The following is a 114,157-nucleotide window of genomic DNA, read 5'->3' on the forward strand; positions in this document are numbered from 1 at the left end:
ACGGTAAAGATCGACGGGTCGGGGTGATCAAACAGGATCGCGCCGACCGGGCAATAGGTGCGCAGGTCGTATTTGTAGGGCGCGTAATTGCCATGCCATGCGACCACGTCCAACGGACTTTGGTCGATTTGCGTTTTATGGAACTGCCCGCACCATTTGACTGTGACGGTCGAGGGCACTTCTCGGTCTTCAAACGCCGCGACCGGGGCCTTGAAGTCACGCGGGTTGGCCATGCAGTTGGCGCCGATGGGGCCACGTCCCGGAAGTTCGAATTTCTGCCCGTAGTTTTCGCATACAAAGCCGCGCGCAGGACCGTCCAGAACTTCTACGCGATACACAAGTCCGCGCGGTAGAATGGCGATCTCTTTGGGTTCCAAATCAATGACCCCCAGCTCAGTTGCGAAACGCAGGCGGCCTTCCTGTGGCACCACCAGCAGTTCGGAATCGGCCGAGAAGAAATACTCGTCCACCATGGAATCTGTGACCAGATAGATGTGGCTGGCCATGCCCACTTGCGTGTTTACGTCGCCCGCCGTGGTCATGGTGCGCATGCCTGACAGCCATGTCAGGCCCTCGTCGGAATGCGGTACTGCATCCCAGCGATACTGCCCCAGGCTGATCACATCGGGATCAACGCAAGGGGCAGATTTCCACAGTGGCAGATCGACCTTCTCATACCTGTGTGAATGCTTGACCGAAGGCCGGATGCGATAGCACCACGTCCGTTCGGGCGGGTTCGCAGTAAAGGCCGTTCCGCTCAGCTGTTCACCATAAAGGCCGTAGTTGCAGCGTTGTGGGCTGTTCATGCCTTGTGGCAACGCGCCGGGCAGGGCCTCGGTTTCAAAGTCGTTCCCGAAGCCGGGCATATAGCCTGCATGTGTGCCAATGGTGCTGCTGGCTTGGGTCATCTGGTGTGGATCAGTCGGACGGTTCATCCTGTACTCCTCCTCATTGCTGCTTGTGAAATAATAGTTGTTTTTGTAACTAACAAGCATGACCGACACTGACCCCGCAAAAAATGATGCCTTTGATCTGCAGGATTTCCTTCCTTATCTGCTGAACAGAGCGGCCGAGGAGTGCTCGTTGGAGTTTCAACGGGTCTACAAAGAACGGTACGGGATGCTTCGCACCGAATGGCGGGTGTTGTTTCATTTGGGTAATTACGGTGAGATGACAGCCAAAGAAATTGGTGAACGGGCTCGCATTCACAAAACCAAGATCAGTCGCGCCGTCAGCAAGCTTGAGCAACGGCGATACTTAACGCGTACGCCCAGCCAGAACGACCGCCGGGTCGAGCATCTGACGCTGACCTCAGCGGGGCAGTCGGTTTACCGGGACCTGCGCGAGGTCGCCAAGCGATACGACGCCAGATTGGTGAACATGATAGGGCTAGATGACGCCTCTCAGCTCCGCGGGATGTTGAGAAAGCTGGCGGATATGGGGTGACCTCTGGTAATTGTCGTCCATTGCCCCCAGATGACGTGCAGAGCGGACATAGGATAACAATAAATGACAGCCCCGGACCCCAACGCGGCGAAATCAACCGATTTGATCAACTGGATAGTGACACGCGGCCTCGAGGGCGCGGACAAGGAAGAATTGCTGGATGGGTATTGTACCCGTCTGGTCGAACTTGGCGTGCCATTGATGCGGTTTCACGCGGCCCAATCGGCCCTGCACCCTGTCTATGGCGGTACTGGCTATAGCTGGTATCAGGGACGAGGTGGAGACTATCAAAAATTCAAGTATTCCGAAGATGTCAGCGAAGATTGGCAGAACAGTCCTTTGTTCGCGATCCTCAATGACGACATCGACTTTGTGCATGAACGCATCGTCGATCAGAACGAACCCAGCAAATACCCTCTGATCAATGAGCTTCGAGAGGTTGGTGCAACTGATTACTATGCCACCAGCGTGGCTTTTGACGTGCCAACGCACAACATGCCGCCCGATGCCAAAAAGGCGGTGGACGGGGTGCTTTTATCCTGGACTTCGAACGCGCCGGAAGGATTTCGAGACAGCGATCTGGAACTGATTCACACCGCGTTGCCTCATCTTGGGTTGGCGCTGAAATCGGCTTCGAATGCACGAGTCTCCAAAGATCTTATGCGTGTGTATCTGGGCCGCGATGCCGGTCGCCGTGTGCTGTCCGGCGAGATTCGACGCGGGTCATTGCAGCAAATCGATGCAGTGATTTGGAATTTCGACCTTGAAGGGTTCACCAGCCTGTCAGAAGAGCTGCCGGGAAACGAGATCATCGACATGCTTAATGATTACCTCGCGGTTGCGGTGGGCGTGGTGCATGACAACGACGGAAATATCCTGAAGTTCATGGGCGACGGGTTGATGGCCATGTTTGATGTTGGCGATATTGACGCGGACGCGCGGGCTGCGCTTAAGGCTGTGCCGATGCTGCAATCCCGGATCGAAGAGTTGAATGCCGCGCGCGAAGCAGATGGTTTGCCGGTGGCCAATTACACGCTGGCCCTGCATTCCGGCGAAATTCTCTATGGCAATATCGGGTCGGAAAGCCGGTTGGATTTCACTGTCATTGGTCCGGCGGTGAACCAGACTGCGCGTATTGCCGGGATGCATCGGTCTTTGGGTCAGCGCATTTTGATCTCGGATGACGTGGCTCGGGCTGCTCAGCCTTGCGGCAAGGAATTGATCTCGGTCGGGCGCTACATGCTGCGTGGCGTGCCCGAACCGAAAGAGCTGTTTACGGTCTACCGGCCAGGAGATTAGGCGTCGGCTGCGAGCGCACTGCAGCCGGTTCCGTTTAACATCAGAAAATTGCAACTGACGAAAGGCTGTCAATGAAGGCGCCGATCCAGTTGATCTGCTGGCGTGATAGCGAACGTCTCTTGAATGATTAGCGACGCATTCGATTATTGAAAACGGCTATCATCGAATTTCTCAATCGAGACACGTCTTCGTCTACTGAAGCGGATGGGTCGCATTCGAATGGCGGCAGAACCTCGACCCGGATCGTTCCACTTTTTGGGAGGTGTTTGCCGCGTGGCAACAGGCGGTCGGAATCGTGGATGACTATGGGTCGGATTGTCCGGCCCGTGTTGCGCGCGGCCAATACGGCTCCCGCCTTGAACGTGCCAAGACTTTCGGACCGGGTGCGTGTGCCCTCGGGGAAAAGCACGACAGAGCAGCGTGTGGGCATTGCTTGGATAGCAGCGGTAAGTGTTTCAAGCGCTACACTGCCGCTCTTGCGGTCAACCTCAACAAGCCCGGCGCCCTTGAACCCACGGCGTAAAAGGGCCGCGTCGCAGAGCTCTTTCTTAGCGGCAAAGGTGATCCACTTGGCCTCTGGCAGAGCATCCATAAGGGCGAAGCCATCCAGATGGCTGCGGTGGTTGATCACAATGATGCTGCCGGTGTCGGCGGATAACATTGCCTCTTCTGCCTGTGTCATCTCGGTCCGGATGCTCAGCAACCATAAAAGCCGCGAACAAGCACGTTTGACCAGCCGCCAGTACCAGCCGCGAAAGCCCCGCCGTTTACTGCAGAGTAAGGGCACAAACGCAACGAAAAGGAAATAAAACGGGCCCAGCAGGAACAGCGCCATGCGCTTGATGATGCGTACGCCGGTTGAGTCTATTGCCGCAAGTGCGGCTCGTTCTTCCGGACGTTGGAGTGACATGGATTCCGTTGCAAGTGTTGCTGTCCTGGGGATGGCCACAAGGGTCCTTCGTCTGGCTTTCGCTGCCTGCCCTCTGGGCGCGTGGCCTGACAAACACCCAGCGCACTGCCTCTATGGGGCAATGGCGAAGACACATCAACAAAAAGTCGCGCACAGACTAGACTTCAATGATTGGTTCGGACTTGAAAAGCGGATACTTCGCCGGGCGCGAATGTCCAGAAGCACAGTTTGTGACAGTTCGACCCGAGGGCTTGGGCGGCAGAAAACTCCGCAAATTTGACTTGCGAGAGGGACCTAAAAGTCGATCTCGACGCCCGGCAGGTTCAGCTCTTTCATCATGTCTCGCAGTTCCTGACGGGCCGCGATGTTCGAGATGTTGAGCTGTTTGACCCCGATATCCTTGAGGTCCAGCAAAGTCAGGCCGCGTGGGAAAAGTTCGCGAAAGACGACCCGCTCGGAAAAGCCCGAGGCCACGCGGAAGCCGATGCGTTGTGACAGCATCTCGATCGCGCGCTGCATTTTTTCCTTGTTGACCATACGCTGGGTTCCGACACGGTTTCTTACGACGACCCAGTCAATGGGCTTCAATCCGGCCTGTGCCCGCAACTGGCGCGCGTTCCAGACCATCTCGGAATAGACCGAAGGACCAAGGATTTTCTCGCCTTTCGAGTCAATGCGGGCCAGCAAGTCAAAGTCGATGAAACTGTCGTTCAGCGGTGTGATCAGCGTATCGGCCAGCGAATGTGCAACCTGGCTGAGACGGGTGTGCGAGCCTGGGCAGTCGATCAGGATGAAGTCACTGTCGCTTTCCAGTTCTGCCACGGCGGCCGAAAGGCGGTGGTCATAAATGTTCTCGCCCGGTTTCAGCTTGGTCGCGTCAATCTCGGGCAGGTCATGATGGCGGGGGCTGGGAAGAGACAGGTCCGAGTTTTTCAGGAAATTGGCACGGTTTTCGAAGTACCGGCCAAGGCTGCGTTGGCGCAAATCCAGATCCAGAGTGCTGACCTTGTGACCCAGCCGCGCCAGCGCAGTGGCCACATGCATCGAGACGGTCGATTTGCCCGCGCCGCCCTTCTCGTTCCCCACTACGATAATGTGTGCCATGCCTGTATTCCCAAGTCCCGCCGTGTTTGACCACACGTTGTTAAACACCACTATATGTTGTGGAAACGTGGAAGGGAAGAACCCGAAACGCCATTCTGAAAGCCTGTTGCGAATTCACAGACCCAAGAATGGACGTGTTGCTTGCCAGTGTGGCACCCTTGTTTCACTGTGGGCCTGAGGCGGCAGCGGGAAGGGCTTGAGATGGAACAGATATTCCTGAATGTGCTCAATGTGGTGCTGCCTGTACTTATCTGCGCGGGGATCGGTTACGTTTTGGCCATCACTCGGGCGCCTTTCGACAACACAGTTGTTGGCGGGATCGTTTCTCGGGTCGGGTATCCGACGCTGATTATCTCGCATCTGTCGACAACGAATATTGCCGTTGGCACATTTGTCGACGTCATGGCTGCCGCGGCTCTGGCGATTGCGGGCTTCGGCATTTTGGGATTGGTCGCGCTTAGGGCAATGCAGTTGCCGGTGCGGGCATTTCTGACTCCGTTGATGCATGGGAATGTCGGGAATATCGGTCTGCCGATTACTCTGCTGGCGCTGGGCGATGCCGGGATGGCCTACACGATGGCGTTCGTGGTCGTCGTGTTGATCAGTGTCTTTACCGTAGGTATGTGGATACCGGCCGGAGCGTTCTCGGCCAAAAAGCTGGTAACCTCGCCTATTATCTACGCTGTAGCTATTTCGCTGGGCCTGATGGCGACTGGGTACAGCTTGCCTGCACCCGTGGCCAAATCGTTCGACATCCTGGGCGGCCTTTCGATCCCACTTATGCTTTTGACGCTGGGCCACACGCTGGCTGGTCTACGCGTTCAAAGCTTGGGCCGGTCAGTGCTTCTGACCATGCTGCACCTTGGGATGGCGGTACTTATTGCCTCAGTTTTGGTTTGGACCAACGGGTTCACGGGGGCTGAACGTGGGGCGGTCATCCTGTGTTGTCTGATGCCGTCATCGGTCGCAACTTATCTGTTCATTGATCAGCACATGCCCGAATACGGACCGGACGTTGCGGGGTTCATTCTGGTTTCGACATTGGCAACCATTCTCGTTTTACCGTTGGCGTTGTCTTATTGGATCTGACCTTATGTTGAAGGATGAATTCTGCTAAGATTCTGATGTGTCGGGTAAATACCCGGCGGATACGAGGGCTTGGCGATGTCGGATGCGAAATCACCTCAGCACAAAGCGCGTGTTGTTTTGGCAATGACGGCGATTTGTATGATGGTGGTTGGTTTCAATACGACGGCTGTTGCCACGATCCTGCCCAACCTCAAAGCCGAGTTTGACCTTACTCCCGCAGAGCTTCAATGGGTGATGGCAACCTATACCGTCGCTAGTGCTTCGCTTGTTACAATTGTTAGCCGACTGGGCGATATAACGGGCAAAATGGGCGTGTTCTTCTTTGGAATGATGATGTTTGCCCTTGGTTCAGCGACTGTAATGTTTGCGCATGGCGGCGCGATGCTGCTGAGTGGACGCGCCGCGCAAGGGGCAGGGGCAGCGGCTTTGTTCGGAACGTCTCTGTCCTTGCTGACGGCTGCAACGCCCGAAGATCGGAGGGCAAGCGTCACCGGGGCCTGGGGCGCAATTGTAGGGTTGGCGATTGGCGTGGGCCCTATCTTGGGTGGGGCATTTGCTCATTACATCAGCTGGAGAGCCGTTTTTGCCACCGACCTGATCTTGCTGGCTGGCGCTTTTACCATAGGTCTAACGGTCAGCAGGCGGGGCTATGTACCCGACACGCGGCTTGCGGGCGCAAGATTTGACTACGTTGGCGCAAGCGCTGTTCTGTTGTTTCTTGGGCCGTTGTCTTTTGCACTCAGCAATGGCGAAAGCGCTGGATGGGATACGCCTTCGACATTGGTGCCGCTGGCGGTCTCCGCATTCGCAATGGTTTGTATTGTCATCGCTTCGCGCCGCAGCCAAGACCCTCTGATCGAACTGCGATATTTTCGCCATCCGCGTTACTTCATGGCTGCGGCTGGCATGTTTTTGACCGGGTTTACCCTGTTCGGTTTTTTTGTCTATTTCAACACGTTCGTCCAGTCACCCGATGCCTTCGAATATTCGTCGGTCGAGGCCGGGTTGGCGATCATGCCGCTTAGTCTAAGCATGTTTGTCATCTCGGTCACCGCGCCGCGTTTCCTCGCGCCCTACAGTTTCCAATGGCCTGTTGCGATAGGGTTGGGGTTGATGGCGGTTGGGTTCCTTTCGCTGACCGCAACTACGAATACAACACAATACGCCGAGATTTGGTGGAAACTTATGATTGTCGGCATTGGTCTGGGTATCTGTTTTTCACTGCTGCCTCGCCTTGGGTTGCGCCTGCTACCCGAAAAGCACGTGGGGCAAGGGTCCGGTGTGATCAATGCGTGTTTGTATTTCGGCGCTACGCTTGGTGCCGTCGTTTGTGGCCTTGCCGAGGCTCTTACTACCCGTAAGGGACTGTCAGAAGTAATCAATGCCTTGCCTGTCGGATCGGCCCCGCGCGAGGATCTGGCACATGCGCTCACCCATGGCTCACCCAGTCAGATTCAGCAGATTCTGGCGGATCTGAAGCCAAATGCCGGAAGCGCGCTGGCCCAGGCCCTTCGGGATCTTCAGGACAATGCCTTTGACAGCGCCATGGTCTTTACGGCGATGGCAGCCTTGTTGGGGATGGCGTTGGCGCTGCTATTGCTGCGTGGACCAATTCCACCACTGCACAGCGCTGCCGATCTGACAGCCAATTAGACTAGAGCCACTAGCGTCGAGGAGCACCCAAGTGGGATGGTCACTTGGGAAATAGGGATCAAATTAGGATGTAAGCATTGGCTGTTGAAGGCATTTCCCCTACTGTTAGCTTTCCCGAAATTGGGACTGTAGAAAACCCCGCTGTTTTCTATGACGGGCGGACTGTATTTTTGTCTTACGAAATTGCACCGGTGTCGGGCGGTGGGGTCGCGATACTGAAATTTGATGATGTTATCGAATTTCGGATAGACCCAATGACTGTCGAAGGTTTGCGGGCCGCCGAGTTCCCCGTCAAACCATGGGACTTTCAAGAGGTCACGGGATCAGAAAAAACCGAACGCTGGAAGGCTTTGAAACCCCGCTTTTGGACGATCTCCTTCAACGATGAAACGATAGAGGTCGTCTTCAAGCAAGTTGAACTGATTAACCGAACACGTGAAGCCACAGCTCCTGATGCGGCTTTGAGGGAGCTGCTCGCATCGAACAAGGCGGATCGATTCCAACCGTAGCCAGCGCCACATGCCGCTGAGAAGACAAACAAAAAGGCCGCCCGTTGGGACGGCCTTTCGGATCTGAAATGGATCTGGCTTAGAAGCCCAGACCTTCGTATTTCTTCTTGAACTTCGACACGCGGCCGCCGGCGTCCATCAGGCGCGACGAACCACCGGTCCACGCGGGGTGCGAGGAGGGGTCGATTTCCAAGGCCAGCTGGTCGCCTTCGGCGCCCCAGGTGGATTTCATCTGAACCACGGTGCCATCGGTCATTTTGACGTTGATGACGTGATAATCGGGATGGATGTCTTTTTTCATCTTTCCGCTCCTTACGCCTCGGCGCCAGCCTTGGGCTTGTAGTTGGTGACTTCGGCGATACGCGCGGATTTACCACGGCGCGAGCGCAGATAGTACAGTTTGGCGCGACGGACGCGGCCACGGCGGACAACGGTGATGCTGTCGATGTTGGTCGAATGCAGCGGGAACACACGCTCCACGCCTTCGCCGAACGAGATTTTGCGGACGGTGAACGAACCGGCGATGCCGCTGCCACCTTTGCGCGCGATGCAGACGCCTTCGTAGTTCTGCACACGGGTACGCGACCCTTCGGTCACTTTAAAGCCGACACGGATAGTGTCACCGGCTTTGAAATCGGGGATGTCTTTCCCCAGGGCGGCAATCTGTTCCGCCTCAAGCTGTGCGATCAGGTCCATCGCATTCACTCCTATCTGCTCGTGGTTGGTCCACGAAGTTTGGGCACGGGCTGAGAGCTCTTGGTCTTCACCGGGTCCTGCATGCAGCCCGCCAGAGGTCAGATCGAATGTTCCTTAGTCTAGTTTGTTCCGCCGCGCCTTGGCCGAAGAAAGCCGGGCGTCACGACATGGAGCAAACCAAAACACCGGAGTCGCATGACGCGGCACCGGATTGCGGTCGTTTAAGGGCATTATGTGCAGGGATCAAGCCTAAAGTGTCAGGAAACGGTGGGATTCCGCCGCCTCGAAACAGCATCGTTGCTTTGATCCGTCGATCAGGCATTCTGAGGGCAATTACAAGAGCAGTCATTTCAAACAGGAACAGATCATGCGCACCGCATTGATGCTTGCTGTCGCGGCTTTTGCCATCCTGTCCTGCGGTCGCAGCAGCCCGCCGCCGCAACAGGTCGAGGCCAACGCGTTTCTGGACACGACCTCACCTTCGGTGATTTTCCCGGCTTTTGGCGATGCTGATCCGCACCCGTGGGAGGGGCGCCATCCGGGCCATTATCCTGTGCACGGGCTGGACGTGTCACGCTGGCAGGGGCCGATTGACTGGCACAAGGCCAAGGCATCGGGGGTTAGCTTTGTTTTCATCAAGGCGACCGAAGGTGGTGACGTTGCCGATCCGATGTTTGCAAGCCACAGCAGAGGAGCAAAGGCCGCCGGGGTGCCTTGGGGGGCATATCACTATTACTATTTCTGCCGCCCAGCGCGCGAGCAGGCGCGGTGGTTTATCCAGAATGTTCCCAAAGGATCGGACCTTCCGCATGTTCTGGATATGGAATGGACGCCCCATTCCAAGACCTGCACTCTGCGCCCAAACGGTGCGACCGTTCGTGCCGAAGCTCAACGGTTTCTCGATATTCTCGAACGTCATTACGGGCGGCGGCCGATTGTCTACACGACTGTGGACTTTTATGCTGACACAGACATCGGGCGCCTGCCCAAGACAGAGTTCTGGCTGAGGTCCGTCGCCGGGCATCCAAGGAACGTTTATCCCAATGCGATTTGGCGGTTCTGGCAATACACGGGCACGGGGCTTGTGCCCGGTGTGCAGGGACCAGTGGACATCAACACCTTCAACGGCCCGCCCGAGATCTGGGCGCGGTGGAAGAACGGCTAGCCTTCGGACTTGGCTTTGGAGTAGGCGTCCCACAAGTCGGGGCGGCGTTCCTGTGTGATCCGCTCGGACATCTCATGCCGCCAGCTGGCAATGCGCCCGTGATGGCCCGACATCAGAATGTCCGGGATCGGGCGACCCTTCCATTCGGCGGGGCGTGTGTATTGCGGGTGTTCCAGCAGGCCCGAGGAAAAGCTCTCTTCCTCAGCCGAGGCCTGATTGCCCAATACGCCGGGGATCAGCCGCACAGTCGCGTCGATCAGAGCCTGCGCAGCAATCTCACCGCCGGTCATGACGAAATCACCCAAGGAGACCTCTTGCACGCCGTAATGTTCCAACACCCGCTCATCGACGCCTTCGAACCGACCACATAGCAGGGTCATACCGTCACAGCGCGCCAGATTTTGCATCATGCGCTGATCCATCCTTCGGCCACGCGGGCTAAGGTAGATCAGCGGCCAGTTACCCCGCACCCCCGCCATCGTGTGTTCAATCGCCTCGCCCAGTACATCGGCGCGCAACACCATGCCCGCGCCGCCGCCGGCGGGCGTGTCATCCACATTGCGGTGCTTGCCGACGCCGAACTGGCGCAGATCGACGGTTTCCAACTGCCACAGGCCCTCTTGCAGTGCCTTACCCGTCAGGCTTTCGCCCAACACACCGGGAAAAGCTGAAGGGAACAGAGTGATGATCTTAGCCTTCCACACCCCGTGCAGGTCGGGCGTTGGGGTCAGCAGCTCACGCGGTTTCAGGGTCGGACGGATCGCCTTGCGCCCATGAGATTTTGACGGTTTTTCGGTCATGTCGCACCCATCAGCGCCTGCTGCGCCCGTTCAACTACGGCGGCCTTTTGCGCGACCAAGGCGGCTTCGTCCAGACGTGATCTGTTCAGGTCCAGCAATTCGGCCAAAACGTCCTCGGGCAGTCGAGTGTTCGATTTGGAGGGCGGAACCAGCTGTTGCGCCTTGTCATGGGGCAAGTCCAGATACTCGGCAAAAGGCGTACCTGGTCCGAACTGGCGCAATTGCAGCTCCTCCAGCCAGTCCGTGGTCACGGTGACGGTTGGCAGCTTGTCACGAATCTGGTTCACGGTCTCTTGCAACGCGGGCAAATGGTCGATGCTGTCGCGGAATGTATCGAAATCCTGCACCTGCCGCATTCGCTGCAAATCATGGGCCCAAAGGCTGCGCAGCCAACTGCCCCGCTGACGCAAAGACAGGTAAAGCGTGATTTCGACCTCCTGCCCTGAAAACCTCTGGTGGATCGAATCCACGAGACAGGCGGCCAGATCGGGGGCTGCGGCGTAGCCCTGTTCCAGATTGCGACTGGGGCGGAGGCCCGCGAAGTTTTCCTCGCTGAGGATCATCCCGCGCTTTTCCCCGAAATCCAGCGTGTCGAGGAAGTCGCGCATCTGGCTGCCGAACTCGGACAAGGTGCCGACGGTGCCATAAACGGAATGGTTGGTCGCTGCCCGCGACAGGCCCGAGTTGCGCGTTCGATAGGGCAGGACCAACGCGAAATGGGGCCAGATCAACTCGCGATTTTCATAAAGGAAAGACTGTGCCGCAGTGGTGCCTGTTTTGTGCAGGCCCAGATGCAGCAGGACGCGGCGCATCAGATCAGCCCTTCGGGCGGGTCGGCGATGATGCGGCCTTGATCCAGATCGACCGTGGGGACGGCCTCAAGCGTGAAGGGCAGCAGAACGGTGGCCTTTAGCCCCGGCCCGTGCAGTTCCAGCAGGTCCGCCGCGCCGTGGTTTTGCACCGATTTTACCCGGCCCAGCAGGGTGCCGCCGGTGTCATAGACCTCAAGCCCGATCAGGTCGGTGTGATAGAATTCATCATCGGGCAACGAGGGCAGTTGATCACGCCGCGCAAACAGACGCAGACCTTTCAGCGCGTCCGCCTGTTCTTTGGTTTCAACTCCGCCCAGACGCGCCGCAAAACCATTCTTGATCGACCGGGTCAGGACCAGCGGATAGCGTTCGCCGCCAGCCTCATCGGTCAGCGGGGAATAGGCTTCGATATCCTCGGGGATGGCGCAATAGCTTTTCAGCCGCACCTCACCGCGCACGCCATATGATCCCGCAATGCTGCCGACGCAGATCAGATCACTCATTTGCCCCATCCGTCACACAAAACCCGTCATCCCATTGTCCGATCCCTTCGCACGCCTCGCGCTGGTTCGAGCGTTCGAAGAACACGCCGACAATAAAGGCGATCATCAGCAGGATGGGAAGGCGTAATAACCCGAACATGCGCCTATCGCACCTCGAGGGGCAGGTTGTCGTCGCGGTTTTCCCAACCGACCTGTTCCAGCTCGGGCGTGTCCGATGGCGTTTCCGGCCAGCCGACGCAGAAATAGCCGATCAGCCGCCAATCCTCGGGTACGTCCAAATCACGCGCCATCTGGTCTGGGTCCAGAATGGACACCCAACCCAACCCCAGCCCCTCGGCCCGCAAGGCCAGCCAGAACAGGGTGATGGCCGAAACCACCGAATAGCGCCGCATCTCGGGCATCGTGCCTGCGCCCAGACCTTGCCCCTTGTCGGTGGCATCGTCGCAAAACACGGCCAGATGCACCGGGGCCTCTTGCATCCCCGACAGTTTCAGGCGGCTGTAAAGCTGCGCCTTTTCGCCGGAATATCCCTCCAACGCCTGCGCATTGGCGGTTTGAAAATTTCGCAGCGCCGCGTCGCGCGCGGGCTGGCTTTCGACGCGGATCACGCGCCAGGGTTCGCTCAACCCCACCGAAGGGGCCAGCCGAAACGCGTCGAGGCAGCGCGTCAGCACTGCCTCGTCAATCGCGTCGGTGCGGAACCGACGCACATCGCGCCGGAGCCGCAGCAACAGGTCAAACTGCGCGCGAAAATCGTCAGTGAAAGTCTGATCCCGCACGCGCTTGCCTGCTTACTCTTCCGCAGCCGCTTCTTCAGCCGGTACAGCCGCAGCTTCTGCCGCCTCAGCAGCCTTGGCCGCTTTTTCTTCGGCGCGCTCCTGGGCTTTCTTGCCCGGGGTACCCTTGTTGGGGTTGTTGCGCTCGGCTTTGTCGCGGGCGCCTGCTGCTTCGAGCATACGTGCGATCCGGTCGGTGGGTTGAGCACCCTGGTCCAGCCAGTACTGGATGCGCTCCATGTTCATTTTCACGCGCTCTTCGCTGTCTTTGGGCAGCAGCGGGTTGTAGGTACCCAGTTTCTCGATGAAACGGCCATCGCGGGGCATACGGCTGTCAGCCGCAACGATGCGATAGAAGGGACGCTTTTTCGAGCCGCCGCGGGCGAGACGAATTTTCATTGCCATGGTTGTATCTCCTTAAGATGGCGTGACCGGTCACGGACCGGGTATTCTTATTGGTGGAAACGACGGGTCATTCCTGATGTTTCCGGTGGTGTCGGATGACTTCCTGAATGATGAAATTCAGGAAAGCCTTGGCGAAGTCGGGGTCCAGATCGGCCTCTTTCGCCAGGTCTTCGAGCCGAGTGATCTGCGCAGCTTCGCGCGTGGGATCGGACGGGGGAAGGTCGTGTTCGGCCTTTAGCTTGCCAACGGCCTGCGTGTGCTTGAACCGCTCGCCCAGCGTATAGACAAGGATCGCGTCCAGCCGGTCGATACTTTCGCGATGCTCTTTCAGCAGCGCGGCAGCTTGTGCCACGGGGTCGGTCATTGGGCGGTCCTCTCAGCCGTCAAAGCAGGGTCGGAAATGTCGAGCTTCGGGTGGCGCCAGACCTGACAGGGCGTGCCAACGACTTCGCCTTCACGCTCATAAGTGGCACCAAGCCGTTTCGCCAGCGCGCGCGAGCGGTCGTTGTCATGGGCAATATACGAGATCGGAGCGTTCACACCGTTGTGGCGCGCAGCATAGGCGCGGGCGGCAGATGCAGCCTCGAACGCGATCCCTTTGCCTTCGAACCCACCCAGAACGACCCAGCCGAGTTCGGGTTCATCCCAGCCAGGCGCGTTAATGATGCCAGTCCAGCCTGCAAACGCATTGCTGGCTTTGTCGACAATATGCCAGCCGCCATAGCCCAGAACCGCCCAGTGACCGAACCGGCCCATGAACGAGCGCCAAGTTTCCAACGCCGTCTTCGGCCCACCGACCATATGGCTGCGCTCTGTTTCAAAGAACGCTGTCATGGCGGGCAGGTCATCAGCCTGCGGCGCACGCAGGATCAGGTTTTCCGTCTCGACAGTCGGGATCGTGTAGGAGGTCATGCGTAAGCCTCCATCCCGCCATTCACCAGATCGGCAGGGGCAGGGTGCCGCCAGACCTGCATCGCGCCAAAGGCTGGGTGTTCATAGGTGTAGTCAAACTTGGCGCCCAACCGGTCTGCGACGGCTTTGCTGGCGATGTTTTCCGGGTCAATCATGGAAACGGCTGTTTGCCATCCCAACACATCATAGGCATGGGACCGAGCAGCCAGCGCTGCCTCGGTGGCATAACCCTTGCCGGTGGCGTCGTTCATCAAGGTCCAGCCGATTTCGGGTTCTGGCCAACTATGCGGAAACCACAGGCCAACGTGACCGACATATCTGCCCGTCTCTTTTTCTTCGACACCCCAGAACCCGTAGCCACGTATGACCCAATGCCCCAAAAGCTGAGCCATCAAGCGCCAGGTTTCATCCGGCCGCTTCGGTCCGCCCAGAAATTTCGACGCATCCGATGCGAAAAATTCCGCTTCGGCGTCGAAATCAGCCTCGGACGGTGCGCGCAATATAAGGCGCTCAGTCTCTAGCTTGGGGATATGAAGGGTAGGGGTTGTCACGTCATCGGTCTCTAGGCTGCGGGGCATTCATCCAGACCAAAGACAAACGCACTGCGCGCGCCGCCCGGAATCTGCTCGACATCATCGCTGAGGATGGCCACGTCGCGGCAGCCTGTCACACGCCGCAGCTCGGTGTCGGCCAGCGCGAACAGCTTGCCATATCCGATGCTGCTACCGGTTTCGGTAAAGTTGACCTCAGCCTCGTGGGCCCGAGCGGTTACGTCTGCAGGGATGCCGCTTAGCACGGTGCGATACTCGCCCCGTACAGGACCATCCGGAGCAGTGTCCAGATCAATGGTTACAAGATCTCCGCAGCCGGCAAGTGCGACACAGGCGATCAAGGGAATGTATTTCATAGTGCGGCTCATTTTTTCTTCCCAAACCCGCTAAGCCCCGGAGGCAGGGCCATGCCGCCACCCATTCCGGGCATGCCACCGGGCATCTTGCCACCCATCGCCTTGGCTGCAGCCTCAAGCGCCTTGGGGTCCATGCCTGCGGCCATGTCCTCGGGCGAGGGGCCGCCTTTGCCGAACATGCCCTTCATGGCCTGTTTCAGCATCTTGCCTTTGCCCATCTTGCCCATCTTCTTCATCATGTCCGACATCTGCCGGTGCATCTTGAGCAGCTTGTTGAGGTCGCTGACCTCCATCCCTGACCCGGCGGCAATCCGTTTCTTGCGGCTGGCCTGCAACAGTTGAGGGTTGGCGCGTTCGCGCTTGGTCATCGACTGGATCATGGCGATCTGCTGGCGCAGGATCTTGTCGTCCAAACCGGCCTGATCCATCTGCTTGGCCATTTTGCCCATGCCGGGCATCATGCCCATCATGCCCTGCATACCGCCCATCTGGATCATCTGTTCCAGCTGCATTTTCAGGTCGTTCATGTTGAACTGACCTTTGACCATGCGCTTCATCATGCGCTCGGTCTGTTCGATCTCCATCGTTTCCTGGGCCTTTTCGACCAGGGCAACGATATCGCCCATGCCCAGAATACGTCCCGCAATCCGGTCCGGCTCGAAGGTTTCAAGCGCGTCCATCTTCTCGCCCAGACCGACAAAGCGGATGGGCTTGCCGGTAACGGCGCGCATCGACAGCGCAGCACCGCCGCGCCCGTCGCCGTCCATCCGGGTCAGGACCACGCCCGAGATGCCGACCTTGGCGTCGAACTCTTCGGCGACCTCAACGGCGACCTGACCGGTCAGGCCGTCGACGACCAGCAGGGTTTCACGCGGGTCAACCGCGTTGCGGACCTGCTCGACCTCGTCCATCAGGACTTCGTCGATATGCAGACGACCCGCCGTGTCGAGCATATAGACGTCATAGCCACCCAGCGTCGCCTGCTGTTTGGCGCGTTTGGCGATGTCGACGGGTTTCTGACCGGGCACAATCGGCAGTGTGTCGACGCCAACCTGAGTGCCCAGAACGGCCAGCTGATCCATCGCCGCCGGGCGATAGACGTCGAGCGAAGCCATGAGGACTTTCTTGCCCTCTTTCTCTTTCAGCCGTTTCGCCAGCTTACCCGTTGTGGTGGTCTTACCCGAGCCCTGCAGACCGACCATCAGGATCGGGGCAGGCGGGTTGTCGATCTTCAGCTTGCCGGGGTCTTCCTCGCCACGCAGGGTATCGACCAGCGCGTCATGTACGATCTTGACGACCTGCTGGCCGGGAGTGATCGACTTGGTGACGGCCTGACCGGTCGCCTGTTCCTGAACCTTCTTGACGAAGGCGCGCGCCACCGGCAGCGAGACGTCGGCTTCAAGCAGGGCAACGCGGACTTCGCGCAAAGCTGTCTTGACGTCTTCCTCGGATAGCGCGCCTTGTTTGGTCAGCCGGTCAAAGACGCCGGAAAGGCGTTCGGATAGATTTTCAAACATGCCTTCGGCCTCCTTAGCCGGTTATCTGGTGGCACTTCCTAGGTAGGAAACACCGGTTAAATACACAATTGCCCCCACGGGCGAAACTCGCTGGTGGGGGGCGATCCCTGAACGACTCAAGGGACCGGAAGATCAGACGCTTCCGGATGATTGGGGTGGGCTTTAGGCCGATTGGCTGTCAGAGTCAACCGCTCGCGCCGGAAGCCAGTTATTGACCGCATCCACCAGCCGCTGCGCCCCGTGCCCGCTGACATAGGCTTCGACAATCGGGTGTCGGCCTGCACTCATGCCCTTTTCCAGGATCAGAACGGGACGGTGCATCTTGGATGTGGTTCTGTCGCGGGTCGACGTGGTGGTCTCCACCTCGGCGTGGGACAGGTTGCGCAGTTCATGTTCCACGGTGTCATAGCCAAAGACGGATTGGCGGCGGATCAAAACGCTGTTGCTGGGTCGATCCAAAATCACCTGTACGCGCCGCACAAAGACGCAGAAAGCGCCGATGCCCATCCCGCCGCCGAACACAGCAAAGAACAGACCGAACAGAATGCCCTCGCCGCCATCGGTTGCCATGAACAGACCAGCGCCGACAAAGGCAAGGATGAAGAAGATCAGTGAGATGCCGATGAACCAGGGCGTATTAGAAAGGATCAATTGGTTCGGAGTATTGCGCGTGACTTTCATGGCGGTACGCTAGCACTGAATTCCGACGCTGTCTGGCTTGAATTTGTCCGCATGTTGCGCGATGAGCGCGCCAAACAGGAGATACCCATGGACGCATCATCTGCTTTTCAGGACACATTGCCGCTGAGTTCCGACGCGCTGCTGGCGCAACTGGACGATTGGGGCCTGACTTATACGCTGCACACCCATGTGCCGCTGCGCACGGTTGAGGAATCAAAGGCGGTCGAGGATCAGTTCATGGTGCCCGGTGAAAACGCGTTGCGGGTCAAGAACCTGTATCTGCGCGACAAGAAAAAGCGGAACTATCTTGTGACGCTGGAGCAGAACGCCGAGATCGACCTTAAGGCGCTGGGGGCCGATCTGGGTGTCGGTAACCTGTCCTTTGGGTCGGCGGATCGTTTGCTGCAGAACCTTGGTATCCGTCCCGGCGCGGTGAGCCCTTTGGCGATGATCAACGGGGTGCAGAATGAGGTGCGGTTCTTCATGGACAGTGCAGCCAAGCAGGCGGATGTCATCTATATGCACCCGCTGGTCAATGACCGCACCGTTGCAATGCCACGGGACGATCTGCTGGCGTTTTGTGATCGTACCGGGGTCGAGATTAACTGGTTGCCCTGATCAGTCCCCCAGCGCTTGGGTCAAGGCGGCCGAGACATGTGCGGCGGAAGGGTTGATGAAAAGATGCCCGTCTGCCTCAAACACCGGATCGTCCAGATGGTTGGGGAAGGCTAACGGCAGTTCGGTGCAGGCCAGCAGGATCGCGGTGCCAGTGCGCGCATGTTTGTTGCAGAACGCAAGCAAACGGGCATGCGCTTCGTCGGACGCCCCACCGTAAAAGTCGCTGTCGATCATTGCTTGCATCTCGGCGATCTCGGCGTCGGGCAGCCGCTTGTTGGCGACAACGCCATGTTCGGCCAGCTTTTCGGCATAGTTGCTCGCTTCCATCGTGACGGTTGTTCCCAGAACCAGCGCTTCCGAGGCTTTGGTGCGCGCCGTCACCTCTGCAGTGGCGTCGAAAATACTGAGAATCGGCATCGCCACGCCTTGTCGTATCGAATGAAGTCGAGCGTGGGGGGTGTTGGACGCAATGATGCCGAAATCACATCCGGCCTGTTCCAACGTCAGCAGTGCCTCGCGAAAGACTGCGTCGAAGGCGGACCAACTCTCTTCGTTCCCGGCGATACCGCGCAAAGCGCGCGTTTTGGCCTGCGTGACGGATTCGATGGTCATCGGAGGGATGGGCAACGGAGATGTATGACCCCGTTCAGCGAAATGGCGGCTCGCGCCCTCGGCAATGGCGCGGTAGTAGTCCACGGTCGAGGCCCAGCCCACACCGCCCAGAATTCCGATTTTTTTCATGCCCGGTGTCCAGTCTGCAATTGTCTGTTCAGGTGCAGACTGGACGTTTTAGGGCGTAACGGTCAATCAGGCCGCCAATTCTGAAACAGCCTTTTGCGCGTTGCTAAGGGTCGTTTCAGCGTCCAGTGCCATTTGATCGGCTGCGATGACGTCGACATTATGAATGCCGATGAAGCCCAGAACATGCTTGGCATAGTCGGTGGCAAAGTCGATCTCGGACCCGACTGCGGTGCCGCCAGAAGCGATGGCCAGAACTGCGCGTTTGCCGTCCAGCAGCCCCTTTGGGCCGTTTTCACTGTAGGAAAAGGTCAGTCCGGCGCGGGCAACAAGGTCGATCCACGCCTTGAACGCCGCGGGCACCGAGAAGTTATAGATGGGCAGGCCGATCACGACCGTATCGGCCTCTTGCAGTTCCGACACCAGAGCGTCTGAAAGGGACAGAAGGTCACGCTGAACCGCGTCGCGCTGATCGGCGGGCGTGAAATTGGCATTGATCCAAGCTTCAGTCAGTAATGGCAGCGGGGTCGCCAGGTCACGGCGGATGATGCGGTTGGCACCAAGGTGCTTGACGATACGGTCAGAAAGGTCACGGGTCGTTGACCCTGTTCGGCGGGCCGAGGCGTCAATGTGCAGAACCGTCTTGGTCATAATGGTCTCCTTCAGGCGGTGAATTCTGTGTCTGGTCCCAATATGAACGTTGCGTTGGTGAACAAAACTCTGATATCCCAACAGTAAGTGTTAAAATTTGCACAATGGGCAAGATGCGATGGACAATTGGGATGAAGTGAGAACCGCGTATCAAGTGGCGCGCATGGGGACGGTCAGCGGTGCCGCCGAAGTGTTGGGCGTTCACCACGCTACCGTTATCCGCCATATCGACGCGATCGAGGCGCGGCTGGGGGTCAAACTGTTCCAGCGCCACGCCCGTGGATACACGCCGACCGAGGCGGGCGACGACCTTCTGCGCGTAGCGCAAGCGACCGAAGATCAGTTCAACCAGTTGGTTGGGCGCATGAAAGGCCGCGGAGATGACGTATCCGGAGAACTGGTGGTGACTTCTCTGTCCTCGTTGGCGCCGTTGGTTGTGCCGGTGCTGAGCACATTCCAGCGCCTGCATCCTGATCTGATCGTCCGCTATCTGACCGGTGACCGTCTGTTCCGGCTGGAATATGGTGAGGCACATGTGGCGATCCGCGCCGGGTCGGCGCCGGATCAACCCGACAATGTTGTGCAGCCATTCATGAAACAAGAGGTCGGCTTATACGCGAGCACGGCTTACATCGAACGTCACGGCAAACCAGCCGGGGTCGAGGATTTTGCCAGCCATTTCTTCATCAGTACCGATGACGAAACCAGCCGCGCGCCTTTTTCGCGTTGGTTGCGCGAAACGGTCCCTGCTGATCGCATCACTTTTCGCTGCACCAACAATTTCTGCATCCGCGAGGCCGTTCTTTCTGGAGCAGGCATTGGTTTCATGGCGCGGTGGGAAGCTGCCCGTGACTCCAATCTGATCGAGGTGATCCCGCCGCTGTCCGAGTGGTTCGGCAACCTTTGGCTGGTGACGCATGTGGATTTGCACCGCACGACCAAGGTGCAGTCGTTCCTGTCCTATCTGAAAGAGCAATCCAAAGGCTGGCAGCCATGACCCCTCAGGCGCGTGGCCATTTGGCCATGCTGGTCTTTTCTGCCTTGGTCGCGGGCAGTTTCTCACTGGGCTCAATGATTGCCAACCAGATCTCGCCCGAGGCGGTCACCGCCGTGAGGTTTGCAATTGCGGCCATCGTGATCGGGGCAACAGCGTTGATGACCACAGGCTTGCCGCGCAGCGCCGCGCAAGCTCCTTGGCGTTACCTGGTGCTGGGCGGGCTTTTTGCGACCTATTTTGTTCTTATGTTTCACGGGTTGAAAACCGCCCCTCCGGTCAGCGCGGCTGCGGTTTTCACCCTGACTCCGGTTTTATCAGCGATCGCCGGATGGTTTCTGTTGCGTCAGGTCACCACGCCAAGGATGGCACTGGCGCTAAGCATTGGTGCCGTTGGGGCGCTTTGGGTGATCTTCCGGGCGGATTGGCAGGCGTTCACGGCCTTTCAGATCAACAAGGGTGAGGTCATTTATTTCTGGGGGTGTATAGCTCATGCTGTTTATACGCCGATGGTGCGTAAACTGAACCGCGGCGAACCCGCCGTGGTGTTCAGTTTCGGAACCATGGTAGCAGGTTGCCTGCTTTTGACGATCTATGCGTGGTCTGACATTCGCGACACCGACTGGGCCAACCTGCCCATGATCGTGTGGGTCGGGTTGCTGTATCTGTCGATCTTCGCCACCGCCGCCAGTTTTGTTCTGGTTCAGTTTTCGGCCCTGCGTCTGCCGTCGGCCAAGGTTATGGCCTATACTTATCTTGTCCCCAGTTGGGTAATACTCTGGGAAATCGCGCTGGGTAATGGAACCCCCACCGCGTTGGTTCTGATAGGTGTTGCCTTGACTTGCGTCGCTTTGCTGATGCTGCTCAGGCCCGAGGAGCAGCTAGAGGGAAATCAGAGCATTGAGGCAGATCAAAGCTGATACATGCAAGTTTCTCTATGCTTGAGCAGAGGAGGGTTGGATCATGTACTCACACATCATGTTTCCTGTGGATCTGCATTTGCCGCCAGAGGTTCGCAAAGCTGCGGATGTCGCCGCAGAAGTTGCAAAATGGCAGGCCGCCAAGATCACGGTGGTCAGTGTTACGGGAACCCAGCCCGGCGATCTTGTACAAACGGACGCCACAGTAAACCAAGAACTCAAGGCTTTTGCCGAACAACTGTCGACAAAAAGCGGATCCGAAGTCGCATTTCGCAACATTCACTCAGTTGACGTGGCGGCTGAGGTGGATGGTGACTTGGCCCGCGCAGCTGAAGAGATCGGTGCCGATCTGATTGTCGTGGGCACCCATGCGCCACGTATCACGGACTATATCTTTTCCAGTCACGCCGGGTATCTGGCCAATCACGCAAAAATGTCGGTCTTTGTAGTCAGGTAAGTTACCGCTCTTTAGAAGCGGGCAGTTCGGTTTCCAGAAACCGTTCGAACGCATCCAGGTTGACCGGCTCGAATTGTCCGAACCCCTGCATCCAGACCGAGGCCGACCGTAGCGCGTCGGGTTCCAGTTTGCACCATTTTACCCGGCCGCGTTTTTCCTGGCTGATCAGTCCAGCCTTTGTCAGGATCATCAGATGCTTCGAGATTGCGGCCAGTGACATCTCGAACGGTTCGGCAACATCGGTGACGGCCATGTCATCCTCCAGCAGCATCGCAAGGATGGCGCGGCGGGTGGGGTCGGCAAGGGCTGCGAAAACGGTATCGAGATCACTGGACATGCTTCCGCTCAATCACAGCGGTCTGCTTTGGTCAACCATTTGGTTGAATATGAAAGATCCGGTCCATTCATGCCCGCACAGGATCAACGGGTGCGCCAGCGATGAGGTGGTGGAATATTTTAATACATAAAAACATAAGCTTAATCATAATTCGGGTGCGACCTATACACCGTTGACTCTACGCCCGCATCGCCTTAGCACCCTACCCAAGACTGTGCGAAGGAAACGCCCGTGACCGATGATGACCAAAAGCAGCGTATGGCGCAGCTGGAGGCTAAGATCGACGCGGCGAAAAAGGCCAAACAGCCCCCCAAACGCGCAGACAGTGACATATCCGGCGGCGAGCTTGCCTGGAGGATGGTCATCGAAATGGTATCCGGTCTGGGGATCGGATTTGGCATCGGATACGGGCTGGACAGCCTGTTCGGGACAATCCCGATCTTTCTGGTGCTGTTTACATTGCTGGGCCTTGTCGCGGGCGTGAAGGTTATGCTCCGCAGCGCGAAGGAGGCTCAAGAGAAACAAACGGCGGCGACGGCCGCCGAGAAGGACGAGAGGGACTGAACGTGGCAACTGAGACCACCGCAGCAGAAGGCAGCAGCCTGGTATTCCACCCGATGGACCAGTTCATCGTCAAACCGTTGTTCGGCGACGGTGCGGTGGGCATGTTCACGATCACCAACGTGACGCTGTGGCTGTTCTTTGCGATCGTTGCGATTGTTCTGCTGCTGATCGTGCCGACTTCGAAGCGCGCGATTGTTCCGACCCGGATGCAGTCAGTGGCCGAACTGGCCTATGGCTTCATCTACAAGATGCTGGAAGACATCTGCGGCAAGGAAGGCGTCAAGTTCTTCCCCTATGTCATGACCCTGTTCATGTTCATCGTGACAGCTAACTTCCTTGGCCTGATCCCGACCTCGTTCACCACCACATCGCATTTTGCCGTGACCATCCCGCTGGCGCTGGCTGTCTTCCTGACCGTCACCATCCTGGGCTTTGTCAAAAACGGCGCCGGTTTCCTTGGCCTGTTCTGGGTCTCCAGCGCCCCGATGGCGCTGCGCCCGATCCTGGCGATCATCGAGCTGATTTCGTACTTTGTGCGCCCGGTCAGCCACTCCATTCGTCTGGCCGGTAACGTCATGGCGGGCCACGCGGTGATCAAGGTGTTCGCAGGCTTTGCCGCGATTGCCGTGATCTCGCCCGTGTCGGTTCTGGCGATCACGGCAATGTACGGCCTTGAGGTCCTGGTGGCCTTCATTCAGGCCTACGTATTCACCATTCTGACCTGTGTATACCTGAAGGATGCGCTGCATCCGTCGCACTAAGGTCCGAACACCCAACATCGAAACTTCCAATTCGTAAGGAGAAACATCATGGAAGGCGATCTCGCACACATCGGCGCAGGCCTGGCAGCAATCGGTTCCGGCGCAGCCGCAATCGGGGTGGGCAACGTGGCAGGCAACTTCCTGGCCGGCGCCCTGCGCAACCCTTCGGCGGCTGCTTCGCAGACCGCAACCCTGTTCATCGGTATCGCATTCGCAGAAGCCCTGGGGATCTTTGCATTCCTGGTCTCGCTGCTGCTGATGTTCGCCGTCTAATCTGCGGAACCTGATCCTTACGCGCAGGTGGGCCCAAGCCATAGCGGCCCACCTGTTGTAAAGACAACGTTCCGACGGAGGACATCATGGCGACTGAACCCCTTGCCAAAGAAGTAGCTGGCACCTGCGTTGACTCTCATGGGTCGGCGATCGGCATGCCGCAGCTCTGCTTCGATTGGTTCCCCAACCAGATTTTCTGGCTGGTCATTACGCTGGTCGTCATCTTTCTGGTCCTGTCCCGCGTGGCTCTGCCCCGCATCGCGGCAATCCTGGCTGAACGTCAGGGGACCATTACAAATGACCTGGCTGCGGCCGAAGATCTGAAGGCCAAGGCGGTCGAGGCCGAAGAGGCCTATAACAAGGCGCTGGCCGATGCCCGTGCCGAAGCGCAGCGTATCGCTGCTGAGGCGCGCGCGGAAATTCAGTCTGGTCTGGATGACGCGATTGCCAAGGCGGATGCTGAAATCGCTGCAAAAGCGGCTGAATCGGAAAAGGCAATTGCCGAAATCCGTGCCGGTGCGCTGGAAAGCATTCAAGTGGTTGCCAAGGATACGGCAGCTGAACTGGTTACAGCACTGGGTGGTGAGGCGGATGCCAAAGCCATCGACGGTGCCGTAGACGCGCAGATGAAAGGATAAGTGACATGCGGAACACTCTTGCCCTTATCCTGACCCTCGGCGCTGCCAGCCCCGCGCTGGCCGCAAGTGGCCCGTTCTTCTCGCTTGGCAACACCGACTTTGTGGTCCTTTTGGGCTTCATCGTCTTCATCGCGGTTCTGTTCTACTTCAAGGTGCCCGGCATGATCGGTGGCGCGCTGGACAAGCGGGCGGAAGGCATCAAGTCCGAACTGGACGAAGCCCGCGCCCTGCATGAAGAAGCGCGCAGCCTGCTGGCCTCTTACGAGCGTAAGCAGCGCGAAGTGCAGTCTCAGGCGGACGCCATCGTGGCAGCGGCCAAGGACGACGCGGTACTGGCGGCGGAACAAGCCAAGGTCGATCTGGAGAAGTCCATTGCCCGTCGTTTGGCGGCAGCACAGGACCAGATCGCATCGGCGGAGGCTTCTGCCGTGAAAGAGGTGCGCGATCAGGCCATCACCGTTGCTGTTTCCGCAGCCAACGCGGTTCTGGCAAAGCAGATGACGGCTACGCAGGCCAACAAGCTGATCGACGCGTCCATCGCGGATGTAGGCGAAAAGCTGCACTGACGGCTGAATACAGTTTGAACCATGACCCGAAAGCTTGCTTTCGGGTCATGGCATTTTAGATACGCTCTCGCCTGATTTGCTGGAATTCTGATGAACATTCTCGGCGTCGTTCGAAATGGTGGAGAATCTCTGACCGCAACGCTCTTGCGTATTAAACAACTGCGGGCACAGCTAAACAGCAGTCGCGTGATTATCGCGACCAACGATAACTCCGACAATACCGACGACATCCTCAAGGACTATGCGGCTAAGACCGTGGGTGTCGATGTTCTGTTTCTGGATAGTATGATTGAAAGGGTCGAAGAACGAGTCGAACGTATTGCTGCGGCCAGAAATGCAGTTCTTGACCATCTTCTTGCCACCAATCCGGTCCATCCTTTGACACTGGTTCTCGATATGGACGGACCCAATACGCAGATGGAACCAAATCAGGTGCTGAACGCGGCGGCGCGTCAGGTGCCACAATGGGACGCTGTGTTTGCCAACTCATTGCCTGCATATTATGATCTTTACGCGTTGCGATGTGCAGGCTGGTGCGATCAAGACCCGTGGCGAGAGCTTACGGAGTTAACACGACCACGGATGTTACGCAGTGTCTGGTGGCGACGGATGCAGCGGAAAATCATCTATAATCGTCAATACTCAATACCGACCGACGCTCCTCTGATTGAGGTGGAGAGTGCTTTCGGCGGGTTGGGCTTGTATAAGACCGAAGCTTTGCGCGGTGCGACGTACCAGCCACGGGATGAGACCGGTCAAATCACCTGCGAGCATACGACTCTGCATCATTCGCTGCGTAGCGCGGGAAAACGTCTTTTTATTGACCCCGGTCTTATGACTTTGGCACAGACCGAGCATATGGGCCCCGGCAGCGGAAAGCGTATTCCAAAGAAGCTGTTGCAATGATCAGATTGTCAGAAATGATGCAGTCGCACAGAAACCCTTTTGCTGCACCAATGCTGCTTGGTCTTGGGTGGTAGGATTACGCATGACGAACATGCCCAAGATAAGTCTAGTTGTTCCAAACCTGAACTGCGCCGAATTTCTCGAGCAGACCATTACGTCAATTGTCAACCAGTCTTATCCCAATCTTGAGCTGATCTTGTCGGATGGGGGAAGCACAGACGGGTCGCTTGATATTGTCGAAAAATATCGCGGGGCATTCACACACATCATATCCGAGCCGGATACAGGGCAGGCCAACGCGGTCAACAAGGGGTTTGCTCTCGCCACTGGCGAGGTCATGGGGTGGATCAATTCCGATGATGTCCTAATGCCGGGTGGGCTCGGACTTGTTGGGTCTCTTTTTGCGCTAAAGTCAAAGTTGGACTGGGTGACCGGCAAGCTCACGACGATAGACGAGGCAGGACGTATCTTGGCCTCTCGACGCCCAAGACCAATTTCATATCAACGGTTTCTTGCGGGCGACTATCAGTGGGTGCAGCAGGAGTCGACATTTTGGCGACGCAGCCTTTGGGACAAAGCCGGAGGACAACTTGACGAGCGCCTGTCCTTGGCCGTGGATGGCGAACTTTGGCTGCGGTTTTCACGTTATGCCGAACTGATCCCCGTTCACGACAAGATCGGTGCGTTTCGGTTCCGCACGGGCCAACGTTCAGAAGCAATAGACGCCTATCATGCAGAAATGCTGGCTGTAATAGCCAACGAAAAGCAGAGTGCAGATAGCCCTGACGCCGTTACGAAATCCGTTCTGGCCGCGCCTACCAAGCTGCGGAGTTGGTCCGAAGCTGATAGCAGTTTTCCCGGACTGACCGATTGCGATCCAAAACCGATAAAGAACGTGAGTCTTTGGAAGCACAGGTTTGCACGAGTTATTCGCAAGCTGTGACTATTGCTGAAACTCAGGCGGTGCGGCGTACCAGGTCAGCGTGTTTCGTGATCCAGCCGTTGCCTTGCGATTTCTTCGTTCCGTAAGGCTTTTTGGTGATCCTGTGTGCATTGCTGAACGAAACTCAAGTGTCTTTGGACGGCTTCGCGGGCACCTTCTGGGTTACGCGCCTGTAGCGCGGTATTGATCGCTCGATGCTGGTCCAAGATGGCTTCTCGGGTTGTGCGCTGATTGAACATCATTTGGCGGTTGTAAAAGACGCCCTGTCGTAACAGATCGAACATCGACCGCATCATATGCAGCATCACGACGTTGTGGCTGGCCTCGATGATGGCCATGTGGAATTGGGCGTCCAGATTAGCCTCATCTTCCGGCGCATTGCGGGAATGGGCGGCCTCCATCTTTTCAAAGATCGTCTGGACGACTTTCAAGTCGCTTTCAGATCCCATTCTCGCTGCGCGCTCAGCTGCCAAGCCCTCCATATCCCGTCGGAATGAGAGATAATCGAAAACAGCCTCTTCATGGCTGCCGAACAATCGGATCAGAGCAGGGGAAAACGCCGAGCCCAAGACCTCGGCGACGTATATCCCCGAGCCTGCTTTGGCCGTCAGCAACCCTTGTTCTTGCAGTTCCGATATCGCATCCCGCAGCGACGGTCGCGACACGCCCAGCCGCTCGGCCAGTTCGCGCTCGGCAGGAAGTCGTTCGCCGGGGCGCAGGATACCCCGAAGGATCAGCAGTTCGATCTGTCGAACCACCGCGATCGATAGCTTTTCGGTCTGAATTTTTTGAAAGGGCATCGGGACACTTTTCCAGATTGGTCAAATCATATGACCACGGATTCAGGCCCGGTTCAAGAATGCCTAGAAAGGACATGACACTACTAGGTCAGCAATATTGACATTAATGCATTATCTATTACGCTGCCTCTAAACGGAGGAGCCTTATGTCAACGCCAGATTTGTTTGCGACCAGGACCTCACGGATGAAAGCCTCAGAGATTCGTGAATTGCTGAAGCTGCTGGATCAGCCGGGGATCATCTCATTTGCCGGGGGTATTCCCGACCCGGCTTTGTTTCCTGCCGATGCCTTTGCCAATGCGTTCCAATCGTGCCTTGGGGATGGGCCTCATGCGCTCCAATACTCGGTCAGCGAAGGATATCTTCCCCTTCGTGAATGGCTTGTCGGGCATATGCAGCAGATCGGAATCAAATGTTCCGTGGAAAACATCCTGATCACCTCGGGCTCGCAGCAAGCGCTGGATTATTTGGGTAAACTCTACCTGTCCCCCGGAGATACGGCTTTGGTTGGCTGGCCGACCTATCTGGGCGCAATCAACGCCTTCGACGCATATGAGCCCCGTTTTGATCGGTTGGACTTGAAGGCGAACCGCCGGGCGGCTGAATATGCAGCTGCATCAGGTGATGGAAAGGTTAAATTCGCTTATTTGTCCCCGGATTTCGCAAACCCGACGGGTGAAACTGTTGACGGCGCTGCACGTGAGACGCTGCTTGATCTGGCTGAAGACCTGAATATCGCAATGATCGAGGATGGCGCGTATCAGGCCTTGCGCTATGACGGTGAAGATATTCCGCCGATTCTTGCCTTGGAGCTTGCCCGAAAGGGAACGATCGAGGCGTGCCGGACAGTCTATTGCGGCAGTTTTTCGAAGACCCTGTCGCCCGGTTTGCGCGTGGGTTGGGTTGTTGCTTCGCGAGAGGTCATCTCGCAGTTGGTTTTGGTCAAACAGGCGGCCGATCTGCATTCGCCAACGATCAATCAGATGTCGATTAACGAAGTAGCACGTGCTTGTTTCGACACGCACATCTTGCGTGTGCGGGCAACGTATCGCAGGCGGCGCGATGCGATGCTGGACGCTTTGCGGCGGGAAATGCCCGAAGGGGTGCAATGGACCAAGCCCGAGGGCGGAATGTTCGTCTGGTTGACCCTGCCCCAAGGACATGACGGAGCCGATCTTTTGTCACGGTCGTTGGAAACGGTACAGCTGGCTTTTGTACCCGGGCGCGCATTTTTTCCTGATGGCTCGGGTCGGAATACAATCCGGTTGAGTTTTTCCAACTCGGACGAGGCCACGATACGAGAGGGTATAAAACGTCTGGGTCAAGTTCTGCGCCACTAGTGGAAAGGGTTTGTTAACCATTTCCCCTCAGCATAGAGAACATGATCCGATACTTCGCCCTGTTGGTCCTTGCTGCATGTTCGGCGGGCACGCCTCATTTCCGCGATGTGCCCGCGACGCGTGTGGCGGTGAATGGTAGCGTTTTTGATGTGCGCGTGCGCGATGATCTGGCGGAAGCAGTACGGGTGAACATGCAATACGCCCCGCGCCTCGGGCCGATCCGTGGTCGCGCTGCTCAGGCGATGGCTCAGGTTTCGGGGTGCCCAATTCTGGATGTGCTGGGCGATGCCGCTGTGACGGTTGGGGTGTTGGGTTGCGACCGAGAGGCGGGTGAGCGTTTGCTGCAGACTGCGGTGGCTATCCCGAACTACGAATGCGTGGATACGGGGATTTTCGACGATATCGGCGATGGCTACGGTTATCAGGTGTTCGAGTGTACTGCCTACTGACATACGCGAATTCCTGCGTATTTTGCCAAGATATTGTGGATAACTCGGGCTGATATCCCATATCCTGCGCAAGTTCGTTGACTCGACCCCAATCCGTTGCGCAGACTTCCAGCGTATAGGAATCACGGGACTCATTGCCTTTGCGTTTTAGCAAACTCAAACTCACCGGCTTCAAAAGCTTTGTCGATCCGACCGATCTGATTATCGCGGACGGGCTGACCGGTGTGGTGGGACCGAATGGTTGCGGCAAGTCCAACCTGTTAGAGGCGCTGCGCTGGGTGATGGGCGAAAACCGCCCCAAATCCATGCGCGGCGGCGCGATGGAAGATGTGATTTTCGCAGGGGCGGCCACGCGACCCGCGCGCAACTTTGCCGAGGTGGTCCTGACCATGGACAACTCGGAACGGCTGGCGCCGTCGGGATTCAACGATTCCGATCAGTTGGAGATCATCCGCCGCATTACCCGCGACGTGGGCAGCGCCTACAAGACCAACGGCAAGGATGTGCGGGCACGCGATGTGCAAATGCTATTCGCCGACGCCTCAACGGGCGCGCATTCGCCTGCGCTGGTGGGGCAGAACCGGATCGCCGAGCTGATCAACGCCAAACCCCGTGCCCGCCGTCGCATTCTGGAAGAGGCTGCGGGGATCTCGGGTCTCTATCAGCGGCGGCATGAGGCCGAGCTGAAACTCAAGGGCACTGAATCCAACCTGACCCGCGTTGACGACGTGTTGGAACAGCTGGGCACGCAGCTGGCGCAACTGGCGCGTCAGGCCCGTCAGGCGGCGCGCTATCGCGAGATTGGTGAGCTGTTACGGCAGGCCGAAGGGATGCTGTTGTACCGCCGCTGGAAAGAGGCTGACATGGCCCGCCAGCAGGCCGAGGACAAGCTGCGCGAACGCATCACCGAAGCCTCGCGCGCTGAGGCGGAGGCCCGCGCCGCCGCCGCAAAACGCGCCGAGATTGAGGAAACCCTGCCGCCCCTGCGCGAGGAAGAGGCCATCGCCGCCGCGGTGTTGCAGCGCCAGCAGGTGCAGCGCGATCAACTGGCCGACCAGGAAACCCGCGCCCGTCAGACCATCGAAACGCTCACCAATCGTATTCAGCAGTTGAGCAATGATATCGAGCGTGAAAGCGGTTTGAACCGTGACGCGGGTCAGATGATCGAACGGCTGGAATGGGAAGCGCGCGAGCTGGCCAAGGCCGCCGAGGGTCACGATGACAAGGTGGCCGAGGCGGCGGAAATCGCGCGTGAGGCAGCCTCGGTACTGCAGGATCGCGAGGATCACCTCTCGCAACAGACCGAGGATATGGCCCGTCTGGTCGCCCGTCACCAATCGGCGCAACGTTTGGTCGAGGACAGCCGCAAAACGCTGGCCCGGTCCGAAGGCGAAGAAGAAAAGGCGCGCGGTGCCGTGAATGAGGCGCGTGAGGCTCTGACCCGCGCGGCTGAGGCGTTCGAAGCCGCGCAGAAAGGCGAGGAAGAAGCCCGCGAGGCCGCCGAGGCCGCCGAAGAAGCGCTGGCCGCAGCTGATGAGCTACGCAGCGAAACGCAGGCGCGTGAGGCCGAGGCCCGCGCGCAGCGGTCCGAGGCCGAGGGAGAGTTGGGGGCCATCCGGGCCGAAACCTCCGCTTTGGCCAAGCTGGTTGAACGCGACACAGCCGAGGGCGGGCAAGTGCTGGATCTGCTGCGCGTTGCTCCGGGCTATGAAAAGGCGCTGGGTGCCGCGCTGGCGGATGATCTGCGCGCGCCTTTGGTCGAGGGCGACGGCCCTTCGGGTTGGGTGCAGGTCGCGGGCTATGACGCGGATCAGCCTTTGCCTGATGGGGTTGAGCCGTTGGCGCTGCATGTGTCGGGGCCGGATCGCCTCAGCCGCCGGATCGCGCAGATCGGGCTGGTTGACGGAGATCAGGGCGCGCGGCTGCAGGCGGCGTTGAAACCCGGTCAGCGGCTGGTGTCACGCTCGGGCGATCTGTGGCGCTGGGACGGGTTCCGCGCCTGGGCCGAGGACGCGCCCAGTGCGGCGGCGTTGCGGCTGGAGCAGTTGAACAAACTGGAAGCGTTGAAACAGGAACTAACCCGCACCGAGGCGCAGGCAGATGGTGCGCGTGCAGCGCATGACGCGCTGTCTCAGCAATTGGCCGACGTAACCGAGGCCGACCGCCGCGCGCGCGAGGCCCGACGTGCCGCCGATCAGCGTATGGCGGAAACCGCACGGGCGCTCAGTCGGGCCGAGGCGGATCGCAATCTGGCGCAGGGCAAGCTGGAAACCCTGACGCTGGCCGTGGATCGCCACAAGGAAGACGCCATGTCCGCCCGCGCCCAACTGCGCGAGGCCGAGGGCGCGCTGGCGGGTCTGGGCGATCTGGACAGCGCCCGCGCGCAGGTTGAGGACATCAAACAAACGGTCGAGGCTGCGCGGATCACCATGCTGACCCACCGTTCGACCCATGACGAATTGCGCCGCGAGGGCGAGGCACGGACCCGCCGCAGCCAGGAGGTCAAGAAAGACCTCAGCGGCTGGAAACACCGGTTGGAGACGGCGGAAAAGCGCATCTCGGAACTGGTCGAACGCAAGGAAAGTTCTGAGGAAGAGCTGTCCGAGGCGATGGCTGCCCCCGGCGAAATCGCAGAGGCGCGCGAGGAACTGAACGAGCTGATCGAAACCGCCGAAGCGCGCCGGGCAGAGGCTGCTGACAAGCTGGCTCAAGCCGAGGCTCAGCAGCGCGAATGGGTGATGGCCGAACGGGATGCGGAACGTCTGGCCTCGGAAGCGCGCGAAAGCCGGGCCGCCGCCGAGGCACGCTGTGATGCGGCCAAGGAAAGCGTGTCCGCCGCGGCGGAACGCATAGCCGAGGATCAGCAGCTGACCCCGAACCAGTTGCTCAACCAACTGGACGTGAACCCTGACCAGATGCCCGCCGCTGACGCGCTGGAGGCCGAAGTCAATCGCCACAAGCGTCAGCGCGACGCGATGGGTGCCGTGAACCTGCGCGCCGAAGAGGATGCGAAAGAGGTGCAGGAAGAGTTCGACACTCTGAACACCGAAAAGGCCGATCTGGAAGAGGCGATCAAAGCCCTGCGCAGCGGCATCGCCAGCCTCAACCGTGAGGGGCGCGAGCGGTTGCTGACCGCATTTGAACAGGTGAACTCGAACTTTGCCATGCTGTTCAAACACCTGTTCGGCGGCGGTGAGGCCAATCTGGTCATGGTTGAAAGCGACGATCCGCTGGATGCGGGGCTTGAGATTATGTGCCAGCCTCCGGGCAAGAAACTGTCGACGCTCAGCCTGTTGTCGGGCGGTGAGCAGACCCTGACAGCGACGGCGCTTATCTTTGGTGTGTTCCTCGCCAACCCCGCGCCGATCTGTGTGCTGGACGAGGTCGATGCGCCTCTGGACGATGCCAACGTAACGCGTTTCTGCGACCTGCTGGATGAGATGTGCCGCCAGACCGACACGCGGTTCCTGATCATCACTCACCACGCGGTGACGATGGCACGGATGGACCGGCTTTTCGGTGTGACCATGCAGGAACAGGGCGTTAGCCAGCTGGTTTCGGTCGACCTGAAAAAGGCCGAACAGATGGTCGCCTGACCTGTCACTGCAACGTTATGCCTGTTGCAGAGCAGTTCGGTCTAGACTGCCTTTATGACGCGCTTTTTGATCCTCGCCTTGCTGAGTGCTGGCCCCGCCCTTGCCGCCGAATGGCCCACCAAACCCGGAGACGTCCCCCTGTCGCCCGAGGAACTGGACGCTTTGGCCGGACGCACGCTGACTTTCTTTGATGACGGGGAGGCCAAATTCTCGGCTGGCGGTGCCTATTCCTACACCTACGCCAGCGGAGACGCCGCCTTTGGCACCTATTCCATCGTCGAGGACGGCAGCGTCTGCATCGCTTACCGCAACGGGTTCGGTCGCTGCGATCTGTACGTGCGCAGCGGCGACCGGCTGATCCTGATTGACGAAAAAGGGGATCGATATCCGGTGAGACCGGAGTGAACCGGATCGGGTGTGCCCCTGTTCACATGCCTTTCGGTCACGAAACAAGCGAACAAGACGTCCTTGGCGGATACTCGGCCTGAAGGAAATCCCATCATAGGTATCGGTTGACCCGAAGCGCAGGGACTTTTTCCAAGTCGTTAGTGCTTGTTGAACGAACCGCTGTCGGAGGCCCTGGTTTCCGCGCATTGCAGCTCCAAACCACGCCTTCAGCTGAGCATTATGCTTTTCAGCATAATTGGGTGGGTTTCAGGTGCGGATATGATGCGCGCTGTGTGTTGAATTGGCATTTCCCGCGCTGTTCTACTCAACAGGCTTTGCGAGAACTAACCGTTTTTCTTAACTGGTTATATCTTCGCGGTAGTAAATGTCGCGCCCGATATCAATACAAACAAAGTCATCCGGAACCGGAATCATCGCGCGTAGAAACGAATGTGGGTAAGCGAAGAAATTGAAGTGTGGGTTGAAAGTATACAGGTATTCTCGTTCGCGCGGAACGATGATAATCAGTCTCTTTCGCGTGATGCGACGTAGTTCGGCAATTGCTGCGCGGTAATCCAGAATATGTTCGATGACATGCGTGCAAACCACGTTGTCGAATTCACCATCCTCAAAAGGCAGTTCCTCGATGCGAGCTGAAATGCCTTCGATCCCTTCCAATGCGGCGGCATCATCTACAACGAAATCTACGCCAACCTTACGGGTCAGGCCGGGGCGACGCTCAGCCAGTCTGGTCAGTAGCGCACCGGTGCCACATCCGACATCGCAAATTGATCCTTCGACCAGTTCTTGTGCGATCTTGTTGATACACTTGTCAGAGCAGTCAGTCTCGTCATGAACCCTTGGATGTTCGCGGTAGAGTGCTTCGTACTCATCATTGGTCAGAAAAGGGGCGCGACTACGGAAATCGGCAAGCCGCGATATGTGCTTTCCCCAGGCTAATTCGGCCAGAATGCGGAACAAAGCGGAGTCTCGAACAAACGCGGGAAGGATGTCCTCGAGAACGAAGCGCAGTTTGTTGGTTGTTTCTCGTCGCATTGGGTTTCGGCTTGGGTTTGGTCAATTACCACATCCGTTATACGTCCGATCCGAAGTGGGTCCAGAGGCTGGCGATGTTCATGGGCAGAAGAGGAAGCGATCGAATGCATTTGCTGCGATTAGGCAACATTCTTCCGCAACGGCAGCCTGCTAGCGGCAAACGTCTTGCTGAACAGCATTGCCAGGCCCAACCTGCAACCGCATTTGGACACGGGACTTGTTGTTTTGAAAACTGTAGAACCCGAAAGGACTCTGCCTGCCAGCTTGCGAGTGGCGGTGATATTGCCGAGTTACAATGAAAGTGTGGCCATCGGTCCGACAGTGTCAGCATTTCAGGATGCTTTGCCAGATGCTACCATTTATGTCTTTGACAATAATTCTACTGACAACACAGCGCAGGTGGCCAGAGAAGCAGGCGCCGTTGTAGGGTTTGAAGCCAGTCCGGGGAAGGGTAGCGTTGTCCGCCGGATGTTGGCCGACATTGACGCGGACGTTTATGTCATGGCTGATGGCGATGCCACCTATGACGCGGCCAGCGCACCGGCCCTGATAGAGCGGCTCGTGTCTGGGAATTTTGACATGATCACCGGAAATCGGAGCAGTACAGAGCAAGCGGCCTACCGTCCAGGACATCGGTTCGGAAATCGAGTTTTAACAGGTTTGGTTGAATGGTTATTCAAATGTAAGGTCGGAGATCTGCTTTCAGGATACCGCGTGTTCAGTCGCCGCTTTGCAAAAACTTTTCCTGCTCATTCCCGTGGTTTCGACATCGAAACCGAATTAACGGTTTTTGCGTTGCAACTCAGGCTTCCGATTGATGAGATGGACACTCCCTATCGTGCTCGCATGGAGGGTTCGAACTCCAAACTATCCTCTGTTGCCGACGGTTTTAGGATTCTGCGAATGATTGGGCTGATGCTGAAGGAAGAAAAGCCTATGCAGTTCTTTTCAGTGATCGCAGCGTGTGCATTTCTGCCGTCTCTGGTGGTTTTTGCCTCGGTCTTCCGGGAGTTTCTGGAGACTGGCCTTGTCGAACGAATTCCGTCACTGTTTACGGCGCTTTCAGGTTTCGTGATCGCAGTTTTGTCCTTTGTTTGCGCTGTGCTTCTTGACACTGTTGCGCGGGGGCGGAGGGAAGCGCGACGCATTGCTTACCTTAGCTATCCGCCACCTTGGAATTCTTCTGCCTCGACGTGGTCGGACGTTACCGAAACAAGATCAGACGCGGGGCAATGAAATTGAACGCCAATGCTGAAATGGCGGCAGGTGTCAGGGGGAATTCTGGAAATAATAATTTAGTATCAATTTGTTGAGCCGTCATCCTGTAAGCGGAAAAACTGATGGCAAGGCCAAATGACATTGACCTAGGTGATAGCGCGTCAAACACCGCCTACCCTTGTGCGATGATCCGAACAGGTGAGGATATGCACGAAAAACAAAAAGCAACTGACGCCTCAGGTGTAATCGCATTTGTAGTGTTTTTTTCACTCGTTGCGGTGCGGCAGATATTGCGCGCGCCCGAAGCGACAGAGTTGTTGCTGGATCTCGACAACGATGCCGCCATGCGTCTTGTCATAGTGCGCGATTTTTTGGCAGGGCAGGGATGGTTTGATTTGGTGCAATACCGTCTTGGCGTTGATGGCGGTACGCTTATGCATTGGTCGCGTTTGGTCGACTTGCCGATTGCCGGATTGATTTTACTTTTCGAAGTTTTTTTTGATCGCGCTTATGCCGAGTACCTCGCTTTGCTCATTTGGCCACTTGTCACGCTTGCGGCGGCTATGTTGGTATCCGCAAAGATCATGTTTGCTTTGGCTGGTGGTTCCGCGCTTTTTTACACTGCCGTTTTGTTCAGTATCATCATCGGCTTCGACGGAAGGTTCCAGCCGGGAAGTATCGACCACCACAACGTCCAGATGGTTCTATTGCTGACTGCCCTTCTGGCAATGGTTTCACCATTTGGAAGTATCAGGCGTTTGATTGCCGGCGGCTTTGCGATTTCGGTCAGCCTAGCCGTTGGCATCGAAAACCTTCCTCTGCTAGCCGTGATGTGTTTTTGCATTGCCGGTGCTTGGGTCTACCATGGTAGATCCCGACAAAGGCAGGTCATGTACATATGTGCGGGAATTGGCTTGGGCATGTGCGTGATTTTCCTGCTGTCAGCTCCTGCCGCGGCTTATGCGGGCGGGTTTTGTGATGCATTGTCGCGCGACCTTGCAGCCCCTGTCATTCTGAGCAGCGGTACTCTCTACATTCTTGCCTTAAAAACACCCGAACGTGCATGGCAAAGGGTGTTGCGTCTTGCTTTTGCCTTTGCAGCTGTAGGGTTGGTGTCAATCGCGTTTTTTCCAGCGTGCACACAAAACCCATTGGATGGGCTTGACCCAGACCTAAAAGTATTTTGGCTGGACCATGTCTCTGAAACAGGCGGCCTGCTCGATATTATCAACGGTGTCGCTGGGTATAACGACGTCTATATCGTGTATTACGTCGCAGGGGTCTTTGGTCTGCTGGCTAGTCTATTCCAGATCAAGGCGGATCGGGCTAGGCGCACAGAGTGGATATCATTTTCTATCCTGCTCGGTGTAGCCTTGGCGATTACTGTGTATCAGATTCGTGGTTCTCTTGGCCTGTTGGTACTTTCGGTGTTCCCGTTGGTGAAATGTGTTACCCAAGCGCGTTGTGTCTTACGACGCCGTTTTGGCGAATTTTCTCTTGTATTGATATGGATTCCTTTGCTTGCGATCTTGCCCGGGGTTTGGGGGTACGGTTTTTCGGTTTATGTCCGACTTTTCCCGACCACTGACTATGCGTCAGTACCTGAATACGGTGGGAACGTTGCTTTGGGTGAATGCTGGACGCAGGAATCGGTCGCTGCACTAGCCGGATTGCCGAAAGGTACGGTCGCGGTCAGTTGGGACTTTGGAACCAACGTTCTGGTCAACACACCCCATAGGGTTTTGGCGGCACCATATCATCGAAACGGTTTGGGAATACTGGCACAAACCCGACTTTCGATTGCCAAGGATGCGGAAACAGCCAAAGAAATAATTGAAGAACATGGCGTGACCTACGTTGTGACATGTGGCCATGACTCGGTATTGTTAGGGCTGTCTCGAATTGGGTATTCGGGCTTCAGCCTGGATTTAAAATCGGGAAGTATCCCAGACTTTCTGGAGCTGATCCGAATGCCGGAAACTTCTACGATGACTGTCTATCGCGTACGCTAGCACTGCCCGATGGTCGTTTTCAAACTCCCAGAACTGCTTCGATCTTGTCCAAAGTTGCTGTGCTGACAGCTACGCCATTTGCCTGCGCCGTGGCGCGGTTGGCGGCTCGGCCGTCACCTGGAAGGTGAGCGCCGTCCTGGGATCGGATCGCGTCAACCAATTCGCCAAGACCAGAGGCAAATGCGCCTTGCGACGTGGCTGCTGGGTCAATGGCAATGAAAAACTGCCCGGTTTTGGGTGGTCCTCCAGCAGTACCTGAAAACGGAGATGCGTTAAGGCCAAGAGTGGCACCCGTAAGCGCTGCAGCCAAAACTTCGGTCAATAGGGCGACGCCCACACCCTTGTAACCTCCGGACGGTGCCATCGACCCTTTCAATCCAACCGCAGGGTCTGTTGTTGGATTGCCGTCTGCGTCCAGCGCCCAGCCCACCGGGATCGGTTTGCCTTCTCGGGCGTGTTTCATGACTTCGCTTTTCGCAATGGTGCTGGCGCTTTGATCGATCACCAGCGAAGGTTGCCCGTTCGTGCCCGGAGCCGCGATCGAGAACGGATTAGTCCCGACCACAGGTTTTGATCCCCCGGACGGAGCGATCGAGGCTGGCGCGTTGGTGAATCCCAACCCGACCAGACCAGCCTGTGCAATCCGGAAGGTGTGATACCCCAGAACACCGCAATTGTAGCTGTTGCGAATGGCGAGCGCTGCTATTCCCTGTTCGCGGGCGGCAGGCAGCAGCGCCTCGAACCCCAAATCAATTGCGGGATGCGCAAATCCCGTGGCGGCGTCCACGTTCACAACACCTGAACGTGGGTGTGACAGCACCGGTTGGGCGGCACCGTCGACTTTCCCGCATTGAACATGCTCGCAGTAGATCGGGATGTAGGCAAGCCCGTGGCTGGAGACGCCGTCTGCTTCGGTTGCAGCAGTTGCAACCGCCAAGGGGCGCGCATTTGCTTCGGTCGTACCAGCGGCAACGAGGGCGCGAAAAGCCAGATCTTCGATTTCGGTCAGGGTCAGAGTGCGGGTTTCCATCGTGTCGCTTTCATCAATCGTTGTCAGACAGACCCGCTCCGGCCCCGCGCAGGCGGGAATCCTCGGTTGCGGGTGCATAGGTGAAGTGGGCAAGGCGATTCAGCTCGGACCAGTCTGCAGGGTCGGGCGTGGCACGTGTGCACTGAGGATGGGTTTGGATCATTATCCCGCCCCGCTTTATTGTGATCTGGCTTGCCTGTTCGGGGGGCGAAAAGGCCGTGGTGAGGGCAAACCCATCGGTCACAAACTGTGCCTTATCCATTGTCACGGAAACGGGGGTATCCAAAAACCGCGCCACGTTGGCTGCGAAAGGCAAAAGTAAAACCGGGAAGACAATGTCCTGCAACGTGATGTCTTCTTTGCGCAACTCAGCAGCTTGGTCCGAAAGTTGTGCTCCGGCGGCAATAGGGCAGTCTGCAGCGGGTAAATTTGGTTGCGCGCTTTGTAGTTTTGCCAGTTTTGCTAGCGTCCCGATCCCGTCCATACCCTGAGCACAAAGCCAGCGAGTAGCCTTGGCGGCCTCTTCTGCGTGACCCCAGCTATGTCCGACACCGCGCATTGCCCGTTTGGCAGTGGCTTCGACCTCGTTCAGTGACAGGTTCATTGTAGCGCCTCGGGGTAAACCCAAAGATCTGCGTTTTCGGTATTCAGTTCGTCCGGGTAGGGCGCGCCAGAATACATGCAGATGCGAACCCACCGGTCCGAGCGCGGGTCGAACTGCGTTGCTCCAAAGAATGATAGTTTTGCCCTTAGCATGTCGATGGGCAACACGTTTGCACTGATTGTGTTGTCGCGGATTTCTCCGTACGGGGCGACGCGACCGATCTGCGCGCGTCTTATGGTGTGGCGATGTTCCGGATGGCGCAGGAGAAATGCGGCGATCTTGTCTGTGTCCGCCCACCCCTCAAGGGCGCGATAAGCAGCGGCCGCATCCCGTGCAGGGGCCAGAGGTTGTTCGTACTCCGCGATTGGTTCTTCGAAACGTTCGCCAAGGCGGGGTTCCAGCTTTTCTTCGGACACGTACCACGCGCGGGCGCAGTTGGCTTGTGCCTGCCAGTCAAGATCAAGCGCCCAGTCAAAACTCTGCCGGATCAGCGCGCGAACCTGTGCGACGCTCATACTGCCGTCGATCATCTGCGCGCCTGCGTTGCTGTCGGCCATGCAATCGACCAGACCGTCGACCAAATCGCCATATGGTTCCAGAAGCAGCGAAGCCAGCAATTCTTGCCCCTCTTCACTCAGATGATCTTCGGACCAGCGGATCAGGGCGTCCCATGGATGGTGTTCGGTCAGGTCGCGCTGGGCCAGCTCGGCGGTGAGTGTGTCCAGATCAGTTCTGAGCGCGGCCAGCTTGTCGATTTGAACCGGATGATCCGAGCGCCACCACGACACCGACAGCTTGCTGCGTTCGAAAATCGCGCGGAACTGTGCGATGCGGTCAGGTGTGGCTTGCGGCACGGACCGCACCCGCGCGATGGCCTCTTCGCGCACCATGATCCAGTTGTTGAACAGAACGGGGTGATTAATGATGAACGGCGCCATTCCCAGACCGGTCGAATTGCCGATGCCCAGCCACTGCGCAATCGTCGGGTCCAGACTGGCTGTTTGATCGCCCCCTTTGGCCTGCGCCATGTGCTGCACCAGATCGCGCACGAAGGTGCGGGTCAGGTAGACCGACAGCATCTCGGTCTGGAAAGGGGCGCTTAATTCCGGGCGGTCGGCGGTTACCTCACGATCAGCCGCCCCGAATTTGCCCGATCCATAGACGGCAGTGGTACGCATCAGGTAGCCCACCTGATTGATCTGCTCTGGGTCCGGTTGTTTGCCTGCTGCCAGCGCGTCGACCACATGCGCCCAAAGCCGGACCGAACGGTTGGCGCGAGACAGCGACAACTCGCTTTCACTGATCCGCCCGGCCTCTTGCAAGGGGACGTTTTGGGACAGGCGGTCAATGTCTTCGGCCGTGGGGATGCCATCGAACAGGGTAAAGGTGGCGTCCCAAGCCTCGGCTATCACGCGGTCAGAGCGTTGCTCGGGCGGCAGATCATGGGCGAAAGCCACCAGTGAATAAGCGCGTTCAGGGCCATGCGCGGTATAGACCGCATGACCCACCCCGTTCGTGTCGATGTCAAAAACGGGCCGGGAAAAACGCCAGTTCTCGCTGGCCATCCGCCGGGTCAATTGCCGCATGAAACTAAGGCGACATTGGTGCAGCGACCCCAACCGCGACAGTCGCATGACCTGCGCGGGGGCTCGGCGTGCAATATCGCGCTGCAGATTGGTCATGCGCGTGGTCCGAAGTTTTCAGCAAAGAAACGATACCAGTTGCCGCCCATGATACCTGAAACCTCATCTTCGTTCATACCCACGGAACGTAGTCCGGATTCGATATTCCCAAAATCGCGGTTATCCTGAAACCAGCTGGGCATGGGTGGAAATCCGGGGGCCGAGGCCGAGCCTTCGCCATAATCGATTTCTTTCGTCCAGCGGCCCACGCGCATCCACTCGACCACGCTGTCGGGTTGGTCCTGACACAGGTCAGTGCCTATCCCCAGATGTTGGACGCCGTATTTGTCGGCGGTGCGGGCGATCATCTCGCAGAAGCTATCCAGCGTGCAGGCTGATTTGTCTTTCAGATGATGCGGATAGACCGAAAAGCCGAGCATCCCGCCATGGTCCGTCACCGCGCGGATCACCGCATCGCGCTTGTTGCGCAGTGCAGGCGACCAGTCGTGCGGATTGGCGTGAGTGATGGCGATGGGACGCTCGGACAGTTCAGCGGCCTCAATCGTGGATCGGTCAGCCGAGTGACTCATATCCACGACAAGGCCCACGCGGTTCATCTCTTTGATCACCTGCTTGCCCATGCGGGTAATGCCGGTGTCTTCGGCCTCATAGCAGCCGGTGGCCAGAAGGGATTGGTTGTTATAGGTCAACTGCATGAACCGGGCGCCCAGATCGTGCAGGATTTCGACCAGACCGATATCGTCTTCGATGGGCGAGGGGTTCTGAAAGCCGAAGAACACCGCCGTCCGCCCGGTTTCGCGCGCCCGGTCAATATCGCTGGCCCATCGACCCTTCATGATCAGGTCGGGGAATTGCTCGAACCAGCGGTTCCACTTTTCAAAGTTCAGGACGGTTTCGCGGAAGTTCTCATGATAAGAGATGGTGACATGGATCGCATCCACGCCACCTTCGCGCAGTTGCCGGAAAATCTTTTCCGACCAGTTGGCATATTGCAGCCCGTCGATGAGCATCAGACCGGCGTCCCGGCGCTGATGTACGCGGTTTTGACGGTGGTGTAGAACTCAGCTGCCGCCTTACCCTGCTCGCGCGGGCCGTAAGAGCTGTCGCCGCGTCCGCCGAAGGGTACGTGATAGTCGGTGCCGGCGGTCGGTAGGTTCACGGTGACCACGCCAGTGCGCGCGTTGCGGCGGAAATGGGTGGCGCGGGCGAGGCTTTGGGTCACGATGCCCGAAGTCAGGCCGAAATTGGTGTCGTTGACGACGCTCAGCGCCTCATCATAGCTGTCGACTTTGATGACGCTGGTCAGCGGCGCGAACATTTCTTCGCGGTTGATTCGCATGTCGTTGGTGGTGTTCAGGAACACACCCGGCGACATGTAGAAGCCTTCATGAGGCATCTCCAGCCGCGCGCCGCCACAGGCCAGCTCGGCGCCCTCAGATTTGCCCAGATCGACATAGGCGAGGTTTTCCTGCAATTGCTGCTCGCTGACAACCGGCCCCATCTGGGTGCCGTCTTCCAGCGCGTGACCGACTTTCATCGCTTGCGCACCTGCGACCAGTTTCTCGACGAACGCATCATGGATACCCGCATGAACAACCAGCCGCGACGAGGCGGTGCATTTCTGCCCGGTGCCGCCAAACGCGCCACCCAGCGCCAGCGTCACCGCCAGATCAAGATCGGCATCATCCATGACGGCCAGCGCGTTCTTGGACCCCATCTCCATCTGTATCTTGGTCAGGTTCTGGATGGCCGCTGCCGCAATCCCTTTGCCCACCGGCACCGACCCGGTGAATGAAATCGCGTTCACCTTGGGGCTTTCCACCAGACGCTGCCCGATGCTGCGCCCCGATCCCATCACCAGGCTGAACAGGCCCTTGGGGATATCCTGCCGTTCAATGATCTCGGTTAAAGCTACAGCCGATGCAGGGGTGATGTTCGCAGGTTTCCACACCACCGCGTTGCCGTAGCACAGCGCCGGTGCGATTTTCCATGAGGCGGTCGCGGTGGGAAAGTTCCATGGGCTGATGATGGCGACGACGCCCACGGGTTCGCGCCGTACGTCAATCTCAACGCCGGGGCGGACAGAGTCGGCATTCTCACCGATCTGACGCAGACACTCGGCTGCGTAATAGGTAAAGAACTGTCCTGCGCGATAAACCTCTCCTTTACCTTCGGCCAGCGGTTTGCCTTCCTCGCGCGACAGCAGCGTGCCCAACTCCTCGGCGCGGGCCATCAGCTCGTTGCCGATGGCGTTAAGAACAGCTTGCTTGCGTTCAGGCAGATACGCCGCCCACTCAGCCTGCGCAATGCGCGCCTGCTCTAGCGTTGCGTCCAACTGGTCCACACTGGCTTGGGCGAACATGCCGACAAGATCGCTCAGATCCGACGGGTTGCGGTTTTCGATTTCAGAGTCACCAGCCAGCCATTCGCCAGCGATCAAGTTCAGTTTGGTCACGATGCGCCCCAGAGAAAAAAGAGTTGCGCGAAGGATGGCTTTTCCTCGGCGCATCAGTCAAATTCAAACAAGTGAAGAAAAGTTCAGTAAAATTGAAGTATGGCAATCAAAATTGAAACTTTGCGCTGTTTTTGCACTGTTGTCCAAACCGGCAATCTGACTGAGGCCGCAGCTCGGCTCGGGCGGACGCAATCCGCCGTTTCTATGACACTGAAGCAGTTCGAGGACCATCTGGGCCGCAAGTTGTTCGAGGGTGAGCGTAAGAACCGCTTGTCTCCTCTTGGGGCGCAAGTGTTTGAACTGGCTTTAAAGCAGGTGCGCCAATTCGATCAGAGCGTGCAGGACATAGAAGCGGCTGCCAACGCTGAACAAGGCCTGTTGCGCATAGCATCGGTGCCATCGGTCGCAGCGCTGGTGTTTCCGCGTGTTCTGAGGCACCTGATACAACGCTTTCCCGGGGCGAAGGTTGATCTGCGGGACACTGATACACAGCAGGTCCTGGATGCATTGGTCGAAGGGAAGGCGGATATCGGAATTGCCTCGGGGCATCACGCGCTGAACGGTTTTCATACCAAGCCCTTGTTACAAGACCGGTTCGGGCTGGTCTGTGCTGCCGATCACCCGCTGATCCGGCAGGTTGAACCCCCGTGTATTGCCGATCTGGGGACCGTGCCGTTCATTCGAAACAGCCTGTGCGACCTGATCACGTCGCCGCGGTTTCATGAGGCGATTGATCAGGCTGACATCACGATCCGCAACACACATTCTTTGATCACGATGGTCAGGACGGGCAATTGGGCGACGGTTCTGCCTCAAACGGTGGCAGAGTTCATTCCCGAAGCCACCGCCTTTCGCGAGATAAAAGACCTGCCGGATCAAAGGCAGGTCTTTTTGTACGTCAAAGAGCGGTCACGCTTTCCCGAACTGACCGAGGCCGCAGAGCACCTCATTCTCGCATATGATGCTTAGGGCTTCTATTTTTTGACGTCGCCCGCAAACCGCGCGGCGTTTTCTTTGGCAAAGGCCGACGCATCGGCGCTTGCGTCCCAGAATTGGGGGTTTGCCTTGGGAATGGTCAACGCTTTCTGAACGGCGGGCCGGGCGTCGATGCGTTCGAACCAGGCGTTCAGATGAGGTAGATCGTCCACCTTGACCCGTGCCCAGACATAGGCCCGCGCCCAAGGGTAAAGCATCATATCCGCGATGGTGTATTCATCTGCGGCGATCCAGTCGCGCCCTTCAAGCCGTGTGTTCATAACCTCTAGCAGGCGGCGGCTTTCATCGACGTAACGGCGGATCGAGAACGGTTCGTCGTGCCCATTGGGGGCGGCGATATGTTGGAAATACATCGCCTGTCCCATCATGGGTCCGATATGACCGACCTGAAAGAAAACCCATTGCATGACTTCGGATCGTTTGATCGGGTCTTCCGGCAGGAACTTTCCGTATTTTTCGGCCAGGTACCACAGGATCGCGCCGCTTTCGAATATGGCGCGCCCCTCGGACCGGTCATAGATCGTCGGTATTTTACCGTTGGGATTCAGCGCCAGATAATCTGGCGCTTTTTGTTCTTGTTTGGAAAAGTCGATATGGGTGAGGTCGTAAGGAATTCCGGCCTCTTCCAGAAAAATGACCGGCTTATAACCGTTCATCGTTCCTGCGGTGTACAGGTGAATATCAGGCTGCGACATTGTCTGCCTCGGCGAATGTAGAATTCAGATGTGTCTGGAACCGGGCAAAATCTGCCTCGATCGTCGGGTTCTTCATAACATCAAACGCGGCAAAAGTCGGCAGAGGTTTCATCGCCATGAATTTCGCCGTTAGGTGCAGCGGTTTCAGCAGGTCATCTACGCTATCGCCGGCAAAGAAGGGCTCGGTCGGGTTGTCGAACGCTTCGACCGGGGCGTTGAACGTGACTGACAGCATATAGCTTTTATCGTGCAACACGCCGCCCATACCGTAGTTGGATTTAGGGGCGTCACTGGTGCGCCCATCGCCATGTGCAAACCGTCCATCCATGGCCGAGGTATAGACCTCGTCCATGTATTTCTTGAAGACCCACGGCACGCCCATCCAGTTCACCGGGAATTGCATGATGACTGTGTCCGCCCACAAGTGGTTCGCGACTTCTGTGTCGACATCATAGCCTTCGGCGACCGTAGTCACCCGGACATCGTGGCCCAGCGTGCGCAACTGGGTGCTGGCTTGTTCGGTCAGGCTGGCGTTCAGAGCACCGGGGGCCGCTTCATAAGGCTGTGTGCCGTTGAGGATCAGGATATTGCTCATGTCTATGCCCTTTTTCAATCTTGGGAATGTCGTGTCGAAGCAGTTGGGGCTGGCGGAGATAAAAAGCAACCAGTATACTTTTAGTAACCTTCTTTTTCATAAGGGATATGACATGCGTGCAAAGGTCAGTCAGGATAATCGGGGGCGAAAACAAGTGGCAGAAGCCTGCCTCGAACCTTGCTCGGTCGAGCGCGGGATGCGGATCATCGGCGGTAAGTGGACGGGTTCGATCCTTTGGCACCTGAAAGACGGGCCCGTGCGTTTCAATGACTTGTCCCGCATGATCGCAGGTGCCAGCAAAAAGATGATAACCGAGCGTTTGCGTCAGCTTGAGGCACAAGGTTTAGTAAGGCGGCACGTGCTACAGACATCGCCCGTTTCGGTCGAATACTCTGTCACCGAGCTGGGCCGCAGCGCGCTGGGCATTCTGGACGATTTGAGCAAGTGGAGCGAGACTTTGCCTGCGGCCGTCGTTTCAGACATTGGTTAAAAGTTCGGAAATTTTCGAAACTAATATACGATGATATCAAATACATGTATTTGTCCTCCGTAGGGCTTGAAGGGTGTTGCGTCACCATGCTTCACTTTTCTGGCCAATCCGGCGCGTCGAGCCGCTGGCCAAAAAATCCGGGGAGTTAGACCTTCCCGAGACTGTTTGTAAGGTGCGGGACCGGCATTTGCCGAAAGAACAGCATCGCGAACGCCCAACATGGAGATATCAGATGAAGAAACTCACCACACTTATGGGAAGTGCAGCAGCTCTTGCCGCAGGTCCCGCGCTTGCCGCAGATATCGTGATCGGTGTGCCAAACTGGGCATCGGTGAACGCCACGGCGCATATCCTTGAAGTTGTGATCGAAGAAAACCTGGGCTTGGACGTAGAGCTTCAGAACGGCACCAACCCGATCGTGTTCGAGGCGATGGATTCTGGCGCGATGCATGTCCACCCCGAGGTTTGGATGCCGAACCAGCAGAACCTGCACGACACCTATGTCAAAGATAACGGCACCGTGGTTATGAACGAAAACCCGGTTCAGGCCGAGCAGGGCATGTGTGTGCCCACGGCGACAGCTGAAAAATATGACATCAAGTCCATCGACGATCTGAGTGATCCGGACAAGATGGCCATCTTTGACACCGACGGCAACGGAACGCCCGAGGTTTGGATCGGTGCGCCGGGCTGGGCCTCGACCGTGGTCGAAAAAATCCGGGCCAAGTCCTATGGCTATGACCAGATTTTCGATCTGACCGAGTACGAAGAAACCATCGCCTATGCGAATCTGGCCAACGCCGCCAAGGCTGGCGACCCGTGGATCGGCTTCTGCTACAGCCCGCACTATATCTTTGTGACGCAGGACCTGACCGTTCTGGAAGAGCCCGCCCATGATCCGGCGACCTGGACCATCGTGCAGCCCACAGATGATCCGGACTGGCTGGATAAATCCGAGGCGTCCTCGGCCTGGAACGGCGCCACGCTGCACCTGCACTACGCCAAGGAGCTGGAAGACGCCTACCCCGAGGTGGCCGCTCTGTTCCGCAACTACCAGATGCAGGGTGACGACCTGAGCGCGATGGGCAAGGCGCTTGCCGTCGACAACATGGAAGCAGCTGATTTCGCCCGCGATTGGGTGGCCAACAACGAAGACACTGTTCTGAACTGGCTGACCAACTAAGACGCATTCCCAGGGGGCCGTCGCGACCAGTTCGCGGCGGCCCTTTGCATATAGATCGGGGAAAACCCCGCATATGAGGGGCAAATGGACGAACCTGTCGTAAAACTTGAAAATGTCTGGAAAATCTTTGGTGCCCGCGCCGAAGAGGCCATGGCGGCTGTCCGCAGCGAGGGTATTGGAAAACCCGAGGTGCTTGAACGCTTTAACTGTGTCGTAGGTGTGCAGGGCGCAACCTTTGAGGTGCCGCGTGGCGAAATTTTCTGCATCATGGGCCTGTCAGGGTCCGGCAAATCAACTCTGGTTCGGCATGTGAACCGCCTGATCGAACCGACTGCGGGTAAGATCGAGATCATGGGGCAGGATGTCTCGAAAATCTCGGAATCCGAATTGCGTCGCATTCGCGCTCAGCAGATCGGGATGGTGTTTCAGCATATGGCGCTGATGCCGCACCGGTCGGTCCGCGATAACGTGGCTTACCCGCTAGAAATTCGGAAGGTGTCGAAATCCAAGCGCTGGGCGGTGTCCGACCACGCGCTGGGTCTGGTAGACCTGACAGGCTACGAGGATCGCTTGCCCAAAGAACTGTCGGGCGGAATGCAGCAACGTGTTGGCATCGCCCGCGCGCTGGCCTCTGACCCCGAGATTTTGTTGATGGATGAGCCGTTCTCGGCCCTCGATCCATTGATCCGCTTGCAGTTGCAGGATCAGTTCAAGGCGCTGGTGGCGCAACTGAAAAAGACCACGCTGTTTATCACGCATGACTTGGACGAAGCCATCCGCATCGGCCATCGCATCGCCATCATGAAGGACGGTGTGATCGTGCAAATTGGCACGCCGGAAGATATCGTGATGAACCCCGCCGACGATTACGTGCGCGAATTTGTGCAGGGGATTTCCAAATTGAAACTGGTCAAGGCCCATTCGATCATGGAGCCGCTGGCCAGCTATTCCGGCCCGACCGAGGGCGCGCCGCGTGCCGATGAAGGCGCTGATCTGGACCAGTTGATTGATCTGGCCGTTAACACTGAACTGCCGGTGATCATTACGGATGGTGGCAGCGACGTGGGTGTCGTGACCAAGCCGCGTCTGCTGCGCGGTATTCAGGGGGGCAAAAATGACTGACGCAACCACCGAACTGAAAGTCACCGCCGCCTCGGATATCGAGGTGGATCGCGACGCACTTGACCGCTCGATCCACGAATTTGCGGGTCCGAACGGGGATTACTACGTCAACGCCTTTCACAAGATCCATGATGCGACCAGCGCGGTTCCGAACACGTTCAACAAATGGGCGGCAGCGCTGGGTCCGTTCTGGTCCGCTTCGCGCGCTATTTGGGGGATGTTCTGGACTTTCCTGATCCTTGAAATCATAGCGTGGGTGCAAATCGGACGCGGGGCTTGGGGCAATCCCGGTGCCGACATGGCCGAACGTGCGGAACGCCAGCAGGCCCGCGCGAACGAGCTGCTGGAACGCGCCGCTTCTGCGACCGAGCAGGGGGATATAGACCGGTTCACCAAATTGGCCGAGAATATACAGAGGGCAGCAGACAGCAGTTTTGAAAAAGCCGCGGCCGCCCAGTCGGAATCGCTGGGGATCATGTTGACCGGCTTGGTGATGTTGCTGGTGTTCAAGCTTGTGCAGGGGCTTTACGCGGACCGCATCTATGAAAAACAGTATTCGCGCTGGCGGATTGATCCCGACAGCACCGAAAGCGGGCGTTCTACGCGCAACACGGTGCTGGGCGCCGTTCTGGTGGCCGCAATCGGGCCTCTGATCGTCTATAAATTCACCGTCAACGCTTCGCTCGCGATGTTGGATGCGTTCCCGGAGAAAGAGGTCTCGGCCCTGTTTCTGGGCGAAGATGGCGGCACGCTGTTCTCAAGCCTCGCCAGCTGGATGGAGGCCAAGATCGACGCCGCAGCCCTTGCGGGCGGGGACGTGTTCGACGGGATCGTCGCCGGGGTGCGCTCGGTCCTGGATGCGTTGACGATTGCATTGATCGGATCGCCTTGGCCGGTCGTGATGCTGGTGATCTGCGTCACCGCGTGGCGTGCGGCGGGGCCGCGTGTGGCGATTTTCACCGCTGCCTCTTTGGCTTACATCGCACTTCTGGGTTACTGGGATGTGGCGATGGAGACGGTGGCCTTGGTCGGTGCAGCCGTGTTGCTTTGCGTAGTGATAGGCATTCCGCTGGGCATTTGGTTCGGCAAATCGGCACGGGCTTACCGTGCGGCGGAACCGGTGCTGGACCTGATGCAGACGCTGCCGGCCTTCGTCTATTTGATCCCGATCATCGCCTTCTTTGGCACCGGCAACCCGCCGGGCATTCTGGCCACGATTATCTTTGGGATGCCCCCGGTGATCCGCCTGACGGCGCTGGGAATGCGGGGCGTGCCCGATAGCATCAAAGAGGCTGCGGTCGCCTTTGGCGCCTCGAAATGGCAGTTGCTGAAGGATGTGGAGATCCCGCTGGCCTTGCCCTCGATTATGACCGGGGTGAACCAGACCATCCTGATGTGTCTGTCCATGGTAGTGATCATCTCGCTGATTGGCGGCGGCGGTCTGGGCAAGGAAATCCTTGAGGCGCTGCAATATGCGGCCAAGGGTCCGGGTCTGTTGGGCGGCTTTGCCATCCTGTTCTGCGCCATGGTCATCGACCGGATCGTGCAGGGGGCCTTCCGGCGAGAAGACGAGAAAATCTAAACACAAAACGCTCCCGCCAGCCGGGGGCGTTTTTTCTTGAAGGGGGTGCAGATGACCGACCGCTATGAACAGTCGATGATGGATAACCTGTATTGGTGGGGCGTGCCGACCCTGTTCCGCTGTCCCAATACCGGCCCCGAGGGGCAGGACATCGCGCTTGTCGGCGTCCCGCATTCCACCGGCAACGGCACGACCGAGCGGGATCAGCATCTTGGTCCGCGCGCGCTGCGCCATGTCTCGGCTGTGCAGCGACGGGTGCATTCGGTGTTCGAGATCGATCCGTGGAACAGCGCCAAGATCGCTGATGTGGGTGACGTGCCCTTTCCGCGCGCCAATGACAACGAGGATTGCATCGAGCGTATCACGGCCTTTTACAAAGACATTGACGCTGCAGGGGCGCGGCCCGTGTCGGTGGGCGGAGATCACTCGATCACCGGCGGCATCGTGCAGGCCTTGGGACGTGGTCAACTGGCCGGCGGAGAGCCGATCAGCTTTCTGCATCTGGATGCCCACACGGATGTGTTCACCAAGGTCGACCACTTTCTGGGGGCCAAGAAATCCGCTGCCCATTGGGGCGCGTATCTGGCCGATCAGGGGCAGGTCGACCCGACGCGTTCAATGCAGATCGGTCTGCGGGGCCACCCGCGCAGTCTGGACTGGCTGCAGCCGTCTTATGACTATGGTTACAACATCGTCACCATGCGCGAGTTCCGTCAACGCGGGCTGGAGGACGTGGTGGCGCAGACGCGTGAAGTGCTGGGCGACAGGCCGGTCTATATCACCTTCGACCTGGACTGCCTGGACCCCACTGTCGCGCCTGCGGTGTCCAATCTGGAGCCCGGCGAGAAGGGGTTCGACATTGACGAGGCCGTGGGGATTTTACGCGCCGCACGCGGGCTGAATATCGTGGGCGGGGACGTGGTTTGCATGATGCCCACCAAGGACAGCCCCAACAACATCACCGCCCTGACCGCAGCAGCGGTGATGTTCGAGATGATCTCTATGATCGCCGAAAACGTCCGTTAGCGGCGCGCCTCAACGGCCTGCGCCAACACGCAGAGCAGTTCGAACATCAGCGAAATCCCCAGCCACGCGGTGCCGCCCGAGGCATCGAAGGGGGGTGAGACCTCGACCAGATCGGCCCCCACCAAGTTCACTCCGGCCATCTGGCGGATCACCTGCTGGGCCTGAAAACTGTTCGGGCCGCCGATTTCGGGCGTGCCGGTGCCGGGGGCAAAGGTCGGGTCCACAAAGTCGATATCATAGGTGCAATAGGTCGGCGCGTCGCCGACGATGCTGCGCACCTCGGCCATGACATCGCCGATGCCCCGGTCGAACAGTTCCTCGATGCGAATGATGCGGATGCCCTGCGCCTCGCCCCACTCGATATCCTCGGTGTTATAGGCGGTGCCGCGAATGCCCACCTGAACAAAGCGTTTGGGATCGACCAGCCCTTCTTCGACCGCGCGGCGGAACGGGGTGCCGTGGGTGAACTTGTGCCCGCCGAAATAGCTGTCGAACAGGTCGGTATGGCTGTCGAACTGGATCAGTCCCAGCGGGCCGGATTTGGCCAGCGCGCGCAGGACGGGCAGGGTGGTCAGGTGATCCCCTCCGGCGGTCAGGGGGGTGATGCCGCGCGCGTTCAGGTCAGTGTAGAACGAGGTCACGCGGTTCAGCGTGTCTTCGATATCCACAGGGTTCGGGGCCACGTCGCCCAGATCGGCGCAGTTCATCATCGCAAAGGGCGCAACCTCGGTCACCGGGTTCATCGCGCGGATCATGGTCGAGTAATCCCGCAACTGGCGCGGCCCGTGGCGCGCGCCGGGGCGGTTCGTGGTGCCCCCGTCCCAGGGGATGCCGACCAGCCCGATATCAACCTCGGCGATCCGCGCGTGATCCAGCGTCATGCCGGGCAGGCGCATGAAGGTCGGCACGCCGGCAAATCGCGCAAGTTCCATGGCCGAGACGGGCTGAAAGAAGGGATCGGTCATCGGGGCCTCATTCGTAGCAAGTCCCGCCGAGCCTAGCCGCCGAGGGTGGATAGGGGAAGGTCAATCAAGGATATGAAAACGGGCGCGGATTTCCGCATCCTGTTCGGGGGTCAGATATTGAGGGCGGTGCGTTGCCAGCACCTCTTTCGCGTGGGCGCGGGCGGTGGCCCATGCGTCGCTGGCACCGTCCTCTGCCCATGTGCGGGGCTCGGACCGGTCGGCGAGTTCGGGGTAATAATAATCCCGCTCCATCGCGTCATAGGTATGGGCGCTGCCCAGGAAATGCCCGTCGCCCAGAACTGATTGGCAGATCGCCTCGAACCCAAGGTTTTCCTCGGTCACTTCGATCCCGCGCAGGGCACGGTAGGTGTGGGCGTGCATCTCATTGTCCAGCATAAAGCCCTCGAAACTGGCCCCCAGCAGCGATGCGGTCATGCCCGAGCTTTCATAGATCAGGTTCCCGCCCGCCAGCGCCGCTGCCATCGAGGTGATGCCCTTTTCCGCCCCGTATTGCGCGTCAATCGCCTTGGCATCCGTCATCGAGGCCGCCACACCCGACGGCAGACCCAACCAGTTGGAAATCTGCGCCGAGGCCGCGTTCAGGATCGCGGTTTCACCACTACCGCCCGCAAAAGACCCGGTGCGCAGGTCCACGATGAAGGGCCAGTTGGAAAACACCATGGGAAAGCCCGGTTTGATCGTGTTGACCATGACGAGGCTGGCCAAAGTCTCGGCCAGTGATTGCGCCAGAAACCCGGCCAGCGTGGCGGGGGCCGTGGCGCCCGCTTGCGCTGCGGTGATACAGGACATGGGGATGTTATGGGCGATGCATTCATAGACCACATCCACCGCATCCTCGCCATAGCGCAAGGGCGAGATGACCGGGCTGATATGGGCCTTCAGGAACGGGCGCGCGGCGAATGCGCCGGGGCCACCGGCCGCGATGTCCAGCATCTCGACGATGGGCGCGACATGTTCGGCCAGCGTAAAGGACGTGGCAATCGGTTTGGTGGTGTTGCGGATCAGCGCATAGGCGGTGTTCACGTCCAGATCGAAGTTGTCCGGCACATCGGTCGCCACGCAGCAGCGGGTGAACCAACTGACATTGGGCAGCGTGTCCTGTAGCCGAGTGAAATCATGCAGATCGGTCAGGGTTGAGGGGCGGTAGAGCCCCGTTTCAATATCCAGCGTCTGAACCGCCGCGCCGCCAGTGCCGAAATACACCCGGTCTCCGCCCACCTCGATCGACCTCGAGGGATCGCGGCCGTGAAAGGTGAATTGTTTGGGGGCGGATTGAATGGCCTGTTCGACCATGGCGCGCTGGAACAGCAACCGGCCCTCAGGTCCGGGGTGTGCGCCAGCAGCCCGCAGGTCTCCCGCCAGCCGATCCGGCACCTCGCCCATCCCCAGCGTTTCCAGCAGGCGCAGGGCGGTGTCATAAATCTGCGCGATTTCGGGCTCAGTAAGAGGCTTGAACGCGCCGCCGATCTGGCCGGGCGGGCAGGGGTCAATCACGGGTGCGGCCGCGCGCTGCGCGTGCCGGGCGCGTCTGCCGCTTCGTTTGCTGCCCGTGCTCATCCGGTTCCTTTCCCGTTGCTTTTCCCGAAACCTAAGCGCCACATTGCGCCCCACGCAAAGGCGAAGTGCAATTTGCAGAATCCGCAATCGCGGTTTCGATTTTTCAATACAAGCGCTAGGCAGCTTGTCGTGCGCGCGCATTGTTCCGCAAAACTTGGTCGAAACAAAAACAGGAGCCGCGCCCATGAAATCTCGCACCAAGGTCGTTGTCATCGGAGGCGGGATTGCGGGCTGCTCGACCCTCTATCACCTGACGCAGGAGGGGTGGAGCGATGTGGTTCTGGTCGAGCGGAACGAGCTGACTTCGGGCACCACATGGCATTCGGCGGCACAGGTGACGAATTTCGGGATGAACCAGACGATGGTCGGGCTGAAATCGCATTCGATCCGTCTGTATAAGGAACTGGCCGACGACCCGGACTATCCGATCAACTACCACCATGGCGACGGCGGCATCCGGCTGGCCAATACCGAGGCGCAAATGCAGGGCTACCGCCATTTCGCCTCTATGGCGCGCGGGATGGACGTGCAGTTCGAGGTGATAGATGCCGAGGAATGCGCGCGCCGTCACCCGCTGATCTCGACCGAGAACCTGATCGGCGGGCTTTGGGATCCGATGGATGGTGATATCGACCCCGCGCAGCTGTGTCAGGCGCTGGCGCGCCGGGCGCGTAAAGCAGGGGCCGAGGTCTATCGCAACACGCCGGTCATTGGGCTGAAACAACACGCCGATGATACATGGACCGTGCAGACCGAAAAGGGCGATATCGACTGCGATATTGTCGTCAACGCGGGTGGCTATCGCGTGAATGAGGTGGGCGCGATGATGGGGGTACATCACCCCGTCGCCTCGATGGAGCATCAGTATTTCCTGACCGAAGAGATCCCCGCCATTCGGGATGCAGGCCACAGGATGCCTCTGCTGCGGTGTCCGATCAGCGACTATTACTGCCGGCAGGAAAAGAACGGGTTGCTGCTGGGGTTCTATGAACAGGACTGCAAGACATGGGGCATGGACGGGATCGACCCGAACTTTGTCAACGCGCTGTGTCCTGACGATCTGGACCGCGTGACGGATGTGCTGGAGGGCGCATTTGCCCGGATGCCCGCGCTGATGGAGGTGGGCGTGCATACGGTGGTAAACGGCCCGATCACCTATACGATCGACGGTGCGCCTCTGGTCGGGCCGATCCCGGGCAAGCGCAATGCGTTTTGCATCATCGGCCTGCGCGCGGGGCTGGGTGAGGGCGGCGGTCACGGCTGGCTGCTGGCGCAGCAGATCGTGCATGGCGAGGCGTGTTATGACACATGGTGCCTCGATCCGCGTCGGTTCACGGGGCATGCGAATGTGGAGCTGACAGCGCTGAAAGCCATCGAGGACTACCAGAACGAGTTCCGCTTTCACTTCCCGCATGAACACCGCCCTGCCGGGCGGCCCGCCAAGACAACGCCTCTGACCCCGGTTCTGGCGGCGGAGGGGGCCGAGTTTACCGTCGTGAACGGGTGGGAAAGGGTAGACTACATCAAACCATCGCCCGATTTTGCGCCCACTCACAGTTTCGATTTTGACGAAACCTTCGATCTGGTGGCCGCCGAGGTTGCCAATGTCCAGACCAATGTGGGGCTGGCCGAGGTGAACGGTTTCAACCGGATTGAGATCACCGGCGCGGACCGTCACGCTTTTCTCGACCGGATGTTCTGCGGCTCTGTGACAAAGCGCGACGGGCGCGTGGGGCTGGGCTATCTGCTGAACCACCATGGTATGGTCAAGGGTGAGGCGACCGTGGCCAATCTTCCCGCCAGCGACCGGGGGCCAGCGCGTGTCTGGTACGGCTCGGCAGCAGCCAGCGAGTTCCACGACATGGACTGGCTGACCCGCCATTTGCGGAGCGACGAGGACGTCCAGCTGCGCAGCCTGACCAACGACCAGACGATCCTGATTTTGGCGGGCCCAAAAGCACGCGACGTTCTAGGCGCTTGCGCACGTGGCGATTGGTCGGCTGAGGCGTTCCCATGGCTTAGTGTGCGAGAGTGTTTCATCGGCATCGCCCCGGCGACCGTGATGGGTGTCAGCTTCTCGGGTGAGCTGGCCTATGAAATCCACGTTCCCAATGCCTCGCTTTATGCAGCTTATCTGGCATTGCGGCAGGGCGGCGAAGCACATGGACTCAAGCTGTTCGGCGCGCGCGCGGTCGAGTCAATGCGCATGGAAAAGAGCTTTCTGCATTGGAAGGCCGATCTGATCACCGAGTTCGACCCGTTCGAAACCGGGCTGGATCGGTTCGTCAGGCTGGACAAGGGCGATTTCATCGGACGCGATGCCCTGCTCCAGCGACAGGCCGCGGGTGCTCGTCGGAAATTGGTTGTGCTGCAGGTTCACACGGATCAAGGCCCGGCGCATCCCGGCGCTTCGCTGATGCGGGGAAATGAGGTCATCGGAACGATCACTTCGGGTGAATGGGGGCATCGGATTGGACTGAACCTTGCCCATGCTTTTGTTGATCCCGGGCTGGCAGACGTCGGGTCGGAAATGGAGTTGGACCGATGCGGTGAGCGTGTGTCCGCGGTTGTGATTGCACCGTCGCCTTACGATCCGGATTTCGGTCGGATCAAATCCTGAACGCGATACAAGCTCAACTTCCGGATTGCTCTGGGGATCATTCTCTGGTTCGATAGTTTCGAAGTAATCGAAACTGTAGGTGGTCCTCGTGTCCAAATCCCTAAGCTTGCGCTGGCTGGAAGTCTTTCAGTTGATCGCCAAATCCGGGTCGATTCAGCAAGTTGCGTCGGAAACCGGTTTGTCGATCAGTACTGTGTCAAATCACTTGCGCAGTCTTGAAAAGGCATTGGGTATCGAACTGGTTGATCACAGTCGACGTCCGATGGGTCTAACCCCGGCTGGTGAGGTCTTTTCGCGTTATGTGCGCGACGGGCTTACCACGTTGAAACGAGGTGAGGCTGAAATCCGCACGGGAAACTGGCGGCACGCTACAGATTTACGGTTGGCACTGATCGACGATTTCGACAATCAGATCGCACCAGATCTGTTCCGGTTTCTGGCGCAGGCCCTGCCGCGTTGCAACTTCCGCCATTTCACCCGGCCCAGCCATGAGATCATCGCGAAGCTACAGGAACACAAACTGGATGCGGGGGTTGCCACGCGCCCGTCCGAGCGGACGGAAGGTTTGATCGAATACCCTCTGATGCGGGATCCGTTCATCGTTATCCTGCCCGCTGGTTTTGAGGGAACGGCGAGCGATTTGTTCACGCCAGATGCGCAATTGCCTCTTTTACGCTATTCGCGGGACTACATGATCGGCAAGCAGATCGAAATCCAACTGGCGCGAAGCAAGTACAACTTGCCCAACCGTTTCGAGTTGGAGTGCAACCAGTCCATCATCGGTCTGGTCGCAGAAGGGGCAGGGTGGGCGATTACGACCGCCGCGTGTTTCCACCGCGCCCAAAGGTTCCACGATAGCGTGAAGGCAATGCCGTTCCCGGGGCGTAACTTTGTTCGCACGGTGTCGCTGTTCACAACCGAAGTTTACCCTGAAACCACATCGGCGCTGATCCAAAAGGCCATGGGAAAACTCATTCGTCAGCATTTCACCGATCCGATGTGTGCCACCCACAGTTGGCTCAAGGATGATTTCCGTACAATGGAGGCCGAGGCCGCTTAACCTTGGGGTGGCGGTCCAAGTGATCCGCCGGATACTATACTGGTCGCCAGTTGCTCGCCTTGTCCGGGGCTTTGCGTTTCAACCATCTCAACCAGTTGTAGCGCCGCTTTGCGCCCCATTTCACGATGTGGCACATGCACTGTCGTCAATGCCGGAGAGACGATCCGGGCCAGTTCGATATCGTCGAACCCGGTGATGGATACATCCTGAGGGACACGCAGGCCCATGTCTTGTGCGCGCCGCACAGCCCCCACGGCTAGAACGTCATTGCCGCACAGGATTGCGGTCGGTGGGATAGGTTGTGCCATAAGTTCAGCAAACGCAGCGCCACCGTTTTCGATTTCGTAAGGCGTTTCGACTATCGTGAAACCGTCTGGGTTTAGACCGCGCGCGTTGGCGGCGTCTTGAACGCCCTCAATTCTCAGCCGGGCGCGATCATTGCCTTCGCTGATCCCCGAAATCATCCCGATTCTGGTGTGACCCGCCGCAATCACGCGCGCTGCAAGGTTGCGCATTGCCTTGCGGTTATCGAAACCAATAGACGGTGCCAGTGCATTGGGCCGGTAAGACCACGCGATCAGCGTCGGAATTCTGCGGCTTTCCAAAAACTTATAAATCTCTGGGTCACGGTCATGACCGATCAACAATAGGCCATCCGCACCCCGCGCAGCCAGTTTTCGGATTTGTTCTTCTTCAATATCAGGTTTGTAGGCGGAACTGGACACAAGCAGCGTGTAACCGCGCAGATGCAACTCCTCCTGGAATGCCTGCAGGCCCCTTGCAAAAATAGCATTCTCCATGGTTGGAATGATCGCCCCGATGGTGAAACTGCGCTTGGCCGCCATAACCCGGGCGGCGAAGTTGGGCGTATAGCCCAAAGCGTCAACGGCGGCCCGAACCCGCTCGCGGGTTGTGGCGACGACGCGATCGGGATTGTTCAGGCATCGTGACACTGTCGCGGTCGAAACTCCGGCCATTTTGGCGACATCATCCAGCGTCGGGGCTGAGCGCGGTTTCGACATTTCCAAATCCGTAATTCACCTTTGCCAATGAGTGTACCTCTATGGAGGTGATATGGAAAGCAGATATGTAAGCGCTTGCATTTTAGATGTAAGCGCTTACAAGTGAAGTTGAGCCGAATCCACCATGGGACCCGGAATATGTTTCTGTTTGCCTCTATCATCGTGTTCGTCATCTATTTCGCGAATGTTGCGATGGGCGCGTTTGCGAGCGGCGCATTCCTGGGAGACGTGGGCGAGATGTTGGTTCTATTCGCGGCGTCGATCCTGTTCGTTGTCGCAATTCTGAAAAAGGAGGCTGACCGCAACGCAGAACGCGACAGCTGACTTTTTTGCTTGGGAGGGCAATCAATGAACAAGGACAAACTGGAACTGGCGTCGGCCGAGCGCCGCAACTTCCTCAAACTCAGTGCCACGGGCGCATTCACTGCTGCGCTGGTCGCTGGGGCCGGTGGGGTGTTGTGGTCGACCGAAGCTGCGGCTCAGACTGCCAAGGAGGAAAGCGAGCGCGAAAAGGCAGCCGACCACGTGATGACCATCGCCACAGCCTATGTGCTGGGCGCATCGCGCAGCTATCCAATCATGCAACTAGACCTGAAGGAAAACATCCAGAACGCCACAAACGGCAAAGTTTATGTCAAGCTGGCCCCCGGCGGGCAGTTGGGTGCGGGTGGATCGCTGGTGCAGAAGGTTCAGGGTGGTACAATTCAGGCCGCACAGCACTCGCTGTCGAACTTTGCACCGTTTGCCTCGACCGTTGACCTGATCAACATGCCGTATCTGTGCGGCTCGAACCAGAAATTCACCAATCTCGTGACCTCGGACACCTGGAAGAACGAGGTGCATCCCAAGGTCGAGGCCGCCGGCTTCAAGGCGCTGTTCTACGTTGTGATCGACCCGCGCGTGGTTGCGGTGCGTCAGGGTGGCAATGCAATCATCACGCCGGGCGACATGAGCGGGGTGAAGTTCCGCGTTCCGGGCTCGAAAATGCTGCAGCAATATTACCGTATGGCGGGCGCAAACCCGACGCCGGTTGCTTGGGGTGAGACCCCCTCGGCCATCAAGCAGGGCGTGGCGGATGCGCTGGACCCGTCAGTGGGCGCGCTTTTCGTGTTCGGCTTCAAGGATATTCTCAGCCATGTGACCTTCACGCAGGCGGTGCCGGACAGTCAGGTTTATTCCTGTAACCTGGAGTGGTTCAACTCGATGCCGCCTGACGTTCAGGAGGGCATCATGTGGGGTGCGGAAATGACCGCGCATCAGAATCTGGCCAAAGTGCCGTCGGCGCGCGCCTATGCCATGGCCGAGCTGAACAAGGCGGGGGTCGAGTTCCACTCGCTCAGTTCCGATCAACTGGCCGAATGGGAAAGCGTCGGCGGCTATCAGAACGCCGAATGGGACCCCTTCAAGACCGAGCTTGCCGGGTCGATGGACGCGTTCGAAAAGCTGGTCGAGGCCGCAGGCACGCAGGGCAAATATTACGTCCACGACGCATAACAGACAGGCGGCGGGCGCAGCGAGTGAGCCCGCGATCTTCCTTAGCAGCCGGACCTGAAACAGGCCCGCCAAAGAAGGCTATGGCCCGGTTGCTCTTTTGCCGAGGGAACAGATGACCCTACTTCAAAACATAGACCGCAACGCCGAGCGCTGGCTGCTGCTGGTGTTCTACGTGATGCTGGTCATCACCATGGCCATCGAGGTTCTTCGGCGTGAGATTTTCGCTTTCTCGTCGATCTGGGGCGAAGAGATCGTCCGCTATTCCTTCATCTACCTTGCGTGGATCGGTGCAGCAGCAGCCGTAAAGGAACGCGCCCATATCCGCATCGACGTGATCATGCACTACCTTGGGCCGCGTCCCAAGGCGCTGCTGTATATCTTTGGCGATCTGGTGATGTTCGGCGTGGCGGTCATCGCGCTCTACTGGTCGTACGAGGCGGTGCATGTTTCGGCCAAGTTCGGTTCGGTGACGGATGGGCTGCGGGTATCGAAGGTGTGGTTCCTGATGGCCGTGCCCACCGGTTTTGCGCTGATGATCTGGCGTCTGATCCAGTCACTGATGCGCGATTTGAAATGCCTGAGGGACGGCACGCCCGTCTTCGAAGGCGACAAGCTGTTTGACTGAGGGGACACGCAATGCTTTGGGGTTCTCTCAATCAAACTGTTGAACTTGGGTGGGATTTCTACCTGCCTGTGATCCTGTTCGTTGGTCTGATTGCCTTGGCTGTGCCCGTCTGGGCGGCCATCGGCACCGCCGCCATCGTGATGCTGGTCATGTCCGGCGACCTGCCGTTAAGCCTTGTGGGCGAAAGCCTGTTCACCGGCATCGACGCCTTTGCTCTGACCGCCGTACCGCTGTTCATCCTAACCGGGGACGTGTTGGTGCGAACCGGGTTGTCGCGAAAGTTTCTGGACGTGGCCGAGGCGCTGACCTGTTTTGCCAAGGGTGGCTTTGGCTCGGCCACCGTTCTGGTTTGCGGCATGTTCGCTGCCATCTCGGGCTCGGACGCGGCGGGTGCTGCTGCCGTGGGCCGAATGACCATCAACCGGCTGGTCGAAAGCGGCTATCCCCGACCGTATGCCTGCGCGCTGGTGGCCGCCGGGGCCTGTACCGGCATCCTGATCCCACCCTCGATCGCCTATATCATCATCGGTCTGGTTCTGGGCATATCCGCGTCCACGTTGTTTCTGGCCGCACTTATCCCAGGTCTGGCCATTCTGGTCTCGATCCTTGTGACCAACATCATCATGAACCGCCTTTATGCCTACGAGGGCGGCGGCATGATGACCATGGGCGAATGGCTGACCAATCTTGGCACGGCGCTGAAATCCGGCTGGTATGCGTTCATCGTGCCGGGGATCATCTTCTACGGCATCTTTTCGGGCCGCCTGACGCCCACCGAGGCCGGTGCGACTGCTGTTGTCGTCACCATCATCATGGGCTTTATCCTGCGCACGCTGACGCTGGCTGATTTCCCATCGATGCTGGTCAGCTCGGCCAAGGTAAACGGGGTGATCCTGCCGATCATCGCCTTTTCGGCACCGCTGGCCGAGGCGCTGGCGATCATGGGCGTGCCGCAGGGTTTTGTGACTGCCGTGACTTCGATGACCGATGATCCGTATCTTCTGATCCTGCTGATGATCGGTATCCTCATCGCGGCGGGGTGCGTGATGGAGACGACGCCGAATATCGTGATTCTCGCCCCGATCCTGAAACCGCTGGCGGACAATATCGGCATGAACGAGATTCAGTTCTGCATCATGATGATCACCGCATTGGGTGTGGGCTTTATCACCCCGCCGTTGGGTTTGAACCTGTTCGTCGTTTCCGGGATAACCGGAGAGTCAATTCTAAAAATTGCGGCGCGTGCCGTGCCCTTTGTTCTGACCATGCTGATCGTGGTAATCCTGATCGCCTATGTACCGGCGGTTTCGACCACCCTGCTTCCTGAAATCTACCAATAGGACCTGCTGACTATGCCCCGTGACTATTTGAAAAAGGCGACATTGACGGCGCAATCTCATGCCACTGAGGTGCATGATACGGTCAAGACAATCCTGGCCGATATCGAGGCGGGCGGGGATGCCAAAGCGATGGAGTACGCGGCCAAGTTCGACAAGTTCGACGGCAACGTACTGATGACGCAAGCCGAAATTGATGCGGCCATCGCATTGGTGCCCGAAAAGCTGAAGGCCGATATCCGCTTTGCCCATGACAATGTGCGCCGCTTCGCAGAGGCTCAGAAAGCGACCGTATCAGATGTCGAGGTCGAGATCGTGCCGGGCGTCATCGCCGGGCAAAAGGCAATCCCGGTGGACGCGGCGGGGTGTTATGTGCCGGGCGGGCGCTATAGCCATATCGCCAGCGCGATCATGACCGTGACCACGGCCAAAGTGGCGGGTTGTCGTCATATCACAGCCTGTTCGCCACCGCGCCCCGGTGAAGGCGTGGCGCCAGCCATTGTCTATGCCGCGCATATCTGTGGGGCAGACAGCATTCTGGCCATGGGCGGTGTGCAGGGTGTGGCGGCGATGACCTATGGCCTGTTCGGCCTGCCGCGCGCGAATATCCTTGTGGGTCCGGGCAATCAGTTCGTGGCCGAGGCCAAGCGTATCCTCTATGGCAAGGTCGGCATCGACATGATCGCGGGCCCCACAGACAGTCTAATCCTTGCCGACAGCAGCGCTGACGCGCATGTGGTCGCGACCGATTTGGTCAGTCAGGCCGAGCACGGATACAATTCACCCGTCTGGCTGGTGACGGATGATCGACCATTGGCCGAGAAAGTGATGCAACTGGTTCCTTCACTGATCGAAGACCTTCCGGAACTGAACCGGGAAAACGCCTCGGCCGCGTGGCGCGACTATGCCGAGGTGATCCTGTGCGCCGATCGCGAAGAAATGGCCGCCTGCTCCGACGCCTATGCGCCCGAACACCTGACTGTGCAGGCCGAGGATCTGGATTGGTGGCTGGATCGGTTGACCTGCTATGGCTCGCTGTTTTTGGGTGAGGAAACGACCGTGTCTTATGGCGACAAGGCTACTGGCACCAATCACGTCCTGCCGACGTCCGGCGCGGCCAGTTATACTGGCGGGTTGAGTGTCCACAAATACATGAAGATCGTCACGTGGCAACGCGCAACGCGCGAGGGATCCAAGCCCATCGCCATTGCGACCGCCCGCATTTCCCGGCTGGAAGGGATGGAGGGCCACGCCCGCGCGGCCGATGTGCGGTTGGCGAAGTATTTCCCCGATGAGCAATTCGACCTGTCCGCAGATGGATGACCCGCGCGCGTTGTTTGACCTGACCGGGCGGGTGGCTTGCGTCACCGGGGCAAGCTCGGGTCTGGGCCGACGGGCGGCGCAGGCGCTGGCCGCCGCTGGGGCACGGGTAGTGGGCGTCGCGCGCCGGGCCGAGGCGTTGGCAGGACTGAAAGCCGAACTTGGCGACAAGGGCGCGACTGTGACAGCGGATGTAGCCGACCGCGCGGGGCATGGAAGGCTGGTTGAACAGATCAGCTTGGCATTCGGCGCGCCTGACATCGTCATCCATGCTGCTGGGATCAACACCCGCGAGGTGGCGGATGAAGTCACGCCCGATGGTTGGGACGCGACGCTGGCGCTAAACCTGAGCGCGCCGTTTTTCCTAAGCCAGGCATTGGTACCCGCCATGAAGGCGAAAGGCTGGGGGCGCGTTGTCAACTTTGCTTCACTGCAGACCACGCGGGCTTTTCCAGGGGGGATTGCGTATGGTGCCTCAAAGGCCGGGATCGGGCAACTGACCCGTGCCATGGCCGAGGCATGGTCGCCATATGGCATCACCGCCAACGCCATCGGGCCGGGGTTCTTTCCGACCGAGCTGACTCAGGCCGTATTCAACGACCCCGACCGCGCCGCGCGCAACGCCGCGCAGACCTGTACCGGACGCAATGGGCGGATGGAGGATATAGACGGGCCGATCTTGTTCTTGTGTTCAGAAGCGTCCAGCTACGTCACCGGGCAGGTGCTCATGGTCGATGGGGGGTTTACCGCGAAATGAAAGCTCTGGTTTATGAAGGGGTTGAACACCTGGAATTCCGGGATGTTCCGGACACAGTTCCCGGACCAGAGGAACAGCTGATCCGTGTCGAAGCCGTGGGTATTTGCGGATCGGACATGCATGCCTATCTGGGACATGATGCCAGACGTCCTGCGCCATTGATCCTGGGGCACGAGGCGGCAGGCGTGATCGTTGGAGGACCACGCGACGGGGCGCGGGTTACGGTCAACCCTCTGGTCACGTGCGGCAATTGCGCGGTCTGCGAAGCGGAGCGGGAAAACCTGTGTCAAAACCGCCAGATCATTTCAATGCCGCCACGAGAGGGCGCATTTGCCCAATTTATCTCAATGCCCGAACGCAATTTGGTCGATGTGCCAGATGATATTCCTTTGTCGCGCGCGGCTTTGGCCGAGCCGTTGGCGGTTAGTTGGCATGCCGTGCGACTGGGGTTGGAAGCCTTGCATCCAGCGATGGAGCGTCGCGCTCTTGTTGTGGGCGGGGGGGCGATCGGACTGGCCGCAGCTTTGGCCCTGCAGGCGATGGGCGTGCAGGATGTCGTCATAGTTGAACCGAACGCGCTGCGACGGGCATATTTGCTGAATTTGCGGGCATTCGACGTAGTCTCTGAAACGTCAGAAACCTTCCCGCTAGTTATCGATGCAGTGGGGTTTGCGGCAACGCGCGCTACTGCGTCGGCGTTGACGCAACCTGGTGGGGTCATGGTCCATGTCGGACTTGGCGAAGGTGCCGGAGGTTTGGATATTCGCCGCATGACCTTGCAGGAGATCACATTTATCGGCACCTATACCTATACGGCTGAGGATTTTCGCCAAACGGCTGCAGCTATTTTCGATGGACGGCTGGGTGCTTTGGACTGGGTCGAGGAGCGGCCGATGTCAGAGGGGGGGCGGGCGTTTCGGGATCTGCGTCGGGGAATGGTCGCCGCGCCGAAAATCATCCTCGCACCGGAGCACTGACCGCGCCAGAAAGAGAGGTAATATGTATCGCAAAATTCTTGTACCCATGGCTTTGGACCACGGCATATCGCCACATACGCTGGAAGTCGCGCGGGCCTTGTCAGCGGAAGGCGCCGAGATAGTCGCGCTACACGTCTATGAAATGCCGCAGGGATCGGTCAGCGCATATCTCGACAAAGATATGGTCGCCGAAGGGTTTCGCTCCGCCCGTAATTTGTTGCGTGACAAGGTTTCGGGGCTGGACGGGGTCAAGTCCGAGATCATCAAAGGGCATACGGCCCGAACCATCATCGATTTCGCCAAGGATAACGACGTTGATTGCATCGTCATCGGTTCGCACAAGCCGGGCCTGAGTGACTATTTTTTGGGATCGACCGCGTCTCGGGTCGTTCGTCATGCTGGCTGCGCGGTCCACGTGCACCGCAGGCCATAACACTTCGAACTGCGCCTTGTGCGCCAAAACAGGACTGACTGACAGGATATGAACATAGACAAGAAGATCACGGACGATCTGGTGGCCAACGATATCTCGTTCGTCACTACCGTTCCTTGCAAACAGCTGGCCGGCGTTATTGCCGAGATCGACGAACGCGAGGGTATTTATCACATCCCTTCGAACAAAGAGGACGAAGGAATGGGCCTGTGCGCGGGTGCCTGGATGGGTGGCAAACGCCCCGCGATTATCATGCAGAACACGGCGATCGGAGTGACGATCAATACGCTGGCCACGCTGATCCAGTATTACAGAATGCCATTGCCCATGCTGATTTCGTACCGGGGTGAGCTGCGCGAACCGATCGCCTGTCAAGTCGAAATGGCCGTTCACACAAAGGCACTGCTGGCGCAGCTGAATATCCCGACCTATCACTTTCATCACAAGTCGGACGTAGAAGAGCTGGACGCGATCCTGAAATACACGTTCATGTGCAACAAGCCGGTCGCCATCCTGACCGACGCCAATTTTTGGGGAGGCTATGGCGACCAATGATCCGTTCTGAAATCCTGAAAGAAATCGCCCCGATTCTGCGTGATCAGCTCGTTGTCTGTAACATCGGTATACCCAGTCAGGAACTGCATGCCATCGATGACCAGCCCTCTAATTTCTACATGTTGGGGACGATGGGGTTGGCGTCGTCCATAGGTCTTGGCCTTGCGCTGTCACAACCCAAACCGGTCATCGTGATTGACGGGGATGGGTCGGTTCTGACCAATCTGGGTACGCTGCCAACTATCGCAAACAACGTGGCCGACAACTATATTCTGCTGATCGTTGATAACGGATCATATGGTTCTACCGGCGACCAGCCTACTTACGCAGGACAGAAAACCTCTCTTGCGAAAATGGCAGAAGCGGCCGGTTGCGACAGGGTGATCGAGTGTCAGGCCGAAGACACCGGTCGGGTTGTGCAAGAGGCGTTGGAGGCGCGAAAGATGACCATCATCGTTGCCAAATGCCAAAGCGGAAACGCTAAAATGCCGCCGATTACCATGGATCCAGTCGTCATCCGGGACCGGTTCATGAAGGCAGTGCAAGCCTGACTTTGCGGTTTTGATATGTGACCTTGCACGCGCGCCGCCCCGACCAATGGGGCGGCGCTTTTGCGTCGGTTGTGGCGAAAATTTCGCGACGTTTTGTGATCACGGTCAGTTGACATTAAGTATTGATACTGTAAACATGATGCAAAACATGGGGTATGTCCTCCTGGCAGGAACGGGTTGGACAAGCGGTATCCGGCGATGGGGAAACAGTGCCGGATGTGGTTTGCAAAACCTCAGAAAGGTGAAAAATGGTATCGGCTTACACAATCTCTGGCGTCAATCCTCGCGATGTCATGACGGCCTTTGCCCAATACGGTTTTCGCAAAACTTCGATGGAAGATATCGCCCGGGCGGTCGGGTTGTCGCGGCAGTCGATTTACAAGAAGTTCGGTTCAAAAGACGCGTGCTATTCGTGGTCATTGGTCACGTATATGCAGGCATTGTACCAAAACGTCTTTGGAATTCTGGATGAGGCGAAGGGCGACCCTATCGACGTTCTGGCCACGGTTTTAACCTCGGTGGTCGGAGACTCGGTCGAGCTGGCTAAAACACGACATGGGGCAGAGCTTTTAGAAGATGCCCTGAAGCTGTCGGCAGACCAGCCGGAAAACTGGCCCAAGGTCTACGTCGAAAACCTTGCCCGGTTCATGTCAGAAAATGGTTTGGCGGCAACGCCGGACAGGGCGCTCGATTTGGCGCATTTGCTGGTCACATCGACCCGAGGAGCCTTGGTTGTTTCGACTTCTCGTGACGAGTTTTCAGACGACATCCACCGCATTCTGCGGACTGTGTTCTCGGACACATAAGCAGAGCGCCGAGGCTCAGCTGCTGTTCGGAAATCGCCAATTGTGCAGCGCGTACGCTATGGCTGCATAACCAACAGCAAGCGCAAGCTGCAGCTTCACGATTGGTATGATCATTGAAAGCGACGCGCCCATTTGGTCGACGCGGATGATGGCGGACATAGCCGAAGTTGAGGGCACTGCCATCGCCAGCCAGCGAATTGGATCTGGCACACTTTCGATCGGCCATGAGACGCCGGTTATGAAGAACAGCGGCAATCCCTGCACGACGAGAAAGAAGATCATTCCCTCCCGGGTAGGGATCACCTGAACAAGCGCAAAACCCATTGCGGTCACGGCCATTAGAAACGGCACCGCAATGGCAAACAGCGTTATGGGGTGGCCGACCTGCGGCAGCCCATAAATCACTGGCAGCAGCAACTGTGTCACCGCGACCCAGAATGTATACACAAGAATGTAGGCGGTGGGTGTCGCCACCCTCGCTATGCCCGGTCTTGCCGGTTTGCCTGCGTGCATTATTCCTATTCCGATCAGCAGCGTTTGCTGGATTATCAGGACAAACGCGGCTGGAACTGCGAAACTGGCATATCCTCCGTTCGGGTTGAACTGAGGGACCGAAGTAATCACCACCGGAGAAACAAGAGCTGCAGCCGTGCCTGCGTCAACGCCCAGAGCGGTCAGACGGCTTACACGGATTTCGGCCCCAAGACTGTTCGCAGCAGATGACACAGCCGAGGAGATCGCTCCGTAAAGAAGGAAATAACTGCCGTCTCCGAAGGCTGCGATTGGGGATTGGCGCCCGTGCAAAAGATCTTGTTCGAAATTGGGCGGTATGATCAGGACACCATAGACCTTTCGCGCGTTGAACATCTCTTGCGCGGCTGGCAGTCCGTCGGTGTGTGCGACCACTGCGACCTGATCCGAATTGTCGACACGTCGGCGCAGTTCTCGACTGGCGGTTGATCCGTCCTGGTCAATTACGACGATAGGGACATCCCGAACCACTTCGCCTGTATAGGGTTGGGGGTAGAGAAACGCATAGATCAGGATCGAAACGACCATCGTCATGCGCGCACCCTTGTCGGCAAACAGCCTGAAGATCGAGTCCAAAACAGCGTCGAGAAAGCGTTTCATTATGCAGTGCTCGCCTGTTTAGCTGGCACTTGCGCCGAGCGGGCCACCAAAAACACCAGAACTGAACCGTAAAGCAGTATCTGCCCCAGCAACCATCCAAAGGCAGGCAGAGAAACTTCAATCGGCGCGCCGCGCAGTACCTGATCCGTGCGAAGTTGCAGATAGGCGGTCAGCGGCAGCAATCCACCCCAAATCCATGCAAAAGTGTTCATTGTTATGCGCGGAAAACTGATGCCGGCAAAGCCGAAGGCTGGGCCGGTCAGCACGCCGGTCAAGCCCAGCGCGCCCACGGTTTCTCCGGCGATCATCGCGAGCATCCCGCCCAGACACAGGCAAGCTAAAACAAAGCCGGCCGAGTAAGCTCCATGCAGCCAAATGTTTCCGCTGAACGGAGCATCAAATGCCCCAAAAATGATCACGTCTGCAAAGATAAGTGTCAGCAAATAGGCTAACCCGTAGGGTGCTAGTTTTCCCGCGATACCCGTGATCGACGAGCCGCCAATCCGAGTCAGCCGTGCCATGCCATTGGGGTGCTGTACGTCGCTGCCGATGGTCAGTGCAGCGCTGGCTGTTATGAAGATTTGCAATACAGTGGGCATAAGGGCGGCAAGCAGGAATTGGACATAGTCCAGAGCCGGATTGAACAGAGGACTGCGCTGAACCGGGATCGGTACGACCGCTTCAACTGCGGCCTCGGGGACAGCCCCGTTTGCGATCAGAGCCTGGGTTGCGACACCTGCCGAAAAGGTCCCCATTGCCTGCCTGCTAGCCCTTGAAACGATGCCTCCGACGGTCAGGAATTGGTTGTTATAGAAGGTAACCAGCTCGGGCCGGTTGCCTTGCAGCAAGTCGCGCCCCATGGACTGGGGTATGAAGATAACGGCGTACACCGCGCCCGAGACGAGAGCGTCCTGCGCCTCGGCCAGAGACGTCGCGCGGACAGTGACCGCAAGGTCCGCAGTGGCGTCGATCATGCGAACAGCCTGGCGCGACAAGGTTGTCCCATCCTGATCGACAACGGCTACGGGCAGGTTCGAAGGAAGCCCGGGCGCGAAGACCGCAGAAAGCAACAGCATCAGGATCAAAGGAAATGGCCCCAGCATAAATGCTAGGCGAGGTTGATGGGCAATCCGGCGCAGCTCTCGACGAAAGGTGCGCCGAAAACCGGCTGGTAGCGGACGCGACATGGCCTAGCGTGCCGCCCAATCCACCAAAGCGCTCATACCCGGTCGCAGGGCCGCATCGCGCGTGACCGGCTCGGCCCTGATCGAGAATGTGCGCAGGTCGAAATCACCCGTGGCTTTCGTGGCGCGCCAATTGGCATAGCTGCCTTCGGCATTGATGGCAGTAACGCGAGCAGGGATCACCAGATCACCCAGCGCCGGTACGCGCACATTCAGTTCCTGACCAATTTCCAGCCCGTTCAGCAGGTCTTCGCGCAGGTTGAACGTGAACCAAGCGTTGTCAATATCCACTATGGATAACAAAATAGCCCCGGCCGAGAAAAGCTCGCCAGGTTCTGCAAGCCGGGCGGTGACCTGACCGCTGATAGGTGCTGCAATTTGCAGCTCTTCAAGATCAGTTTGCGTGCGTAGCAAAGCGGCGTTGGCTTCTTGGACCTGAGCCTGAGCGACGGCTTTTTGTTCTATGCTGTTGCCGTTTTCGGCGAGTTCGAGATTGGCCTGCGCCGCGTCGACCCCACGTTGGGCGGCCGCCAAAGTGTTTGAGGCCTCGTCAAGCCTTTGTAGCGAAGCAAACGAGGTTTCGCTGAGTTTTTCGATCCGGTCATAAGTCTTTTGCGCCAAGTCCTGATCAGCTTTGGCGCGCGCAAGCTCGGCCCGGCGCGCATCGATGACTTCGGGTCGGGTTGCGAAAACCAGATCACGATTAGCAATCGCCACGTCGACAGCGGCTTGTGCCGTCTTCAGACCCGCTTGCAATTGCGGGCTGCCCAAGGACACGACCACATCGCCCATCTGTACGGTGTCCCCGAAATCGACATTCACAGCGGCGACACGGCCGCCGATTTTTGCGGCCAGGTCAATGCGGGTCGCCTCGACTTCGCCCTGAACCACCAGCGGTTTTGGCACTGTCGCGATCCATACAAGGGCGCCACCTGCGACCATTGCACTTGCAATGATCGCAACGAATAGCTTGGGTTTCGACATGGGGCGCTCCGTTTCAGTTGATAGCCAGAGTTGCGCTTCAGCTCGTGAATTTAGGTGTCTTTGGTTTCAGGAGGACGGATGCCGTGGAAAAGGGCGTAGTAAACCGGAACCATCAGCATGGTCACGACTGTTCCCACGGTCAGACCCGCGGCGATTGTGGTCGCCATGGCCACCCAGAAGATGTCCTGAAGCAGTGGCAAGACACCCAGGATTGTCGTGGCTGCCCCAAGGAATACGGGATTCAGACGCGAGACTGTTGCCTCGACCAGCGCATCATAAGGCTTCATACCTTCTTCCAGATTGACGCTGACCTGATCCAGCAACACGACCGCGTTCTTGATCATCAGGCCGACAAGGCTCATCGCGCCTAACAGGGCCATGAACGAGAAGGGTTGATTGAACAGCAGCAGGCCACCAGTGATCCCAATCATCGCAAAGGGAACGACCGTAAAGACAACCAGCGCCGGACGGAAAGCGTTGAACAGCGCAACCACCAGGAAGACCATTATCACCAGCGCAGGGCCGGACCCGGGTTTCAGCGAATCCTGGGCATCTGCTGTGCTGAAAGTCTCACCTCTCCATTCGATCCGATATCCGGGGGGCAGCTTGATTGCCTCGATGTCAGCGCGGACCTCATCAACCAAAGAGGGTAGGGTAACGCCGTCCGAGCTGGCCTGAACCGTAACCGCGCGCTGGCGCTGCCAACGGACGATAGTCGGATCCTCCAATTCGATCTCGATCCCTTGCGTTACAGAAGACAATGGCAGCGACTTGGTCGAGAAGGCCGGCTGGATCTGGATTTGCGCAAAGTCACGCCCGACGGTCTGCCGTTCGTCTTCGGTCCGACGTAAGATGATGGGCAGCAGATCCTCATTCTCACGATAGAGACCAACCGGCAGCCCGTCATAGGCAAAGCGCGCGGCGCTGGCTATGTCGTTGCGGGACGTACCCGTCCAGATGCCGGTTGTCTGATCATACTCCGGAACCAGTTTGGCGACGCGGTTTCGCATATCGCTTCGAATGTCCTTGGCATGGGGGGAAGCGCGTAAGACATCCATCGTTTGTTCAGCCAGGTTGCGCAGTACTTGCGGGTCCGCATTGGCCGGGCCGCTAAAGCGAACCTCGAACGGCCATGTATTACCAGGCCCAGCCGTGTACTTGCGCACCCGTGTCATCGCCTCGGGGATTGCGCCTTCGATCCATGCGTCCAGTTCTGCGACAAGGTCGTTCACGACCTCAAGGCTTTCAGTATTGACCACAAGCTGCGCGTAGCTGGCATAAGGAAGCTCGGGGTCGACCGGCAGATAGAACCGGGGGCCGCCTGCACCCATGAAGGTCGATACGCCTTTCACACGCGGATCGCCATTCAGTTTATCCTCGACTCTACGTGCCAATTCCGAGGTCTGGTCAATCGTACTGCCTTCCTCGGCCCAGACATCGACCATGAATTGCTGCCGTGTGGCGTCGGTAAAGAACAGGCGGTCGACATAGCTGAAGCCGTAGATCGCGCCGCCCAGCAAGGCCAGAAACACCATTGCGGTGATGCCACGGTGACGCAGGCAACGCCCCAATACAGCACGGAACCCCGAGGTAAAGGCGCTTTCGGTATGCGTCGTCTCGACCTTGGGGGTGGGCAACATGTCAATGCACATCAGCGGCGTAATCGTCATGGCAATGATCCAGCTGATCAGCAGCGAAACGGCCACAACAACAAACAAAGATCCCGCGTATTCCCCGGCGGCTGCCGACGAGGCGTAGATAGGAAAAAAGGCCATCACTGCCACAATCGTGGCCCCCAGCAAAGCCATGCTGGGCTGGCCCGCGGCTTCGATCGCGGCTTCGATCTTGCCCATGCCCTTTTTCATGCGCGCTGCCATTCCATCGGCTACGACAATGGCGTTGTCCACCATCATCCCCAGCGCGATCACCAACGCACCCAAAGAGACCCGCTGCAGGTCGATCTTGAGAACGACCATTACCATGAACGTGGCCAAAATGGTCAGAAGCAGTGCACTGCCTATGATCAGGCCCATGCGCCATCCCATGAATACAGCAACGACAATCAAGACGACCAATACGGCTTCGAGAAGGTTGACCATGAACGAGTTGATCGACTCGGTCACCAGATCGCTTTGCCAGGCAACTTGGTGCATCTCGATGCCGACGGGGAGGCGGGAAGAGATTTCTTCTAGCGCCGCATCGAGGTTGCGCCCGGTATCCACGATATTTCCTCCGGATACGTTTGCAATCGACAACCCGATTGCAGGCTGTCCGTCATAGCGCATCTGGGTCAGGGCGGGTTCCAGATATCCTTGCCGGATGTCCACGATATCTTGCAGTCGGATCACATCGGAATCGCGTGACACAGGTAGTTGGAAAGGTATGTCGCCCCCCTCTGCCACATCCAAAACCCGGTCTGTCAGGCCGGGGCGTAGTTGCAGGTTGCCGATATCCTCAGGTGATTGAAATTCCCCTGTCGGCGCGATCCGCAGCCTGCGATCTCCGATTGTGAGCGCGCCGGAGTCGACCACCTGGTTCTGCAAGTTCAGGGTTAACAGAAAGTCCTGCGCAGACACGCCAAGATCCAGCAGCCGCTGCTCGGAGGCATCCAGATAAATCACCTTGGGCTGCAGGCCCCAGGTCTCGACACGGGATACGCCCTGAACCAGACTCAGTTCCTTGCGGATGGCTTTTACGTGTTCCTCAAGCTCTGCATAGGTGAACCCATCTCCGGTCACGGCGAGAACGAACCCGTAGACAAAACTAAAGTCGTCGATAACGTTCGGTGCACCAGCGCCGGGCGGTAAGCTGCCTTGCAAATCGCCTACTTTGTTACGCACTTTGTCCCAGACCTGGGGTAGGCGGTCTGCCCAATATTCTTGCTGAATTTCGACTTTTACGATGGACAGACCTGCATGAGAATACGAGGTTAGGAAACGCAGTTCCGGCAGTTCTTGAATGGCAGTTTCAATCTTGTCAGTAACTTCCAGTTCGACCTCGGTCGGGCTGGCGCCGGGATATTGGGTTACGACCAGCGCCGTTTTAACCGTAAACTCAGGGTCTTCCAGCTGACCCAGTCGAAAATAGCTGAGCGTCCCGATCACGAGGATCAGCGCCAGCGCAAAATAGGTGACCGTGCGGTTCTTGACCGCGACCGAAGCGAGCGACATCAACTTATTCTCCGCCTGTGGTCAGAGTGACTTTCTGACCGTCCTTCAGAGTGTTCGCGCCGGCAGTCGCGATCCGCATACCGGCCTCAAGGCCGCTGACCAAAAATCCCCGGTCGTTAAAAGCGTTCACGGTTACGGGTGTGGCAGATACGGTCAGGTCTTCGGGGTCGATGACCCAGACAAATGTTTCGTCCGGCGATGTCTGGTTGGGTGAAAACACGGCGCTTGAAGGGACGTGAATGCCCTGATCGCTCCAGCTATCCGGCAGATGTACCTTGGCTGTGGCGCGACCGGCCATTCCGGGTTGAATAACGCCACCCTCTGGCTGTTCCATGATGATCGTCACCGGATAAGTCCGGGTGGCTGAAGACGCTTCGTTCCCGACATGTGCGACTTGAGCAGGTATCTTCAGGCCAGGCAGGCTTGAGAATTCCACTTCGATACCTTCGACAAAGGGCTCAAGGTTGATGAAGTTCTCAGGGACTGCAACCTCCATTTCGATGCGCGAGGTGTCGAGCACCCGAACAATGGGCTGGCCGGCGTTGGTGTTTTGGAACTGTTCCACATAGGTTGCGGATATCGCGCCGTCAAAAGGGGCGACCAGTGTCGTATAGCCAAGGTTCAGCCGTGCTTCATCCAATTGGCCTTGGGTGGCTTCGATATTGGCTTCGGTCGCCCTGACGAGAGCGATCTGATCGTCAACGCGTGCCTGGGCAATGTGATTGTTTTTCACCAGCTGCTCGCGCCGCTCCAACTCGATCTTCGCATTGGTCAGATTGGCTTTCAGCGCGTTGCGCTGACCTTCTAATGCGCGCACACGCGCTGCGTAAGGGTCTGAGTCCAAAGTGGCCAAAACATCACCAGCCTTAACCTGCGATCCCACATCAACGGGACGTGCAAGAACCTTTCCGGGAACTTCGAAAGCGATGTTGACCTCGCGTACAGCTTTGGCCCGACCCGGATAGCTAGCTAACCGAACCGCATCCACATCCGCAACGACCGTTGACAGAACTGGTCTGACTTGGATCTGCGTTGTTTGTTCTTCTTTGCATCCTGCGACAACGATCATCGCTGTCAGGGCGAACACGGTAACTGGGAACTTTGCTGTCAGCATCTTTGATGGCCTTTTCGAACTGAAGCCCATTGGAAATCACATGAGGCGATATTTACATATTTAGTATATTTTGTCAACTTTGAGTTTGCTGTGTTTGAAAATGTGACCCAACGGCACACATTTAGCGTTTCCCTGCCAGTATTGGTGATAGTCGTGTGAAATTTCATTAAACTCTTCTTGAAGCGGGGGTGTCTTTGCCTCAGGTGAAGCCTCTGACCGCGGGTCAGCTCTCCAAGAGTGACAAGTCACAAGGCTTACCACCGGCATTGAAAACCGAGGTGACGTAAGGTAAAGCGCGTATTACACTACGGTTTTTTGCGAGCATGTCACACCGGGGAAATGAAATGCGATCCAAATACACAGACCGACTCGGTGGTTTCGGCGGCGGTTTGGTCGGCGCGTGCCATCGCATCTCGGGTGTTCACACAATCCGTGCGAAACTGCGAATGACCCTCCGGTCAGTAAATCTGTGCTGTGTGAACAGAAGCGGTGACGATTGCAGAAGATTCCGATGTACTTTGGGGGCTATTTAAGAATGCAGCGACCCCAGATAATGACGGGATTTGCCGGGCTGTTGGTCCTGATCATAGGCGTCTGGGCAATCCTGGCCTCGCAGGATGTCCGGGACAAAACGGTGACGTTGACCTTTCAAGCGCAAATGGGTGGTGAGCCTTTGGTCTATGACCAGTTCATCTACGACAACCCCGGCGGGGAAGGGGTGTTTGAAATTCACGACTTCAAGTTCTTCATCAGTAACCTGAGCCTGTCGCAGGGCGGCGAAACGTATGTAGTGCCTGACAGTTACCATTTGTTGCGTTTCGATAACGAGTCGTTGTCGCACTCGATCACTTTGACAGATGTGCCACTGCGCGACGTTGAGTATCTGCGTTTTCTGGTGGGGTTAGATGCGCAAGCCAATACCTCGCCGGAAATGCGGGATAAGCTTGATCCCGAAGGCCAGATGGCTTGGAACCGAGAAGACGGCTACAAGTTTGTAATTTTCGAAGGCGCGCTTCGGATTGGCGAAACTGTGTCGTTATTGACCTATCATGTCGGCTTTTCGGAAAACACGAGAGAGATTTCTGTGTCTTTGCCTGCACAGCACGACACAGGCGGCAAGACTGAAATTGCACTGACCGTAGATCTGTCCAAATTGTTTGCAGGGTCGTACGAAGTCGACATGGGGGCATTGCCTTCGGTCGATTTCGATCGCGATGACGCAAGTATGTTGGCAGACAACTACGCGACAATGGTCTCGTTCGGGTTTTGACAGACGTCCCGGCCGAAATTCGGTTCGCAATCGCCTATAAAGTCAAATTTCCGCCCTTTTTTCGTCAGACCAACCGCAAATTCAACGCCCAGAAAGGTTCTTGGCATTGGGCAGAGGGTCTTTGTGGTGAAGCGGATCTTTACACATTTCGAGCAGCAAAAGCGCAGGCTTTACTCGATCGCTTTTCTCGCCTTCTCTGCTGGTTACGTTCTTTATTCGCATATTGACGTGATGCGGTATGGAATGCCGGTGCCGGTGTTGACCGGGTTGATCTATATGTGCGCTATTGTTTGCGCCACTGTGGTGACCACCTATTTTCTTCCGGGCTTAACCAAAGTGACCGACGCCGTTGCAGTGACGCGGCTTGGTTTTGCGCTTTGGATCGCCGCCACGCAAAGTCATGAACTGGCGGCATCGCCTGTACTTGGTGCTACCATCGTGGTCGGCGGTGCGATTGTGTTGTTGCAGGTGTCAACATGGGCAAAGGCAGTGTCACAAGTACTGTCAACCGATATGCCGGGCCCGCTTTGGACATCCCCAACGCCGCAACCTGTCGCTGTGCGCAGCGCCTGATTATCTAGACGGTTCGTATTTCAGAATCGGTAGGTTGCTCCAATCAGGGGGCCGGACTGATCGAATTTGAATTCATTCCCATCTATGTCGTGCTCAAACGAAATGTAGCGATAACCGCCGCGGATCATCCATCTGTCGTTGATTTCATAATCTGCAGTCAGCAGTACCTGCCATGTTTCACTACCGCTTCTGAACCCACCGTAGTCGAAAAATGCTGTTCCCGACCACCGGTCAGCCAAGTCGAACCGAGCCCTGATCCCGATAAGAGGATCCGTCCAGCTTTCGTTGACATTCACGGAGCGACCGGGGGCCGCACCCGGTAGAACCGTCAGATCGGTTTCCGTCTTGAACCAACGAAACCCGGCAGCAAGATCCACGATAGACTTTTCTGTGCTCAAAACCCGGTACCCCAAAAAGCCGCTTAGAAACTGCGTCGTCAACGACGTCTCCAGCCCTGAGCTGTTGGGAGTCGGGGCGCTGTTGCTGAACGACAAGTCCGTATAGTTGTAGTCCCCCAATATGGACCATTGGCCGTTGGTCGCCGCGAATGTACCCATAAAGGCCAAATCAAGGTTCTCAAGCGCGTCCGAAAACGAGAGTGTCCCTTCTAAAGTACCAATTGCCGTTTCGGTCGATACGTTAGTTTCTGGGGTAAACAGGTAGATCGTGGCCTGATATGACCAATCCGACTGTTGCGCCAGCGCAGAGATCGGAGCGCAGGTGGCAAACATCAAGCCTGCAGTTGCGTCCCTTAATCTTGTAATCCGGCCCATTTGTTTCCTCCTGTCGTTCATATTTTTGCCGATGCGCTTTAAGCTGCAGTGCTTGTATCCTGCTTCTGTCCTAGGCTGACGCGGTTGATATCAGTGCTTGGAAAGAACTCGGCCCAGACATGCCAAAAGACACCTGCGCGCAGCGTCTCGACACGTCGTAGCTTGCCCTGATCCGACATGCCCCAGAAATCGCACCGGGTTACAGGTGCGCCACTGTCGTTGTACCAAATCCCCAGGCTTTCATACTTGGGGTCCAAGCTCACGACCACATCGCGCCCGCCGACATTCGCATTCACGATCCAGTTGTTGTCGATCACAAAGTCATCGGTCCAGCAGGCGGCGTCCTTACCGATCGTAATTCCCCAGACATAGGTTTTATTTGGCAAACGCTCGTCCGTGCGGTCCATGTTGTCCATAACGGGCGCGTCCTCTTGGTGTTGGCGTCCGATTCCCCATCCGAAAGTGATCTCGGTGACCATGTCCAGCAGCCGAAGCACGGGATTGGGCGAGGGTTTGTTCAGAAAAACCTCTCCGGCCGGGAATGCCTTTTGAAAGCCGCGAAACGTCATTCTGTAGGTCGGCCAGGGTGTCATCTGTGCTTCGGGGCGCAGAGGGCAGGCTGGGCCTTCGGCGTATTTGTCGTGATCGGCTTCGCGAAACCCATAGATATGCTGGATTGGCTCACCAGATTCGTTATCCCGCAGGATCAGGTTGTTGCCGTGCTGGGCCAAGACCTCAAGGTTCAGCCGTTTGCCTTCGATCCTTGGGATGTAACCCTGCCCAAGGTTGGCCATCGCGCAATAGGTCATCACGACATCCTCGCCCCCTAGACCGTCTGTATTACCTGCAAGATGCGGCCGCATGATCTGTGCGTCCGGGTGCGCGCGAGCAAAGCCGTTATTTTCGATCACGATGACAGGAGCGGTTGGACCGACATATTTGCGGGCTTCGTCAATCGGGAAATAGGCGGCGTCGTTTAGTTGGTTCCTTAGCCCCAAATGCACCCACACATAGGGAAAGCCATAAAGGAAAACCGTCAGCAATGCTGCAATCACCCACAGCCAGAACGGTCCGCTGCCCGTAATGAAATGCGCCAGAGTGGCGACCACGAAACCGCCAAGGCCAACTGCGATCAACCGATATTCATGTCGGATAAATCGTATCATGTTCTTGCGTTTTACGGTCAGCACCATCTGGGATACGTCGCCCAGATCGCGAAAATAGACAAAGCCGATGCCCAGCGAAATGACTAAGCCAAGCGCAAATAGAATGCTTCCGACCATCTGCTTCTCCTGAATCGAATCCAGTTACCGAGTTATTGTTGAGGCGATGCGCGTTTGATTAAGAACGCGTCGACGGCTTTCTGAGTTTCGGGGCGAATGTTCTCGATCCCCTCATACGGCGGGCCATACGCGGGTGGGGTGTCGGGGAACTTTTCCTTGCGGGCCATGTGACGCCCTAAAATCCGTGCGAATTCCTGCCCGCCCCAGGCGCCTACTTCGGTCGAAACTGAATATTCTTCACGTGTGTCGCGGTAGAGATCGAAGAACTTTGCCAGAATCGCGCTTTCACCTGGGCCAGGAAGTTTTAGTTTTAGTTGATCTTTTACGACCGCCTCAGGTTTGTTGACCGAATAGATAATGACGTGGTCGCGGCGCGCCTTGGTTTCATCAGCAAACAGCAAAGCAGCAGACTGATCGACCCCGTCCACCAGCCGATCCCGAGGGATGTACTGATCGGCCCCTGCAAAACGCGATAGCGTCGTATAGAGGTCTGAAACATGGATTATGCTGTTCAGCAGACCGTCAGCTTCGATCATGCCGGGCCAGCGGATAAAGGCATCTACGCGGACACCGCCTTCGGTCGTATCGCCTTTCCCTCCTGCGTAGATCAGCGGCGTGAACCCGGATTGCGGCGCGTATTTGGTGAAATGACCGTTGTCGCCCATGACAACTACGACTGTGTTTTCGGACACGCCCAAGTCATCCATTCGCGTGAACAGCTCGCCCAGCCACTGGTCCAGCAACTGCATCTTATCAACGTAGAGGCCACCGTTCACACTTTCGGGGCCTGATCGTCCGGCGCGGGTATTGTCCAGCGGTATCATTGGCCAGTACTGCAGAAAAAACGGCTGGTCGCCTTCAGCGAGGCGCTCGAGTTCTTCCATAGTCTTGTCCTGAAATGCCTGGTTCATTTCATCATATTTTTCTGCGTTCCACCTTTCGCCAGGCTGCATTCGGATCTCTCGGATCGGCCCGCCGGCTTCGCCCTCGATCACGGTCATCATCGCAGCGGCGTCGGGGCGGAACCAACCGTCCAGAGTGTACTTGTCATCAAAGTCCCGGATCGCGACCGAGACCTGTTCTTTTATCGCGTCGTCATTGAAGATTGTAAGCTGGCCCTGTTGATGGATCGCGTGTTGGGCGTAGTCGAACCCTTGGTTCATAGCCCAGCTTTCAGCGATATCGCCCATGTGCCATTTCCCGACATGGCTAGTGGCGTATCCCGCTTGCTTGAGCACTTCGGCGAGCGTGACTTCACCATCAGGCAGCCCGAACCCGGCAATGTCGACGGTTGTGTCGCCCATACCCATTCGCACTGGCAAGCGTCCTGTCATTTGCGCCACGCGGGTTGGGGTGCATGATGGCTCGGTATACATTCGGACCATCCGTAGGGCCTGATCCGAAAAATCGTTGATATTCGGCGTTTCATAACCACGAACTGCGTTCAGTTCGGGGATTCCCATGTCACCAAACCCCATGTCGTCGATCAATACGCTGACGATATTCGGGGGTTTGCCACCGTTCCGGTCTTGAAAGGCTGCCAATGCCGCATCAACCACTGAGTCGTCCTGCGCCCATTGATCGGCGTGTTGGGCGCGAAGAATATAATATTCAGCATCGTGTTGAATCGCTTCGTTTTGCGCAGAGGCGAATGAAGCGCTCAAACCTGCTGTCAGAACAAGAAGGTAGGACAATCTCATTAGTTTCCCCTTGTTTTTAAATGAATCTCCGGGTGAGAAAGGCAATCGTATATCACATTGAAACATCAGAATGTGACGCAGGCAAGAGAAATGCCTAAGACGGAACGGCCCTCAGGTACTGGGGATTTGAGATCGGTAAGGTGGCTGTTCGTTCAGAAATTGTGAACAACGACCATAAGGTGCCGGAATTATCTTCGGCCAAGAGCCAAAAAAAGGGTGATTTTGGCGCAAAATGCCCGGTTAATATTGGGTTAAAGTTGCACGGGTAATTTGTATTCGTGGTTAAAGTAACGAGTAGAATATGTTTAAGTCTATAATGAGAGAGCCGTTCCCGACACACTGGAAAACTGCCATCGCCACGCGTCTGGGGAACGGCTCTTCTAAGCAGAACAGAGAAATGCTTGAACTGGCCCTGCCAGCCGCCGCATGCGTATGCCTGCTGCTGTACTGGCTGAAAAGCGCCTCTGTCGAAAGTTATGTTTCGGTCCTGATGTAAATCGGGTTGCTACAACCTTGGTATTGCTTCGAGTCCTCGGTATCGGACCGCAGCAGTGGTTGAAAATTCTGATGCATGTCGGCAGCGCTTTGAGTAAGCTGCAGAGCCCCTCATACGAGCCTTAAACTGCACCCTTAGGGCCGGACTGCGACGCTTTCTGGTGCCTTTCAAAATTGAAGTCTTCCGCAAAATGACAGGCTACGAAATGGTCTGTATTCAGTTCTCGCCACGCCGGAGCTTCGGTTTTGCAGCGATCTTTTGCAAACGGGCATCGGGTGTGAAACCGGCACCCTGACGGCGCAGCCAGCGGGTTCGGTATTTCCCCCTTCAAACGGATAGGGTCATAATCTGCGTCGGGGTCCGCTGTGGGAATCGCGCTAAGCAGCGCGTGCGTGTAGGGATGTTTTGGCGCAAAAAACAGCTTTTCAGTCGGGGCATATTCCACGAATTTCCCGACATACAATACCGCCACGCGGTGCGACATCTGTGCGACGACACTCAGATCATGGGCAATAAACAGGAACGAGACACCCATCTCATCCTGTAGATCTTTTAGCAGATTCACGATTTCTGCCTGAATCGAGACATCCAGGGCCGAGACGCTTTCGTCGCAAACGACAAACTTTGGCTTGGACACCAAAGCCCGTGCGATACAGATTCGTTGCCGTTGCCCGCCGGAAAAAGCATGAGGAAAACGGCGCAGGTGTTCGAGGTTCAGTTTGCATCGTGCGGCTATTTCACGAACGCGGGCGTCGATTTTGGCTCGGTCTTTGAACTTGCCTGACGCCACCAACGGTTCGGCAATGATATCGCGGACTGTCATGCGTGGGTTTAAAGACGAGTAGGGGTCCTGAAACACGAGGCTCATTTCCGGTCGAAAGGCGCGCAGAAGGTCGCCAGCAAGGTTGTGGACGTTGATCCCTCCTTCTCGGAAGGCCATGTTCATTTTCGACCTTACCTTGCGCAGCTCGGCTTCGGATGCGTGGGCCAGATCGATGTCACCCTTGTTTTTGCGGTGAAAGATCACCTCGCCATCCGTCGGATCAATCGCGCGCAGGATCGCGCGGCCAACGGTTGTTTTACCCGATCCGGACTCTCCGACCAGTCCGACAGTCTCGCCACGTTTGATATCGAAACTAACACCGTCCACTGCACGCAGCATCTGCACTTCGGTTCTGAACAGCTTGCGCGTTTTGATCGGGAAATGGACCGAAAGGTCTTTCACCTCGATCAGAGTATCGTGTTTCGGGGTCATGCGGCGTTCCGATCTTTGTCGCTGTGCAACCAGCAGCGTACTGCGCGGCCGGGAATGGTTGAGACCTCGGTCGGCGCTGTCACGTCGCAGGTCCCCGCGATCGCTTGGGCGCATCGGGTATGAAATGGACAGCCCGTTGGGCGCGCGGTCGGGCTGGGGATATCTCCCGGCACCGGGTTCAGGCGGTCGTGCAGGTGTTCGACGCTGGGGATCGCGTCCAACAAACCCTGGGTATAGGGATGCTGTGGATTTCTGATCACGTCCCGGGCGGGGCCGCGCTCGACGATAGTTCCCAGATACATCACGGCAACGTCGTCGGCGATCTGGGCGATCACGCCAAGGTCATGGGTGATAAAAATCATGCCCATGCCAAGATCGCGTTGCAGATCGCGCATCAGGTCCAACACCTGAGCCTGAATAGTCACGTCCAGCGCCGTAGTCGGTTCATCTGCGATCAACAGGGCAGGGCCCGCGGACAGGGTCAGTGCGATCATGGCGCGCTGTCGCATCCCGCCAGACAATTCGTGCGGGTACTGGTCGACCCGTGCAGAGGCATTCGATATGCCGACTTTGTTCAGCATCTCGATTGCATATTCCCGCGCGGCACGTTTTTTCAGCCCGCGATGCAGCATGATGGCTTCCATCATCTGATTGCCGATCGTGTAGACAGGCGAGAAACTGGCCATTGGTTCCTGAAAAATCATCCCGATCTCGCCGCCCCGAATACGGCGCAGTTCCTTGCTGCCGGTTTTCAAGCGGCCAAGCGCGATCTCTTTCCCGGCCTTGTCTGTGTAAGTCATCCGGGTTTTACCGCTCAACGAGGCGTTGCCGGGCAAAAGCTGCATCAGAGCCTTGGTCGAAATCGACTTGCCCGATCCGGACTCCCCCACCAAGCCCAGCGTTCTGCCCGCCTCGACCCCAAAGGTGACGTCGTGCACCGGGGTGATGACACCTTCGCTGGTGCGAAACGAAATCGACAGGTTTTCTACAGTCAGCATTTTCGGCATTTCAATGCGCCTCCGAGTACGGATCGGCGGCATCGCGCAGCCCGTCGCCAATCACGGTAAAGGCCAGTACGGCAACAACGACAAAGATCGCAGGGATGAACAGCCAGGGTGTCTGTTCGATTGCCCGCACCGATTGCGCTTGTTGCAACAGAACTCCCCACGAGACCGAGGGTGGACGCAGACCCAGTCCAACAAAGGAGAGCGCCGTTTCCGACAGGATCATGTAAGGAAAGCTGATCACCAGATCGACGATGATGAAACTGGTAAAGCTGGGCAGCATGTGTTGCGCGATAATCCGACCGGGCCGCGCACCTGCCAGCCGCGCGGCGATCACATAATCCTCGTTCCGGATCGACAGCAGCTGCGACCGTATCCGCCGCGCCAGCGTCGGCCAGCCAAACAGGCCCAGGATTAGCGTCATGGCGAAATAGACCTGCGTGGTCGACCACTCCTTGGGCATGGCGGCGGCCAAGCCCATGTAAAGCGGGATGATGGGGACCACGCGGATCACCTCTGTCACGCGCTGGATGATATTGTCGATCACGCCCGCGAAATACCCCGCAATGCCGCCGATGATCAGCGCCAGAACAAAAGAGATCATCACACCTATCACCCCGATCGACAACGAGGTCCGGGTGGCATAGATCGTCCGGCTGAACACGTCGCGGCCCAGATCGTCCGTGCCCCAGAAATGGATTTTTTGGTCAACATCTGGGCTTAGCCCCACCAGATGCCGGTCCGTCGGAATAAAGCCCAACAGCTTGACTGGTTCACCTTTGACAAAGACATGCAGATAGTGCCGCACTTCGGGATCAGGGACCGAGATGGCACGCAGGGTAACCGGATCACGCTCGGTCTTGGTGCCGTTTACAAAGGGAAAAACGGAACAGCCCCCCGCATCGCAGAAACGCGGTACCTGCGGTGCGCCTTCGATATAGTTGGTATCCCGCGTCACTGGTCCGTAGGGGGCAACAAACTCGGCGAAAATCCCGGCCAGAAACATCAACCCCAGTACCGAGGCTGCCATCATGGCGGCGCGGTGACGGCGGAACCGCCACCAGATCAGGGTCCATTGCGAGGCCGAGTAATATCTGAGCCGCGCTTCCTCGGCGGTAGTATCTGTTTGATGTGTTGCATCGGTCATGGATCAGGCCCCCAGTTTGATGCGCGGGTCCAGCCACGCCAGCAACAGATCGGACACGAAGTTCATGAACACGATGGTGAAGGTCAGCATCAGCAAGATGGCCCCCGCCACGTTCATGTCCAGGTCCAGATAAGCACGCAGCAACAGCTCTCCCAGTTCGGTCAGGCCCAGCACCACGGCAACGATGGGCAATTCGGAAAAAATGCGGTTCACGTCGAACCCGATGGTCGAGACCACGGGGTTGATCGCCAGTCGCGCCGGGTATTTGATCAGCAGCCGTAACTCGGGCACGCCGCGCGCGCGGGCAGCTGTGACGGACAGCTTGTTCAGTTCGTCCGACATGGTGGCCCGCACGGTCTGTATCTGGATCGCCACCGCTGACCAGGCCAGTACGACCGCGGGCAGCCACAAATGCTTGATCAGATCCCAGACTTTGCCAACCGACCAGGGCGCATCGCGATACTGGTCGGAAAACAACCCTCCGATATCGGCGCCGAACCAGCGGTTTGCGAAATACAGCATCACTAGGGCAAGCAGGAAGTTTGGCAGCGCCAGACCCAGGTAGGAGAACACTGTCAAACCATAATCGACCGCTGACCCACGTCGCACCGCAGCAAAGATGCCGATGGGGATCGACACGATGTAGGTCAGCAGCAGGGTTGAGAACAGGATACCGGCTGTCAGCCAGACCTTGTCCCCAATCACTTTAGTCACCGAAGTTTCAAACGCAAAAGCCTGCCCGAAATCGCCGCGCAGAACGATGCCTCCGATCCAGTCGAAGTATCGCAGCAGCATGGGCTTATCCAAACCCAGATCGCGGCGGATCGCCTCGATATCTGCCTCGGTGACGTTGACGCCGGTGCCCGAATATTTGCGGAACGCATAACGGTCAGCATAGTCGCCAGGCGGCAGTTCCATGATCAAAAAGACCATCACCGATACCAGCAGCATCGTGATGACCATCCCGACGAGACGTTCCAGAGTGAATCTCAGCACTTAAAAAATCCCCTATCCGGCCCCACAAGAGGGGCCAAAACCGGAGCGCAGTCATCCCGCGCTCCGGTCCGGTTTTCAGACTGTGGTCTGTGTTACTGCTCCAGCCACCACTGCGAGGGGCGGTAAGGATAGGTCCAGTAGAAGTCGTAGGTTTTCGACTTGATCGGCTTCACGTTCTGCAGGTCGTTGCGATACAGGAACGGGGCGACGATGTCGCCGACAGTGCCGATTTTCAACATGTTGTCGGTGTGGATCTTGACGATCTCTTCGCCCAACTGGTTGCTTTCGTCGGTGCCCATTTCGACCTGAATGAACTTTTCGCTCAGATCCCATAGTTTCTGGATATCTGCCGGCGGCTCGATACCTTCGCTGCCACCGCTGGTTTTCCAGGCGGCCCAGCCGAAACCCGTGCCAGGGTTGAAAAAATCGCCGAACGGCGGGACAAAAACCGTGACGTCCTGGCTGATGGTCGGGCCGGCATTGCCGTCATATTTCCAAACTGTCAGGTCCAGGTCGTTGTTGTTGCCCGAGGCGCGGTATTCGTCCGAGGTGACCTCTTTCAGGTCAACCCGCACACCCACGGCCGACCAGTAGTCGCGCACCAGTTCCTGCATCTTTACCGGCGCACCCTGCGAGGAATACACCAGACGCACGACCAGCGGCTTGCCGTCAGGGCGTTCCACGGTGCCATCGCCATCAGCATCGGTCAGGCCCATTTCGGCCAGCAGAGCTTTGGCGGCCTCGGGGTCATATCCGATGTCGCGGTTCAGCACTTCGTCCGAGACGAAGGACACGGTTTTAGGCTCGGCGGGCACGCCCTGCATCGGAGTGCCCTGACCCAGATAGACGACCTCGTTGATCTCATCGCGGTTCATCGCCAGCGACATGGCACGGTTGAAACGAACGTCCGAGAAGATGTCGCGCAGGACCGGATCCTGATGGGTGCGGTTGAACGAGTAGAACACGTTCTCGCCAAAGGTCGGAGCAAAGTTGATGGTGTACCCACCATTGGCCTCGTTTTCCTTCAGCAGCGGGAAATCTTCCAGGAAGACCGCCTGCTGTTTCCAGACCACATCCCCATTCATGATCTTGAGGTTCTGGACTTCTTTGTCGCCCACATATGTCTCAACGATTTCGTTGATATAGGGCAGCTGGTTGCCCGCGGTATCGACCTGGTGGAAATAGGGGTTGGCCACCAGTTTACGGCCCTCGGCGGTCTCTTCGACAACAATATAGCTTTCCAGCGTCGGCACCACGGCACGGCCGATCCTGGCAGCCTTTTCAGCGTCTTTCAGCAGAGGGCTGGGCACGTCTTTCCAGTCGGAACCGCCGTAATAGAAGTCAACGGCGGCAGCAGCATTTTCAAAACCGTATTCCTGCGCCAGTGCTTCGGCGTTTTCGTTGTGCTTGGGCATGAACTGGCCCAGGAAATGCTTGGGTTGGAACGGCTGGCCGTAATCCACGGCAAAGCGGTTCAGAATGCCAGGGGTCGGCACCGGGAAGATGAATTTAACGGTGGTGTCGTCAACGGCCTCGACCTGAGCCTGTTCACCTGCGAACAGCCACCGATCCGGTGTCTTATCGTACACGTCGGGATTATAGATGATATCATTCATCCAGAACTCGACGTCCTTGGCAGTAAAAGGCGCCCCGTCAGACCATTTGTGCCCGGCGCGCAACGTAATGGTCAGCTGGGTATAATCGTCATTCCACGACCACGCTTTTGCGATATTGGGAACCACGGTCTGCAGATCATCAGCATAGCGCACAAAGTTCACATGGCGCACCGACAGCAGGTCCGAAGTGCCGGACTCGGTCGCTTTGGACAGGCCGGTGATGGTTCCGCCATACTGACCGATTGAGTCGTAGGGCATAACGACCAAAGGCTCGACTGGCAGACGGTCTGCCACTGGCCCAAGATCAGCGTTTCCCAAAATCCGGGCGTTCAAATCGGCGATTGCCGGGTTTTGTGCAAAACCCAGCTCGCACGAGGCGGCGGCCTGCAGCTCGACCAGTTCCAGCTGCTGCGGGAATGCGGGTTCCAGACCCATCGGGTCGGCTACGGTTGCAACGGGGCAGTTGGCCAGAACCGGGGTTCCCAATGTGGCCAATGCGGTGAATGAAAGGAGAGAGGTGCGAAGCTTCATAGCCATCCCTGCGTTTGTGTGACGCCAGAGCGCTAGAGATGAAAGTTAACAAATTTATGATGGTTTCGCGGGTATAGTGAAAAGCTATGCTGGATCAGTTGACATGAGATCGTTACAAATGACGCTTCCCTTCGGCAATCCGGAAAAAGTTTGATACCGCAGATGTATGGCGCATAGCTGGCAGGCAGGCCAGAAAGTGGCGCGCCGTCAGGTTCTTGTCTGCAACCGGAACGAAAGCGACTCCAGGTTCATTTTGGCATTCCTGCGCAAAAGCGACGCCAACGCCTACGCCTGTGGTCACGAGTGTTCGGATGGATCCCCATGATCCCAGGCCCAGAATGGTGGTCAGTTTAACCCGTGCAACCTGGGCAGCGGCGTCAAAAATTTGCCGTGTCGAAGAACTGGGTTCACGTTGAATCAGCTTCAATGAGGCGACCTCGGCCCAAGAGACGGGTCCGTTGTCTGCCAACGCATGATCTTTGGGAACAACCAGCCCGATTCTGGTTTCAGATATCTCTTTGCCCGACAGATCTGATGGCAATTCCTTGGCAGTGATTAAACCCACGTCGAATTCGCCGGTGTAGAGTAGGGGAAGCAGGTCATGCGAGGCCAAAGCGCGGGCTGTCACGTCGACCGCTGGGAAGGCACGGACAAACTCGGATATAAAGGGCATCGCTATCTGGTAGGTGGAGTAACCTATCTGGAAGGTTCCAGAGTGCAAATTCCGAGCCGCCGTCAATCGATCGTCAATGTCATTTCGCAAGGCGATCAGCGCTTTGATGTCACCTCGTATGCTGTTCAACAAAGGTGTTGAACTGATAACCGACCCTGACCTGTCTAGCAGTCGGCACTGATAGTGTTGCTCCAACGAATTGACGAGGTTTGACACCGTGGGCTGGGACACCCCAAGCTCTTTTGCCGCCAGGGTAAAGCTGCCCAACCGCACGACGGATTCCAGTGCTTGTAACTGTTTGAGGCTGATCTTTGACTTCATTCGACAGTGTCGTCCTATACATCTGACAGGCGACCCAAAGTTGGATCACCGATTCTGACCATTCGTGGGTCAGCGGAAACAGCTGAGATCCAATCGCCGACTCTGGCATGTGAGTAGCATAGTGGAATTGAGTATTCCAAAAGCAACTCGGACAAAAGCTGCTTACAACTCTCACTCGATTTGCAAGGCGCGAGTGCTACAGGTTTTTGTAGACGTACAAAAAAATTCAATAAACACTATGTATTCATGAAACACTTGATACTGTAGTAATATGAATTCACTAACCAGAATAACGCGAGGTATCCGCGTTGCCCTTAAAGATGGCAGGGTGAAGGGCCTTCTTGCCTTTACAGCCGGTATGATCCTATGGGCGTCGGTGTTTTACCGCTATGTCGAAAGTTGGAGCTGGTTAGATTCTATCTATTTTTCTGTGGTGACAATTTCGACTGTGGGGTACGGCGACTTTTCTCCTGAAACCGCGGCAGGGAAAATCTTTACTATGTTTTACATCATTGTGGGGCTCGGTATTTTCGTAACCGCTGCGACCACTGTCGCGGATACAATTCTTTCCCAGGATGACAAGAACGAGGACAACTAGGTTTTTGTCTCGTTGAGCCGATGTGATTTCATGCGCAGGCCATAATCTGACCGACTAGCCCCTCTGAATTCTGAATTTACGAGAGATTTCAAATTTCCGCAGAGCTGCTCGTAATTTTTAAAATATATATATTAAGTTTTTTGAGTATAATGATCAAAAAACAAATGTTGGAGGGATGGTATGGAAAAGACTCAGGATGCGAGGATCGTCGATCTCGCAATTAGGTTACTATTTCTAGGGCTATTCCTTTATAGCGCTTTGGCGATGGTGGCCCCACTGGCAAGCGTGGTCATCTGGGCTACGATTCTATGCGTAGCGCTGTACCCAGCTTTCGATTGGTTGCAGTCCAAGTTGGGTGGGCGGAAGAAACTTGCCACGACAATACTGGTATTGTTGGGCCTCGTTCTGACTTTGGGGCCGGTCGCTACTGCTGTATCCGGAGCGGCGGAACTTGGGTCTGAATTTGCGGAACAAGCAGACAGAGGCGAGCTTAAAGTCCCACCGGCACCCGATGGTCTACGAGAGCTTCCGCTGGTTGGAAACAAGATTGCTGAAGTCTGGGGCTTGTTTGAACGAAACCTCGATAGCGCACTTGCAAAATACGGCGCGCAGATTCTTGATATTACCAAATCACTGTTCGGAAGGGTGTTAAGCATCGGGCTTGGGCTCTTGGCGCTGGCCCTGTCCGTTTTGATCATGGGGGCCTTGTTCAGCCCCGGTCCAAGCCTGGTGCAAGGCCTTCAGCGTTTTGCCAACCGTATCTTTGCGCCTCGCGGTGGCGAGTTCGTGACGCTGGCCGGCGCGACAATCCGCAATGTGACAAAAGGTGTGATTGGCGTTGCTGCGATTCAGGCGGTCGTTGTTTGGGTATTGTTGGCGCTGTTCGGGATTGGCTCGGCCGCAACGCTGGCGTTCATTTGCCTGATCCTCTCGATTATCCAGATCGGTCCCGGCTTGGTTCTTCTTCCAGTGGTCATCTACGCCTGGAGCACCATGTCCGGTGGCACAGCGTTGATCTTCACCGTACTGGCCGTTCCCGTGGCGATAATGGACAGCTTCCTGAGACCTGTATTTATCTCAAAGGGCCTCGAAACTCCCATGCTGGTTATCCTTATTGGTGTTCTCGGTGGCATGATGGCGTATGGCTTGATCGGTATTTTTATGGGCCCTGTTCTGTTTGCCGTTTTCTATGAACTGTTCAAGGTCTGGATCGATGCGCCCGAAAAAGCCGAAAGCGCGGCTGAAGGAGCGGCGGAATGAGAAAGACGATTTGGACCACCTTGGCCGTCATTCTTGTTTTCCTTGTCTGGTACCTTGTTGCTGACCGAAAAACGCCGTTTACCGGTAATGCCAGAGTAAAGGCCATTGCGACCCAGATCGTTCCACAGGTCACCGGTACAGTGACCGAAGTTCTTGTTGAGAATGGACAGGTTGTCTCGGCAGGTGATGTTCTGGTTCGGATTGACCCCAGGCCCTATGAAATCCAACGCGACAAGGCGGAAGCTGATCTTGAAGCTGCTACGCAGGAGGTCGGTGCATCCTCGGCAGAGGTGAGGGCCGCGCAAGCTAAATTGGCGCGGGCCCAGAGCGATCTTGACACGATGCGTCTTCAAACAGAGCGTGTGTTTGCGTTGGAAAAAAAAGGTTTGATCGCCGTTTCAAAAGCCGATGATGCCCGAGGTCAACTGACAGAGTCAGAGGCCAATTATGAGAATGCCAGAGCGGATTTGGAAAAAGCAAAGCAGAGGTTGGGCGAAGACGGAATCGAAAATCCAAAAATTCAGCGCGCATTGGCAGCCTTGGCAGATGCAGAGCTAAACATCGAATGGACTGAACTGCGTGCCCCGGCGACGGGTGTCATATCCAATCTATTGATCGCCCCTGGTACATATGCACGGTCCGGTCAGGATCTTTTGACGTTCCTGGATGCAACCGACGTTTGGATCGAGGCGTATTTTACTGAAAACAACTTAGGTCGGGCAGAGTTGGGTTCACCTGTTGATGTCGTATTGGATATGCACCCCGGTCAAATCATTCCAGGTGTCATTGAGAGCTTTAGCGCGGCTGTATCTTTGAGCGGTGGCGATGAGCCTGGCCAATTGGCAAGCCCGCCCAGTTCCAAAGGGTTTCTGCGTGAACCAGAACGATTCCCCGTTCGGATCGTGTTGCCGGGTTATGAGGCCGGAAGCGCCGAAGACGATCTGCGCTTTCAGCTCAACGGGCAGGCCGACGTGATTATGTATCTCAGCGACAATGGGTTCCTGAACTTCGTGGGTCGAACCTACATCCGCGTGGTTTCCATTCTGTCCTATGCGTACTGACGACCGCCAAGCCGTTCTTCGCCTTGCGCTGGGCGTAACCGGTGTCTTTTCGATGGGTTTGCTTCTGGGGTGGCCACTTGCTGTGGTGGGGGCGGTGTTTACAGCTCTGTTTTTACAAGCCCCTGCTGCGTTGCCCTTGGCAGCCTTTGGCAAACTGTTCGTGTTCTCGATTGGGTTGATGTTCCTATCCTTTCTGCTGTCGTCAGTTTTTGCCCCATATCCTGTTGTGTTTCTGATCCTCGTGGCCATTGGAATCATTCTGTCGTTCACTTGGTCCGTTTCCGGTGCTGGGGTTTTGCCCGGTGTTATTGCCCTAATGGGTGCATTGATGATCCCAAACCTTGTGCTTCAGTCACAGGATCTGGCATTGGTCTTGGTGTTTTGGATTCCTCTGAACCTGCTGTTCGCCGGGTTTGCCGCAACGATGATGTTTGTGCTCATACCTGCTGAACCACCGAAAGCTGCCCAGCAAAAAGCTGCAGTGGCGCAGGATTTCGACCCCCATCGGCGCATTGTCCGCATGTCACTTGTCACCGTTCCATTTGCCTTGGTTTTCTTTGTGTGGGGTGCTTCAGCGCTGCTTGTCCTGTTCTTTGTCGCACTTCTCAGCCAACAACTTGCTGCAATGCCTGCTGCGGGCAAAGCCGTAGCCAAGGCGATGTTGACGGCCAACCTGCTGGGCGCGGCGGTGTCTATCGTTTGTTATGAAGCGAATGTCATCGCACCGGTCATTTTGACACCCATATTGCTGTGTTTTTTCTTTTGCCTGACCCTAGGGGCGCTTGGCAAAACCCAAACGCCTTTGGCCGCAGCTGCCGGATCTGCTATTACAACGACCCTGATTGTCTATGGCGGATCAATCGCACCTTTTTCGGACGAGGCAGATGTCAAAAGCATTGTCCGTGTTTTGCAAGTTGCCAGTGCGGCATTCTTTGTGATCGCAGCATATATCGTGGTGGATGAGTTCTGGCCCGAAAAGAAACGCCAAAATGCCCCGCAAATTCCGGGTGTCAAAAGCCACTGATGCGTTCGACAAGCCAATAGATTGACACCGCGCCGATCATGTAGCCGGTGGTTGGCGTCGCTATCATGTGGAGGCGCGAACTTGCCGTCGGAGCTAACAGTCGCCAGATAAATACCGCTAAGGATAGTGCCGCAATAAACGCCAGCTGGCCTCCTTCGACACCAAGATTAAACGCAAGCAGCGCCGCCGGAATATCCTGAGCGGGCAACCCAATTTCGGACAGAGCGCCAGCAAAGCCCAGCCCGTGTAACAGGCCAAAGCAGAAGCTGACGATCCATGGGTATTGTTCCGCCAATCTGATCTTCCCTTCTTTGCGTTTGAGTATTTCAAGGGCCAAAAAAACGATGGATAGCGCGATTATCGCTTCGACAGGCCCAGAAGGAACCCGCAGAACCCCCAGGGTTGCCATCGCAAGCGTCAGGGAATGAGCTACGGTGAAAGCCGTTATTGCCCCCACCAATCGCCACGGATCGCGCACGAGTATGAACAAGGCAAAGACAAACAAAAGGTGGTCGACGCCTTCCAGGATGTGTTGGAAACCTAACCAGAAATAGGTGCTCATGGTCGACCAGGTGGAGGGGCTTTCCGGGATTGTCAGTGCCGTTGTGTCGGGCGTGAACCGCATGGTTTTGGGTGCACCGTTCAAAGGTTGTATGCGTAACAGAACATCATTTCGCTGTCGGCCTAACCCCTCGATAGAAACGACCTGACCCGCCAACGGTACATCGCATTCGGCAACCCAAGTGGACACCCAAGCGACATTGTCTGCGGTCAGACCGGTACTGCGCGCCGGAGAGCATTGTCCGGGTAAAACAGCATCAATTTCCATGGGCTGACCATTCACATCCGGAACGCGCCAGAGGATTTGCCATGTTTCCGGACCTAATTGGCGAAGGTCCAGAAACCCCGGGTCAAGCGCGTGTGCGTTTCCGCGCTGCGGTACACAGCAAAGCCAGAGTGCGAACAAGATGTGCAGGCACAGCTTCACTGACCAGCCTCGTGGTCAGGTGGCATTTCCACTTGGTATCCAGCGGCAAAGCTCTCGTATTGGGCTTGTGTCAGTTTTTCACCAGTTTCGCGGCGCCACTCCCGCAACACAGTATCGCGTATTGCTTCCAGGGGCGGTACCTGGCCGGCCTCAGACGCGGTAACCCGGACAAAATGCAGCCCATACCCCGATTGTACCGGACCGGACCAAACCATTGGCTCCAAATCTTGGATAGCGGCAGAAAACCCGCGGCCAAAGGTGGAGTCTACCACGTTCATTGCTGACAACGGCATCGTACTGAGCAAAAGAGAAGAGATGCCAAGGCTTGACCAATCCTCTTTGGCATTCAACGCAGACAGGGTCTGGGCGATCTGGCTCTGTTCAGGGGATTCACCCAAAAAAACCTGATCGAACGCGATCATAGAAGGGGTTTCGAAGCGGGTCGAATTATCCGCGAGATAGGATCGCAGTACGGCGTCTTCTGGCGTCACAGACGATGCTATGGCCCCGGTCAGGAAGTCCATCTTTTGCACAAGCCGCGCCCGGATCACCTGATCGCCACGATCCAATCCAAGCTTTCTTGCTTCGCGCACAAGTACCTCTTCCCGGACCAAAGCGCCTATCAACACCTGTAATTCGGCGTCGTCGGGTGCCCGTTTTCGCCTTTGTTCAAATCGTGTGGCCAGTAGGGCGACGTCTTCCGCGCCAATCGTGATCGTTTCGACGTCCTCGGCTGTTTCCTGTTCCGGAGACACCCAATAAAACCAGCCAAAGATAGCTATTCCAATCAGAATGAAGTGGAACAGAGGCTCTCTCATTACCCGCATAGGCAACCTTACCTAAACTGTTGTCCGGCACCGGTTAGGCGACCCTTACAAATGGGCTTGGCGACCGAGCCGCTGCCCATTCCAAGCGTCAAAAATACTTGTGGTGCAGAAATCTCTGCTCTCGATACAAGAAACTCAGCCAAACTTGGTCATTCGCTAGGTGTGTACCAGATTGGTGAAGAATACGCTCGCTCCTGATGGGTCAACTGGGCGTTTTCTGGCAGATCAGTTCCAAAGCGAACTTTATCATACAACACCCAGCGTGGCGTCGGAATTTCGATGGCGCGAACATAGTAGAATGACCGAACATCCGGGTCGAAGTCCGGATCAGTCCAGACAGTTACCAGTTCAGCTGATCCGATCGTGTTAGTCCAGCTTGCCGTGTCGATATCCACTGTGTTTCCAACGGCAGGTATCTTGCCGCTGTCATCTGCGGTCCGGTCATCCGACCATACGACATCATAGACTTTCTCGTGCAGCTCTCCTTCGGAATCCAGCCAACCCTTGATCACCTGGGCCCGGTCCAGATTGGCGCCGATTGGATCGCGCAGTGCTGCAATCAGGAAAGAGGGCGCCGTGTCGCCTTCGCGCGGTCTAAGGTCCGACCCCATCGGAACACCCTTGGTATAGCCGACATCAGCAAGGAAGCGGGTTTCGATATCGGAATCGTCGAACGCCCAACCGCCAAAGAACCGCAGGCCGATCCGAGGGCCGGTGGTGGCATAGGTCTCGCGCCGCTTGAATGCATCGAAAATCGCTGCGCGCGTGTTTTCAGTGGCCCAGACGGCTGTATATCCCGAGGCCACAAGAAGATCACCGGGAATTTCGCCCAAATCATTGGCTATAAAGGGATGCTTGATCCGTTCCGCTGACGGTTCGACACTGACGGATTTACCGAAAAAATTGTCCTCTTCGGCGGTTGCTAGTGAAGTATGGCTGTCGGTCGCTCCACCCATTCCGAACTTATAGGGGTTCACGCCGAACTTCTCTTCCAGCAACAAGCCGCGCTTCAGCGCCTCTCTGGCGTATTCACCGGCCAGCATATCGTCTGTTTTTAGTTCGGTGATATCCAGATTTCCGACGTCCCAGTTCTCATAATCGGCGAACTCATCATCCGGGCTTAGGAACGGGTGCGCTTCACCGTCGCCCTTGATCTGGGTGACTTCATAGTGGGGCTCCCATTTTGCGCGAGCCTTCACGTATTCCTCATCAACCTTGCCGCCGTGATAGGTGTCTTCGGTTGGGAACATCCAGCCATTGGACAAATTTCCATTGTGGGCAAAGGCAACAGCGCGGCCGCCAGTTTTCGCCTGATACTCCTCTAACCACGAATAGAGCGCTTTTGGGTCGGTATTCCCATAAGGCGGCTGCGTCACTGGTGGCACCATTTGAAGCGCCCGAATTGGTCCGTCGCGCAGCATGACATTCCGATGTAGATTGAACCCCTTGGGTACCGAGGTCCATTCAAACCCAATAAAGGCTGTAAAGGTGCCGGGATCATTATGTCTTTCTGCCGCCAGAACGATGTTCTCCCAGGTAAATGCAAATGCGTCAGCGCCGGGGCTGTACGACTCTAGGAGGATTTCGGGCAGGGTCATCTGCGAGAAATTGGTGATGATGTCGAAGGCGGTTTTTCCGGCTTCTTCTCCTCCGGCTTTGTAACCTTCGTACCATTCCAGTCCTTTCGGATCGGAAATCACGCCGGGCTTTCCGGCCTGCAGGTCGGGCGCAAATCCCATCAGATCGGTATGATCGGTCAGAACCATCCAATCCAGTGGCCGTGCCAACCTTACGGGCTGACCTGTCGAGGAAATGACTTGCTCACCCTTTGCAAACCGCCAGGCCTCATCAGGCAGCAGTGTATTTCCAAAGGCACCTGCATCTAGCGACAGGCCGGTATGCAAATGTGTATCCCCCCAAAGTGGCCGCTCAGGGAACGAGCGGTTGGCATATGGGGAAAAAGGTCGTTCCGCAAAGGTCCCTTCGGCGGCCTCTTTAGTGGGTATAGCGTCGGCCAATGCACTCAGCGGAACGCCTAACAAAGTCAGCAAACAAGCATAGCGCCCAAGCATATGAACCTCCCAATTCAAGATTATTGAACACGCAAGAAGTGTCGTGTTAATAAATATTCACGTTTCACTATATCATTTTGCAGATACCCTCTGTCAAAAATTTTCTCAAATGCGTCCTGATCCAGCGATGAAAAAAGCGAATTGCCACTCAGGATCAGGACACGTTGTTGTTTCATAGCCAGAATATGACAGTGTCTGCGAGAGCGATGGCGGAAAGGAATACCTTTGGGCACCTGTCATAGCGGGTTGCCACACGCCGCCAATCCTTGAGCCTGCCGAACATAATCTCGATCCGATTGCGCCGTTTGTAGCGGCGTTTGTTATATTTGACGGTGGCCTTGCGTTGCTTCCGACCTGGGATACATGCGCGTATCCCTTTGTCTTTCAGGGCTTCTCTGAACCAATCGGCGTCGTAACCTCGATCTCCGAGCAGCCAGTCGACATTGGGCAGGCTGCTCAAAAGGGCCTTTGCCCCGATGTAATCGCTCACCTGCCCAGCGGTAACAAAGAGGTTCAAAGGTCGCCCTTTGTTGTCACAGATGGTATTCATACCGCCTTTGGTTCTGCCAATCAGGCGACCGCGTCCCCCTTTTTGACGCCCAAACTGGACGCTGTGCGGTGGCCCTTCAGATAGGTGGCGTCCGCTGCCCGGCTGGGCATCACGAAGTGATGTCCCGAGAGGGGATCACGATCGTCTTCTCTTTGCCATGCTCAGCGGCCAGACCGACCATCATCTGGGCAAATATGCCTTTGTCACTCCATCGTTTCCATCGGTTGTAAAGGGGCTTGTGTGGCCCGTACTTCTTGGGCGCATCCCGCCACCGTAAACCATTGCGATTGATGAAGATAATCCCACTCAACACGCGTCGGTCATCGACACGAGGTTTGCCGTGCGATTTGGGGAAACAGGGCTCCAGACGCGCCATCTGCGCATCGCTCAGCCAGAAAAGGTCAGACATGTCACCTCTCGTTTTTCGAACGGTGAATCATGCCGAAAAGCGGAAATCAATGGGTCCTGACCCTAGCACCTCTGCAAATGAGATTTGCCACTCGAGGTAGCGCCTCGAGCCCATGGAAAGCGGAAAGCAGCTCGGCATCTTGTCCTCCGGCAGAACTCGGCAATCCGAGTTCTGGGGCTGTATCTTCAAGTTCTCGACTTGAGACGTCCTGCGCGCTGAAAACCGTCCCCGACAGGGCAATCGCAGTGGCAAGTGCAAGCAATCTGATCGCTTGGCTCCATTTCCTAAACTGCTTCAGCAATAGGGTGTTTCTTCACATTTGGTCTTCGGCGCTGCTGGCTTTCAAGCTGTTATGTGTTGGACTTTAAGAAACATACGCAAACAAGTTTTGTCGAGCCTGCCGCTATACATTTGCCAGTAACGCATCGGAAAGCTCATATTCCGAAAGGGCTCCCGGAGCGCCAATTGCCACAAGCCTCGTTTCGGGCTTTCGGTGACCCCATGCGCCATCCCTTGCAATGTCCATGCGTTTTCCGACGACCTGCACAAGAATGCGATGATCCGGATCCTCCTCACTGAAGACAAAACCCTTGAGACGATAGACATCACCGGGAAGCTTTCGAATTGCACTCCGAAGAGAAGACAAGCTTATTGGGCTTTCAGCTTTCATCATAGTTGTTGAGAAGCTGTCCGAGTGATCAGAGCGGTGACAACCACAACCCGGTCCATGCTCGTGATGATCGGGTACTTCTGTTTCTAGCTGTTCGGCGGCAAAGCGACCAACGGAAAGAAGTATATCCAGTGGGACGTCTGCGTTGACGGCTTCGACCAGACGATATCGACGGAAGCGAGACCCAAGCCAATCGTGCACCCTTTGAACAGCCACCCTGTCGACGAGGTCGACCTTGTTCAAAATAACCATGTCCGAGAACGCAATTTGACGGAGCTTAAGTTCCATTTGTTCCGGCGCAGCAAACAATTGCTCTGCATCGACCAAACACATCAAGCTGTCCAAGCGGATCATGTCCCGGAATTTTTGATCCGTAAACGTCATAGCGATGGAAGACGGATCTGACACGCCACTTGCTTCCAGGACGATGTATTCCGGCCTTTCAGGACGTGCGAGCACCGCTTCGACCGTTTCGATCAGGTCATCCCGGATAGAACAACATACACACCCGTTTGCCAGGCTCATCACATCATCTTCGAGGCCAACCACGAGATCGGCATCCACATTGATAGAGCCGAAATCATTGACCAAAACGGCCACCCGCAGACCATGATTGCCGGTGAGGATGCGGTTCAGAAGGGTTGTCTTACCGGCTCCGAGAAAGCCGGTAAGGATTGTAACAGGGATTGCAGAAGTTGAGCCAAACTCGATCATTGGTCAATGTCCCTTTACTTGGTGTCTCTCGGGCCGATCACATCCGAGATCTTGACGGTAAAGTCCTGTGGCCAATCTCCGCCGGGCTCGCGGAAGACGTCCGTCGGGTAATATTCCCGCGGATCTATTTCCATATCCCTGTATTTCTGATCTTGTTGGTCAGCACGCGTGAGCCTTGGATTTGGTAGCGTGACTTCGTCCGGCAGCTCAATACGTCCTGCCTCGGCAGCTGCAGCCAGTTCGCGGAATGGTGGAACAGTTCCGGATTTACCGGGCAACGCAGCTTTCCTGTACCAAATCGCGTCCTTGGTTACGTTGACGACGGCCACATCGAGTCCCCATTGGAACAGCCCGTCGTAATGGGCGCGAATACCCGCCAGCATCTCGGCGTCGATATCCTCATCCTGTGTGTAGTGGGTCACCATTCCCAGACGCGGGCGTGTGTCTGCAAAGAGCTTACCCACAGCGTAATGAGAGGTATGGTGCGTATCGATTGTGTAGTTGAACAAGTCCTGCGGGATGCCGTATTTGTAGGTCATCAACTGACCGATATCCTGTCCCGACATTTCGGTTACAAAGACATCAACGCCTTCGCCGTATTTCCGTGAAAGCTCGTCCGGTCGACCGTCGCCTGTCCATACAAAGCTCAGACCATTCCAATCGAGCCGATACCCAACTGCACCGTCCTTGGCGTGGCTGCGCGGCCAGGACCGAACAGTCACACCGTCTTGGTCATAAACGATGCCACCTTCTTGGCTGAAATCGAACTCGTTGACCTCGATCTCGTAGCCGTCACCAATCGGGAAAACGTCGAATGCCTCTAGATGCCATTTGAGCATCTGCTGCATGCCTTTAACCATCCCGGCTGTGCCAAGTTCCGGAGTCCGACCGGACGGGCCGTGAATTCGAAGCGGAGTATACCCGCCTGACCAAGCCCGGAACGGGTAAATGTAAGGGATGTCGGCATAGTGATCGACATGCAGGTGAGAAATGAAGATGTCGTTGATCAGCTGCCCCGGCACCTGCATGGCAATGATGTTGCGTACACAGCCAGATCCAAAGTCGAAGAAGAAGCGTTTTCCATTGCCCAACTCTACCATGATACAAGTACCCGCCTGATCTTCGCGCGGCGGATATGGCGTCGAGCCGCAGAATGAGATGCGCATCTCATCTGGGCCGAGTTCTTCACTGAGTGGAAAATAGTTCGCGTTGGAACCGGTCATGTACTTTGTTGGACGGAAGTACTCTGGCAGAGAAATGCCGCCTGCGGGTCGACCACCGTATGGGTTCTTGAGTGTTTCTCCCAGTGGGCCGTCTCCTTCGTGAGCGTCGGCACTTCCTGCCGCAAACCCAGCCGCACCCGTCGCAGCTGCTCCAGTTGCTAACCCCTTGAGAACACTCCGTCGCGAGGGGTCTTCAATTTGGTCTGTCGTTTGAACCTGTTTGTTCTCCAGGTCTTTCCCGTTGTCTTCCTTGGTCATGGATAGGTCCTCAGTTAGGAGTGTTATGAAGGTTGCGCTTCACCATCCGGCGAAGCTCGTTTACGAGTTCGGATCTGATGTGGGCCCATTCCGCGCGCTCCGAGGCTGTGATCGATGTGTCATCCAACAGCGCAGCAACTTTCTTTAGGTCTTCGATTGCCTCGCTAAACAACGCATCCTTTTCGATACGCCCTGAAAGCGCATCGGAAAGCTCTGGAAGCTCGTCACTCAGTTCCCAAGTCACTGGAAAATCCCCGGTTCCCACTATCTATTCTCACATCAAGATGCGTGCTGTTGACGGCATGCGCCAAGTGAGTCACCGTGAGTTGGGGGGTGAGTTTGCTTTGAACCAAGCTAATGAATTGTCGATAGATCAAGATGTTGCGCCGCCATCGCCGGAGCTTGTCCGACAAGCACTTCAGAGCGTTGTTTCCAGCGTCGCGTTCCAAGCTTCGCCTCGACTTCAGCAGTTTCTTACTTACGTGGTCGAAGAAACTCTCGCAGGTCGCGGAGCCCAGATCCGGGGTAAGGCAATCGCGGTCGAAGTCTACGGTCGGAGCATTGATGGCACTGGTGGTCGAAACCTTGTCCGTGTCGAAGCCAGACGGCTGCGGCGACTGCTGCATGAGTTTTACGAAGATCAATGGGACGGTGAGGGAGTTCGAATTTTTGTTGATTCCGGCGGATACAGGCCGCGGTTTTCGCAAGCAACAAAGACAAGAAGCGACGACTCAACCGCTCAGGACAGCGATCCGATTGGCGGGAATCGACGTCTGGTACAACTGCTCCCAATTGGGCTGGGTTGCGTAGTGTTGATTGCGGTGACAGGCTTGTGGTTCACGCGGGATAACAGCGCGGTTTTGCCCGCAACTCAATCCATCGAACAGGCTGAACGAACTGCTCTTGGTGAGCAGTCTTTGACAAGGCTTCAAGCGGCTAATCTTGCGGATCAGGCCCGAGGCATGTTTTTTCCTGTTTTTGACGTCAAACGCCAGCAAATAGCACTAAGAATGTTTCAACATGCCGCGGAGCTCGACCCCGCACTCTCGGACGGTTATGCCGGATCGGCACAGGTCCTGGCGACTTTGGCCATGCTGTCACCTGATAATGCACAAAGAGATGACCTCTTTAGCCAAGCTTCCGAGATGTCGGAAAGAGCGCTTGATCTATCTCCCACTGATGCGTGGGCAAACGGTGCAAATGGTTGGGTATTGGCCACCCAAAACAATCCAGTCGAGGCTATGAAATACGCAAGACTGTCGGTCGAGCTTGCGCCGAATGATGGTCATATTCTGGATCTTGTTGGCATCACCGCCATCATGGCGGGCGCCCCAGAACTTGCGGCTGAGGTTAGCGATCCAGAAAGATCAAGGTCAGGATCGGGCCGCTTTGGCGCACGAAACATTCGGGGTGTATCGCAACTGATGCTTGGGAACTACGAAAAAGTTGTCGAAGCTTTTAAAGGAGCACCCGCTGCTGGTGCACCTGTAAGTGCTCCTTCTCTCCTCTTCCAAGCCGTTGCGCACGACCAGTTGGGGCATTCGGAAGAAGCACAAAGATTAGTTAAGGAAATGCGAAAGACATGGCCGGAGTTTCCATCTGAGTTTCTTGCCGGCAGGATATTCCACAATGATGATGCAACGCGGCAAGCGATCCTGGATACTCTGAATGGATACTGATGAAACTCGTCGCATGATTGTCGACGCAAAGTCTGCTTTCTGCGCATTGCAGTCATTCGGACATCGCGCAGTATCGATTAAAGTGGGCTGATTGTGTTGAAAAACTCGGCCTTGATCGAGAAGCAAGCTGCTGATTCAATTCTCCCAATGGGTGGGAGTATTTGCGATGATGGGACCGAGACAGGAAGCGCAGGCGGCACTGTTCTACGAGTTCTCGTTGGAAGATCATGTGCCAGATGATCACCTTCTACGGTCTATTGATCACCATCTCGATCTGGCTGCCATTCGAGAACACCTTGCTGATTTCTACAGCCATACAGGCCGGCCATCGGTCGATCCTGAACTGATGATCCGCATGCTGCTCATTGGCTACTGCTTTGGCATCCGATCCGAGCGGCGGCTGTGCGAAGAGGTGCATCTGAATCTCGCATACAGATGGTTTTGCCGCCTTGATCTGAATGATCGCATCCCGGACCACTCCACTTTTTCAAAGAACAGGCATGGGCGGTTCCGCGAGAGCGACCTATTGCGCCATGTTTTTGAGTTGACCGTGGCGCGGAGCATCGAAGAGGGACTGGTTAGCGGTCAGGGATTTGCCGTTGACGCCAGTCTGATCGTCGCAGATGTCCAGAAACAGAGCTCCAGCAACCCAGAAGATTGACAAGATCGCGGTATTGCACCGGAAGAGGCGCCACGGGCGGTGAGGGAATATCTCGAGGTTCTTGACGACGCAGCCTTTGGTGCGGCCAGCGAGACAAAGCCCAAGTTCACGGCACATGCTGATCCCGCCAGCCAGTGGACGGCGGCGCGCAAGGGGCCTGCTTTCTTTGCGTATTCTGACAATTACCTGATCGACACGGACCACGGGGTCATCATGGATGTGGATGCCAGCCGGTCGATCCGACAGGCAGAGGTGGGCGCCATGCGCAAAATGATCGACCGGACTGAAGAGCGGTTTGGATTGAAACCAGATTGGGTCGCTGCAGACACCGCATATGGATCAGCAGACAATCTGGTTTGGCTTGCGCTCAAGCGAAAGATCCTCCCGTTCATCCCGACCTTTGATCACTCAAAACGTAGCGATGGAACCTGGTCACGATCTGACTTTACCTGGGATAAGGAAAACGATCGATACATCTGCCCGGAAGGCAAAGAGTTGCGGCATACGCGCCGAAACTACTCAGATCCCGCCCGAAATGCGCCGGGCTTGAAAGCGAAGAACTACGGCGCACTCAAATCCGATTGCCGAGACTGCCCGTCAAAAGCCAAATGCTGCCCCAACACAGACACGCGCCGGATCCGCCGCGAGAAGTACGAAGTCGTTCGCGATTTTGCTCGGCAATGCGTGGCCTCCCAATTCAATCCGACTGCCCAAAGACGACGAAAGAAGGTCGAGATGCTCTTCGCCCATCTCAAATGCATCCTCGGGCTAGGCAGGCTCCGATTACGAGGACCATGTGGCGTTCAGGACGAATTTACGCTCGCAGCCACCGCCCAGAACCTCCGGAAACTGGCCAAACTGAAGCCAATGGTGCCTGCCGTCGGGTAGAAAGCGACATAGCTACGGATTGCTCCAAGAAATCAGGCCAATAAGCCCGAAGGTACCGCTAAAAATGACAAGTTTTTCAAAAACATCGACTGGTCCGCACTGCAGCATCGCTAATCCTCGGGCAATGGCAGCAATTAGCCGGAGCCTTTTTTGCATCAGGCATCCGTCATATGCTGGACCAGTGAGGTCAGCTGTCTGTCGCCGTGGCCATCGTGCCAAGCCGTTTTGGTGCGGTCATGCATCAACTGGATGAAATCAGCGGGTGCATTAAGTGAGAGATAGGTCTTCAAAGCATCCTCTTGCGCCATCGCGTAAACTTTCAACGAGGCTTCGGCATTGTCGTAATCTTCGGTCGGAACAGTTCTGGCAAAAAGGTCATGGTAGTCATTGACCAATTTGATCGTGGCAGGGAGTTGGTCGGCATAAACCTGCATCGGGATGCCCGCTTTTTGGCAGACAAGTGCACCGTAGATCATTCCGAACATGAACCCCTGTCTAACCGTGAAGAGGCCTGCAAAGAGCGCGGCAAGTGCCGTTGGTTTCTCTCCAACATGGGCGGACTTTCCACCCAATTCTCTGATGATACTGCCATAGCGGTCCCAGGTTCCGGCACTGCCCACCGTAAGGATTGTGGTTTCGTCACCACCAATGCCGGAAGGGTAGGCATTGATCATGCCCAGCATGTAGCCAGCCCCCTGTCCCTCAAGGATGGCGACCAGTCTATCGGCATCCGAGGTATCGCCCGTGCTCATGTCACAGACGGTCTTACCCTGTAGCGAAACACTCAGTCCGTTGACCAGTTCAACAGTTTCCTTGTGGCTCTTGATACAGATGATGACAAATTCAGAAGCCGCAATCGCATCATTCGGTGAAGAGCAGATCGTGGCTCCAGCCTCAGCAAAAACTTCTGCCTTTTCCGATGTGCGGTTCCAAACGCTGACTTCGTGGCCTGCCCTGAGCAGGCAATGCGCCAGTGCTGAGCCCATATTGCCCAGTCCCAAAACAGCAATTTTCATGATGTTTGTCTCCGGTGTTCGCCAATGAATTACTGCGCCAGCATGCGCCAGCATCTGGGGATCACATAGTTGTAAATTTTTCTATATTGTTAGATGATCTTACTTATGGATTGGCGCACACTTCCCTCTTTGACATCTCTCAGAGCCTTCGCCGCCGCTGCCGAGTTTCGAAATCTGACCCGGGCGGCAGAGGCACTGAACGTGACCCATTCCGCAATCAGCCAGCAAATCCGCGGGCTCGAACAACATCTCGACACTCGGCTTATCACACGTACCCGACATGGCATTTCTCTGACATCGCAAGGCGAATTCCTGTCAGCTGGCCTGCTTGAAGCCTTCGCTGAAATGGCCTCCGTGACCGAGAGCGTGTCGAGTGCAGAGTCGGTTCGACCGTTAGTGGTCAGCGCGACTCCGATGTTTTCAAGCGCGTTCCTCATGCCGCGTCTGTCGACGTTTATTGACGAATTCCCCAATATCGAATTGAGGATCGATTCAACGATCCAGGCTGTCGACCTCAAGCCGGGCGGAATTGATATGGCCATCCGATACGGAACGGGTAACTGGCCGGGGCTTGTCTCGCAGATGCTGCTGCCAGGCTGTCTGACGGTCGTCGCGTCCCGCGAACTAGTCGGAAACCGGGTGCTCACGAACCCTACAGAGTTGCTTGATTTCACGCTTCTTCAGGAACAAGGGTCAGTCGAGTTTGACCTGTGGTTAGAAAAAGTCGGAATTCCGACCGACGCCGACCGGAGAGTTGTCCGCGTGCCGGGCAATATGCTGCTGGATGGCATCCGGCGCGGTGATGGTATCGGGGCGACGGTACCGGCTTTTGTTTCTGACGAGTTGAAGTCGGGGCAACTCGTGGCGCTGTTCGACGATCCAATACCGCAGATCGGCTACTACCTTGTCACGTTGCCGGGCCCGGTTCGACCAGCGGCAAAGCTGTTCATGCGGTGGCTCTCGAATTCAATTACCGAATATGAAAAAAGTCTTTTCCGATGGACGCCCTCTCACTTGCTGTAGGCAGTAAAGAGCGCCGAATACAGTCAAATTGGGTCAGACTTGCCGTATACGACTGTGCGTACAGGGCGCGAATTGGCGCCGGATATGATCATGTTCCCGCAACTTGGCGTTCATAATCCACACCATCATACCAACCGAGAGATTTGGTGACGTTCAGGTTGTCGTCTAAGTCCCATTCTTCCCAACCCGAGAAACGAACATGGTTGCCAGTCTCTTTATGATGGCCTTCGAAAGTCCACGCATAGACCATGTGGTGATCGGCGACGAGAACCGTGTCGAGGTTTAGAATAAGGTCAGGGAAGTCAGCCATAAATCCCGCTGCCATGTCGCCAATCTCCGTCCGGCTCTTCATTGGTTCGCCACCGTTCATTATCATTGTTGTATGTTCAGCATATCTTCCGGCGACATCGCCAGGCGCCCGGTTTGTCCAAGCAGCGCAGTGATCTTGAGCTATGCGGCGGGCGGTTTGTATATCAGGTGTCATCTATATCTACATGTCCTAAAATCGCGAAAAATATGGTTACAGAAACGTTAGTCGGGTCTCTGAAAGCAATCAAGTTTGCTTAACAGCGCTTCTCAACGATGGCAGGTTTGTTCGTCTCACGGCCATCCGCTCATTGAAATTTCTGCGTTTTGAACGAACGGCAGCTTTCGGGAAAGCGGTCCCGCAGAACCTGCCTCAGGTCAGTGGCGGTGCCGCTCCAATGCTGACGCCCATCCATCAGTGACAGAATTGCCAGTGCGACCGGGTTGGCCTCAACTGCGGCCTGATCGCTGCGAGCACGATTTGCTGCGTAGGAGTCCAGAAACGCGCCCTGAGTCCACCCAAGGGATTCTTCGGCGGCTACCACTCATTTTGCAAAATCCGCCAAAATCGATGATGTAGCCCCCCGTGCGGCGACAGAGCTGTTCATGCCTGATGACCGCACCAACAATGGAAGCGTTCCGCCAACAGGCTATCCAGATACACCAACCGGATAGCTGAGCTCTCACAGGTACTTGAACGCCTATGCCTCCGACTACGATACAACTGCTAATCACCGAAACGATCCGACAAGGGACAGGGCGCGAGCAGCTGGATTTGCTGCAAATGTCCAACACTCAACGGGATTATTTAGCTCGGGCTTGACGCCGGATTGCTCGGAATGTTCTCTCTAATTCATATAGATTGGAAACAGTATTCAAGGCCATTTCGCTTGTATCAAGAGTTGGCATTGGGTCGCATACGAAACGCGTCAAAGATAATGAGATTACTTTGCTTTGTCAGCCTTTCAATCGTTTTTCTTTCAGTGTTGCGGGCGTTTTCAGGGCTGGAGCACGCCTCTTTGTGGACGGACGAGCTGTTCACTGCATATTTTGCCGACCCAAAGCTGGCGAATTTCGATAGTTTGCTTGCGCGCGCGACCGAAGATGGCCACCCCCCTGGGTACTACATTATCCTCTGGACGGTTTTGCGCGCAGTAGACGGTGAGTTCGTGACCGTCGCGCGCGGCTTTTCCGCGCTAACTGCGACAATAGCGCTTGTCCTGGTGTATCTAGCCCCACTCCCGACTGTCAGGTGGCAAGCCCGCTTGGTATCCGTTGCAATTGCAGTCACTTCGTGGAACTGGTGGTATTTTGCTGATGAGGCCCGCTCTTACGGGATCGTTTATTGCCTTGTCGCGATTGCAATATTAAGCGGCCTTCGGTGTCGTCGAAGCTTTTCAGACAACCTGCCTTTTGCTGTTTGGCTCTGCGCGTTAACTGTCACTTCCATATTGACGGTTTTTATTCACTATTATTCGATTTTACTATCCGGGGCGATTTTTGGAGTTTTACTTTTAAGCTGCTCTAATTGGTCACAACGGGTTATGGTTACCTGCTCAGGAGTTGCGGTTTTAGTCTTTGCAATCTGCCTTGTGATTTGGCACATGCCTAAAATTGTCGTTGACGTACAGAACACTTGGTTCGAAGCCAGCGTGCCATTTATCTTGGAACACATCGCGCGGGGAGTAAACATATCGGGCTCGCCAATGGTGGTCGCGATCTTTGCTCTAGTCATTTGCCTGACTACAATTTTGATTGCAAAATCTAGGGATATGGCGTCACTCAAATCAACTTTTACTCCAGATCTATCTTCGGGGGTTTTATTCGTATTTTCCGTAATTGCGTTAACGGTTGTTTTTGGAATTATCGTTTCTATTCTTTTTGTGCCCGTGTTTTCGTTTCGGCTCTTTCTCATTTTTGCGCCGATACTTTGGATTTCCGTCGCTTATTTCATGGAATGGATTTACCGCATGATCTCCCTGCGCGACACTCCACCGGTACTTGAAATCACAACAACCTTGGCTTTATCGACTGCGTTGATCATTGTGACCGCATACAACATGTTCGGGAGCACACCTCTGAAGGAACCATGGAAACGATCAGCACATTACATCGCATCTCTGGACAGCTGTTCGTCTTCGAAAATTCCGATTTCATGGTTTGAACAAAAGCATTTTTCGGAAGACGACCCGGAACGATTTTACGGCTTCTACTTAAATCCAAATGCACAAAGAGAATGGTTGAAAATACCGCGCCAGCAATCAAATATTGCGTCTGAAATGCTCGCGCTAAAAAACCATGTCTTGCGCGTGGCTGGAGACCCCGAAACCTGCCCCGTTCTCTTTTGGAGCATCCATTTCTTCAAAGACGAGCGGTTGGCTGAAATGAAGACCTTTCTGGATGAAACTTTGAAGTCCAATGGCCATGGAGAAATGTGGGTTGAAGTATTATTTTCCAAGAAGGGGTCATACTCTGCCCTCATGATGCTAGCGTCAGAGTCAAAATCTCATTTAAAATCGGTTTGCTCGCCCCCCAACGCCGATTCTGTTTGCCAGCACTGGTTTAAGGGCTAGAAACAAAAATCTGTTGAAAGTGGCAGCTTCGCGCTTTTAGATGCTGGCTGCGCCTAGGGTCGGAATTCATAACCAGTATATGACGGTTTCCGCGAGTGTGATGGCTGATAGGAAGACCTTTGGGCAACGGTCGTAGCGTGTCGCCACGCGCCTCCAATCCTTGAGCCTGCCAAACATGATCTCAATCCAGTTACGCCGTTTGTATCGGCGTTTGTCGTATTTGACCGGCGTCTTGCGTTGCTTTCGACCGGGGATGCAAGCGCGTATCACCAGCATCTGGAAAGTCATTCCTGTTGCGTCAGCAGATATCCATTGCGATCTCCTTGGGACGTCGTGTGCATATCATGCGTTGGGATACGGGGCTCGCGGCGTTTCAAATCGAAGATATACTCGCGAGGTATCCGGATGTTTCGGATGGAACTCATCCGTTGATCCGAAAGGCAGCCGGGCTGTGGGGGCGGAGAGCACTGGCGCGATGGCTGGCAGAGAATACTGACCCCTCAGGCATGATTGTCGGTGAAGTCCCTATCATCGGAAACAGGTTTTCAGAGTTCATCCAGACGCAGCCCGATCAGATTGAGCCTGCCTTAGCTTCCGAGGAAACCACATTCATCTATCCGGTTCCTACAAAGGGCTTGCGTGCCAATCTCGAAGCTATTCGAAGATCTACATTTGCGAACCCCAGACATCCTGATGAGGCTAGGGACGCGCCACCATCCACAATGGAACTGACTTGGCGCCAGACATGCGCCAAGGCTGCGGAGTTGGGCTTAGTCTCTGAGGTGGACATCCATTCTCCGTATGAGGAGGCGAACGGCGGATGATCGAACGCCGGATCAAGGTCGCGAAATTCCCGGCGACCAAGAGCCTTGATAGCTTCGATTTTGCCGCGATCCCTTCTTTGAACAAGATGCAGGTCCTTGAGTTGGCGCGTGGTGAATGGATCGACCGCGGAGAGAACGTCATCGCTCTCGGCCCCAACGGCACTGGTAAGACCCACGTGGCGCTCGGCCTCGGTCTGGCCGCCTGCCAGAAAGGCCAGGCGGTTCGCTTCACGACCGCTGCCGCTATCGTCCACGAATTGATGGAGGCCCGCGACGAGCGCCAGCTCCTGCGGCGGCAAAAGCAACTGGTGAAACAGAAGCTCCTGATCACCTCGAACCTGCCGTTCGATGAATGGACCGAAATATTCAGATCGGAGCGCCTCACTGGCGCCTTGCTCGACCGGCTGACCCACCACGTCAGCATTCTGGAGATGAACGGAGAAAGCTGTCGCCTAGCACAGAGCAGGGCTCGGCAGAACTCCTAAAACACAGAAAAGATTGGTCCTGACGGACCAAGACGCCTTGGCAACCGCCAGCTATTTGGGAGCGCGTTTGCCAAGGCGTCGGCCACCCAAGCAGTGGACGACTTTTGCTCCGCCCCGTGGCCAACTTTCTCACCGCCGTTGACATAACCGATATCAGTCAGTAACCGCGAAATCTGTTGCGTTTTTAGTTCAACGAGCTCCTTTGTCGATACTAGTGCTCCAACATCGTTGGAAAGATAGCACGCGGCAAGTCTCCGCCCGATATCATCGCCATCAACTGTTACGAAGGGCATACAGTGCTCCAAATCAATTTCTTGCCACCTAAGTTTCTTGCTGGTGACGATGCATAAGCAGCTTAGTTAGATCGGGCCAGATCAATTTTGTTTGGGCATCCAAGTCAAAGGGCTGATGACGGATGTCTTTGAGGGGCCGAGCTAGCAACTTTTGAACGTCTGCTTTTACATGTCAGTATAGAGCCTTCGCGGATGCAGAGAATGTCCGGTTTCCGCCCCAGGTGCCGAATTCCAAACCGCCGGGCCGCATGTGCTGCGGTGGTTTTTGGAAACGATCAAATCGGCCAACTAGCCTGAGAAGTCACTATCCGTTGCGCTGAATTCGTTGAAAGTTGCGTTCTTGGTCGACAAAAGTTGGCTTTCTAGCCGGACAAGTCGCGATTCACACCGGACGGCACACTGATGAACTGGCTGGGGTGGTAGGATGCCATACTAAGTCCTTGATATATATCGTTATATATGTAAAATGGAGAGAATATGGGGTCAAGTTCGAATTTTTGTATCCCGGTTTGTATCCGCAACAGAAAATTGCCTTAGTAACTTGGCCAAAGTTGCAAATTGAGTGAGTGTCTGGCGGTTTCTTAGACCAAACAGATGGGCCGATCCTCTTTTAGCTCCGGCCGCCTTCTGTCCCAAAACTCAAGGCGACGGACCGACTGGGACGCCTCCGATTACATGGCCCATGCGGCGCAAACGACGAATTCCGCCTCGCCGTCACCGCTCAGAACCTCCGTAAAGTGGCCAAGATCTTTCCTTCACGGCAGCAAACACGGAAAGATTGAGCACGCACTCACGCTTGGTTCGGGCCCCTCTTTCTGCGACAGCAATGCGTTGTTTCTTAACGGAATGGGCGGGAAGCAGACTTTCGCCGCAGCGCAAAATGGATCGTCGTCTCCTTGAAACCGGACATTCGGATCAAGGCCTTTGCTTCAGGCCTGCCACACTGGACGACATTGAAGTGAAGCACTTGGTCTAAAAAGCCCAACTCGCGTCGGGCATCTGTCCGATTGGTCAAGCTGCAGACCGTGGCGATCACAAAGCACGTTTTCGACGATCCCGGGGTCGCGGGCCTCATTCATTTGAGGCGATCTTGGTTTCAATGACAAACCGGGTCACTGGATCAGTGTCATCGTTCTCCAGTACCGCCAAGAGTTGCTCATCCAATTCTGAAACATTCCAGTTGCGGGCCGCGATCGCGATATCCAAAGCCAAGTCGCTGCCGCTATTCAATTCTCTGGAAAACACTTCAACAATTTGGTCTCGTAGACTTGGGAGAGCCGTACCGCCATCCACCAAGGCCCGAACAAGATTCCGATTGTTTTCCAGGTTCCGGTTCCTCATACGCAGCGCATCATCGATAGCTTTCACTGCATGCGATCGATCCACTTCGATCCCGGCCAGCGCCCATTCGTATACGTAACCTCCACTGGAACGCAGGGCGCGTGGGTACCGAGACCTAACGACTGAAACCGCCTCGGCATCTCCTGTCTGCAGACCCAACAGTCGAATTGAGACAGGAACAAAACTGATACGGTAAACATTGCGAAACTCGTTCAGCAGCTGATCTTTTGGCACCTTTGGGCGAAGTGACTGGACCACAGAATACGGCGCGCGATCCATCTCGATCAATGCAGTGTCGCGTAATACGGGGTCATTGGCGGTTATGTGGTTAACAAAAAACGCAACGCGCTCAGGAGAATTTGGGTCGCTGGTTCGCCAGATTTTGGAGGCAGCTTCAAGGCTTTTCAGAAACTGCTCTCTTTCGGGTGTCAGTGTGAAAATTCTCTTCCAACTGCGCGAATAACTGCGGCCCGCCGCATCTTTATCGACAGCTCCGTAGGTAAAAAGAATGCTCATTTGCGGATCAGTGCGAAAGGCCGCCCGCGTCGTGCTATCAATTAGAAAAGGAATTTCGGGTGCCCGTTCAAGCTCCTGTTCGGAACCTTTGATCAGCTTTATGGGCGCAAAACTGAAAGGATTGTTAGCGGACGGCGCAGCCAACACGATGATCTCGGCCCCGATCAAGTGATCAGCAAGCGATGCGTCTGGTAACGTGACGCAAACCGGGCAGGCGTGCGCAGGTCGAGGGTGGGAAATTGTCACCAGAAATGCGCCAACGACAAATAGGATCAAACTCGAGAACCGGATCAAACACCCCTGGAGAGTGCCGAGAAGACCGTCAGGCCCCCAAAGTGAAACGGTTTGGTTGAGCACTTGAAGCGCCTCCGATCCTGTACCGATGAATGCGTCGAACCATTGCCCGGATAGATTTGAACAACACCGGTCAAAGTATCTGGATCAAGCCTGGCGGCCCGACAGGTTTCTAAACGTTTAAAGCACGCAATCGTCTCATCAGGCAATTCCATTTTAGAAAAATTTGGAATAGCGTATGCCAAAAGGGAATGCGGTGGCCATGGATATTCGCCAAGTAGAAGCTTTTCAGGCCGTCATGACCTATGGCACGACTGCCCGTGCTGCGGAAGTCCTCGGGCTTTCGCAACCAGCGGTCAGCAAAGCAATTTCGGCTTTGGAGCGATCCATTGAGTTCAAACTTTTCGACCGAGAAAAAGGTCGCTTGGTCCCCACTGCCGAAGGCCAGCTTTATTTTCGCGAAGTTCAGGCTGCCTTTGTTGGGATCGCAAAACTCCGCAGTGCGGCAGCGCGAATTCGAGACTATGGATCGGGCGACATACGCGTTGGCAGTCGGTCTGCTTTGTCTACGAGTTTTGTTCCGGCCGCTGTAAATGCGTTCAAGAAAAAAGCGCCGGGAGTCGCCATTACACTCCACGTTGCGTCGTCATCGACGATCCGAGATATGGTTGCGGCAAACCAGGTCGACATTGCGCTTGTCGCTGATGAAGTAGATGTTTCAGGTGTTGAAGCCGTTAAGTTCAACGACGCACCCGCGGTTGTCGCGCTGCCGCCAGAGCACCCTTTGGTGTTGCGCGATGTTATTGCGCCATCCGACTTGCAAAACGTCGATTTTATCTCATTGGCGCCAGAGGATACCACAAGACGAGATGTCGAAGCGCTTTTTGCCAAGCACAACGTGACCCCGAAGGTCGTGGCTGAGACTTCGTATTCCGCAACAATTTGCGCGCTGGCTTTAGGGGGTGCAGGTTGTGGTATCGTTCACCCGTTCGCCACAATAGGGTTTGTCGAACGTGGCCTTGTCACTCGACCAATGGTACCTTCGGTCATCATCAGAACCCTGCTGTTGTTCCCGCCAAGACAGAAATCAGAACTTGTAAAGCTCATGCAAGATTGCTTCGAGGAACAGAACGTGCGGGAAGCCTGATCTTAACAGCCTGTAGGCCGACGCAATAATTCTAATCGGATGTCCTGTTTTGCACATGGCCTCGTGACGCGTACTCACGGTTGTCGACTGTTTGTCGGAGCGCGACAATAACCAAACGGAATAGAACCGCGCAAAATCTGTATTGGACAGAATTGGTCAGTCGCATCATCCTTATTTCAGAAGGGTCGATGTTTAACTGGCCGCGGTCACTCAACAGTTTTACGACCGCCAAATTTTGAGTGAACACAAACGCATAGCGCTAAAGAAATTGATCGTGAGGGGGACAAAATTTGAAATACTTCGTTCTGACCACCGCAGTTGTGTCTTTGTATCTCTCTGGGCCGTTGGTCGCACAAGAGGCGCCCCCTGAAGCGTCCTCAAGTGTTTTGAAAGGCACGCCATATTCTCCTTACGCGGACCGCGCCTATCCCGAACGCGTGCTGTTCGGCGACACCCACGTTCATACAGCGCTGTCTGCGGATGCTGGCGGCGGCGGCACCCGGCTGATGCCGCGCGACGCCTATCGGTTTGCGCGTGGCGAGCAAGTCATCTCAAACACGGGTCAGCCAGTTAAGCTGTCTCGTCCTTTCGATTTTTACATGATCACCGACCACTCTGACGGAATGGGTGCGATCACGGATATTCTTTCCGGCGCGCCGAACATCATGGCGGATGAACAAGGGCGCAAGTATCACGAAGCCTTTAACGCGGGCGGCGAAGTCGCGCTGCGCGCATCGGCGGAACTTACCGCAAGTTTTGCGCAAGGTACGCTCAGTTCGGCACTCAACTATCAGCCGGGTAACCCTGCTTATGAGCGGGTATGGGATGATCTGGTGAACATTGCTGAAGAATTCAACCAGCCAGGCGTCTTCACCACATTTGCCGCCTTTGAATGGACATCGCTTGTGAGCGGCAACAACCTGCACCGCAATGTCATCCTGCGGGACGGGCCGGACAGAACGCGGCAACTTGTGCCTTATACCACCACACCGCCCATGGGATCGCCAAACCCGCGTGACCTTTATGCCTGGTTGCAGACTTACGAGGACACAACAGGCGGTGACGCGCTGGCGATTGCACATAACGGCAACCTGTCTAATGGCTGGATGTTCTCTTTGGTGGATGATTTTGCCGAAGGTACACCCGCGCTGGACGCGGAATATGCACGCGCCCGACAGAAATGGGAGCCGCTTTACGAATGGACACAGTTCAAAGGCGACGGCGAAGCCCATCCTTTCCTGTCGCCCGATGATGAGTTTGCGGACTATGAGACTTGGGACTGGGCCAATCTTGACGTCAGCGAACGT

109 protein-coding genes and 4 pseudogenes (2 of these 113 cut by a window edge) are annotated in these 114,157 nt (G+C 56.6%); 55 read left to right on the forward strand and 58 right to left on the reverse strand.

Annotated elements, in window-relative coordinates; translation table 11 throughout:
* On the reverse strand, window positions 1-935 hold the 5' portion of the coding sequence (gene hmgA / locus J7380_RS04930) for a homogentisate 1,2-dioxygenase (protein WP_209194748.1). The gene continues 421 nt to the left of window position 1, outside the view; only the first 935 of its 1,356 coding nucleotides appear in the window; it begins with the start codon at window positions 933-935; its stop codon lies off the left edge, out of view.
* Between the two features lie 58 nt (window positions 936-993).
* On the opposite strand from hmgA, the gene J7380_RS04935 reads away from it, so the two are divergent.
* Together J7380_RS04935 and J7380_RS04940 are read left to right on the forward strand one after the other, a co-directional pair.
* Window positions 994-1,446 (forward strand): MarR family transcriptional regulator, encoded by a 453-nt coding sequence (locus J7380_RS04935; protein ID WP_209194749.1) that lies wholly within the window; start codon window positions 994-996, stop codon window positions 1,444-1,446.
* Window positions 1,447-1,509: 63 nt separating this feature from the next.
* The gene (locus tag J7380_RS04940) at window positions 1,510-2,745 is read left to right on the forward strand and encodes an adenylate/guanylate cyclase domain-containing protein (RefSeq protein ID WP_209194750.1); all 1,236 of its coding nucleotides are present in this window, start codon (window positions 1,510-1,512) and stop codon (window positions 2,743-2,745) included.
* A gap of 127 nt (window positions 2,746-2,872) precedes the next feature.
* On the opposite strand, the gene J7380_RS04945 is transcribed toward J7380_RS04940, so the two are convergent.
* Both J7380_RS04945 and J7380_RS04950 read right to left on the reverse strand, forming a co-directional pair.
* On the reverse strand, window positions 2,873-3,655 hold the full coding sequence (locus J7380_RS04945; protein WP_209194751.1) for a lysophospholipid acyltransferase family protein: 783 nt from the start codon (window positions 3,653-3,655) through the stop codon (window positions 2,873-2,875).
* Between the two features lie 294 nt (window positions 3,656-3,949).
* Window positions 3,950-4,759 (reverse strand): division plane positioning ATPase MipZ, encoded by an 810-nt coding sequence (locus J7380_RS04950; protein ID WP_170356096.1) that lies wholly within the window; start codon window positions 4,757-4,759, stop codon window positions 3,950-3,952.
* 201 nt (window positions 4,760-4,960) lie between these two features.
* On the opposite strand from J7380_RS04950, the gene J7380_RS04955 reads away from it, so the two are divergent.
* From J7380_RS04955 to J7380_RS04965, 3 genes are all read left to right on the forward strand, one after another.
* Complete coding sequence (locus J7380_RS04955) at window positions 4,961-5,848, forward strand: transporter (RefSeq protein WP_209194752.1); 888 nt, start codon at window positions 4,961-4,963, stop codon at window positions 5,846-5,848.
* A gap of 75 nt (window positions 5,849-5,923) precedes the next feature.
* Entirely contained in the window at window positions 5,924-7,501 is a 1,578-nt protein-coding gene (locus tag J7380_RS04960) for an MFS transporter (protein WP_209194753.1), read from the forward strand.
* A gap of 77 nt (window positions 7,502-7,578) precedes the next feature.
* A complete protein-coding gene (locus J7380_RS04965) occupies window positions 7,579-8,010 on the forward strand; it encodes a hypothetical protein (protein ID WP_209194754.1) in 432 nt (143 codons plus the stop codon).
* Between the two features lie 79 nt (window positions 8,011-8,089).
* Here J7380_RS04965 and rpmE read toward each other — a convergent pair whose 3' ends face one another.
* Both rpmE and rplS read right to left on the reverse strand, forming a co-directional pair.
* The gene (rpmE, locus tag J7380_RS04970) at window positions 8,090-8,311 is read right to left on the reverse strand and encodes a 50S ribosomal protein L31 (protein ID WP_170428949.1); all 222 of its coding nucleotides are present in this window, start codon (window positions 8,309-8,311) and stop codon (window positions 8,090-8,092) included.
* An 11-nt stretch (window positions 8,312-8,322) separates the two neighbouring features.
* Window positions 8,323-8,706 (reverse strand): 50S ribosomal protein L19, encoded by a 384-nt coding sequence (gene rplS, locus J7380_RS04975; RefSeq protein ID WP_170328369.1) that lies wholly within the window; start codon window positions 8,704-8,706, stop codon window positions 8,323-8,325.
* Between the two features lie 367 nt (window positions 8,707-9,073).
* On the opposite strand from rplS, the gene J7380_RS04980 reads away from it, so the two are divergent.
* A complete protein-coding gene (locus tag J7380_RS04980; protein ID WP_209194755.1) occupies window positions 9,074-9,871 on the forward strand; it encodes a GH25 family lysozyme in 798 nt (265 codons plus the stop codon).
* Here the strand turns inward: J7380_RS04980 and trmD are convergent.
* The 12 genes from trmD to J7380_RS05040 form a co-directional block, all read right to left on the reverse strand.
* Window positions 9,868-10,671 (reverse strand): tRNA (guanosine(37)-N1)-methyltransferase TrmD, encoded by an 804-nt coding sequence (gene trmD, locus J7380_RS04985; protein ID WP_209194756.1) that lies wholly within the window; start codon window positions 10,669-10,671, stop codon window positions 9,868-9,870. The genes J7380_RS04980 and trmD overlap by 4 nt on opposite strands.
* Window positions 10,668-11,483 carry a hypothetical protein gene (locus tag J7380_RS04990; RefSeq protein WP_209194757.1) on the reverse strand — a complete coding sequence of 272 codons (816 nt, stop codon included), beginning with the start codon at window positions 11,481-11,483 and terminating at the stop codon, window positions 10,668-10,670. Before J7380_RS04990 ends, trmD begins: the two co-directional genes overlap by 4 nt.
* Entirely contained in the window at window positions 11,483-11,986 is a 504-nt protein-coding gene (gene rimM / locus J7380_RS04995) for a ribosome maturation factor RimM (protein ID WP_170754989.1), read from the reverse strand. The genes J7380_RS04990 and rimM overlap by 1 nt, the downstream gene beginning before the upstream one ends.
* On the reverse strand, window positions 11,979-12,125 hold the full coding sequence (locus tag J7380_RS05000) for a hypothetical protein (RefSeq protein WP_209194758.1): 147 nt from the start codon (window positions 12,123-12,125) through the stop codon (window positions 11,979-11,981). Before J7380_RS05000 ends, rimM begins: the two co-directional genes overlap by 8 nt.
* 4 nt (window positions 12,126-12,129) lie before the next feature.
* The gene (gene bluB / locus J7380_RS05005; RefSeq protein WP_209194759.1) at window positions 12,130-12,765 is read right to left on the reverse strand and encodes a 5,6-dimethylbenzimidazole synthase; all 636 of its coding nucleotides are present in this window, start codon (window positions 12,763-12,765) and stop codon (window positions 12,130-12,132) included.
* 12 nt (window positions 12,766-12,777) lie between these two features.
* Window positions 12,778-13,167 carry a 30S ribosomal protein S16 gene (gene rpsP, locus J7380_RS05010; protein WP_209194760.1) on the reverse strand — a complete coding sequence of 130 codons (390 nt, stop codon included), beginning with the start codon at window positions 13,165-13,167 and terminating at the stop codon, window positions 12,778-12,780.
* A gap of 67 nt (window positions 13,168-13,234) precedes the next feature.
* A complete protein-coding gene (locus tag J7380_RS05015; RefSeq protein ID WP_209194761.1) occupies window positions 13,235-13,531 on the reverse strand; it encodes a chorismate mutase in 297 nt (98 codons plus the stop codon).
* A complete protein-coding gene (locus J7380_RS05020; RefSeq protein ID WP_209194762.1) occupies window positions 13,528-14,079 on the reverse strand; it encodes a GNAT family N-acetyltransferase in 552 nt (183 codons plus the stop codon). Before J7380_RS05020 ends, J7380_RS05015 begins: the two co-directional genes overlap by 4 nt.
* Window positions 14,076-14,657 carry a GNAT family N-acetyltransferase gene (locus J7380_RS05025; protein ID WP_209194763.1) on the reverse strand — a complete coding sequence of 194 codons (582 nt, stop codon included), beginning with the start codon at window positions 14,655-14,657 and terminating at the stop codon, window positions 14,076-14,078. The genes J7380_RS05020 and J7380_RS05025 overlap by 4 nt, the downstream gene beginning before the upstream one ends.
* Window positions 14,642-14,998: a hypothetical protein gene (locus J7380_RS05030; RefSeq protein WP_209194764.1), complete on the reverse strand. Its 357-nt coding sequence runs from the start codon at window positions 14,996-14,998 to the stop codon at window positions 14,642-14,644. Before J7380_RS05030 ends, J7380_RS05025 begins: the two co-directional genes overlap by 16 nt.
* Window positions 14,995-16,503, reverse strand: coding sequence for a signal recognition particle protein (gene ffh / locus J7380_RS05035; protein ID WP_209194765.1), 1,509 nt, complete (start codon window positions 16,501-16,503; stop codon window positions 14,995-14,997). The genes J7380_RS05030 and ffh overlap by 4 nt, the downstream gene beginning before the upstream one ends.
* 162 nt (window positions 16,504-16,665) lie before the next feature.
* Window positions 16,666-17,184, reverse strand: a complete 519-nt coding sequence (locus J7380_RS05040) for a hypothetical protein (protein WP_209194766.1) — start codon at window positions 17,182-17,184, stop codon at window positions 16,666-16,668.
* An 87-nt stretch (window positions 17,185-17,271) separates the two neighbouring features.
* Here J7380_RS05040 and J7380_RS05045 point away from each other — a divergent pair, with 87 nt between their 5' ends.
* Complete coding sequence (locus tag J7380_RS05045) at window positions 17,272-17,802, forward strand: prolyl-tRNA synthetase associated domain-containing protein (protein ID WP_209194767.1); 531 nt, start codon at window positions 17,272-17,274, stop codon at window positions 17,800-17,802.
* Here the strand turns inward: J7380_RS05045 and J7380_RS05050 are convergent, their stop codons facing one another.
* Complete coding sequence (locus J7380_RS05050) at window positions 17,803-18,543, reverse strand: aspartate/glutamate racemase family protein (protein WP_209194768.1); 741 nt, start codon at window positions 18,541-18,543, stop codon at window positions 17,803-17,805.
* 66 nt (window positions 18,544-18,609) lie between these two features.
* The gene (locus tag J7380_RS05055) at window positions 18,610-19,191 is read right to left on the reverse strand and encodes an NAD(P)H-dependent oxidoreductase (RefSeq protein ID WP_209194769.1); all 582 of its coding nucleotides are present in this window, start codon (window positions 19,189-19,191) and stop codon (window positions 18,610-18,612) included.
* Between the two features lie 118 nt (window positions 19,192-19,309).
* Between J7380_RS05055 and J7380_RS05060 the strand changes: the two genes are divergently transcribed.
* Genes J7380_RS05060 through J7380_RS05070 form a run of 3 tightly spaced genes read left to right on the forward strand, consistent with a single transcriptional unit; the run spans window position 19,310 to window position 21,562 of the window.
* Window positions 19,310-20,188: a LysR family transcriptional regulator gene (locus tag J7380_RS05060; protein WP_209194770.1), complete on the forward strand. Its 879-nt coding sequence runs from the start codon at window positions 19,310-19,312 to the stop codon at window positions 20,186-20,188.
* On the forward strand, window positions 20,185-21,105 hold the full coding sequence (locus J7380_RS05065; protein ID WP_209194771.1) for a DMT family transporter: 921 nt from the start codon (window positions 20,185-20,187) through the stop codon (window positions 21,103-21,105). The genes J7380_RS05060 and J7380_RS05065 overlap by 4 nt, the downstream gene beginning before the upstream one ends.
* Before the next feature lie 43 nt (window positions 21,106-21,148).
* Window positions 21,149-21,562, forward strand: coding sequence for a universal stress protein (locus tag J7380_RS05070; protein ID WP_209194772.1), 414 nt, complete (start codon window positions 21,149-21,151; stop codon window positions 21,560-21,562).
* 1 nt (window position 21,563) lies between these two features.
* Here the strand turns inward: J7380_RS05070 and J7380_RS05075 are convergent, their stop codons facing one another.
* On the reverse strand, window positions 21,564-21,899 hold the full coding sequence (locus J7380_RS05075; protein ID WP_209194773.1) for a metalloregulator ArsR/SmtB family transcription factor: 336 nt from the start codon (window positions 21,897-21,899) through the stop codon (window positions 21,564-21,566).
* A gap of 231 nt (window positions 21,900-22,130) precedes the next feature.
* On the opposite strand from J7380_RS05075, the gene J7380_RS05080 reads away from it, so the two are divergent.
* The 7 genes from J7380_RS05080 to J7380_RS05110 all read left to right on the forward strand — a co-directional run bounded on the left by J7380_RS05080 (window position 22,131) and on the right by J7380_RS05110 (window position 26,550).
* The gene (locus tag J7380_RS05080; protein ID WP_209194774.1) at window positions 22,131-22,463 is read left to right on the forward strand and encodes an AtpZ/AtpI family protein; all 333 of its coding nucleotides are present in this window, start codon (window positions 22,131-22,133) and stop codon (window positions 22,461-22,463) included.
* Between the two features lie 2 nt (window positions 22,464-22,465).
* Window positions 22,466-23,224 (forward strand): F0F1 ATP synthase subunit A, encoded by a 759-nt coding sequence (locus tag J7380_RS05085; RefSeq protein ID WP_209194775.1) that lies wholly within the window; start codon window positions 22,466-22,468, stop codon window positions 23,222-23,224.
* A 48-nt stretch (window positions 23,225-23,272) separates the two neighbouring features.
* A complete protein-coding gene (locus J7380_RS05090; RefSeq protein WP_005981269.1) occupies window positions 23,273-23,497 on the forward strand; it encodes a F0F1 ATP synthase subunit C in 225 nt (74 codons plus the stop codon).
* An 86-nt stretch (window positions 23,498-23,583) separates the two neighbouring features.
* The gene (locus tag J7380_RS05095) at window positions 23,584-24,135 is read left to right on the forward strand and encodes a F0F1 ATP synthase subunit B' (protein WP_170755016.1); all 552 of its coding nucleotides are present in this window, start codon (window positions 23,584-23,586) and stop codon (window positions 24,133-24,135) included.
* Window positions 24,136-24,140: 5 nt separating this feature from the next.
* Window positions 24,141-24,701, forward strand: coding sequence for a F0F1 ATP synthase subunit B (locus J7380_RS05100; RefSeq protein WP_209194776.1), 561 nt, complete (start codon window positions 24,141-24,143; stop codon window positions 24,699-24,701).
* A gap of 90 nt (window positions 24,702-24,791) precedes the next feature.
* Complete coding sequence (locus tag J7380_RS05105) at window positions 24,792-25,607, forward strand: hypothetical protein (protein ID WP_209194777.1); 816 nt, start codon at window positions 24,792-24,794, stop codon at window positions 25,605-25,607.
* 82 nt (window positions 25,608-25,689) lie between these two features.
* On the forward strand, window positions 25,690-26,550 hold the full coding sequence (locus J7380_RS05110) for a glycosyltransferase family 2 protein (RefSeq protein ID WP_209194778.1): 861 nt from the start codon (window positions 25,690-25,692) through the stop codon (window positions 26,548-26,550).
* A gap of 35 nt (window positions 26,551-26,585) precedes the next feature.
* On the opposite strand, the gene J7380_RS05115 is transcribed toward J7380_RS05110, so the two are convergent.
* Window positions 26,586-27,350, reverse strand: a complete 765-nt coding sequence (locus J7380_RS05115) for an FCD domain-containing protein (protein WP_209194779.1) — start codon at window positions 27,348-27,350, stop codon at window positions 26,586-26,588.
* A 146-nt stretch (window positions 27,351-27,496) separates the two neighbouring features.
* On the opposite strand from J7380_RS05115, the gene J7380_RS05120 reads away from it, so the two are divergent.
* From J7380_RS05120 to J7380_RS05135, 4 genes are all read left to right on the forward strand, one after another.
* Window positions 27,497-28,690 carry a PLP-dependent aminotransferase family protein gene (locus J7380_RS05120; RefSeq protein ID WP_209194780.1) on the forward strand — a complete coding sequence of 398 codons (1,194 nt, stop codon included), beginning with the start codon at window positions 27,497-27,499 and terminating at the stop codon, window positions 28,688-28,690.
* A gap of 41 nt (window positions 28,691-28,731) precedes the next feature.
* Complete coding sequence (locus J7380_RS05125) at window positions 28,732-29,139, forward strand: hypothetical protein (RefSeq protein WP_209194781.1); 408 nt, start codon at window positions 28,732-28,734, stop codon at window positions 29,137-29,139.
* 140 nt (window positions 29,140-29,279) lie between these two features.
* Window positions 29,280-32,735 (forward strand): AAA family ATPase, encoded by a 3,456-nt coding sequence (locus tag J7380_RS05130; protein ID WP_209194782.1) that lies wholly within the window; start codon window positions 29,280-29,282, stop codon window positions 32,733-32,735.
* Between the two features lie 54 nt (window positions 32,736-32,789).
* Window positions 32,790-33,140, forward strand: coding sequence for a hypothetical protein (locus tag J7380_RS05135; protein ID WP_209194783.1), 351 nt, complete (start codon window positions 32,790-32,792; stop codon window positions 33,138-33,140).
* Between the two features lie 339 nt (window positions 33,141-33,479).
* On the opposite strand, the gene J7380_RS05140 is transcribed toward J7380_RS05135, so the two are convergent.
* A complete protein-coding gene (locus J7380_RS05140; RefSeq protein WP_209194784.1) occupies window positions 33,480-34,103 on the reverse strand; it encodes a class I SAM-dependent methyltransferase in 624 nt (207 codons plus the stop codon).
* 240 nt (window positions 34,104-34,343) lie between these two features.
* Between J7380_RS05140 and J7380_RS05145 the strand changes: the two genes are divergently transcribed.
* Window positions 34,344-35,414, forward strand: coding sequence for a glycosyltransferase (locus tag J7380_RS05145; protein ID WP_247742416.1), 1,071 nt, complete (start codon window positions 34,344-34,346; stop codon window positions 35,412-35,414).
* Between the two features lie 104 nt (window positions 35,415-35,518).
* Window positions 35,519-37,408, forward strand: a complete 1,890-nt coding sequence (locus J7380_RS05150; protein ID WP_209194785.1) for a hypothetical protein — start codon at window positions 35,519-35,521, stop codon at window positions 37,406-37,408.
* Between the two features lie 19 nt (window positions 37,409-37,427).
* Here J7380_RS05150 and J7380_RS05155 read toward each other — a convergent pair whose 3' ends face one another.
* From J7380_RS05155 to J7380_RS05175, 5 genes are read right to left on the reverse strand one after another with little or no spacing between them, the layout of a single operon-like run.
* Complete coding sequence (locus J7380_RS05155) at window positions 37,428-38,438, reverse strand: Ldh family oxidoreductase (RefSeq protein ID WP_209194786.1); 1,011 nt, start codon at window positions 38,436-38,438, stop codon at window positions 37,428-37,430.
* A gap of 13 nt (window positions 38,439-38,451) precedes the next feature.
* A complete protein-coding gene (locus J7380_RS05160; protein WP_209194787.1) occupies window positions 38,452-39,042 on the reverse strand; it encodes a DUF3726 domain-containing protein in 591 nt (196 codons plus the stop codon).
* The gene (locus J7380_RS05165; RefSeq protein WP_209194788.1) at window positions 39,039-40,724 is read right to left on the reverse strand and encodes a hypothetical protein; all 1,686 of its coding nucleotides are present in this window, start codon (window positions 40,722-40,724) and stop codon (window positions 39,039-39,041) included. Before J7380_RS05165 ends, J7380_RS05160 begins: the two co-directional genes overlap by 4 nt.
* Window positions 40,721-41,695, reverse strand: a complete 975-nt coding sequence (locus tag J7380_RS05170; RefSeq protein WP_209194789.1) for a membrane dipeptidase — start codon at window positions 41,693-41,695, stop codon at window positions 40,721-40,723. The genes J7380_RS05165 and J7380_RS05170 overlap by 4 nt, the downstream gene beginning before the upstream one ends.
* Complete coding sequence (locus J7380_RS05175; RefSeq protein WP_209194790.1) at window positions 41,695-43,140, reverse strand: aldehyde dehydrogenase family protein; 1,446 nt, start codon at window positions 43,138-43,140, stop codon at window positions 41,695-41,697. The genes J7380_RS05170 and J7380_RS05175 overlap by 1 nt, the downstream gene beginning before the upstream one ends.
* Before the next feature lie 99 nt (window positions 43,141-43,239).
* Here J7380_RS05175 and J7380_RS05180 point away from each other — a divergent pair, with 99 nt between their 5' ends.
* Complete coding sequence (locus tag J7380_RS05180; protein WP_209194791.1) at window positions 43,240-44,109, forward strand: LysR family transcriptional regulator; 870 nt, start codon at window positions 43,240-43,242, stop codon at window positions 44,107-44,109.
* A gap of 5 nt (window positions 44,110-44,114) precedes the next feature.
* On the opposite strand, the gene J7380_RS05185 is transcribed toward J7380_RS05180, so the two are convergent.
* Window positions 44,115-44,831, reverse strand: coding sequence for a glutathione binding-like protein (locus J7380_RS05185; RefSeq protein WP_209194792.1), 717 nt, complete (start codon window positions 44,829-44,831; stop codon window positions 44,115-44,117).
* Window positions 44,818-45,426 (reverse strand): NAD(P)H-dependent oxidoreductase, encoded by a 609-nt coding sequence (locus J7380_RS05190; RefSeq protein WP_209194793.1) that lies wholly within the window; start codon window positions 45,424-45,426, stop codon window positions 44,818-44,820. Before J7380_RS05190 ends, J7380_RS05185 begins: the two co-directional genes overlap by 14 nt.
* A gap of 112 nt (window positions 45,427-45,538) precedes the next feature.
* On the opposite strand from J7380_RS05190, the gene J7380_RS05195 reads away from it, so the two are divergent.
* The 5 genes from J7380_RS05195 (at window position 45,539) to J7380_RS05215 (ending at window position 50,829) form a co-directional block, all read left to right on the forward strand.
* On the forward strand, window positions 45,539-45,916 hold the full coding sequence (locus tag J7380_RS05195) for a helix-turn-helix domain-containing protein (protein ID WP_209194794.1): 378 nt from the start codon (window positions 45,539-45,541) through the stop codon (window positions 45,914-45,916).
* Between the two features lie 232 nt (window positions 45,917-46,148).
* On the forward strand, window positions 46,149-47,099 hold the full coding sequence (locus J7380_RS05200) for a glycine betaine ABC transporter substrate-binding protein (RefSeq protein ID WP_209194795.1): 951 nt from the start codon (window positions 46,149-46,151) through the stop codon (window positions 47,097-47,099).
* 84 nt (window positions 47,100-47,183) lie between these two features.
* Window positions 47,184-48,221, forward strand: a complete 1,038-nt coding sequence (locus J7380_RS05205) for a glycine betaine/L-proline ABC transporter ATP-binding protein (RefSeq protein WP_170356140.1) — start codon at window positions 47,184-47,186, stop codon at window positions 48,219-48,221.
* A complete protein-coding gene (locus J7380_RS05210; protein ID WP_209194796.1) occupies window positions 48,214-49,803 on the forward strand; it encodes an ABC transporter permease subunit in 1,590 nt (529 codons plus the stop codon). Before J7380_RS05205 ends, J7380_RS05210 begins: the two co-directional genes overlap by 8 nt.
* 51 nt (window positions 49,804-49,854) lie before the next feature.
* Window positions 49,855-50,829, forward strand: a complete 975-nt coding sequence (locus tag J7380_RS05215) for an arginase family protein (RefSeq protein ID WP_209194797.1) — start codon at window positions 49,855-49,857, stop codon at window positions 50,827-50,829.
* Here the strand turns inward: J7380_RS05215 and J7380_RS05220 are convergent.
* The gene (locus J7380_RS05220) at window positions 50,826-51,794 is read right to left on the reverse strand and encodes an agmatinase (protein ID WP_209194798.1); all 969 of its coding nucleotides are present in this window, start codon (window positions 51,792-51,794) and stop codon (window positions 50,826-50,828) included. The genes J7380_RS05215 and J7380_RS05220 overlap by 4 nt on opposite strands.
* A gap of 60 nt (window positions 51,795-51,854) precedes the next feature.
* Window positions 51,855-53,372, reverse strand: a complete 1,518-nt coding sequence (locus tag J7380_RS05225) for a trimethylamine methyltransferase family protein (RefSeq protein WP_209194799.1) — start codon at window positions 53,370-53,372, stop codon at window positions 51,855-51,857.
* A 184-nt stretch (window positions 53,373-53,556) separates the two neighbouring features.
* Between J7380_RS05225 and J7380_RS05230 the strand changes: the two genes are divergently transcribed.
* Together J7380_RS05230 and J7380_RS05235 are read left to right on the forward strand one after the other, a co-directional pair.
* Window positions 53,557-55,992, forward strand: a complete 2,436-nt coding sequence (locus J7380_RS05230) for an FAD-dependent oxidoreductase (RefSeq protein WP_209194800.1) — start codon at window positions 53,557-53,559, stop codon at window positions 55,990-55,992.
* Between the two features lie 88 nt (window positions 55,993-56,080).
* The gene (locus tag J7380_RS05235; RefSeq protein ID WP_209194801.1) at window positions 56,081-57,052 is read left to right on the forward strand and encodes a LysR family transcriptional regulator; all 972 of its coding nucleotides are present in this window, start codon (window positions 56,081-56,083) and stop codon (window positions 57,050-57,052) included.
* On the opposite strand, the gene J7380_RS05240 is transcribed toward J7380_RS05235, so the two are convergent.
* Window positions 57,049-58,074 carry a LacI family DNA-binding transcriptional regulator gene (locus J7380_RS05240; protein ID WP_209194802.1) on the reverse strand — a complete coding sequence of 342 codons (1,026 nt, stop codon included), beginning with the start codon at window positions 58,072-58,074 and terminating at the stop codon, window positions 57,049-57,051. The genes J7380_RS05235 and J7380_RS05240 overlap by 4 nt on opposite strands.
* Before the next feature lie 138 nt (window positions 58,075-58,212).
* On the opposite strand from J7380_RS05240, the gene J7380_RS05245 reads away from it, so the two are divergent.
* The 11 genes from J7380_RS05245 (at window position 58,213) to J7380_RS05295 (ending at window position 66,929) form a co-directional block, all read left to right on the forward strand.
* Window positions 58,213-58,398, forward strand: a complete 186-nt coding sequence (locus tag J7380_RS05245) for a hypothetical protein (RefSeq protein WP_170356148.1) — start codon at window positions 58,213-58,215, stop codon at window positions 58,396-58,398.
* 24 nt (window positions 58,399-58,422) lie between these two features.
* Entirely contained in the window at window positions 58,423-59,568 is a 1,146-nt protein-coding gene (locus J7380_RS05250; RefSeq protein ID WP_170356149.1) for a TRAP transporter substrate-binding protein, read from the forward strand.
* 112 nt (window positions 59,569-59,680) lie between these two features.
* Entirely contained in the window at window positions 59,681-60,193 is a 513-nt protein-coding gene (locus J7380_RS05255) for a TRAP transporter small permease (protein ID WP_170755068.1), read from the forward strand.
* Between the two features lie 11 nt (window positions 60,194-60,204).
* Window positions 60,205-61,533, forward strand: a complete 1,329-nt coding sequence (locus tag J7380_RS05260) for a TRAP transporter large permease (protein WP_209194803.1) — start codon at window positions 60,205-60,207, stop codon at window positions 61,531-61,533.
* Between the two features lie 12 nt (window positions 61,534-61,545).
* On the forward strand, window positions 61,546-62,853 hold the full coding sequence (hisD, locus tag J7380_RS05265) for a histidinol dehydrogenase (protein ID WP_209194804.1): 1,308 nt from the start codon (window positions 61,546-61,548) through the stop codon (window positions 62,851-62,853).
* On the forward strand, window positions 62,846-63,607 hold the full coding sequence (locus J7380_RS05270) for an SDR family oxidoreductase (RefSeq protein WP_209195135.1): 762 nt from the start codon (window positions 62,846-62,848) through the stop codon (window positions 63,605-63,607). The genes hisD and J7380_RS05270 overlap by 8 nt, the downstream gene beginning before the upstream one ends.
* Window positions 63,604-64,584, forward strand: a complete 981-nt coding sequence (locus J7380_RS05275; protein WP_209194805.1) for an alcohol dehydrogenase catalytic domain-containing protein — start codon at window positions 63,604-63,606, stop codon at window positions 64,582-64,584. Before J7380_RS05270 ends, J7380_RS05275 begins: the two co-directional genes overlap by 4 nt.
* Before the next feature lie 22 nt (window positions 64,585-64,606).
* Complete coding sequence (locus tag J7380_RS05280) at window positions 64,607-65,017, forward strand: universal stress protein (RefSeq protein ID WP_209194806.1); 411 nt, start codon at window positions 64,607-64,609, stop codon at window positions 65,015-65,017.
* A 48-nt stretch (window positions 65,018-65,065) separates the two neighbouring features.
* Complete coding sequence (gene comD / locus J7380_RS05285; RefSeq protein ID WP_170356155.1) at window positions 65,066-65,572, forward strand: sulfopyruvate decarboxylase subunit alpha; 507 nt, start codon at window positions 65,066-65,068, stop codon at window positions 65,570-65,572.
* The gene (gene comE / locus J7380_RS05290) at window positions 65,569-66,123 is read left to right on the forward strand and encodes a sulfopyruvate decarboxylase subunit beta (RefSeq protein WP_170356156.1); all 555 of its coding nucleotides are present in this window, start codon (window positions 65,569-65,571) and stop codon (window positions 66,121-66,123) included. The genes comD and comE overlap by 4 nt, the downstream gene beginning before the upstream one ends.
* Before the next feature lie 248 nt (window positions 66,124-66,371).
* The gene (locus tag J7380_RS05295) at window positions 66,372-66,929 is read left to right on the forward strand and encodes a TetR/AcrR family transcriptional regulator (RefSeq protein WP_209194807.1); all 558 of its coding nucleotides are present in this window, start codon (window positions 66,372-66,374) and stop codon (window positions 66,927-66,929) included.
* Between the two features lie 15 nt (window positions 66,930-66,944).
* Here the strand turns inward: J7380_RS05295 and J7380_RS05300 are convergent, their stop codons facing one another.
* From J7380_RS05300 to J7380_RS05320, 5 genes are read right to left on the reverse strand one after another with little or no spacing between them, the layout of a single operon-like run.
* A complete protein-coding gene (locus J7380_RS05300) occupies window positions 66,945-68,060 on the reverse strand; it encodes an ABC transporter permease (RefSeq protein ID WP_209194808.1) in 1,116 nt (371 codons plus the stop codon).
* Window positions 68,060-69,247, reverse strand: coding sequence for an ABC transporter permease (locus tag J7380_RS05305; RefSeq protein WP_209194809.1), 1,188 nt, complete (start codon window positions 69,245-69,247; stop codon window positions 68,060-68,062). The genes J7380_RS05300 and J7380_RS05305 overlap by 1 nt, the downstream gene beginning before the upstream one ends.
* A gap of 3 nt (window positions 69,248-69,250) precedes the next feature.
* Window positions 69,251-70,228, reverse strand: coding sequence for an HlyD family secretion protein (locus J7380_RS05310; protein ID WP_209194810.1), 978 nt, complete (start codon window positions 70,226-70,228; stop codon window positions 69,251-69,253).
* Window positions 70,229-70,278: 50 nt separating this feature from the next.
* Window positions 70,279-73,398: an efflux RND transporter permease subunit gene (locus J7380_RS05315; protein ID WP_209194811.1), complete on the reverse strand. Its 3,120-nt coding sequence runs from the start codon at window positions 73,396-73,398 to the stop codon at window positions 70,279-70,281.
* Between the two features lie 4 nt (window positions 73,399-73,402).
* Entirely contained in the window at window positions 73,403-74,512 is a 1,110-nt protein-coding gene (locus J7380_RS05320; RefSeq protein ID WP_209194812.1) for an efflux RND transporter periplasmic adaptor subunit, read from the reverse strand.
* Window positions 74,513-75,047: 535 nt separating this feature from the next.
* On the opposite strand from J7380_RS05320, the gene J7380_RS05325 reads away from it, so the two are divergent.
* Together J7380_RS05325 and J7380_RS05330 are read left to right on the forward strand one after the other, a co-directional pair.
* The gene (locus J7380_RS05325) at window positions 75,048-75,782 is read left to right on the forward strand and encodes an MbnP family protein (RefSeq protein WP_209194813.1); all 735 of its coding nucleotides are present in this window, start codon (window positions 75,048-75,050) and stop codon (window positions 75,780-75,782) included.
* 126 nt (window positions 75,783-75,908) lie between these two features.
* On the forward strand, window positions 75,909-76,355 hold the full coding sequence (locus J7380_RS05330) for a hypothetical protein (protein ID WP_170356164.1): 447 nt from the start codon (window positions 75,909-75,911) through the stop codon (window positions 76,353-76,355).
* A 20-nt stretch (window positions 76,356-76,375) separates the two neighbouring features.
* Here the strand turns inward: J7380_RS05330 and J7380_RS05335 are convergent, their stop codons facing one another.
* The 9 genes from J7380_RS05335 to J7380_RS05375 all read right to left on the reverse strand — a co-directional run bounded on the left by J7380_RS05335 (window position 76,376) and on the right by J7380_RS05375 (window position 88,150).
* Window positions 76,376-77,128 (reverse strand): outer membrane beta-barrel protein, encoded by a 753-nt coding sequence (locus tag J7380_RS05335; RefSeq protein WP_209194814.1) that lies wholly within the window; start codon window positions 77,126-77,128, stop codon window positions 76,376-76,378.
* Between the two features lie 38 nt (window positions 77,129-77,166).
* Window positions 77,167-78,411: a DUF3179 domain-containing (seleno)protein gene (locus J7380_RS05340; RefSeq protein WP_209194815.1), complete on the reverse strand. Its 1,245-nt coding sequence runs from the start codon at window positions 78,409-78,411 to the stop codon at window positions 77,167-77,169.
* Between the two features lie 32 nt (window positions 78,412-78,443).
* Entirely contained in the window at window positions 78,444-80,111 is a 1,668-nt protein-coding gene (locus tag J7380_RS05345) for a sulfatase-like hydrolase/transferase (protein ID WP_209194816.1), read from the reverse strand.
* Between the two features lie 617 nt (window positions 80,112-80,728).
* A complete protein-coding gene (locus J7380_RS05350; protein WP_209194817.1) occupies window positions 80,729-81,862 on the reverse strand; it encodes an oligopeptide/dipeptide ABC transporter ATP-binding protein in 1,134 nt (377 codons plus the stop codon).
* A complete protein-coding gene (locus J7380_RS05355) occupies window positions 81,859-82,869 on the reverse strand; it encodes an ABC transporter ATP-binding protein (RefSeq protein WP_247742418.1) in 1,011 nt (336 codons plus the stop codon). Before J7380_RS05355 ends, J7380_RS05350 begins: the two co-directional genes overlap by 4 nt.
* A gap of 1 nt (window position 82,870) precedes the next feature.
* Entirely contained in the window at window positions 82,871-84,013 is a 1,143-nt protein-coding gene (locus tag J7380_RS05360; RefSeq protein ID WP_209194818.1) for an ABC transporter permease, read from the reverse strand.
* Window positions 84,014-84,016: 3 nt separating this feature from the next.
* Window positions 84,017-85,009, reverse strand: coding sequence for an ABC transporter permease (locus J7380_RS05365; RefSeq protein WP_348539074.1), 993 nt, complete (start codon window positions 85,007-85,009; stop codon window positions 84,017-84,019).
* 92 nt (window positions 85,010-85,101) lie between these two features.
* Window positions 85,102-87,156 (reverse strand): ABC transporter substrate-binding protein, encoded by a 2,055-nt coding sequence (locus J7380_RS05370; RefSeq protein WP_209194819.1) that lies wholly within the window; start codon window positions 87,154-87,156, stop codon window positions 85,102-85,104.
* A 112-nt stretch (window positions 87,157-87,268) separates the two neighbouring features.
* On the reverse strand, window positions 87,269-88,150 hold the full coding sequence (locus J7380_RS05375) for a LysR substrate-binding domain-containing protein (protein ID WP_209194820.1): 882 nt from the start codon (window positions 88,148-88,150) through the stop codon (window positions 87,269-87,271).
* Window positions 88,151-88,478: 328 nt separating this feature from the next.
* On the opposite strand from J7380_RS05375, the gene J7380_RS05380 reads away from it, so the two are divergent.
* The 4 genes from J7380_RS05380 to J7380_RS05395 all read left to right on the forward strand — a co-directional run bounded on the left by J7380_RS05380 (window position 88,479) and on the right by J7380_RS05395 (window position 92,093).
* On the forward strand, window positions 88,479-88,748 hold the full coding sequence (locus tag J7380_RS05380; RefSeq protein WP_348539075.1) for a potassium channel family protein: 270 nt from the start codon (window positions 88,479-88,481) through the stop codon (window positions 88,746-88,748).
* A gap of 180 nt (window positions 88,749-88,928) precedes the next feature.
* Window positions 88,929-90,008, forward strand: coding sequence for an AI-2E family transporter (locus J7380_RS05385; protein ID WP_209194822.1), 1,080 nt, complete (start codon window positions 88,929-88,931; stop codon window positions 90,006-90,008).
* On the forward strand, window positions 90,005-91,069 hold the full coding sequence (locus J7380_RS05390; RefSeq protein WP_209194823.1) for an HlyD family secretion protein: 1,065 nt from the start codon (window positions 90,005-90,007) through the stop codon (window positions 91,067-91,069). The genes J7380_RS05385 and J7380_RS05390 overlap by 4 nt, the downstream gene beginning before the upstream one ends.
* The gene (locus J7380_RS05395; protein WP_209194824.1) at window positions 91,059-92,093 is read left to right on the forward strand and encodes a DUF2955 domain-containing protein; all 1,035 of its coding nucleotides are present in this window, start codon (window positions 91,059-91,061) and stop codon (window positions 92,091-92,093) included. The genes J7380_RS05390 and J7380_RS05395 overlap by 11 nt, the downstream gene beginning before the upstream one ends.
* On the opposite strand, the gene J7380_RS05400 is transcribed toward J7380_RS05395, so the two are convergent.
* From J7380_RS05400 to J7380_RS05430, 7 genes and pseudogenes are all read right to left on the reverse strand, one after another.
* Window positions 92,080-92,922, reverse strand: a complete 843-nt coding sequence (locus J7380_RS05400) for a HupE/UreJ family protein (protein ID WP_247742419.1) — start codon at window positions 92,920-92,922, stop codon at window positions 92,080-92,082. The genes J7380_RS05395 and J7380_RS05400 overlap by 14 nt on opposite strands.
* A gap of 155 nt (window positions 92,923-93,077) precedes the next feature.
* Window positions 93,078-93,899, reverse strand: coding sequence for a peptidylprolyl isomerase (locus J7380_RS05405; protein ID WP_209194825.1), 822 nt, complete (start codon window positions 93,897-93,899; stop codon window positions 93,078-93,080).
* A gap of 158 nt (window positions 93,900-94,057) precedes the next feature.
* Window positions 94,058-95,980, reverse strand: coding sequence for a DUF3604 domain-containing protein (locus J7380_RS05410; protein ID WP_209194826.1), 1,923 nt, complete (start codon window positions 95,978-95,980; stop codon window positions 94,058-94,060).
* A gap of 172 nt (window positions 95,981-96,152) precedes the next feature.
* Window positions 96,153-96,939, reverse strand: a pseudogene (locus J7380_RS05415) (IS5 family transposase).
* Window positions 96,940-97,342: 403 nt separating this feature from the next.
* Entirely contained in the window at window positions 97,343-98,323 is a 981-nt protein-coding gene (locus tag J7380_RS05420; RefSeq protein WP_209194827.1) for a GTP-binding protein, read from the reverse strand.
* 14 nt (window positions 98,324-98,337) lie between these two features.
* The gene (gene gntH / locus J7380_RS05425; protein ID WP_209194828.1) at window positions 98,338-99,804 is read right to left on the reverse strand and encodes a guanitoxin biosynthesis MBL fold metallo-hydrolase GntH; all 1,467 of its coding nucleotides are present in this window, start codon (window positions 99,802-99,804) and stop codon (window positions 98,338-98,340) included.
* Between the two features lie 10 nt (window positions 99,805-99,814).
* Window positions 99,815-100,048 (reverse strand): hypothetical protein, encoded by a 234-nt coding sequence (locus J7380_RS05430; protein ID WP_209194829.1) that lies wholly within the window; start codon window positions 100,046-100,048, stop codon window positions 99,815-99,817.
* A gap of 40 nt (window positions 100,049-100,088) precedes the next feature.
* On the opposite strand from J7380_RS05430, the gene J7380_RS05435 reads away from it, so the two are divergent.
* Complete coding sequence (locus J7380_RS05435) at window positions 100,089-101,483, forward strand: hypothetical protein (RefSeq protein WP_209194830.1); 1,395 nt, start codon at window positions 100,089-100,091, stop codon at window positions 101,481-101,483.
* Between the two features lie 166 nt (window positions 101,484-101,649).
* Window positions 101,650-103,032: pseudogene (locus J7380_RS05440) on the forward strand (IS1182 family transposase).
* Between the two features lie 155 nt (window positions 103,033-103,187).
* Here the strand turns inward: J7380_RS05440 and J7380_RS05445 are convergent.
* Window positions 103,188-104,102, reverse strand: coding sequence for an NAD(P)-binding domain-containing protein (locus J7380_RS05445; RefSeq protein ID WP_280635731.1), 915 nt, complete (start codon window positions 104,100-104,102; stop codon window positions 103,188-103,190).
* A 51-nt stretch (window positions 104,103-104,153) separates the two neighbouring features.
* Between J7380_RS05445 and J7380_RS05450 the strand changes: the two genes are divergently transcribed.
* Window positions 104,154-105,071, forward strand: a complete 918-nt coding sequence (locus J7380_RS05450) for a LysR family transcriptional regulator (RefSeq protein ID WP_209194832.1) — start codon at window positions 104,154-104,156, stop codon at window positions 105,069-105,071.
* 88 nt (window positions 105,072-105,159) lie between these two features.
* Here the strand turns inward: J7380_RS05450 and J7380_RS05455 are convergent, their stop codons facing one another.
* Window positions 105,160-105,555 carry a nuclear transport factor 2 family protein gene (locus tag J7380_RS05455; RefSeq protein WP_209194833.1) on the reverse strand — a complete coding sequence of 132 codons (396 nt, stop codon included), beginning with the start codon at window positions 105,553-105,555 and terminating at the stop codon, window positions 105,160-105,162.
* A gap of 130 nt (window positions 105,556-105,685) precedes the next feature.
* The gene (locus tag J7380_RS05460; protein WP_209194834.1) at window positions 105,686-105,922 is read right to left on the reverse strand and encodes a hypothetical protein; all 237 of its coding nucleotides are present in this window, start codon (window positions 105,920-105,922) and stop codon (window positions 105,686-105,688) included.
* Window positions 105,923-106,216: 294 nt separating this feature from the next.
* On the opposite strand from J7380_RS05460, the gene J7380_RS05465 reads away from it, so the two are divergent.
* Complete coding sequence (locus J7380_RS05465; protein ID WP_209194835.1) at window positions 106,217-107,950, forward strand: hypothetical protein; 1,734 nt, start codon at window positions 106,217-106,219, stop codon at window positions 107,948-107,950.
* Window positions 107,951-108,016: 66 nt separating this feature from the next.
* On the opposite strand, the pseudogene J7380_RS05470 reads toward J7380_RS05465, so the two are convergent.
* Window positions 108,017-108,217, reverse strand: a pseudogene (locus tag J7380_RS05470) (transposase); the annotation flags it as partial.
* Window positions 108,218-108,761: 544 nt separating this feature from the next.
* Here J7380_RS05470 and J7380_RS05475 point away from each other — a divergent pair.
* Window positions 108,762-109,259 (forward strand): annotated as a pseudogene (locus J7380_RS05475) (ATP-binding protein); the annotation flags it as partial.
* A 1,364-nt stretch (window positions 109,260-110,623) separates the two neighbouring features.
* On the opposite strand, the gene J7380_RS05485 reads toward J7380_RS05475, so the two are convergent.
* Complete coding sequence (locus J7380_RS05485; RefSeq protein ID WP_209194838.1) at window positions 110,624-111,766, reverse strand: hypothetical protein; 1,143 nt, start codon at window positions 111,764-111,766, stop codon at window positions 110,624-110,626.
* 199 nt (window positions 111,767-111,965) lie between these two features.
* On the opposite strand from J7380_RS05485, the gene J7380_RS05490 reads away from it, so the two are divergent.
* Together J7380_RS05490 and J7380_RS05495 are read left to right on the forward strand one after the other, a co-directional pair.
* Window positions 111,966-112,850, forward strand: coding sequence for a LysR substrate-binding domain-containing protein (locus J7380_RS05490; RefSeq protein WP_209194839.1), 885 nt, complete (start codon window positions 111,966-111,968; stop codon window positions 112,848-112,850).
* A gap of 290 nt (window positions 112,851-113,140) precedes the next feature.
* Window positions 113,141-114,157 carry the 5' portion of a DUF3604 domain-containing protein gene (locus J7380_RS05495; RefSeq protein ID WP_209194840.1) on the forward strand. It continues 906 nt past the right edge of the window, so only the first 1,017 of its 1,923 coding nucleotides appear in the window; its start codon is at window positions 113,141-113,143; the stop codon falls past the right edge of the window.

This window comes from Ruegeria sp. R8_1 (assembly GCF_017743815.1).
Taxonomy (GTDB): domain Bacteria; phylum Pseudomonadota; class Alphaproteobacteria; order Rhodobacterales; family Rhodobacteraceae; genus Ruegeria; species Ruegeria lacuscaerulensis_A.

What these genes read in the sequence shown, in the direction of transcription:
- J7380_RS05055 (WP_209194769.1), bottom strand. Translation starts at nt 19,191, where the DNA reads ATGACCAAGACGGTTCTGCACATTGACGCCTCGGCCCGCCGAACAGGG.
- J7380_RS05420 (WP_209194827.1), bottom strand. Translation starts at nt 98,323, where the DNA reads ATGATCGAGTTTGGCTCAACTTCTGCAATCCCTGTTACAATCCTTACC.
- J7380_RS05300 (WP_209194808.1), bottom strand. Translation starts at nt 68,060, where the DNA reads ATGAAACGCTTTCTCGACGCTGTTTTGGACTCGATCTTCAGGCTGTTT.
- J7380_RS05390 (WP_209194823.1), top strand. Translation starts at nt 90,005, where the DNA reads ATGAGAAAGACGATTTGGACCACCTTGGCCGTCATTCTTGTTTTCCTT.
- J7380_RS05410 (WP_209194826.1), bottom strand. Translation starts at nt 95,980, where the DNA reads ATGCTTGGGCGCTATGCTTGTTTGCTGACTTTGTTAGGCGTTCCGCTG.
- J7380_RS05185 (WP_209194792.1), bottom strand. Translation starts at nt 44,831, where the DNA reads ATGTCGCAGCCTGATATTCACCTGTACACCGCAGGAACGATGAACGGT.
- J7380_RS05280 (WP_209194806.1), top strand. Translation starts at nt 64,607, where the DNA reads ATGTATCGCAAAATTCTTGTACCCATGGCTTTGGACCACGGCATATCG.
- J7380_RS04945 (WP_209194751.1), bottom strand. Translation starts at nt 3,655, where the DNA reads ATGTCACTCCAACGTCCGGAAGAACGAGCCGCACTTGCGGCAATAGAC.
- J7380_RS05490 (WP_209194839.1), top strand. Translation starts at nt 111,966, where the DNA reads ATGGATATTCGCCAAGTAGAAGCTTTTCAGGCCGTCATGACCTATGGC.
- J7380_RS05100 (WP_209194776.1), top strand. Translation starts at nt 24,141, where the DNA reads ATGCGGAACACTCTTGCCCTTATCCTGACCCTCGGCGCTGCCAGCCCC.
- rpmE (WP_170428949.1), bottom strand. Translation starts at nt 8,311, where the DNA reads ATGAAAAAAGACATCCATCCCGATTATCACGTCATCAACGTCAAAATG.
- J7380_RS05445 (WP_280635731.1), bottom strand. Translation starts at nt 104,102, where the DNA reads ATGCTGGCGCATGCTGGCGCAGTAATTCATTGGCGAACACCGGAGACA.
- J7380_RS05165 (WP_209194788.1), bottom strand. Translation starts at nt 40,724, where the DNA reads ATGACCAATCTGCAGCGCGATATTGCACGCCGAGCCCCCGCGCAGGTC.
- J7380_RS05025 (WP_209194763.1), bottom strand. Translation starts at nt 14,657, where the DNA reads ATGCCCCGCAGCCTAGAGACCGATGACGTGACAACCCCTACCCTTCAT.
- J7380_RS05215 (WP_209194797.1), top strand. Translation starts at nt 49,855, where the DNA reads ATGACCGACCGCTATGAACAGTCGATGATGGATAACCTGTATTGGTGG.
- J7380_RS05075 (WP_209194773.1), bottom strand. Translation starts at nt 21,899, where the DNA reads ATGTCCAGTGATCTCGATACCGTTTTCGCAGCCCTTGCCGACCCCACC.
- J7380_RS05040 (WP_209194766.1), bottom strand. Translation starts at nt 17,184, where the DNA reads ATGAAAGTCACGCGCAATACTCCGAACCAATTGATCCTTTCTAATACG.
- J7380_RS05335 (WP_209194814.1), bottom strand. Translation starts at nt 77,128, where the DNA reads ATGGGCCGGATTACAAGATTAAGGGACGCAACTGCAGGCTTGATGTTT.
- J7380_RS04940 (WP_209194750.1), top strand. Translation starts at nt 1,510, where the DNA reads ATGACAGCCCCGGACCCCAACGCGGCGAAATCAACCGATTTGATCAAC.
- J7380_RS04960 (WP_209194753.1), top strand. Translation starts at nt 5,924, where the DNA reads ATGTCGGATGCGAAATCACCTCAGCACAAAGCGCGTGTTGTTTTGGCA.
- comD (WP_170356155.1), top strand. Translation starts at nt 65,066, where the DNA reads ATGAACATAGACAAGAAGATCACGGACGATCTGGTGGCCAACGATATC.
- J7380_RS04980 (WP_209194755.1), top strand. Translation starts at nt 9,074, where the DNA reads ATGCGCACCGCATTGATGCTTGCTGTCGCGGCTTTTGCCATCCTGTCC.
- comE (WP_170356156.1), top strand. Translation starts at nt 65,569, where the DNA reads ATGATCCGTTCTGAAATCCTGAAAGAAATCGCCCCGATTCTGCGTGAT.
- J7380_RS05325 (WP_209194813.1), top strand. Translation starts at nt 75,048, where the DNA reads ATGCAGCGACCCCAGATAATGACGGGATTTGCCGGGCTGTTGGTCCTG.
- J7380_RS05315 (WP_209194811.1), bottom strand. Translation starts at nt 73,398, where the DNA reads ATGTCGCTCGCTTCGGTCGCGGTCAAGAACCGCACGGTCACCTATTTT.
- J7380_RS05370 (WP_209194819.1), bottom strand. Translation starts at nt 87,156, where the DNA reads ATGAAGCTTCGCACCTCTCTCCTTTCATTCACCGCATTGGCCACATTG.
- J7380_RS05210 (WP_209194796.1), top strand. Translation starts at nt 48,214, where the DNA reads ATGACTGACGCAACCACCGAACTGAAAGTCACCGCCGCCTCGGATATC.
- J7380_RS05465 (WP_209194835.1), top strand. Translation starts at nt 106,217, where the DNA reads ATGTTCTCTCTAATTCATATAGATTGGAAACAGTATTCAAGGCCATTT.
- rplS (WP_170328369.1), bottom strand. Translation starts at nt 8,706, where the DNA reads ATGGACCTGATCGCACAGCTTGAGGCGGAACAGATTGCCGCCCTGGGG.
- J7380_RS05045 (WP_209194767.1), top strand. Translation starts at nt 17,272, where the DNA reads ATGGACGCATCATCTGCTTTTCAGGACACATTGCCGCTGAGTTCCGAC.
- J7380_RS05350 (WP_209194817.1), bottom strand. Translation starts at nt 81,862, where the DNA reads ATGACCCCGAAACACGATACTCTGATCGAGGTGAAAGACCTTTCGGTC.
- J7380_RS05305 (WP_209194809.1), bottom strand. Translation starts at nt 69,247, where the DNA reads ATGTCGCGTCCGCTACCAGCCGGTTTTCGGCGCACCTTTCGTCGAGAG.
- ffh (WP_209194765.1), bottom strand. Translation starts at nt 16,503, where the DNA reads ATGTTTGAAAATCTATCCGAACGCCTTTCCGGCGTCTTTGACCGGCTG.
- J7380_RS05020 (WP_209194762.1), bottom strand. Translation starts at nt 14,079, where the DNA reads ATGACCTCCTACACGATCCCGACTGTCGAGACGGAAAACCTGATCCTG.
- J7380_RS05195 (WP_209194794.1), top strand. Translation starts at nt 45,539, where the DNA reads ATGCGTGCAAAGGTCAGTCAGGATAATCGGGGGCGAAAACAAGTGGCA.
- J7380_RS04990 (WP_209194757.1), bottom strand. Translation starts at nt 11,483, where the DNA reads ATGCGCCGCGTCCTGCTGCATCTGGGCCTGCACAAAACAGGCACCACT.
- J7380_RS05310 (WP_209194810.1), bottom strand. Translation starts at nt 70,228, where the DNA reads ATGTCGAAACCCAAGCTATTCGTTGCGATCATTGCAAGTGCAATGGTC.
- J7380_RS05260 (WP_209194803.1), top strand. Translation starts at nt 60,205, where the DNA reads ATGCTTTGGGGTTCTCTCAATCAAACTGTTGAACTTGGGTGGGATTTC.
- J7380_RS05360 (WP_209194818.1), bottom strand. Translation starts at nt 84,013, where the DNA reads ATGACCGATGCAACACATCAAACAGATACTACCGCCGAGGAAGCGCGG.
- rimM (WP_170754989.1), bottom strand. Translation starts at nt 11,986, where the DNA reads ATGAGTGATCTGATCTGCGTCGGCAGCATTGCGGGATCATATGGCGTG.
- J7380_RS05250 (WP_170356149.1), top strand. Translation starts at nt 58,423, where the DNA reads ATGAACAAGGACAAACTGGAACTGGCGTCGGCCGAGCGCCGCAACTTC.
- J7380_RS05450 (WP_209194832.1), top strand. Translation starts at nt 104,154, where the DNA reads ATGGATTGGCGCACACTTCCCTCTTTGACATCTCTCAGAGCCTTCGCC.
- J7380_RS04955 (WP_209194752.1), top strand. Translation starts at nt 4,961, where the DNA reads ATGGAACAGATATTCCTGAATGTGCTCAATGTGGTGCTGCCTGTACTT.
- J7380_RS05270 (WP_209195135.1), top strand. Translation starts at nt 62,846, where the DNA reads ATGGATGACCCGCGCGCGTTGTTTGACCTGACCGGGCGGGTGGCTTGC.
- J7380_RS05245 (WP_170356148.1), top strand. Translation starts at nt 58,213, where the DNA reads ATGTTTCTGTTTGCCTCTATCATCGTGTTCGTCATCTATTTCGCGAAT.
- J7380_RS05455 (WP_209194833.1), bottom strand. Translation starts at nt 105,555, where the DNA reads ATGACACCTGATATACAAACCGCCCGCCGCATAGCTCAAGATCACTGC.
- J7380_RS05225 (WP_209194799.1), bottom strand. Translation starts at nt 53,372, where the DNA reads ATGAGCACGGGCAGCAAACGAAGCGGCAGACGCGCCCGGCACGCGCAG.
- J7380_RS05065 (WP_209194771.1), top strand. Translation starts at nt 20,185, where the DNA reads ATGACCCCTCAGGCGCGTGGCCATTTGGCCATGCTGGTCTTTTCTGCC.
- J7380_RS05030 (WP_209194764.1), bottom strand. Translation starts at nt 14,998, where the DNA reads ATGAGCCGCACTATGAAATACATTCCCTTGATCGCCTGTGTCGCACTT.
- hisD (WP_209194804.1), top strand. Translation starts at nt 61,546, where the DNA reads ATGCCCCGTGACTATTTGAAAAAGGCGACATTGACGGCGCAATCTCAT.
- J7380_RS05375 (WP_209194820.1), bottom strand. Translation starts at nt 88,150, where the DNA reads ATGAAGTCAAAGATCAGCCTCAAACAGTTACAAGCACTGGAATCCGTC.
- J7380_RS05070 (WP_209194772.1), top strand. Translation starts at nt 21,149, where the DNA reads ATGTACTCACACATCATGTTTCCTGTGGATCTGCATTTGCCGCCAGAG.
- J7380_RS05395 (WP_209194824.1), top strand. Translation starts at nt 91,059, where the DNA reads ATGCGTACTGACGACCGCCAAGCCGTTCTTCGCCTTGCGCTGGGCGTA.
- J7380_RS05275 (WP_209194805.1), top strand. Translation starts at nt 63,604, where the DNA reads ATGAAAGCTCTGGTTTATGAAGGGGTTGAACACCTGGAATTCCGGGAT.
- J7380_RS05340 (WP_209194815.1), bottom strand. Translation starts at nt 78,411, where the DNA reads ATGGTCGGAAGCATTCTATTTGCGCTTGGCTTAGTCATTTCGCTGGGC.
- J7380_RS05170 (WP_209194789.1), bottom strand. Translation starts at nt 41,695, where the DNA reads ATGCTCATCGACGGGCTGCAATATGCCAACTGGTCGGAAAAGATTTTC.
- J7380_RS05115 (WP_209194779.1), bottom strand. Translation starts at nt 27,350, where the DNA reads ATGCCCTTTCAAAAAATTCAGACCGAAAAGCTATCGATCGCGGTGGTT.
- J7380_RS05000 (WP_209194758.1), bottom strand. Translation starts at nt 12,125, where the DNA reads ATGTTCGGGTTATTACGCCTTCCCATCCTGCTGATGATCGCCTTTATT.
- J7380_RS05355 (WP_247742418.1), bottom strand. Translation starts at nt 82,869, where the DNA reads ATGCCGAAAATGCTGACTGTAGAAAACCTGTCGATTTCGTTTCGCACC.
- J7380_RS05435 (WP_209194830.1), top strand. Translation starts at nt 100,089, where the DNA reads ATGCGTGCTGTTGACGGCATGCGCCAAGTGAGTCACCGTGAGTTGGGG.
- J7380_RS05385 (WP_209194822.1), top strand. Translation starts at nt 88,929, where the DNA reads ATGGAAAAGACTCAGGATGCGAGGATCGTCGATCTCGCAATTAGGTTA.
- J7380_RS04950 (WP_170356096.1), bottom strand. Translation starts at nt 4,759, where the DNA reads ATGGCACACATTATCGTAGTGGGGAACGAGAAGGGCGGCGCGGGCAAA.
- J7380_RS05240 (WP_209194802.1), bottom strand. Translation starts at nt 58,074, where the DNA reads ATGTCGAAACCGCGCTCAGCCCCGACGCTGGATGATGTCGCCAAAATG.
- J7380_RS05135 (WP_209194783.1), top strand. Translation starts at nt 32,790, where the DNA reads ATGACGCGCTTTTTGATCCTCGCCTTGCTGAGTGCTGGCCCCGCCCTT.
- J7380_RS05050 (WP_209194768.1), bottom strand. Translation starts at nt 18,543, where the DNA reads ATGAAAAAAATCGGAATTCTGGGCGGTGTGGGCTGGGCCTCGACCGTG.
- J7380_RS05295 (WP_209194807.1), top strand. Translation starts at nt 66,372, where the DNA reads ATGGTATCGGCTTACACAATCTCTGGCGTCAATCCTCGCGATGTCATG.
- J7380_RS05095 (WP_170755016.1), top strand. Translation starts at nt 23,584, where the DNA reads ATGGCGACTGAACCCCTTGCCAAAGAAGTAGCTGGCACCTGCGTTGAC.
- J7380_RS05190 (WP_209194793.1), bottom strand. Translation starts at nt 45,426, where the DNA reads ATGAGCAATATCCTGATCCTCAACGGCACACAGCCTTATGAAGCGGCC.
- J7380_RS05400 (WP_247742419.1), bottom strand. Translation starts at nt 92,922, where the DNA reads ATGGAAATTGATGCTGTTTTACCCGGACAATGCTCTCCGGCGCGCAGT.
- J7380_RS05205 (WP_170356140.1), top strand. Translation starts at nt 47,184, where the DNA reads ATGGACGAACCTGTCGTAAAACTTGAAAATGTCTGGAAAATCTTTGGT.
- J7380_RS05155 (WP_209194786.1), bottom strand. Translation starts at nt 38,438, where the DNA reads ATGGAAACCCGCACTCTGACCCTGACCGAAATCGAAGATCTGGCTTTT.
- J7380_RS05060 (WP_209194770.1), top strand. Translation starts at nt 19,310, where the DNA reads ATGGACAATTGGGATGAAGTGAGAACCGCGTATCAAGTGGCGCGCATG.
- J7380_RS05090 (WP_005981269.1), top strand. Translation starts at nt 23,273, where the DNA reads ATGGAAGGCGATCTCGCACACATCGGCGCAGGCCTGGCAGCAATCGGT.
- J7380_RS05320 (WP_209194812.1), bottom strand. Translation starts at nt 74,512, where the DNA reads ATGCTGACAGCAAAGTTCCCAGTTACCGTGTTCGCCCTGACAGCGATG.
- rpsP (WP_209194760.1), bottom strand. Translation starts at nt 13,167, where the DNA reads ATGGCAATGAAAATTCGTCTCGCCCGCGGCGGCTCGAAAAAGCGTCCC.
- J7380_RS04935 (WP_209194749.1), top strand. Translation starts at nt 994, where the DNA reads ATGACCGACACTGACCCCGCAAAAAATGATGCCTTTGATCTGCAGGAT.
- J7380_RS05110 (WP_209194778.1), top strand. Translation starts at nt 25,690, where the DNA reads ATGACGAACATGCCCAAGATAAGTCTAGTTGTTCCAAACCTGAACTGC.
- J7380_RS05220 (WP_209194798.1), bottom strand. Translation starts at nt 51,794, where the DNA reads ATGACCGATCCCTTCTTTCAGCCCGTCTCGGCCATGGAACTTGCGCGA.
- J7380_RS05125 (WP_209194781.1), top strand. Translation starts at nt 28,732, where the DNA reads ATGATCCGATACTTCGCCCTGTTGGTCCTTGCTGCATGTTCGGCGGGC.
- J7380_RS05255 (WP_170755068.1), top strand. Translation starts at nt 59,681, where the DNA reads ATGACCCTACTTCAAAACATAGACCGCAACGCCGAGCGCTGGCTGCTG.
- J7380_RS05120 (WP_209194780.1), top strand. Translation starts at nt 27,497, where the DNA reads ATGTCAACGCCAGATTTGTTTGCGACCAGGACCTCACGGATGAAAGCC.
- gntH (WP_209194828.1), bottom strand. Translation starts at nt 99,804, where the DNA reads ATGACCAAGGAAGACAACGGGAAAGACCTGGAGAACAAACAGGTTCAA.
- trmD (WP_209194756.1), bottom strand. Translation starts at nt 10,671, where the DNA reads ATGACCGAAAAACCGTCAAAATCTCATGGGCGCAAGGCGATCCGTCCG.
- J7380_RS05345 (WP_209194816.1), bottom strand. Translation starts at nt 80,111, where the DNA reads ATGAGATTGTCCTACCTTCTTGTTCTGACAGCAGGTTTGAGCGCTTCA.
- J7380_RS05105 (WP_209194777.1), top strand. Translation starts at nt 24,792, where the DNA reads ATGAACATTCTCGGCGTCGTTCGAAATGGTGGAGAATCTCTGACCGCA.
- J7380_RS05015 (WP_209194761.1), bottom strand. Translation starts at nt 13,531, where the DNA reads ATGACCGACCCCGTGGCACAAGCTGCCGCGCTGCTGAAAGAGCATCGC.
- J7380_RS05405 (WP_209194825.1), bottom strand. Translation starts at nt 93,899, where the DNA reads ATGAGAGAGCCTCTGTTCCACTTCATTCTGATTGGAATAGCTATCTTT.
- J7380_RS05200 (WP_209194795.1), top strand. Translation starts at nt 46,149, where the DNA reads ATGAAGAAACTCACCACACTTATGGGAAGTGCAGCAGCTCTTGCCGCA.
- J7380_RS05180 (WP_209194791.1), top strand. Translation starts at nt 43,240, where the DNA reads ATGGCAATCAAAATTGAAACTTTGCGCTGTTTTTGCACTGTTGTCCAA.
- J7380_RS05150 (WP_209194785.1), top strand. Translation starts at nt 35,519, where the DNA reads ATGGCAAGGCCAAATGACATTGACCTAGGTGATAGCGCGTCAAACACC.
- J7380_RS05230 (WP_209194800.1), top strand. Translation starts at nt 53,557, where the DNA reads ATGAAATCTCGCACCAAGGTCGTTGTCATCGGAGGCGGGATTGCGGGC.
- J7380_RS05160 (WP_209194787.1), bottom strand. Translation starts at nt 39,042, where the DNA reads ATGAACCTGTCACTGAACGAGGTCGAAGCCACTGCCAAACGGGCAATG.